At 73.5% G+C, this 114801-nt stretch carries 104 protein-coding genes, 2 tRNA genes, 2 pseudogenes and 1 riboswitch (1 of these 109 only partly in view); of the genes and pseudogenes, 56 read left to right on the forward strand and 52 right to left on the reverse strand.

All coding sequences use genetic code 11. The features are described 5' to 3' along the window. Window positions 1-508 precede the first annotated feature (508 nt). The 5 genes from D476_RS37275 to D476_RS0105680 all read left to right on the forward strand — a co-directional run bounded on the left by D476_RS37275 (window position 509) and on the right by D476_RS0105680 (window position 5651). A complete protein-coding gene (locus tag D476_RS37275; RefSeq protein ID WP_017622995.1) occupies window positions 509-622 on the forward strand; it encodes a keywimysin-related RiPP in 114 nt (37 codons plus the stop codon). 77 nt (window positions 623-699) lie between these two features. Continuing rightward, window positions 700-2547 carry an asparagine synthase-related protein gene (locus D476_RS0105665; RefSeq protein ID WP_017622996.1) on the forward strand — a complete coding sequence of 616 codons (1848 nt, stop codon included), beginning with the start codon at window positions 700-702 and terminating at the stop codon, window positions 2545-2547. Further along, complete coding sequence (locus D476_RS0105670) at window positions 2544-2804, forward strand: lasso peptide biosynthesis PqqD family chaperone (RefSeq protein WP_017622997.1); 261 nt, start codon at window positions 2544-2546, stop codon at window positions 2802-2804. Before D476_RS0105665 ends, D476_RS0105670 begins: the two co-directional genes overlap by 4 nt. Window positions 2805-2845: 41 nt before the next feature. Further along, a complete protein-coding gene (locus D476_RS0105675) occupies window positions 2846-3196 on the forward strand; it encodes a lasso peptide biosynthesis B2 protein (protein ID WP_017622998.1) in 351 nt (116 codons plus the stop codon). 37 nt (window positions 3197-3233) lie between these two features. Further along, window positions 3234-5651 carry a penicillin acylase family protein gene (locus D476_RS0105680; protein WP_017622999.1) on the forward strand — a complete coding sequence of 806 codons (2418 nt, stop codon included), beginning with the start codon at window positions 3234-3236 and terminating at the stop codon, window positions 5649-5651. Here the strand turns inward: D476_RS0105680 and D476_RS0105685 are convergent. After that, entirely contained in the window at window positions 5612-6286 is a 675-nt protein-coding gene (locus tag D476_RS0105685) for a TetR/AcrR family transcriptional regulator (RefSeq protein ID WP_017623000.1), read from the reverse strand. The genes D476_RS0105680 and D476_RS0105685 overlap by 40 nt on opposite strands. 107 nt (window positions 6287-6393) lie before the next feature. Between D476_RS0105685 and D476_RS0105690 the strand changes: the two genes are divergently transcribed. From D476_RS0105690 to D476_RS0105705, 4 genes are all read left to right on the forward strand, one after another. Further along, window positions 6394-8583 carry an MMPL family transporter gene (locus tag D476_RS0105690; RefSeq protein ID WP_017623001.1) on the forward strand — a complete coding sequence of 730 codons (2190 nt, stop codon included), beginning with the start codon at window positions 6394-6396 and terminating at the stop codon, window positions 8581-8583. A 169-nt stretch (window positions 8584-8752) separates the two neighbouring features. Beyond that, window positions 8753-9682, forward strand: a complete 930-nt coding sequence (locus D476_RS0105695) for an alpha/beta hydrolase family protein (protein ID WP_017623002.1) — start codon at window positions 8753-8755, stop codon at window positions 9680-9682. A gap of 122 nt (window positions 9683-9804) precedes the next feature. After that, complete coding sequence (locus D476_RS0105700; RefSeq protein ID WP_017623003.1) at window positions 9805-12558, forward strand: helix-turn-helix transcriptional regulator; 2754 nt, start codon at window positions 9805-9807, stop codon at window positions 12556-12558. A gap of 198 nt (window positions 12559-12756) precedes the next feature. Continuing rightward, a complete protein-coding gene (locus D476_RS0105705; protein ID WP_017623004.1) occupies window positions 12757-13218 on the forward strand; it encodes a hypothetical protein in 462 nt (153 codons plus the stop codon). Between the two features lie 16 nt (window positions 13219-13234). Here the strand turns inward: D476_RS0105705 and D476_RS32265 are convergent, their stop codons facing one another. The 5 genes from D476_RS32265 to D476_RS0105730 all read right to left on the reverse strand — a co-directional run bounded on the left by D476_RS32265 (window position 13235) and on the right by D476_RS0105730 (window position 18370). Further along, on the reverse strand, window positions 13235-14407 hold the full coding sequence (locus tag D476_RS32265; RefSeq protein ID WP_239648607.1) for an amidase: 1173 nt from the start codon (window positions 14405-14407) through the stop codon (window positions 13235-13237). A 204-nt stretch (window positions 14408-14611) separates the two neighbouring features. Continuing rightward, complete coding sequence (locus tag D476_RS0105715) at window positions 14612-14791, reverse strand: hypothetical protein (RefSeq protein WP_017623005.1); 180 nt, start codon at window positions 14789-14791, stop codon at window positions 14612-14614. 176 nt (window positions 14792-14967) lie between these two features. After that, entirely contained in the window at window positions 14968-15909 is a 942-nt protein-coding gene (locus tag D476_RS0105720; protein WP_017623006.1) for a glycine betaine ABC transporter substrate-binding protein, read from the reverse strand. A gap of 74 nt (window positions 15910-15983) precedes the next feature. After that, window positions 15984-17219 (reverse strand): ABC transporter permease, encoded by a 1236-nt coding sequence (locus tag D476_RS0105725; RefSeq protein WP_017623007.1) that lies wholly within the window; start codon window positions 17217-17219, stop codon window positions 15984-15986. Next, a complete protein-coding gene (locus D476_RS0105730; protein WP_017623008.1) occupies window positions 17216-18370 on the reverse strand; it encodes a betaine/proline/choline family ABC transporter ATP-binding protein in 1155 nt (384 codons plus the stop codon). Before D476_RS0105730 ends, D476_RS0105725 begins: the two co-directional genes overlap by 4 nt. A 410-nt stretch (window positions 18371-18780) precedes the next feature. Between D476_RS0105730 and D476_RS32270 the strand changes: the two genes are divergently transcribed. Next, a complete protein-coding gene (locus tag D476_RS32270) occupies window positions 18781-19389 on the forward strand; it encodes a rhomboid family intramembrane serine protease (RefSeq protein ID WP_152529234.1) in 609 nt (202 codons plus the stop codon). Window positions 19390-19405: 16 nt separating this feature from the next. Here D476_RS32270 and dcd read toward each other — a convergent pair whose 3' ends face one another. Then, on the reverse strand, window positions 19406-19981 hold the full coding sequence (dcd, locus tag D476_RS0105740) for a dCTP deaminase (protein ID WP_026123269.1): 576 nt from the start codon (window positions 19979-19981) through the stop codon (window positions 19406-19408). 132 nt (window positions 19982-20113) lie between these two features. Here dcd and D476_RS0105745 point away from each other — a divergent pair. After that, window positions 20114-20187, forward strand: a tRNA-Gly gene (locus tag D476_RS0105745). 96 nt (window positions 20188-20283) lie between these two features. Here the strand turns inward: D476_RS0105745 and D476_RS40235 are convergent. After that, window positions 20284-20723, reverse strand: a pseudogene (locus D476_RS40235) (tyrosine-type recombinase/integrase); the annotation flags it as partial. On the opposite strand from D476_RS40235, the pseudogene D476_RS32280 reads away from it, so the two are divergent. The 5 genes and pseudogenes from D476_RS32280 to D476_RS32290 form a co-directional block, all read left to right on the forward strand. Beyond that, window positions 20700-20888 (forward strand): annotated as a pseudogene (locus D476_RS32280) (NUDIX hydrolase); the annotation flags it as partial. The pseudogenes D476_RS40235 and D476_RS32280 overlap by 24 nt on opposite strands. A 380-nt stretch (window positions 20889-21268) precedes the next feature. Next, window positions 21269-22039 carry an ABC transporter ATP-binding protein gene (locus tag D476_RS0105760; RefSeq protein WP_338036232.1) on the forward strand — a complete coding sequence of 257 codons (771 nt, stop codon included), beginning with the start codon at window positions 21269-21271 and terminating at the stop codon, window positions 22037-22039. A 5-nt stretch (window positions 22040-22044) separates the two neighbouring features. Further along, window positions 22045-22833: an ABC transporter permease gene (locus D476_RS0105765; protein ID WP_026123271.1), complete on the forward strand. Its 789-nt coding sequence runs from the start codon at window positions 22045-22047 to the stop codon at window positions 22831-22833. Further along, window positions 22830-23582 carry a hypothetical protein gene (locus tag D476_RS32285; protein ID WP_017623015.1) on the forward strand — a complete coding sequence of 251 codons (753 nt, stop codon included), beginning with the start codon at window positions 22830-22832 and terminating at the stop codon, window positions 23580-23582. The genes D476_RS0105765 and D476_RS32285 overlap by 4 nt, the downstream gene beginning before the upstream one ends. 833 nt (window positions 23583-24415) lie before the next feature. After that, entirely contained in the window at window positions 24416-25708 is a 1293-nt protein-coding gene (locus D476_RS32290; RefSeq protein WP_017623016.1) for a hypothetical protein, read from the forward strand. A 132-nt stretch (window positions 25709-25840) separates the two neighbouring features. On the opposite strand, the gene D476_RS0105780 is transcribed toward D476_RS32290, so the two are convergent. After that, complete coding sequence (locus tag D476_RS0105780) at window positions 25841-26977, reverse strand: serine hydrolase domain-containing protein (protein ID WP_017623017.1); 1137 nt, start codon at window positions 26975-26977, stop codon at window positions 25841-25843. 225 nt (window positions 26978-27202) lie between these two features. On the opposite strand from D476_RS0105780, the gene D476_RS0105785 reads away from it, so the two are divergent. Continuing rightward, window positions 27203-27973: a MerR family transcriptional regulator gene (locus D476_RS0105785; RefSeq protein WP_017623018.1), complete on the forward strand. Its 771-nt coding sequence runs from the start codon at window positions 27203-27205 to the stop codon at window positions 27971-27973. 66 nt (window positions 27974-28039) lie between these two features. Here the strand turns inward: D476_RS0105785 and D476_RS0105790 are convergent, their stop codons facing one another. Then, complete coding sequence (locus tag D476_RS0105790) at window positions 28040-28444, reverse strand: heavy metal-responsive transcriptional regulator (protein ID WP_017623019.1); 405 nt, start codon at window positions 28442-28444, stop codon at window positions 28040-28042. Window positions 28445-28567: 123 nt separating this feature from the next. On the opposite strand from D476_RS0105790, the gene D476_RS0105795 reads away from it, so the two are divergent. Together D476_RS0105795 and D476_RS0105800 are read left to right on the forward strand one after the other, a co-directional pair. Further along, complete coding sequence (locus tag D476_RS0105795) at window positions 28568-29560, forward strand: alkylmercury lyase family protein (protein WP_017623020.1); 993 nt, start codon at window positions 28568-28570, stop codon at window positions 29558-29560. 180 nt (window positions 29561-29740) lie between these two features. Further along, window positions 29741-30445, forward strand: a complete 705-nt coding sequence (locus D476_RS0105800) for a hypothetical protein (protein WP_026123272.1) — start codon at window positions 29741-29743, stop codon at window positions 30443-30445. 18 nt (window positions 30446-30463) lie between these two features. Here the strand turns inward: D476_RS0105800 and D476_RS0105805 are convergent, their stop codons facing one another. Then, a complete protein-coding gene (locus tag D476_RS0105805; protein WP_017623022.1) occupies window positions 30464-31030 on the reverse strand; it encodes a hypothetical protein in 567 nt (188 codons plus the stop codon). Window positions 31031-31372: 342 nt separating this feature from the next. Then, complete coding sequence (locus D476_RS0105810) at window positions 31373-32137, reverse strand: SGNH/GDSL hydrolase family protein (protein ID WP_026123273.1); 765 nt, start codon at window positions 32135-32137, stop codon at window positions 31373-31375. 124 nt (window positions 32138-32261) lie between these two features. Between D476_RS0105810 and D476_RS0105815 the strand changes: the two genes are divergently transcribed. Genes D476_RS0105815 through D476_RS0105825 form a run of 3 tightly spaced genes read left to right on the forward strand, consistent with a single transcriptional unit; the run spans window position 32262 to window position 34869 of the window. Next, on the forward strand, window positions 32262-32933 hold the full coding sequence (locus tag D476_RS0105815; protein ID WP_017623024.1) for a response regulator transcription factor: 672 nt from the start codon (window positions 32262-32264) through the stop codon (window positions 32931-32933). Beyond that, window positions 32930-34381: a sensor histidine kinase gene (locus D476_RS0105820; RefSeq protein ID WP_017623025.1), complete on the forward strand. Its 1452-nt coding sequence runs from the start codon at window positions 32930-32932 to the stop codon at window positions 34379-34381. Before D476_RS0105815 ends, D476_RS0105820 begins: the two co-directional genes overlap by 4 nt. After that, window positions 34375-34869: a hypothetical protein gene (locus D476_RS0105825; protein ID WP_017623026.1), complete on the forward strand. Its 495-nt coding sequence runs from the start codon at window positions 34375-34377 to the stop codon at window positions 34867-34869. The genes D476_RS0105820 and D476_RS0105825 overlap by 7 nt, the downstream gene beginning before the upstream one ends. A gap of 61 nt (window positions 34870-34930) precedes the next feature. Here the strand turns inward: D476_RS0105825 and D476_RS0105830 are convergent, their stop codons facing one another. Further along, complete coding sequence (locus tag D476_RS0105830; protein ID WP_026123276.1) at window positions 34931-36190, reverse strand: acyltransferase family protein; 1260 nt, start codon at window positions 36188-36190, stop codon at window positions 34931-34933. Window positions 36191-36287: 97 nt separating this feature from the next. Beyond that, window positions 36288-37316 carry an aldo/keto reductase gene (locus D476_RS0105835; RefSeq protein ID WP_017623028.1) on the reverse strand — a complete coding sequence of 343 codons (1029 nt, stop codon included), beginning with the start codon at window positions 37314-37316 and terminating at the stop codon, window positions 36288-36290. A 143-nt stretch (window positions 37317-37459) separates the two neighbouring features. On the opposite strand from D476_RS0105835, the gene D476_RS0105840 reads away from it, so the two are divergent. Next, on the forward strand, window positions 37460-38353 hold the full coding sequence (locus D476_RS0105840; RefSeq protein ID WP_017623029.1) for a helix-turn-helix transcriptional regulator: 894 nt from the start codon (window positions 37460-37462) through the stop codon (window positions 38351-38353). A gap of 62 nt (window positions 38354-38415) precedes the next feature. Here D476_RS0105840 and D476_RS0105845 read toward each other — a convergent pair whose 3' ends face one another. Continuing rightward, window positions 38416-39033, reverse strand: a complete 618-nt coding sequence (locus tag D476_RS0105845) for a short chain dehydrogenase (protein ID WP_017623030.1) — start codon at window positions 39031-39033, stop codon at window positions 38416-38418. A gap of 70 nt (window positions 39034-39103) precedes the next feature. On the opposite strand from D476_RS0105845, the gene D476_RS0105850 reads away from it, so the two are divergent. Then, the gene (locus D476_RS0105850) at window positions 39104-40003 is read left to right on the forward strand and encodes a LysR family transcriptional regulator (protein ID WP_051061608.1); all 900 of its coding nucleotides are present in this window, start codon (window positions 39104-39106) and stop codon (window positions 40001-40003) included. 262 nt (window positions 40004-40265) lie between these two features. On the opposite strand, the gene D476_RS0105855 is transcribed toward D476_RS0105850, so the two are convergent. Together D476_RS0105855 and D476_RS0105860 are read right to left on the reverse strand one after the other, a co-directional pair. Beyond that, entirely contained in the window at window positions 40266-40757 is a 492-nt protein-coding gene (locus D476_RS0105855; protein ID WP_152529241.1) for an RloB family protein, read from the reverse strand. 85 nt (window positions 40758-40842) lie between these two features. Beyond that, window positions 40843-42195 (reverse strand): AAA family ATPase, encoded by a 1353-nt coding sequence (locus tag D476_RS0105860; protein WP_017623033.1) that lies wholly within the window; start codon window positions 42193-42195, stop codon window positions 40843-40845. Window positions 42196-42775: 580 nt separating this feature from the next. Between D476_RS0105860 and D476_RS35460 the strand changes: the two genes are divergently transcribed. Both D476_RS35460 and D476_RS0105870 read left to right on the forward strand, forming a co-directional pair. Further along, entirely contained in the window at window positions 42776-44017 is a 1242-nt protein-coding gene (locus D476_RS35460; protein ID WP_152529237.1) for a hypothetical protein, read from the forward strand. A gap of 61 nt (window positions 44018-44078) precedes the next feature. Beyond that, window positions 44079-44531, forward strand: coding sequence for a hypothetical protein (locus D476_RS0105870; RefSeq protein WP_017623034.1), 453 nt, complete (start codon window positions 44079-44081; stop codon window positions 44529-44531). A 66-nt stretch (window positions 44532-44597) separates the two neighbouring features. Here the strand turns inward: D476_RS0105870 and D476_RS0105875 are convergent, their stop codons facing one another. The 3 genes from D476_RS0105875 to D476_RS0105885 all read right to left on the reverse strand — a co-directional run bounded on the left by D476_RS0105875 (window position 44598) and on the right by D476_RS0105885 (window position 48944). Next, the gene (locus D476_RS0105875) at window positions 44598-46781 is read right to left on the reverse strand and encodes a terpene synthase family protein (RefSeq protein ID WP_017623035.1); all 2184 of its coding nucleotides are present in this window, start codon (window positions 46779-46781) and stop codon (window positions 44598-44600) included. A gap of 342 nt (window positions 46782-47123) precedes the next feature. Continuing rightward, complete coding sequence (locus D476_RS0105880; RefSeq protein ID WP_017623036.1) at window positions 47124-47930, reverse strand: family 1 encapsulin nanocompartment shell protein; 807 nt, start codon at window positions 47928-47930, stop codon at window positions 47124-47126. Then, window positions 47931-48944, reverse strand: a complete 1014-nt coding sequence (locus tag D476_RS0105885; RefSeq protein WP_017623037.1) for a Dyp-type peroxidase — start codon at window positions 48942-48944, stop codon at window positions 47931-47933. Between the two features lie 225 nt (window positions 48945-49169). Here D476_RS0105885 and D476_RS39620 point away from each other — a divergent pair, with 225 nt between their 5' ends. Then, window positions 49170-50756, forward strand: coding sequence for an OmpA family protein (locus tag D476_RS39620; RefSeq protein WP_017623038.1), 1587 nt, complete (start codon window positions 49170-49172; stop codon window positions 50754-50756). Window positions 50757-51036: 280 nt separating this feature from the next. Here D476_RS39620 and D476_RS0105895 read toward each other — a convergent pair whose 3' ends face one another. From D476_RS0105895 to D476_RS0105920, 6 genes are all read right to left on the reverse strand, one after another. Then, complete coding sequence (locus D476_RS0105895; RefSeq protein WP_017623039.1) at window positions 51037-51690, reverse strand: hypothetical protein; 654 nt, start codon at window positions 51688-51690, stop codon at window positions 51037-51039. Between the two features lie 540 nt (window positions 51691-52230). Further along, a complete protein-coding gene (locus tag D476_RS0105900) occupies window positions 52231-53130 on the reverse strand; it encodes a phosphotransferase enzyme family protein (protein ID WP_026123277.1) in 900 nt (299 codons plus the stop codon). Between the two features lie 105 nt (window positions 53131-53235). Further along, window positions 53236-53700: an ATP-binding protein gene (locus D476_RS0105905; protein ID WP_026123278.1), complete on the reverse strand. Its 465-nt coding sequence runs from the start codon at window positions 53698-53700 to the stop codon at window positions 53236-53238. Between the two features lie 156 nt (window positions 53701-53856). Continuing rightward, window positions 53857-54702, reverse strand: coding sequence for a GntR family transcriptional regulator (locus D476_RS0105910; protein WP_017623042.1), 846 nt, complete (start codon window positions 54700-54702; stop codon window positions 53857-53859). Between the two features lie 59 nt (window positions 54703-54761). After that, window positions 54762-55445, reverse strand: a complete 684-nt coding sequence (gene deoC / locus D476_RS0105915) for a deoxyribose-phosphate aldolase (RefSeq protein ID WP_017623043.1) — start codon at window positions 55443-55445, stop codon at window positions 54762-54764. A gap of 49 nt (window positions 55446-55494) precedes the next feature. Further along, entirely contained in the window at window positions 55495-56400 is a 906-nt protein-coding gene (locus tag D476_RS0105920) for a ribokinase (RefSeq protein ID WP_017623044.1), read from the reverse strand. A 221-nt stretch (window positions 56401-56621) separates the two neighbouring features. On the opposite strand from D476_RS0105920, the gene D476_RS0105925 reads away from it, so the two are divergent. Next, a complete protein-coding gene (locus D476_RS0105925; RefSeq protein WP_017623045.1) occupies window positions 56622-57596 on the forward strand; it encodes a nucleoside hydrolase in 975 nt (324 codons plus the stop codon). A gap of 15 nt (window positions 57597-57611) precedes the next feature. Here D476_RS0105925 and nadE read toward each other — a convergent pair whose 3' ends face one another. From nadE to putP, 3 genes are all read right to left on the reverse strand, one after another. Then, window positions 57612-58442, reverse strand: coding sequence for an ammonia-dependent NAD(+) synthetase (nadE, locus tag D476_RS0105930; protein WP_017623046.1), 831 nt, complete (start codon window positions 58440-58442; stop codon window positions 57612-57614). Between the two features lie 85 nt (window positions 58443-58527). After that, on the reverse strand, window positions 58528-59085 hold the full coding sequence (locus D476_RS0105935) for a putative glycolipid-binding domain-containing protein (RefSeq protein WP_017623047.1): 558 nt from the start codon (window positions 59083-59085) through the stop codon (window positions 58528-58530). A 165-nt stretch (window positions 59086-59250) separates the two neighbouring features. Further along, entirely contained in the window at window positions 59251-60792 is a 1542-nt protein-coding gene (putP, locus tag D476_RS0105940; RefSeq protein ID WP_017623048.1) for a sodium/proline symporter PutP, read from the reverse strand. A 240-nt stretch (window positions 60793-61032) separates the two neighbouring features. Then, window positions 61033-61156, forward strand: a riboswitch (cobalamin riboswitch). 114 nt (window positions 61157-61270) lie between these two features. Between putP and D476_RS0105945 the strand changes: the two genes are divergently transcribed. Beyond that, window positions 61271-62317: an ABC transporter substrate-binding protein gene (locus D476_RS0105945; RefSeq protein ID WP_017623049.1), complete on the forward strand. Its 1047-nt coding sequence runs from the start codon at window positions 61271-61273 to the stop codon at window positions 62315-62317. A 108-nt stretch (window positions 62318-62425) separates the two neighbouring features. Beyond that, window positions 62426-63379, forward strand: a complete 954-nt coding sequence (locus D476_RS0105950; RefSeq protein WP_449289395.1) for a FecCD family ABC transporter permease — start codon at window positions 62426-62428, stop codon at window positions 63377-63379. A 10-nt stretch (window positions 63380-63389) separates the two neighbouring features. Here the strand turns inward: D476_RS0105950 and D476_RS0105955 are convergent, their stop codons facing one another. After that, window positions 63390-64145, reverse strand: a complete 756-nt coding sequence (locus tag D476_RS0105955; RefSeq protein ID WP_017623051.1) for an MHYT domain-containing protein — start codon at window positions 64143-64145, stop codon at window positions 63390-63392. A gap of 117 nt (window positions 64146-64262) precedes the next feature. Further along, the gene (locus D476_RS0105960; RefSeq protein WP_086002618.1) at window positions 64263-65162 is read right to left on the reverse strand and encodes an alpha/beta fold hydrolase; all 900 of its coding nucleotides are present in this window, start codon (window positions 65160-65162) and stop codon (window positions 64263-64265) included. A 309-nt stretch (window positions 65163-65471) separates the two neighbouring features. Between D476_RS0105960 and D476_RS37870 the strand changes: the two genes are divergently transcribed. Continuing rightward, window positions 65472-65609: a hypothetical protein gene (locus tag D476_RS37870; protein ID WP_017623053.1), complete on the forward strand. Its 138-nt coding sequence runs from the start codon at window positions 65472-65474 to the stop codon at window positions 65607-65609. After that, complete coding sequence (locus D476_RS0105970; RefSeq protein WP_017623054.1) at window positions 65606-66781, forward strand: methyltransferase domain-containing protein; 1176 nt, start codon at window positions 65606-65608, stop codon at window positions 66779-66781. Before D476_RS37870 ends, D476_RS0105970 begins: the two co-directional genes overlap by 4 nt. A gap of 204 nt (window positions 66782-66985) precedes the next feature. On the opposite strand, the gene D476_RS39895 is transcribed toward D476_RS0105970, so the two are convergent. Together D476_RS39895 and D476_RS0105980 are read right to left on the reverse strand one after the other, a co-directional pair. Then, complete coding sequence (locus D476_RS39895; protein ID WP_338036233.1) at window positions 66986-67297, reverse strand: DUF397 domain-containing protein; 312 nt, start codon at window positions 67295-67297, stop codon at window positions 66986-66988. Continuing rightward, window positions 67191-68045: a DUF5753 domain-containing protein gene (locus tag D476_RS0105980; RefSeq protein WP_017623056.1), complete on the reverse strand. Its 855-nt coding sequence runs from the start codon at window positions 68043-68045 to the stop codon at window positions 67191-67193. Before D476_RS0105980 ends, D476_RS39895 begins: the two co-directional genes overlap by 107 nt. 545 nt (window positions 68046-68590) lie before the next feature. Between D476_RS0105980 and D476_RS0105985 the strand changes: the two genes are divergently transcribed. Both D476_RS0105985 and D476_RS0105990 read left to right on the forward strand, forming a co-directional pair. Next, entirely contained in the window at window positions 68591-68842 is a 252-nt protein-coding gene (locus D476_RS0105985; RefSeq protein ID WP_017623057.1) for a hypothetical protein, read from the forward strand. After that, window positions 68839-69207: a hypothetical protein gene (locus D476_RS0105990; protein WP_017623058.1), complete on the forward strand. Its 369-nt coding sequence runs from the start codon at window positions 68839-68841 to the stop codon at window positions 69205-69207. Before D476_RS0105985 ends, D476_RS0105990 begins: the two co-directional genes overlap by 4 nt. 255 nt (window positions 69208-69462) lie before the next feature. On the opposite strand, the gene D476_RS0105995 is transcribed toward D476_RS0105990, so the two are convergent. Then, the gene (locus D476_RS0105995) at window positions 69463-70536 is read right to left on the reverse strand and encodes a ribonucleotide-diphosphate reductase subunit beta (protein WP_017623059.1); all 1074 of its coding nucleotides are present in this window, start codon (window positions 70534-70536) and stop codon (window positions 69463-69465) included. A gap of 107 nt (window positions 70537-70643) precedes the next feature. Beyond that, window positions 70644-74276 carry a ribonucleoside-diphosphate reductase subunit alpha gene (locus D476_RS0106000; RefSeq protein ID WP_017623060.1) on the reverse strand — a complete coding sequence of 1211 codons (3633 nt, stop codon included), beginning with the start codon at window positions 74274-74276 and terminating at the stop codon, window positions 70644-70646. 528 nt (window positions 74277-74804) lie between these two features. On the opposite strand from D476_RS0106000, the gene D476_RS0106005 reads away from it, so the two are divergent. Continuing rightward, window positions 74805-75458 carry an HAD family hydrolase gene (locus D476_RS0106005; protein WP_017623061.1) on the forward strand — a complete coding sequence of 218 codons (654 nt, stop codon included), beginning with the start codon at window positions 74805-74807 and terminating at the stop codon, window positions 75456-75458. Here D476_RS0106005 and D476_RS0106010 read toward each other — a convergent pair. The 3 genes from D476_RS0106010 to D476_RS0106020 form a co-directional block, all read right to left on the reverse strand. After that, on the reverse strand, window positions 75455-76006 hold the full coding sequence (locus D476_RS0106010) for a tetratricopeptide repeat protein (RefSeq protein ID WP_026123279.1): 552 nt from the start codon (window positions 76004-76006) through the stop codon (window positions 75455-75457). The genes D476_RS0106005 and D476_RS0106010 overlap by 4 nt on opposite strands. 41 nt (window positions 76007-76047) lie before the next feature. Beyond that, window positions 76048-77826, reverse strand: coding sequence for an NYN domain-containing protein (locus D476_RS0106015; RefSeq protein WP_017623063.1), 1779 nt, complete (start codon window positions 77824-77826; stop codon window positions 76048-76050). Window positions 77827-78054: 228 nt separating this feature from the next. After that, entirely contained in the window at window positions 78055-80928 is a 2874-nt protein-coding gene (locus D476_RS0106020; protein WP_026123280.1) for a sigma-70 family RNA polymerase sigma factor, read from the reverse strand. Window positions 80929-81198: 270 nt separating this feature from the next. Here D476_RS0106020 and D476_RS0106025 point away from each other — a divergent pair, with 270 nt between their 5' ends. After that, the gene (locus D476_RS0106025) at window positions 81199-81951 is read left to right on the forward strand and encodes a hypothetical protein (protein ID WP_040725395.1); all 753 of its coding nucleotides are present in this window, start codon (window positions 81199-81201) and stop codon (window positions 81949-81951) included. Window positions 81952-82585: 634 nt separating this feature from the next. On the opposite strand, the gene D476_RS0106035 is transcribed toward D476_RS0106025, so the two are convergent. Further along, on the reverse strand, window positions 82586-83155 hold the full coding sequence (locus D476_RS0106035) for a hypothetical protein (RefSeq protein ID WP_017623066.1): 570 nt from the start codon (window positions 83153-83155) through the stop codon (window positions 82586-82588). Then, a complete protein-coding gene (cutA, locus tag D476_RS0106040) occupies window positions 83152-83487 on the reverse strand; it encodes a divalent-cation tolerance protein CutA (RefSeq protein WP_017623067.1) in 336 nt (111 codons plus the stop codon). The genes D476_RS0106035 and cutA overlap by 4 nt, the downstream gene beginning before the upstream one ends. Before the next feature lie 51 nt (window positions 83488-83538). On the opposite strand from cutA, the gene pyrE reads away from it, so the two are divergent. Then, window positions 83539-84072, forward strand: a complete 534-nt coding sequence (pyrE, locus tag D476_RS0106045) for an orotate phosphoribosyltransferase (RefSeq protein ID WP_017623068.1) — start codon at window positions 83539-83541, stop codon at window positions 84070-84072. A 59-nt stretch (window positions 84073-84131) separates the two neighbouring features. Here pyrE and D476_RS0106050 read toward each other — a convergent pair whose 3' ends face one another. Together D476_RS0106050 and D476_RS0106055 are read right to left on the reverse strand one after the other, a co-directional pair. Next, complete coding sequence (locus D476_RS0106050; RefSeq protein ID WP_017623069.1) at window positions 84132-84503, reverse strand: hypothetical protein; 372 nt, start codon at window positions 84501-84503, stop codon at window positions 84132-84134. 200 nt (window positions 84504-84703) lie between these two features. Then, a complete protein-coding gene (locus D476_RS0106055) occupies window positions 84704-85087 on the reverse strand; it encodes a RodZ domain-containing protein (RefSeq protein WP_017623070.1) in 384 nt (127 codons plus the stop codon). Between the two features lie 333 nt (window positions 85088-85420). On the opposite strand from D476_RS0106055, the gene fbaA reads away from it, so the two are divergent. From fbaA to D476_RS0106095, 8 genes are all read left to right on the forward strand, one after another. Then, window positions 85421-86443, forward strand: a complete 1023-nt coding sequence (gene fbaA, locus D476_RS0106060) for a class II fructose-bisphosphate aldolase (RefSeq protein ID WP_017623071.1) — start codon at window positions 85421-85423, stop codon at window positions 86441-86443. A 145-nt stretch (window positions 86444-86588) separates the two neighbouring features. After that, window positions 86589-87002 carry a DUF3151 domain-containing protein gene (locus tag D476_RS0106065; protein WP_017623072.1) on the forward strand — a complete coding sequence of 138 codons (414 nt, stop codon included), beginning with the start codon at window positions 86589-86591 and terminating at the stop codon, window positions 87000-87002. Between the two features lie 203 nt (window positions 87003-87205). Beyond that, window positions 87206-88489, forward strand: coding sequence for an adenylosuccinate synthase (locus tag D476_RS0106070; protein WP_017623073.1), 1284 nt, complete (start codon window positions 87206-87208; stop codon window positions 88487-88489). Between the two features lie 52 nt (window positions 88490-88541). Then, window positions 88542-89801, forward strand: a complete 1260-nt coding sequence (purD, locus tag D476_RS0106075) for a phosphoribosylamine--glycine ligase (RefSeq protein ID WP_017623074.1) — start codon at window positions 88542-88544, stop codon at window positions 89799-89801. A gap of 130 nt (window positions 89802-89931) precedes the next feature. After that, complete coding sequence (gene purB / locus D476_RS0106080; protein ID WP_017623075.1) at window positions 89932-91239, forward strand: adenylosuccinate lyase; 1308 nt, start codon at window positions 89932-89934, stop codon at window positions 91237-91239. Then, window positions 91236-92144 carry a phosphoribosylaminoimidazolesuccinocarboxamide synthase gene (locus D476_RS0106085; protein ID WP_017623076.1) on the forward strand — a complete coding sequence of 303 codons (909 nt, stop codon included), beginning with the start codon at window positions 91236-91238 and terminating at the stop codon, window positions 92142-92144. The genes purB and D476_RS0106085 overlap by 4 nt, the downstream gene beginning before the upstream one ends. 317 nt (window positions 92145-92461) lie before the next feature. Continuing rightward, complete coding sequence (gene murA, locus D476_RS0106090; protein ID WP_017623077.1) at window positions 92462-93763, forward strand: UDP-N-acetylglucosamine 1-carboxyvinyltransferase; 1302 nt, start codon at window positions 92462-92464, stop codon at window positions 93761-93763. A gap of 275 nt (window positions 93764-94038) precedes the next feature. Further along, a complete protein-coding gene (locus D476_RS0106095) occupies window positions 94039-95292 on the forward strand; it encodes a transcriptional regulator (RefSeq protein ID WP_017623078.1) in 1254 nt (417 codons plus the stop codon). A gap of 57 nt (window positions 95293-95349) precedes the next feature. Here D476_RS0106095 and hisC read toward each other — a convergent pair whose 3' ends face one another. After that, window positions 95350-96438: a histidinol-phosphate transaminase gene (gene hisC / locus D476_RS0106100; RefSeq protein ID WP_017623079.1), complete on the reverse strand. Its 1089-nt coding sequence runs from the start codon at window positions 96436-96438 to the stop codon at window positions 95350-95352. A gap of 110 nt (window positions 96439-96548) precedes the next feature. Between hisC and D476_RS0106105 the strand changes: the two genes are divergently transcribed. Then, a complete protein-coding gene (locus tag D476_RS0106105; protein ID WP_017623080.1) occupies window positions 96549-97274 on the forward strand; it encodes a hypothetical protein in 726 nt (241 codons plus the stop codon). 209 nt (window positions 97275-97483) lie between these two features. Here D476_RS0106105 and D476_RS0106110 read toward each other — a convergent pair whose 3' ends face one another. Both D476_RS0106110 and D476_RS0106115 read right to left on the reverse strand, forming a co-directional pair. Continuing rightward, the gene (locus D476_RS0106110; RefSeq protein ID WP_017623081.1) at window positions 97484-98548 is read right to left on the reverse strand and encodes a MauE/DoxX family redox-associated membrane protein; all 1065 of its coding nucleotides are present in this window, start codon (window positions 98546-98548) and stop codon (window positions 97484-97486) included. Further along, window positions 98545-99498: a hypothetical protein gene (locus D476_RS0106115; protein ID WP_017623082.1), complete on the reverse strand. Its 954-nt coding sequence runs from the start codon at window positions 99496-99498 to the stop codon at window positions 98545-98547. Before D476_RS0106115 ends, D476_RS0106110 begins: the two co-directional genes overlap by 4 nt. A 275-nt stretch (window positions 99499-99773) precedes the next feature. On the opposite strand from D476_RS0106115, the gene D476_RS0106120 reads away from it, so the two are divergent. Beyond that, complete coding sequence (locus tag D476_RS0106120) at window positions 99774-100292, forward strand: SigE family RNA polymerase sigma factor (RefSeq protein ID WP_017623083.1); 519 nt, start codon at window positions 99774-99776, stop codon at window positions 100290-100292. A 112-nt stretch (window positions 100293-100404) separates the two neighbouring features. Next, a tRNA-Ser gene (locus D476_RS0106125) sits at window positions 100405-100491 on the forward strand. Between the two features lie 84 nt (window positions 100492-100575). On the opposite strand, the gene D476_RS0106130 is transcribed toward D476_RS0106125, so the two are convergent. Further along, window positions 100576-101520 carry a hypothetical protein gene (locus D476_RS0106130; protein WP_017623084.1) on the reverse strand — a complete coding sequence of 315 codons (945 nt, stop codon included), beginning with the start codon at window positions 101518-101520 and terminating at the stop codon, window positions 100576-100578. Between the two features lie 116 nt (window positions 101521-101636). On the opposite strand from D476_RS0106130, the gene D476_RS0106135 reads away from it, so the two are divergent. Beyond that, complete coding sequence (locus tag D476_RS0106135) at window positions 101637-102293, forward strand: TetR/AcrR family transcriptional regulator (protein WP_017623085.1); 657 nt, start codon at window positions 101637-101639, stop codon at window positions 102291-102293. A 43-nt stretch (window positions 102294-102336) separates the two neighbouring features. On the opposite strand, the gene D476_RS0106140 is transcribed toward D476_RS0106135, so the two are convergent. Then, window positions 102337-103356: an ADP-ribosylglycohydrolase family protein gene (locus D476_RS0106140; protein ID WP_017623086.1), complete on the reverse strand. Its 1020-nt coding sequence runs from the start codon at window positions 103354-103356 to the stop codon at window positions 102337-102339. Window positions 103357-103521: 165 nt separating this feature from the next. On the opposite strand from D476_RS0106140, the gene D476_RS0106145 reads away from it, so the two are divergent. From D476_RS0106145 to D476_RS0106165, 6 genes are all read left to right on the forward strand, one after another. After that, a complete protein-coding gene (locus D476_RS0106145) occupies window positions 103522-103833 on the forward strand; it encodes a hypothetical protein (RefSeq protein ID WP_017623087.1) in 312 nt (103 codons plus the stop codon). Then, window positions 103823-105370 carry a HAMP domain-containing histidine kinase gene (locus tag D476_RS0106150; RefSeq protein WP_017623088.1) on the forward strand — a complete coding sequence of 516 codons (1548 nt, stop codon included), beginning with the start codon at window positions 103823-103825 and terminating at the stop codon, window positions 105368-105370. Before D476_RS0106145 ends, D476_RS0106150 begins: the two co-directional genes overlap by 11 nt. A gap of 535 nt (window positions 105371-105905) precedes the next feature. Beyond that, window positions 105906-106766, forward strand: coding sequence for a helix-turn-helix domain-containing protein (locus D476_RS40045; protein WP_083939423.1), 861 nt, complete (start codon window positions 105906-105908; stop codon window positions 106764-106766). Continuing rightward, complete coding sequence (locus D476_RS32300; protein WP_017623089.1) at window positions 106715-107794, forward strand: hypothetical protein; 1080 nt, start codon at window positions 106715-106717, stop codon at window positions 107792-107794. Before D476_RS40045 ends, D476_RS32300 begins: the two co-directional genes overlap by 52 nt. Next, the gene (locus tag D476_RS32305) at window positions 107791-109506 is read left to right on the forward strand and encodes an ATP-binding cassette domain-containing protein (RefSeq protein ID WP_017623090.1); all 1716 of its coding nucleotides are present in this window, start codon (window positions 107791-107793) and stop codon (window positions 109504-109506) included. The genes D476_RS32300 and D476_RS32305 overlap by 4 nt, the downstream gene beginning before the upstream one ends. 82 nt (window positions 109507-109588) lie before the next feature. Further along, window positions 109589-109801, forward strand: coding sequence for a hypothetical protein (locus D476_RS0106165; RefSeq protein ID WP_017623091.1), 213 nt, complete (start codon window positions 109589-109591; stop codon window positions 109799-109801). 578 nt (window positions 109802-110379) lie between these two features. On the opposite strand, the gene D476_RS0106170 is transcribed toward D476_RS0106165, so the two are convergent. The 5 genes from D476_RS0106170 to D476_RS0106190 all read right to left on the reverse strand — a co-directional run bounded on the left by D476_RS0106170 (window position 110380) and on the right by D476_RS0106190 (window position 114280). After that, complete coding sequence (locus tag D476_RS0106170; protein WP_017623092.1) at window positions 110380-111042, reverse strand: response regulator; 663 nt, start codon at window positions 111040-111042, stop codon at window positions 110380-110382. After that, window positions 111039-112256, reverse strand: coding sequence for a sensor histidine kinase (locus tag D476_RS32310; RefSeq protein WP_152529240.1), 1218 nt, complete (start codon window positions 112254-112256; stop codon window positions 111039-111041). Before D476_RS32310 ends, D476_RS0106170 begins: the two co-directional genes overlap by 4 nt. Before the next feature lie 4 nt (window positions 112257-112260). Then, complete coding sequence (locus tag D476_RS0106180) at window positions 112261-112506, reverse strand: hypothetical protein (RefSeq protein WP_017623094.1); 246 nt, start codon at window positions 112504-112506, stop codon at window positions 112261-112263. Window positions 112507-112634: 128 nt separating this feature from the next. Then, window positions 112635-113312 (reverse strand): MBL fold metallo-hydrolase, encoded by a 678-nt coding sequence (locus tag D476_RS0106185; RefSeq protein WP_017623095.1) that lies wholly within the window; start codon window positions 113310-113312, stop codon window positions 112635-112637. Between the two features lie 8 nt (window positions 113313-113320). Then, window positions 113321-114280, reverse strand: a complete 960-nt coding sequence (locus D476_RS0106190; protein ID WP_017623096.1) for an aldo/keto reductase — start codon at window positions 114278-114280, stop codon at window positions 113321-113323. 184 nt (window positions 114281-114464) lie between these two features. Here D476_RS0106190 and D476_RS0106195 point away from each other — a divergent pair, with 184 nt between their 5' ends. Next, window positions 114465-114801, forward strand: the 5' portion of a protein-coding gene (locus D476_RS0106195; RefSeq protein ID WP_017623097.1) for a MarR family winged helix-turn-helix transcriptional regulator. It continues 131 nt past the right edge of the window; 337 of the gene's 468 nt are visible here — the first part of the coding sequence; it begins with the start codon at window positions 114465-114467; the stop codon falls past the right edge of the window.

A 114801-nucleotide genomic window follows, 5' to 3' on the forward strand; every position in this document is an offset into this window, starting at 1 on the left:
AGTGAACCGGGCGGAGTGAGCGCGGGACCCCGGTCGGAGCCGGAGGAATCGGCCGCGCGCCCGTTTTCCGGACCACCGCCCGCGGGATTATCGACAACGGCGCTTACCCCTTTCTCTAGCGCCGGATCGCCCCGCGTCCTCCGCCGCCGCCCGCCGCACCCGCGCCCCCGACCAATCACGCAAACGACCCCAACGCGATAGTTCGGACACCTCTTCCCCTTTATCGGTCCATTCACCTTTCGCGCGCGCATTCACCCCGGCCCCGCGCCGCCTGGACGACCGGCGACCGGATCGCCCCGCCCGCCCCGGAATGCCCGTCCAATTCGGTCGGAACGCAACGGCGAAAGGTCGACCGAACCGCTTGCGAAGAACGCGCCCACCTCCATCGATTCATTCGGGAAAAGGGCGCGGAAAGCGTGTTTCACCGCCGCCGCTCCGGGGGCATGGACGCAGGCGCGGCCGCCCTTCCCCGGCGGCGGGACCCCCGAAGGCAGAAAAGGACACGCATATGCGCGAATACACCGCACCGGCCCTCACCGACCTCGGCGACTTCCGTGACACCACCCGCGGATACGGCCCCATCCCCATCTACGACGGCATCACCTTCGGCATCTTCTACTGACCGACCCGCCCCGGGCGGCCCGGACCGGCTCCGGGCCGCCCACCGGGCCGCTCCGCCCGCCCCTGCTGAGGAGACGCGTGCACGCACCGCCGACCTGGTTCGCCGTCCTCCCCGACACCGACGACGCCGCACCGGCGGCCCGGCTTCTGACGGCCGCCGCCGACCGCGTCGTCCCGCACGCCTCCGGCCGACCCTGGCTCGTGGGCACCTGGGGGCCCGGCGAAGCCGCGCTCGTCATCGCCGGGCCGTCCCGGCTCGCCCTCATCGGCCGCTCCACCGCCGGTGCGGCCGTCCTGGAGGCCGCCCTGGCCGGCGGGCTCGACCGCCTCGGCGAGCGCACCCGCGCGCTCGGCGGGTGCTTCCACCTGGTCGCCGCCGTCGGCGGACGGGTGTGGGCGCGCGGGTCGGCCTCCGGGGTGCGGCGCCTCTTCCACGCCGACGTGCGCGGCGTGCGGGTGCTCGCCGACCGGGCCGACGCCCTCGCCGCCCCCGGAGCACCGGTCGACCCCGCCGCCGTCGCGCTCCGCATGGCGGTCCCGTCCCCGGGCGAGGGCCTGGAGCAGGCGGTCCCGCTGCGCGGCGTGGACGCCGTGCCCACCGACCACGCGGCCGTGCTCGGCCCGGACGGGTCCCTGCGCCTGACCCGGTGGTGGGAGGCGCCCCGGCCCGCGCTCTCGCCCGAGGCGGGCGTGCCCGCGGTGGCCGAGGCGCTGGAGGAGGCGGTCCGCGCCCGCACGCGCGCTGCGGGCACGGTCGGGTGCGACCTGTCAGGGGGCTGGGACTCCACGTCGCTGTCCCTGCTCGCCGCCCGCAGCACGGAGCACCTGGTCACCTACCGGTGGGACTCCTCCGACCCCGGCGACGACGACCCGGTGTGGGCGGAACGGGCGCGGTCGCTGCTGCCCGGGGCCGTGCACCGGGTGGTCCCGGCGGACGGGCTTCCCCGCTGGTTCGCCCGCCTCGACACGCCCTCGCCCGCACTGGACGAGCCGCTGTCCTGCATCAGGCTGCGGGAGCGCACCCTGCATTCGGCGCGCGACCTCGCCTCCCACGGGGCCCGGCTGCACATGAACGGCCAGGGCGGGGACGAGCTGTTCGCAGGCAACTCCGTCCACCTGCACGCCCTCGCCGCACGGGCGCCCCTCACCGCCCTGCGGAGGGCATGGGGCTACCGGGCCCTGCTGCGCTGGCCGGTGTGGGCCACCGCCCGCGCTCTGGCGGACCGGCGCGGGCACGCCCGCGCGCTGCGCCGCGCCGCCGACACCCTCGACGCCCCCGCCGTGACGCCGGGGGCACCCCACTTCGACTGGGTCTTCCCCGCCCGGCTCCCTCCGTGGGCCACCCCGGACGCCCGCGAGGCGGCCGCCGGGCGCATGCGCACCGCCGCCGCGACCGCCGCACCGTCGGCCCCCACGCGCGCCCAGCACGTGAAGGTCCAGGCGGTGCGCAGCTCCGGCTGCACGATGCGCCTCGTCGACCAGCTCTACCGGAGCGCGGGCGTCGAACTGGCCACCCCCTACCTCGACGACACCGTCCTGGACGCGGTCCTGAGCATCGACGGCACCCGCCTGTGCGACCCCTACCGGTACAAGCCGCTGCTCGCCGAGGCGATGCGCGGCGTGCTTCCCGAGGACCTGCTGGAGCGCCGGACCAAGGGCACCTTCAGCGGCGACGCGTTCGCCGGGCTGAACGAGCACCGTTCCGCGCTCTTGGCGCTGACCGAGGACATGCGCCTCGAACGGCTCGGCCTGGTGGACCCGCGCGCGCTGCGCGCCGCCATTACCGGCCCGCACACCGGGACCGGCGGCCTGGCCGCGATCGAGGCCACGCTCGGCGCGGAGAACTGGCTGCGGCAGAAGCGGAGGCCGCAGGCCCCCGCTTCGCCGCCTTCCCCACCGCAGACGAGGATCGGAGAGGCGACATGACCGCACTGGCCCTACGGCCCGAAGTCTCGACCACCCCCGCAGGCGAGGGCATGGTGCTGCTCGACGAGCGCAGCGGCCGCTACTTCCACCTGAACGGCAGCGGGGCCGAGATCACCCGGATGCTCCTCGGCGGTACCGACGCCGACGAGGCCGCGCGGCGCCTCGCCGAGCGCTACGACCTCAGTCCGGAACGCGCGGCGGCCGACGTGGACGGCCTGATCGCCGCGCTCGAAGGCGCGGGGCTGGTGGCACGGTGAGCATCCCCGTGGCGATGCCGGGACGGTGGCGGCCGCCGNGGATGGCCGGGCGCGCGGCGGTCCTGGCCGCGCTGCTGCTGTCACGGAGGCCGCCCGAGCGCATCCGGCGGCTGCTGACGCTGCTGCGGCGGCGGGCCCGCCCCGCGACCGTGGCCGAGGCCTACTGGGCGCGGGACACGGTCGTCGCGGTCAGCGCGCTCTGCGCAGGCGAGGGGTGCCTGCCGCGTTCACTCGCCACCGTGCTCCTGTGCCGGCTGTACGGGGCCCAGCCGACCTGGTGCACCGGCGTGCGTACCGAGCCCTTCAGCGCACACGCCTGGGTCGAGGCGGAAGGGGTCCCCGTCGGGGAGCCCGCACCGCCCGGCACCTACATGCCGCTGATGAGGGTCTGAAGGGGCGCCCGGGGACCCCTGGCATAGGGTTCCCGGGATGCTCCACCGCAGCCGTCCCCGCACCGCCGCAGCGGCGCTGGCCGCATTCGCGCTGGTGCTGGCCCCGGCGGCCGCCCCGGGCGCGCTCCCGCCGTCGGCGCCCGCCGAGTACGCGGTCGAGGGGCTCGGCGAGGCGGTGGAGATCCGCGTCGACCACTGGGGCGTGCCGCACATCTACGCCCGCAACGACGACGACCTGTACTTCGCCCAGGGCCTCAACGCCGCGCGGGACCGGCTGTTCCAGATCGACCTGTCCCGGCGCCGGGGCCTGGGCCTGATGGCCGAGGCCTTCGGCCCCGAGTACGCCGAGCGCGACCGCGCCGCCCGGCTCTTCCTCTACCGGGGTCCGATGGAGGAGGAGTGGGCGGCGTACGGGCCACGCGCCGAACGCATCGCGGAACGCTTCACCGACGGCGTCAACGCCTACATCGACTGGCTGGAGGACAACCCCGCCCGCCTTCCCGAGGAGTTCCAGGAACTCGGCTACCGCCCCGCACGCTGGGCCCCCGAGGACGTTGTGCGGATCAGGACGAACGCGCTCGCGGGCAACTTGTTCAGCGAGGTACGGCGCGCGCGGGTCGCCTGCGCCGCCGATACCGCGACCGACCGGGCGCGGATCCGCCTCCAGCCCGGCCACACACCCCGGGTGCCCGACGGGTCCGATCCCTGCGCGCTCCCCTCCGGCGTCCTGAGGGCCTACGCACTCGCGGTCCAGGGGCCGACCACGGCGCCGCCGTCCCCGACCGCCGGGGCCCCGTGGGCCTCTGAGGGCAGCAACGCCTGGGCCGTGGCCCCCGAGCGCACCGAGACCGGGCGCCCGATCCTGGCCGCCGACCCGCACCGGGCGCTCACCGTCCCGTCGCTGCGCTCCATCGCCCACCTGTCCGCACCGGGCACCGACGTGATCGGGGCGGGCGAGCCGTCGATGCCGGGTCTGGCCCTGGGGCACAACGGGACGGCGGCGTTCGGCCTCACCTACATGTCCGCCGACCAGGAGGACCTGTACACCTACCGGCTACACCCCGACGACCCGCGCCTGTACCGCTACGGCGGGGGCTGGGAGCGGATGGCCGCCGTGCGCGAGCGCATACCGGTCCGGGGCGCCGACCCCGTCGACACGGAGCTGCTGTTCACCCGGCACGGCCCGGTCGTGCTGCGCGACGAGGACGCGGGGACCGCCTACGCGGTGCGCACCACCTGGAACTGGCCCGGCACCGCCGCCTACTTCGGCGCCATCCGGCTGATGCGGGCCCAGGACCTGGGCTCCTTCCGGGAGGCCGCCGAATCCTGGGGCGGCCCGCCGCTGACCTTCGTCTACGCCGACGCCTCGGGGACGGTCGCCCGGGTGTCCGCCGGGGCGCTTCCCCTGCGCCCCGACCACGACGGGCTGCTCCCCGTCCCCGGCGACGGCCGCTACGAGTGGTCGGGACCGGCCGATGGGGCCCTGCTCCCCTGGGAGGCCGACCCGGAGGAGGGGTTCGTCGCCGCCGCGAACGAGTACACCCCGGCGCCGCGGCTGCCCGGGCCCGTCGGATACGAGTGGCCGTCCTCCTACCGGTACCGGCGCATCACCGACGTCCTCGCCGCCGACGGCGCCTTCGGCGCCGGGGACGCGATGGCCCTGCAGAACGACCGGCACAGCCTTCCCGCCGACGTGCTGGTACCGATGCTCCCCGCCCCCGGCGGCGGAGCCACCGCCCGGGACGGCGGGGGCGGCGGAGACGGCGGGGACACCGAGGCGGCGCTGGGGCTCCTGCACGGCTGGGACCGGACGGCCGCCGAGGACTCGGCGGGGGCCGCGCTCTTCGAGACCTGGCTGACCCGGCACCTCGCCCCGGCGTTCTACGACTCCCGCGTCCCCCGACGGGCCCGCCCGCTCGTCGGCCTGACCACCACCGAGACGCTGGTGCGCGAGGTGCGGGCGCTCGACCCGGACGAGCGCGAGGAGCTGCTCGTCTCCACCCTCACCGACGCCTACGGCGAGGTCTCCTACCGGCTCGGCGGCGACCCGTCGCTCTGGCGCTGGGGCGACCTGCAGTGGACCCTGTTCGAGCACCCCGCCGGGGAGCACATCGGCCCGCTCCCCCGGGGCGGCGCGTGGGACACCGTCGACGTGTCCTCCTACCGGCCCGAGGACTTCGGCCAGGCCGCCGGGGCCTCCTTCCGGATGGTGGCCGACGTGGGGGCGTGGGACCGCTCGTTCGCCGCGAGCGCGCCCGGCCAGTCCGGGGACCCGGCCTCGGAGCACTACGACGACCTGCTGCCCCTGTGGCGCCGGGGCGACTACTTCCCGCTGCTCTACTCGCGCGAGGCCGTCGAGGCGAACACGGCCCGGACCGTCCGGCTGGTGCCCGCCCCGGAGGGGCGGGCGGGGGGTCAGGCGGGCGGCTCCGCCCCGATCTCCGGCCCGAGGTAGCCCGCGAGCAGCCGGGTGAGCTCGGCGACGATCACGGCGCGCCGCTCCTCGTCGGCGCCCATGACCATCGGGAAGACCCCCTGGACGGTCGCGATGCACATCGAGGCCAACAGCTCCATGCGCGCCGGGTCGGCGCCGGGGGCGCGCAGCAGGAACACCTCCTTGAGCCGCCGCCCGATGTCGGCGCGGATCGAGGACGCCACCCGCTCCAGGCGCGGCGAGGCCGCCGACCCGTGGAACAGGACCCAGAACGCGGGGCGCCTGGTCTTGAACTCGGAGAGGCCGCTCAGCACGCTGCCGACCAGCTCGTCGGCGCTCAGGCGGGCCGTCTCGTCGGACAGACGGGCGTCCCAGAACTCCCGCGAGGTCGCGGTGTAGCGCTCGACGAGCCCGTCGAGCACCTCGTCCTTGTTCCGGAAGAACTGGTAGAGCGAGCCCGGCGACACCCCGGCGCGCGCGGCGATGGCGTTGGTGGTGGCGTCCTCGAAGCCCTGGTCGGCGATCACCTCCTCGGCGGCGTCCAGGATCTGTGCCATCCGGCGGAGCCCGCGCTCCTGGCGGCGCCCCCCGCGCCTGCCCTCCGCACGCTCCTCCGCACGGCCCTCCGCGCCGTCCTCCGCGCCGTCCTCGGACACACGTCCTCCTCGCACCCGGCATTGCTTTTACGAGCGATCGCTCGTATTTTGAAGCGGCCACTGAAACACGAGCAATCTATCGCCTTCACCCCTCGAGGACGGATCCCGTGTCCCTGTCCCAGCGCCTCGCCCGGCTCGGCCGCCTCTGCGCCCGCCGCCCCCGGACGGTCCTGCTCTGCGGCCTGCTGCTGTTCGCCGCGCTCGCCGCGGCGGCCGCGCCCACCGCCTCGTCCCTGGTGCTGTCCCGCTTCGAGGCGCCCGGATCGGAGTCCGACCGGGTCGCCACCGCGCTCACCGAGGACTTCGGCACCGGCCGCACCAACATCACCGTGGTCGTCACCGTCAAGGACGGGGACGTCGACGCGCCCGCGGCGGCCGCGGCCGGGGAGCGCCTGACCGAGCAGGTCGCCGCCTACGACGGCGTCCTGGACGCCTCCTCGTACTGGACCCGGGACCGCGCCCCGACCCTGCGCAGCGAGGACGGGGCCCAGGCCCTGGTCCTGGCGAGCGCCCCGGGCGACGCCGACCGGGTACGGCGCGAGGTGCTGCCGGGGTTCCTGGAGGAGTTCACCCGCGACACCGCCGCCTACACCTCGCAGGTCGGCGGCGGCGAGGCGGTCTTCCTGGACGCGAGCACCCGGGCCGCCTCCGACTTCGCCCGCGCCGAGGCCGTCATCTTCCCGGCCGTCTTCCTCCTGCTCCTGCTCGTCCTGCGGAACGCGGCACTGGCCGCCGCGCCGCTGGCGGCGGGCGTGTTCACCATGGCGGGCACGCTCGCCCTGCTGCTCCCGGTGGCGATGGCCACCGAACTGTCGACCTTCGCCCTCAACATCACCCTGGTCATGGGGCTGGCGCTCGGCGTCGACTACTGCCTGTTCCTCATCAACCGCTTCCGGGAGGAGCTCGCCGCCGGACACCCGGTGGCCGACGCGGTGGAGACCACGACCGCCACGGCCGGGCGCACGGTCGTCTTCAGCGGCCTGACGGTCGCCGCCTCCATGGCCGTCCTCCTGGCCCTGCCCTTCGACTTCCTGAGGTCGTTCGCCTACGCGGGCATGGCCGTCGTCGCCGCGGGCACCACCGCGTCGGTCGTGTTCCTGCCCGCCTTCCTCGCGCTGCTGGGCACGCGCGCCTCCCGCCGCTTCGGCAGGCCCGGCGGCTCCGCGGCCCCCGGCGGCTTCTGGGGGCGCACGGCCGAACGGGCCATGCGGCGCCCGGTCGCCACCGGCGGGGCGGTCCTGGTGCTTCTGCTGGTCCTCGCCGCGCCCGCCACCGGCCTGCGGCTGGGACTGCCCGACGAGCGCGCGCTGCCCGAGGACGCCCCGTCCCGCCAAGCCCAGGAGCAGATCTCCCAGGGGTTCTCCGCGGAGGCGGCCGACACGCTGCACGTCCTTCCGCGGGGCGAACGCCCCGCCGACGACGAACTCGACACCCACGCCGAAGCGCTCTCGGCCATCGACGGGATCGCCCGCGTGGAGACGCCGACCGGCGTGTTCGCGGACGGCGCCCGCACGACGGGCCCCGACGGACTCGGCGAGCAGCGTTCCCGCTACGACAACGGCGACCGTGCGCGCATCGCCGCCGTCCCCACCGCCGAACGGCTCGACGAGGACCCGTTCGGGCTCGTGCAGGAGGTCCGGTCCTCCCCCGCCGCCTACGCGTTCGACGTGGGCGGCTACCCGGCCGACCTCGTCGACTACCGCGACTCCCTGGCCGACCGGCTGCCCCTCCTCCTCGCCCTCGTGCTGGCCACCGGGTTCACCGTCCTGTACCTGCTCACCGGGAGCCTGCTCATCCCCGCCAAGGCGACCCTGCTCAACCTGCTCTCGCTCGGGGTGATGTTCGGCGTCCTGGTCTGGGGCTTCCAGGACGGCGGCCTCGCCGCCGTGCTGGGCTTCACCCCACCCGGCGCCCTGGACCCGAGCTTCCCGATCCTGATGTTCTGCATCGCCTACGGGCTGTCGATGGACTACGAGGTGTTCATGCTGGCCCGGATCAAGGAGGAGTACGACCGCACCGGCGACACCACCGCCGCCACCTCCGCCGGGCTCCAGCGCAGCGGCCCCCTGATCTCGGCGGCCGGGGCCATCCTCGCCCTGTCCTTCGCGGCCTACGCCACCTCCGGGGTGATGTGGCTCCAGATGCTCGGGACCGGGCTCGCCCTGGCCATCCTGGTCGACGCCACCCTGGTGCGCGCCCTGCTGCTGCCCGCATCCATGCGCCTGCTGGGGCGTGCCAACTGGTGGGCGCCGCCACCGCTGCGCCGCCTCCACCAGCGGATCGGCGTCTCCGACTGACGCACCGACGCCACTGACGGCGAAGGCCGGTGATTCAACGGATGTGCGGCGCCACCGCTTCAACGCACACTCGTGTCCCCCGGCCGCTCACGGGAGAACACACTCCCCACGGCCCCCTGAGGGCGGCCGGGATCGTCAACCAGCACCCCCCACGATTGGGAGACGATCCGTGTCCATCGAAACCATCCCGCACACCGGCGGCGCGCGCTGGGCGCGCGCCGCCGGGACCCTCCTGGCGGCCACGGCCCTGGCGCTGGGAGGCGGCACCGTCGCCTCCTCGGCGCACGCCGCCCCGCTCCCCGCCGAACCCGCCGCGCAGGACAACCCCCACGAGCGCGGCCCCGACCCGACAGAGGACTCGATCGAGGCCCCCCGCGGCCACTTCGACGTGGACGAGGACCGCGTCTCCTCCCTCAGGGTCACCGGCTTCGGCGGCGGGACCATCTACTACCCGACCGACACCAGCGAGGGCACGTTCGGCGCCGTGGCCATCTCCCCCGGCTACACGGCGAGCCAGTCCTCGATCTCCTGGCTCGGCCCGCGGCTGGCCTCCCAGGGCTTCGTGGTCTTCACCATCGACACCCTGACCCGCTACGACCAGCCGAACAGCCGGGGCCGCCAGCTCGAACGCGCGCTGGACTACCTGGTGGAGGACAGCTCGGTCGCCGACCGGATCGACCCCGACCGCCTGGCCCTGATGGGGCACTCCATGGGAGGCGGGGGGACGCTGGCGGCCGCCGAGGACGACCCCGACCTGCAGGCCGCCATCCCGCTCACCGGCTGGCACACGCAGAAGACCTTCGACCTCGACGTGCCGACGCTGGTCGTGGGCGCCGAGAACGACTCCGTCGCCTCGGTGCGCACGCACTCCATCCCGTTCTACGAGAACATGCCCCGCGGCCTGGACAAGGCCTACCTGGAGCTGAACAACGCGAGCCACTTCGCGCCCAACTTCTCCAACACCACCATCGCCAAGTACAGCATCTCCTGGCTGAAGCGGTTCGTCGACGACGACCTGCGCTACGACCGGTTCCTGTGCCCGGCGCCGGGGACCGACTTCGACATCTCCGACTACCGGTCCACCTGCCCCTACAACTGAGCAACCGCGTGAGGTCCGCCTGAGCCGGAATGCGAGCGGGCGGCCCGGCGGACATCCGTGGAACCACCGGTCCCGCGCCCACCCCCCTGGGCGCGGGACCGCGTGCTCTGTACGGTGCACGCGTGACCACCCCATCCCCCCGCCACCCGCCCGTCCTCCGCGGGCGCACCCAGGAGACCGGCGCGGTCACCGCGGCGGTCGGCGCCGCCCGCGAGGGCCGCGGCGCCGCCCTGCTCGTGACCGGCGCGCCCGGACTCGGCCGCACCGCACTGCTCGACCGCGCCGAGCGGTCGGATACGGACCTGGTCCTCGTCCGGGCCGACGGCGTCCGCGCCGAGGCCGACATGCCCGGGGCCGGGCTCCAGCGCCTGGTGCGCCCCCTCGCCGACCGCGTCGGCGACCTCCGCGACCTGCACGCGCGGGCGCTCGAAGAGGTCCTCGACGGCGGTGAGGGCCGCGCCCCCGCCACCGCGGCCGCCCTGCTGGCCCTGTTCACCGCCGCCGCCCGGGAGCACCCCGTGCTGTGCGTGGCCGACGACGCGCACCTGCTCGACACCTCCTCCCGCCAGACCCTCGCCGCGGTCGCCCGCCGGACCGGCGGCGAGCACCTCGCGGTCCTGATGTCGGCCCCCACCGCGGCCGACCCGCTCCTGACCGGCGTCCCGGAGCTCCCGCTGCGCCCCCTGGACCGCCGCGAGGCGGAGGCCGCCGCCTCCGACGCCGCCCCCGGGGCCGCCTCCCACGTGCGTGCGGCGCTCGCCCGCACCTGCCACGGCAACCCGCTCGCGCTGCGCGGGTTCCTCCGCCTCCTGGGGCGGGCCCACCTGACGGGGGGACGCCCCCTGCCCGACCCGCTCCCGCTCGACGAGCGGCTGCTGGAGGCGCACCGCACCGCCCTGGAGGCACTGCCCGAGCGCACGCGCGACCTGCTCCTCCTCGCCGCCGCCGAACCCGGCGCCGGGATCGACGCCCTGGTGGCCGCCGCCGACGGCGAGGCGTCCGTGGCCGACCTGGCCCCGGCCGAGGAGGCCGGTGCCGTGCGCGCGGACGGCGACAGGCTCCGGTTCCCCGACCCCGTCCTGCGCACCGCCGTGTACCTGCTGGCGCCGGTCGCCCGGCGGCGCGGCGCCCACGCGAGGCTGGAAGAGGTGTTCAACGCCGAGCACGCCCCCTCCCGGCACGCACGCCACCGGCACCTGGCCGCCCCCGAATCCGACACGGCGCGCGCCGACGCGATGGCCCGACTCGCCGTGCGCGCACGCGCGCTGGAGGGCGACGGCGCCGCCGCCGCGGTCCTGGAACGCGCGGCGCGCCTCACCCCCGACCCGCACGACCGGGCGTTCCGGTTCGCCTCCGCCGCGGACGCGGCCTGGCGCAGCGGCCGGCCGGACCGGAGCGCCGACCTGCTGGCCTCGGCCGGGCCACCGGGGGCGACCGGGCCCGCCGGAGCCCGGGTCGACATGGTGCGCGGCCACCGCATGCTGCTCAACGGCGACGCCTTCGACGCCGCCGACACCCTGGTCTCGGCCGCCGACCGGCTCGCGCCGCACGACCGGGCGCTGACGGTCGAGGCGCTCGTGCACGCGGCGGACGCGGCCTCGTTCGCCGGAGACCCCTTCCGCCACCACGACGTGGCGCAGCGGGGCGAAGGGCTGGTGCACGAGGACGACCCGGACGAGATGCACTTCGGCATCGCGTTCCTGCAGGGCTGCACGCTGTCCTTCCAGGGGCACTACCCCGAGGCGGCCGAACACCTGCGCACCGCGGTGCGCCTCGCGCGGCGGATCGACGAGCCGCGCCTGCTGAAACGCGCGTCGGTGTGCGCCCTCCGCCTGGGCGACGCCCGGCTGGTCCGGGACCTGGCCTCCCGGTCGGCGGAGACGGCGCGCAGGCGCGGCGCCGTCGCCCTCATCCCCCAGGCGCTGCAGTTCCTGGTCTACGCCGAGTTCTGGACCGCGCGGCTGCCGTCGGCCGTGGGAAACGGGATGAAGGGGCTGCGGCTGTCCCGCGAGACCGGGCAGCCCAACTGCGCCACCCACCTGCTGGCGGGGCTCAGCCTGCTCGCCGCCATCCAGGGCGACGAGAGCACCTGCCGCGCGCGGGCCGAGTCCGTCCTGGAGAGCGGCCGCCGCAACGGGCTGGGGCTGCCCGTCGCCCTGGCCGAATGGGCCCTGGCCCTGCTGGAGATGTCGCAGGGCGACGCGGTGGCCGCGTTCACCCGCCTCAAGACGCTCGCCCACGCCGAACCCGGGCGCGGGCACCCGACCATGCGCGTGCTCACGGCCCCGCTCTTCGTCGAGGCGGCGGTGCGCAACGGCGCCGAGGACCAGGCCGAGGTCGCACTGGCCGGGTACGAGCGGTGGGCGGAGGGGTCCGACAGCACGAGCGGGCGTGCACTGGTGGCCCGGAGCCGGGCGCTGCTCGCGCGCGCGGGCGACTCCCGGGACTACGCGGCCCACTTCGAGGAGGCGCTGAAGTTCCACCGGTCCTGCGCCGACGACGAGGTGGAGCGGGCCCGTACGGCGTTCCTCTTCGGTACCGCGCTGCGCAGGGAGCGCGATCCCGGCCGCGCCTACGTGCACCTCCGGGACGCCCTGGAGTCCTTCGAGCGCATGGGGGCGCGCGTGTGGGCCGAGCGGGCGCGCGCCGAGCTGCGGGCCAACGGCGCCCCGGACGCGCGGACGTCCGCGCCCTCACCGCTGGACCTGACCGAGCAGCAGCGCAGCATCGCCCTGCTCGTCGCGGAGGGGGCCACCAACCGGGAGATCGCCGCGCACCTGTTCCTCAGCCCGCGGACCGTCGAGTACCACTTGCGGGCCGTATTCCGCCGCCTGAACATCCGATCCCGTGTGGATCTGGCGCGTCTGATGCGCTGACCTGCCGACTCCTCCGCGCGGCGCCCCGGGCGGCGCGCGGTCCGGCCCTAGGGTGGGGCGCAAAGGCGGCGATTCCGCCACCCTCGGGGCCGGAGAATCCGCCGTCCTCGGCGCCCGGAGCCGATAGGGTTCCCTTGCGATCGCCGCATCCCCGTCACGCGGAACGAGAGAGGCATTGCCGTGTCCGAAACGGTTCGCTTGGTCTGCCCGGTGGGTCGCAAGCAAGGGGAGATCGGGGCCGGGGCCGTTCTCATCGCACTGGCGGCGCTGGCCGTCGCCGTGTCCCCGGACCACTGGGCCAATCTGGTCCTCGGCGGTCTGCTCGCCCTGTGCGGCGCCGCGCTCATCGCGCACGGCCTGACCCTGCGCGCGCCGGTGCTGGAGGTCGAGGACGGCGAGTTCCGGTACATCCGGGGCCGCTACATCGTGCGCATCCCCTTCTCCGACATCGGTTCGTACTATCTGCTGTCCGGGCGGACGCGCTCGCTGGGCCTGTGCGACATGGCGGGCCGCCCGCGCGTGTTCCCCTCGACCGAGGGGCGCCGCGCGAGCCGCCCGTACCTGCCGCTGACCGGCATGACGTCGCGCCACAAGGTCGACGCCTTCATGGCCGGGGCGGGCATCCCGCAGCGGGACCGCTCCCTGACCACGGGAGGGTAGGCGGCGCGGGGCCGCGTCAGGGCACCGCCGACCCCGACCCGGGTTCGGCGCGCTCGTAGGCCCGCCCCGCCCGCAGGAGCACCCCGTCCCCGCCGGGCGCCCCGATGAGCTGCATTCCGATCGGCAGGCCGCGGCGGTCGCGGCCGACCGGAAGGGTCAGCGCGGGGCCCCCGGTGAGGTTGGCGGGGGCGCACAGGCGCACGTAGGCGTCGGCGACGCCCTCGGTCGTGCCGTCGGGCCAGGCGACCTCCTCCTGGCCCGCCCGCACGGCGGTGACCGGCACCGTCGGAGCGGCCACCAGGTCGACGCCGGTGAACAGCCGCGCCCAGGCGCGCGCCATCGCCGTCCGTGCGCGCTGGGCGCGCAGGTGGTCGGCGGCGGTCACCGCCGTGCCCGCCTCCAGCAGGGCGCGGACGTCGGGCCCGTACAGCTCGGGGGCGGTGCGCAGGGTCGGCTCGTGGTAGGCGGACGCCTCGGGCACCATCAGGCCCCAGTGCGCCGCCTGGACGTAGCGCCCCATCGGGACCTGGACCCCGACGGGCCGGGCCCCGAGTTCGACCAGGCGGTCGGTGGCGCGCCGGACCGCGGCCTCGACGTCGGGGTCCACACGGTCGAAGAAGTAGTCCTGCGGGACCCCCACGCGCAGCCCCTCCAGCGGCGCGCCGCCGTCGGGCTCCTGCTCGCCGGCCGCCTCACCGGCCCACTCGGGGGCCAGGGCCGAGAGCGCCAGGGCCGCGTCCCGGACGGTGCGGGTGATGGGGCCGACGTGGTCGAGGGACCAGGACAGCGGTGTGACGCCGCGCAGGGGGACCAGCCCGAAGGTCGGCTTCAGGCCGACGACGCCGTTCAGCGCGGCGGGGACCCGGATGGAGCCGCCGGTGTCGGTGCCCAGGGCGAAGGTCGCCGCCCCCGAGGCCACCGCGACGGCCGACCCTCCGCTGGACCCTCCGGCGACCCGGTCGCGGTCCCGGGCGTTGCGCGTCTGCGGGGTGGTCAGGCCGTAGGCGAACTCGTGCGTGTGGGCCTTGCCGACCAGCGCGGTCCCGGCCGCCGCCAGGCGCTCGGCGACCGCGCTGTCGGCCGCGGCCGTGTGCTCCGCGCGCACGCGCGAGCCCGCCCCGGTGGGCAGTCCCGCGACGTCGATCAGGTCCTTGAGGGCGACGGCGGTGCCGTGGACGGGGCCGAGCAATCGCCCGTCCGCGGCGTCCCGCTCCGCCCGCCGCGCCGCCCGGCGGGGGGGGGCGGGCCNCGGCGGGCGCGGTCGGCCGTCACCGCCGCGTAGGCGCCCAGGTCCGGCTCCACCTCGCCGATCCGGGCCAGCACCGAGTCCACCAGTTCGACCGGGGACATCCGCCGCTCGCGGATCGCCGCGGCGGCGGAGGCGAGCGTCATCTCATAGGGCTGCACCGGGGGGCTCCTCCCTCGGGTCGAACGGGTCGAAGGCGGCCGCGGGCCGCGCCTGCGCCAGGTCCGGGTGCGTGTCCAGCTCCCGCAGGACCGCCAGGACGGTGCGGACGTGCTCGGCGGCGGCCGCTCCGGCGGCCGACATCGGCACGGGGTCGTCCGGGGGCATGTCCGGCCTCCTTAATGCAAAGATTTTGCTTTAGTGCGACCCTAGAGCCCCGCCCCCATAAACGCAACTTCTTAGCTTTAGCGCGGCCCCACCGGCCCCGTGACGACGAGAGGGGCCCCGCCGTTCGGCGGGGCCCCTCTCCCGGCCACCGGGGGCCGGACGTACGCGGATCGGCCTCAGAACTCCAGGCCCTCGGCGTCGTCGCCCATCCAGCCCTCGAGGACCTCGGGGTTCTCGGACAGCCACTCGCGGGCGCCCTTCTCCGGGTCGTCCTCGTTGTCCACGCGGACCTTGGTCAGCAGGCCCGCGAGCTGCTCGTCGCTCAGCTCGAACGCCTGCATCCACTCGGCCACCTCGGGGTGGTCCCCGGAGAAGCCCTCGCGCCCGGCGACCTTGATCTCCTCGGCCTCGCCCATGGCGCCCTCGGGGTCCTCAAGGTCCTTGAGGTCGTACTGGTCGTAGGCGGCGTGCGGGTGCCACAGGGTGACCACGATCGGCTCCTCATCGGCGATCGCGGTGTCCAGGGCCTCCAGCATGCTGGGCGTGGAGGACTCGAGGAGCTCGTACTCGTCCTCCAGGCCGTAGGCCGGCATGGCCTCGTCCTTGGTGACGCTGGTCAGGCCCGCGCCGGACTCGATGCCGACGATCTCGCCGCCGAAGGTGTCGCCCTCGCCCTTGAGGTCCTCGATGGAGTCGATGTCCTCCATGTAGGACGGCACGGTGAGCTGAAGCGAGGCGTTGGTGTTCCAGGCGCCCAGGTCCTCCAGGCTGTCGCCGTACTCCTCCCAGTAGGACTCGTGGGTGACGGGCAGCCAGACGTCCATGAAGAGGTCGATGTCGCCTTCGGCCAGGCCCTGGAAGGTGGGGGCGACGTCGACCTCTTCGACCTCGACGTCGTAGCCCTTCTCCTCCAGCACCGCCTTCCACAGATGGGTGACGGCGATGTCCTCGTCCCAGGCGATCATGCCGATGCTGATCTTCTCGCCGCCGCCGTCGCCCTCCTCGGGGCCGGTGGCGACGTTCCCGCCGCCGCCGCAGGCGCCTGCGAGCAGCAGGGCGGCCGAGGCCGCGCCCACCGCCGTGAACCGGGGGAAGCGCTGGGAATTGCGCATGTCCATCTCCTCCTTGTGGTTGGGGATGTGCAGAGGGAAGCGGGGGGCGTCCGAACGGACGGCACGGGTGCGGGGCCGGGTCAGCGGGCGGCCGCGGCGGCCCGCCCTGCGGGGGAGAAGCGGGTGATGGCGGCGGTGAGCCGGTCCAGGTAGATGGCCAGGACCACGACGGCGATGCCGCCCTCGAAGCCGACCGGGACGTTGCCCTGGGCGATGCCGCGGTAGACGTCGTTGCCCAGGCCGCCGGCGCCGACCATCCCGGCGATGACCACCATGGACAGGCTGAGCATGATGATCTGGTTGACCCCGGCCATGATCGTGGACAGCGCCAGCGGCAGCTGGATGCGGCGCAGGATCGCCCAGTCCGGGGCGCCGAACGCCTCACCGGCCTCCACCAGCTCCTTGTCGACCTGGCGGATGCCCAGCTCGGTCAGGCGCACCCCGGGCGGCATGGCGAACACGACCGTGGCGATGACGCCGGGCACCGCGCCGATGCTGAAGAACGCCACCGCGGGCAGCAGGTAGACGAAGGCCGGGAGGGTCTGCATGAAGTCCAGCACCGGGCGCACGACGGTGCTGAAGCGGTCGCTGTAGGCGGCCAGGATGCCCAGCGGCAGCGACACCACGATGGCCACAGCGGTCGCCACCAGGATGAGCGCCAGGCTGGACATGGCGTTGTCCCACTTGTCCATGCTGATGATCAGCAGGAAGCCGAGCACCGTGAACAGCGCCACGCGCCAGCCCACGACCACATAGGCCAGCAGGACGAACAGCGGCAGGACGACCAGCGAGAGCTGCACGCCCAGGGTGAAGTGGGCCAGGGTGACCGCGAAGAGCGCCACGCAGGTCAGTGCGGCCAGCAGCTCCTGGCGGGTGCCGCGGCCGTAGGTGAAGCTCAGCACCACCAGGGCGGCCAGCAGAAGCAGGGCCAGCAGCAGCGGCGGATACACGTACTCGGCCTGGTACAGGCTCATCGCCGGGCTGAAGACCGCCGCCGGCATCGACCCGACGACGGCGGTGGCCGCGCCCCCGGCGAGTTCGGCGATGTACAGCACGGCCCACACGGCGGCGGCGATCCCCACCGGCCGCAGGTGGCCGCGGCGGAGCAGGCCCGCCGCGATGACGGCGCAGGCGAGCAGGGTGAACTGGGTCGCCGAGGTCTGGGCGAGCAGGGTGGTCAGGGCGTCCACGCAGGCGCCGATCACCGCGCCCAGGACATCGAACAGTCCGCTGAGGTGGGTGCGCAGCCACTCGATGGAGGCGTCGAAGGAGTCGCCGACGGGCAGCCGCGGGACGGGGACGGTCATCGGGTTCACGAGCGGCTCCCCTCCATCGCGAGTCCTTCGAGCAGGGCGGTGCGCGGGATCACACCGAGCATCCGGTCCTCCTCGTCGACGACGGCCAGCGGCCGCTCCGAGCGCGCGGCGGCCGCGAACAGGTCGGCCACCAGGGTGGTGGGGGCGGTCGTGTCCTCGACCGGTTTCACGGCCTCGGCGATGTCGTCGGCGCCCCCGTCCTGAGCGGCCTCGGCGTCGTCGGCCGAGACGGCGCCCAGGAGGCGCTCGTCGGCGTCGAGCACGAAGCAGAAGTCGCGGTCCTGCTCGCGCATGGCCCGAAGAACCTCCTCGGGGCCGTCGGTCGGGGCCGCGCAGGGGGCGGCGGGCACCATCACCGACGCGGCGGTGAGCACACGGGTGCGGTCGACGTCCTCGGTGAAGGTGGCGACGTAGTCGTTGGCGGGGTGGTCCAGGATCTCCTGGGCCGTGCCGATCTGGGCGACGCGGCCGTCGCGGAGCACGCAGATGCGGTCGCCCAGGCGCATCGCCTCGTTGAGGTCGTGCGTGATGAACACGATCGTCTTGCCGAGCGAGGCCTGCAGCTCCAGGAGCTGCGTCTGCATGTCGCGGCGGATCAGCGGGTCCAGGGCGCTGAAGGCTTCGTCCATGAGGATGATCTCGGTGTCGGCGGCCAGCGCGCGGGCGAGGCCGACGCGCTGCTGCATGCCTCCGGAGAGCTGGCCGGGGAGCTTGTCCTCCCAGCCCTGCAGGCCGACGAGCTCCAACGCCTCCTGGGCCTTGGCGTGCCGCTCCTCGCGCGCCACGCCGCGGACCTCCAGGGCGTAGGCGGCGTTCTCCACGACCGGACGGTGCGGGAACAGCGCGAAGTGCTGGAAGACCATGCTGACCTTCTCGCTGCGCACCTTGCGCAGGTCGGCCTTCTTGAGCCCGGTGATGTCGGTGCCGTCGATCTCGACCGTGCCCGACGTCGGCGGGAGCAGGCCGTTGAGCATCCGGATCAAGGTGGACTTTCCGGACCCGGACAGGCCCATGACCACGAAGATCTCGCCCGGCTCCACCTCGAAGGAGGCGTCGATGACGGCGGCGGTGACGCCGAGGTCGGCGATCTCGTCGCGGTGGCGCCCGTCGGAGAGCGCCTCGACGGCCTCGGCCGCCCGCCTCCCGAACACCTTGTAGAGATTCTCTGCGCGTACTGCTGGCACGGTCTCCTCTTCGGCTCCCTCATCGGCTGCGTCGCACTCGGGACCGGGGGTGAACGGGGGCGGGGGACCCGTTCCTTAAGTCCTGTTTATGCCGAAGTCGCAGGCTAACGAGGAAGTCTGACCAGTTCACATGAAATGGTCACGCCCAAATAACACGTTTAACCGGCAGCGCGACGGCCATCCGAGGAAGTGCCGCGTTCCCAACACCGGAGACCCGCCGGGATGTGATCCGCACCACACGGCCATCGAATGTGAAACACATCACTTCCATGCGCAACACAGCAGGTCAACGCAACTACATGCCGTGACCTCGCACCCGTCGCCCGTTCCCGCGACGGGGCTGGGAGGTCTTGGGCGGGTGGCATAGAGTCGAAAGGGTGACGCACTCACGGATAGTCGCCATACTCACCGTCGCCGGGTTCCTCGCGGCGATGTGGATCTTCGAACTGTTCGACTCGGTCATGGGCGGGACCCTGGACGCGGCGTTCGGGCTCCGCTCGTGGGACACGGGCGCGCCCTGGACGATCGTCACGGCCCCCTTCATGCACGCCAACCTCGGCCACCTCATCAGCAACTCGCTGCCGTTCCTGGTGCTGGGGTCGCTGGTGGCCCTGAGCGGAGGTCTGGGCCGGTTCATCTGGACGACGCTCATCGTGGCGGTCGTGAGCGGCGTGGGGGTGTGGCTGTTCAGCCCGCCCGGCGTGCTCACCGTCGGGGCGAGCGGGCTGGTGTTCGGCTACTTCGGCTACACCGTGCTGCGCGGGATCGTGGAGCGCAGGACCATCGACATCGTCATCATGATCAGCGTGGTCGTCTTCTACGGGACGCTGATCTGGGGTGTGCTGCCCCAGCAGGAGGGGGTGTCGTGGCAGGCGCACCTGTTCGGCTTCGCCGGCGGGCTGCTGTCGGCCTGGCTGCTCCCCAAACGCGACCGGCCCCGGGCCGCACCGCAGCCCTCCGCCCCTTCCTCCCCCTACCGCTTCTGAGAGCCTGCTCCCGGCCTCAGACCTTCGCCCTCCCGAAGTTCAGGTACGCACGGGAGGGCGTGGGGCCGCGCTGGTCCTGATAGCGCGAGCCGTAGCGGGGCGAGCCGTAGGGGTGCTCGGCCGGGGAGCTGAGGCGGAACATGCACAGCTGGCCGATCTTCATGCCCGGGTAGAGCTTCATCGGCAGGGTGGCCACGTTCGACAGCTCCAGGGTGACGTGCCCGGAGAAGCCGGGGTCGATGAACCCGGCGGTGGAGTGCGTGAGCAGCCCGAGCCGCCCGAGGGAGCTCTTGCCCTCCAGACGGCTGGCGATGTCGTGCGGGAGGGTGACGACCTCGTAGGTGGAGGCCAGCACGAACTCGCCCGGGTGCAGGATGAACTCCGAGTCCGCCTCGACCTCGACCAGCCGCGTGAGACCGGGCTGCTCGACCGCGGGGTCGATGTGCGGGTACTTGTGGTTCTCGAACACCCGGAAGTACCGGTCCAGGCGGACATCGATACTGGACGGCTGGATGAGCCCGGGGTCGTAGGGGTCGATCTTCACCCGCCCGGACTCGATTTCGGACCTGATATCACCATCGGAGAGCAGCACGGAACCGAACCTACCTGCTGCGACGAGCACCCGGACCGCCCACCGCCCGACCAGGCGGCCCCCGCGCCGGTTACCGCTCCGCTCCGGAGTCCGCTATGCTGGTCCCCGTTGGCAGCCGCAAGGCGGCCCGACGCGGATGTAGTTCAATGGTAGAACTTCAGCTTCCCAAGCTGATAACGCGGGTTCGATTCCCGTCATCCGCTCCATAAAGAGAAGGCCAGGTCAGCCGGTAGATTCCGGGACCTGGCCTTTGTCGTTTCGCCGGTCGGGACCAAGCGTCGTGCCCGCTGCGTGCCCGTTGCTCAGACGCGAGCGCCGACCATCGGCGGGTCATCATCGTCGCCGTCGTCCTCGTCGCTCCCCTCACGAGCCTTGCGAAGCTCTTCCGCCGCCCGCTCCCCGATCCGGTCCGCCAACTCCTGCGCCCTCTCGTCGCGCGCGTGAAGGTAGATCAGCGCCGCCCGAGTGGTCGAGGACCCATCCTGTTCTTGAGTTCCCGCAGGGAGGCGCCAGCCTCAGCGGCGTAAGTGTTCCCCGTGTGCCGGAGGTCGTGCCGGTGGATCCCTTGCACGCCCGCATCGTCGCAGGCGTCCGCCCAGTACTTCGAGAAGTTGCTTCGACGCAGTTGGTTGCCGCGGACACCGACGAAGACGAACCCCTCCTTTCCGGGAGCCGAGTACTCGTCCAGGTGCCGACGGAGGTCATCGACGATCAGCGCGGGGAAGCCCGCCACGAGTTCACCATCGCCCTCACCGCCTGCCCCGTCTCAGGGGAACCGCGGCCCAGCAGCGAGTCCGAGGAAGTCCTCTGGCTCCCGAAGGGGAAACTCGCCGAGCTGACCATGGACCGGTCCATGCGCCTGCGCATCGACCACTTCCTCCAAGGCGGACCCACCCGCATCGGATGACCTCGGTCGCCCTCCGCCAGGTGATCAGGCGCGGGTACCGGGCTCCATCGAGCGGCTAGAAGCCGGTGGTAGGCGGTCCGAGGCGGCGACCGCCACCTCTGTCGGCGCCACCTCCGGGTCCTCGGACCCGCCATTGTGGTCCCCGGCCGCGGCTCGGCGAATGATGACCGGACCCGGACATCCCCGATATCCCCAGGACAGACACCGGCCACTTCACGCCCGCCCCCGTCCCACGCGTATTTCCGCACATACGATCATGCGCGCGGCCCAGGCAATACCTACAAATCCGCTGGTGAGTGGCCACTTGCCGCCTGCTTCCTCCAGATCTAAGGTCCTGCTCGGCTCGCGAGTCCGTACACCGGATCACGTGACTCACGTTCGTGTTTCACGGACGCGACCGGCTACAGCCACTGCGAAACCTGGGGGCCTGGGTCAACGTGATTACGATTACCGGACTCAGTAAACGGTTCGGCTCGAACAAGGCCGTCGACAACGTGTCCTTCTCTGCCACGCCCGGCCGGGTCACGGGGTTCCTCGGCCCCAACGGCGCAGGCAAGTCCACGACCCTTCGCATGCTGCTGGGCCTGGATCGCCCGAACTCCGGCACTGCGCACATCGACGGCGTCCCCTACAGCAGGATCGAGCAACCGCTCCGGTCCGTCGGCGCCCTGCTCGACGGTGCCGGGCCGGTGCCTGAGCGGCGTGGCGCCGACCACCTGCGCTGGATCGCCCAGTCCAACGGGGTCCCGCGGAATCGGGTGTCCGAGGTCCTGGAGCAGGTCGGCCTCTCCCACGCGGCGAAGACGCGGGTGCGCAAGTACTCGCTGGGCATGAAGCAGCGATTGGGGCTGGCCGCGGCGCTGCTCGGCGAGCCCCGTACGCTCGTCCTCGACGAGCCCGCCAATGGACTCGACCCCGAGGGCATCCGCACGGTCCGCACGTTTCTGCGGTCCTACGCCGCCAAAGGCAACACGGTGCTGCTGTCGAGCCATTTGATGGGCGAAACCGCGGAAACCGTCGATGACGTGGTGATCATCAATCGCGGCAGCATCATCGCCCAGGGGCCGCTCGCCGACGTCACTGCCGGCCACTCCTCGCTGGAGGAGGCGTTCTTCGCGCTCACCGGTGGCACGCAAAGCGAAAGGTGGTGAGGACCGTGATCGGCGTCGTACGCTCAGAACTCACCAAGATCACCTCATTGCCCAGCGTCCTGATCGCCACCGCGGTTCTGTTGCTGCTCGCCGTGGTCGTGCTGCTCCAACCGCTTGGCATGCTCTCCGACTCTCTCGCGGGCATGCGTCCCGACGGGACCATCGAATTCTTCACCGGCCACCGACAGCAGGCCGAGTCCCTGGTTCTCGGACTGCTGGTGGCATCCTCGCTGCAGCCGGGGTTGTTCCTGCCGATCATCGGCGCCATCATCGCCGGACAGGAGTTCCGATCCGGCCACCTGGGCGTCAGCGTCTCGGTCGTCCCACGCCGAGGGAAGCTCGTCGTCGGCAAGGTGATCGCGACCGCGCTGTACGCCCTCGCCGTCGGCGTCGTCCTCGCGGCGCTGTCGACATTGTTCATGTATCTGGGGGTCCGTGACTGGAATCCCGGCATCCTGTGGAGCGCTGAGGCGCTGGCCGGGCAAGGGCGATTCCTGCTGTACGCGGTCACGGCGACCCTGATCGGATTCGCCGTCACACTGGTGGCCCGACGCACCCTTGTGGGGATCATCGCCGTCACCGCCTTCATCGCGCTGACGATGGCGCAAGTGTTCGCAGCCGTACCGGCCATCGACGCACTCCTGCCGTTGAGCGCCGCGCGCAACCTGCTTCTTGAGCCCACGACCAACGTCCTCAGCGCGAGTCCACTGCACGGAGCAGCCGTACTGACCGGCTGGGCGGCGGTCGCCGTCACCGGCGCCGCCGTCGCGGTCCGCCTGCGGGACGCCCGATGACGGCCGATGCCGCCACGGCAGCCGTCGGCCTGCGCAGACGCGACCTTTTCGCCGCTGAAGTGACCAAGATCGTCACGCATCCGGTGACGTGGCTGGCCATCGCGGCGACGCTGGTGCTCAATACCGGGCTGGACGCCGCCGCTGCGACCGACGCCGTCCGCATCGGCGCCGGTGACGGCGCTGTGGCACTCTCCGAGCTCGGTGGCGTGCTGATGGCGCCGGTCTACGTGTTCGTCCTGGTCGCGGTATTCGCGGCCGGAAGCGAGTACCACAATGGGCAACTGCGCGTGACGTTCACCGCGGTGCCCGACCGGCTGCGGCTGTACGCCGCCAAGCTCGCAGCACTGCTGGCCGTGACCGTGCCCGCAGCCGTTGCGGTGGTGACCCCCGGCCGCCTGGCCCTCCTGCTCGGAGAGGCGTCCACGCCGGATATCGCGGTGGAGCTTCTGCGCTGGTACGCGGTCTACGTGGTGCTGCCGGTGATCGGCTTCGGGCTGGCGATCGTCACACGCAACGTGGTGGCGCCGCCGACACTCCTGGTTCTGGCTCCCGTACTGGTCGCCACCGGCGTATTCCAGGTGCCGGAGGTGATCCGACTGCTTCCCCACGAGGCGAGCCTGAGTCTGGTCGGCACCCCGGCCTACAGTGTCACCGAGCTCCACCCGGGCGCGGCGGCGGCCGTCCTCGCCGGGTGGGGGGTTCTCGCTGCGGCGGCGGGCGGTTACTGCCTCTTTCGTCGCGACGCTTGAGCCGATGGTTCCCACCACACCCACCCGCCCCGGCCGGACCTGAGCTCCCACTCAGGAAAGAAAGCCCTGACCTGCGGTCCCAGATCGATCAGGCAGGGCATTTCTCTCATGTCCAGAGCGCAACGGCCGTCGATCTCGGACGACCTCGCCACCGTCCCCGCCCGCGTCGGGCGCAGCGGCTCCCTTCTCGGGGCTCCCCTGCAGTGAAGATGCTGCAGATGTCATCACCGCCGCATTCCGCCGGGTCGGTGGCGGCCGCCCGGATGGATCACCGGCATCACCCTGGCCACGGAACACCACCCGACCCTGCGGAGGCCGCGGACCGCCCCTTCCGCATGTCCGCGACCGGCCTGTGTCCGTCGGCCTGACCCACAGCCCGACGCACCCTCTGCCCGAGCGCGGCCAGGAGCGGCCAGAAGACCGCCCCTACCCCCGAGGCCCGGCGTCGCCGTGTGCGGCGTGGACACCACCGATCTCCCCTTCCCTCGGCCACCCGGCTCGGACCGGCCGCTCCCGGCCGTCCTCTGCGAAGACTCTTGATGTGATTGCAAATGCACGTGCATAATCGCGTGCATGCACTCCCTCCCGGTCGGTCGAAGGAGGCGACGCGTCCTCCCATGACCTCTCACGACCCCCCGCACCCGCCGTCCGGTCGGCCCGCCGGAGCCGACGACGGCACTCTCGAACAGGCCGCGGGCACCGGCGCCTGCCCCTCCGAACCGAGCCCTCTGCGCGGCAGCCTGCTGCTGGGTGAAGGGGAATGGGACGGCCTCTCATGGCGGTCAGCACGGTGTCCCGTACGGCGGCACTCCGGCCTCCGCCCCACGACAGACGTGCGGAACAGTTCGTCCGACACCGTCGCGAGGACACTGATCCAAACCGGGGCGTCCGGCGACATCTTCGTCGGAACACCACCGGCCCCGCCCCGGGACGGCGACCAGGAGGCCGACGCCGCGCTGTCCGCGGCCGTGCCCGTCGCTCAGGCCGATCCCCGGCGGCTGGGCGTCCACCCCGCCCCCGCCGCACCCGACGGTTCCCGCCTCTCCCCCTACATACGCCGCGACCGCGACGGCGAACTCGAACAGGCCGTGGTCGCGGCCAAGGCCACAGGCGGCGCCGTACTGGTGGTGGGCGACTCCGCCGCCGGCAAGTCCCGCTCACTGCTGCACGCCCTGGTCTCGAACGTGCCCCACCGCCACCTGGTCGCTCCGCCGACGGGCACGGCGCTGGACACACTGGCCCAACGGCTCACCTCGACCCCGTACCTGTCCGACTCCGGCGTCGTGGTGTGGCTCGACGACGTGGACGGCTTCCTCGAAGACGATGCGGCGCACCTGACCGAGACGACCCTGAGCCTGCTCACACGCGGACGCACCATCGTGGCCATGACGCTGCGCACCGAGTACCTCGACACCCACCGCTCCCCCGTCCCACCGCGGACTCGCGCGGCTCCGAAGCCCCGGCGCACGGTCGACCTGCTCAGGCGCCTCGACCCCATCGTGCTGGAGCGGACCTGGTCGGCCGAGGAGACCCGGCGCGCCGCCGCGCACGGTGACGCCCGCCTGCGCGCCGCCGCGCATACCGCCCGCAACGGCGTCCACGGGGTGGCCGAGTACCTGGCGGCGGGCCCCCACCTGGTCGGGGTCTGGCGTGATGCGAACCGGTGCACCGACAGCGGCGGCCACCCGCGCGGCCGTGCGGTGGTCGCCGCCGCGGTCGACCTGGCCCGCACCGGCCTGGGGACCGGCCTGTCCGCCGAACTGCTCAGGCACACGCACACCGCCTACCTCCACGGGGCCGCGGCCCTGCGCCCGGAGGGCTTCGACGAGGCCCTGTCCTGGGCCCAGCAGGTCAGGATCGGAGCGAGCGGCCTGCTCGTCCCGGCCGATATGGACGGCGGCCTCTGGCACCCGTTCGACTACCTCGTCTCGTCCGTTCACAGCCCCGTCCCCGACGAGGTCCGCACCCGCGCCCTGGCCCACCATGCCCTCGAAGGAAACGCGCCCGGCGAGGCCCCGTCGGCGACGTGCGAACACCGCGCTCCCCTATTCGAGGACGGCAGACCGCGGCGGACGGTCGGGGCGGTCGGCAGGGGGCACCGTTGTTCCCCGCGGCGCACTTCCTAGCTTCACGTGCGCACTCCCGAATTCATGCAGGTCGCTCTAGGAGGAGAAGGCCGGGTCGGCCGGGGGCTCCGGAATCCGGCCTTGCCGCTCTCCCACGTTGTTCGACGGGTGGCCGCGCACGGCCGCCCCGACTCAGAACACCTCGCGCACGAGCCTCTGGTAGGCCTCCTGGCCCTGGGTGCTCATGGTCAGGTCGGGGTCGTCCACATAGTTCACCGCCGCGGCCAGGACCGTGCTCCCGTCGGGCGTGCCGGACATCATCGTCGCGTAGCCCGGGACGCCGCCGTTGTGGTTGATGACGGTGGTTCCGCTCTCCGTCTCCTGCACGAACACCCCCAGGCCGTAGTCCATTGCCGGGATGCCCGTGGACACCGGCGTGCACATCTCCGCCAGCAGCCCGGGCGGCAGGAGCCGACCGCCCAGCAGGGCGGACATGAACACGGCCAGGTCCCCGGTGGTCGAGATCATGTCGCCGCCGGTGCAGAGCCACGAGGGGTTCTGGCGGGTGATGTCGACCGTCTCCTGCGCGCCGTCCCTCTCGTAGCGGAAGTACCCGCGGGCGTGCGGCGCCGGGAGCTCTGGCGAGTCCTCCGGCAGCACGGTGCCCGTCAGCCCGAGCGGCCCCAGGATCCGCCGCCGCATCTCCTCGGGGAACGAGCGGCCGGTGACGTTCTCGACCAGCAGCCGGGCCAGCACGTAGTTGGTGTTGGAGTAGCTCCACTTCGCCCCCGGCTCGAACCGCGGCGGCTGGGACAGCGCCACCCGCACCAGCTCCTCCGGGCGGTGGCTCTCCAACCGGCCGTCCAGCCACTCCTGGGTCGTGGTGCCGTAAGGCGTGGTGACCCCCGGGACCAGGGTCCCGTCGTCGTCGAATTCGCCGGTGAAGTTGAAGACCCCGCTGGTGTGCCGCAGCAGCATCCGCACCGTGATCCGCGCGTCCAGGCCGAACCCGGGCAGGTGGTCCGCGGCCGAATCCTCCAGCCCGATCCCGCCGTCGGCCACCGTCCGCAGCACCAGGGCGGCGGCGAAGGTCTTGGTGGTGCTGCCGATCCGCGTGTACCCGTCGGTGGGCGGCGCAGCGGTCCCACCCAGCTCGGCCTTCCCCGCGCTGCCGACCCACTCGCCGTGCCGGTCGCGCACGCGCAGCGACACCCCGAGGAATCCGGTGTCGACGATCTCCTCGATCGCCTTCTGCAGCTCCGGGCGGTCCTGCCCGGCGTCATCGCTCTGCGGAGTGTTCCCATGCCGGCCGGAAGTGGGGATGGACATCGTGGCCCGCTCCTTCGGTCTCCTCGTGTGTGGTCGGCACCCTGCCGCTGTGCCGCTACGAGGAGCCTCCGCCCTGACCTAAGGTCAACCTCAATGGTGACCTGCGCCACACATCCGGCCTTGGTGGCGGAAGGCGCGCAGGACCTCGCGGCCGGGTTGACCCTGACCCAAGGTCACCGAGCACACTCGGCGCACACCCTCTAAGCGGAAGGAAGCACCGGACCGATGACGGACGGACTCACGATCGGCCAGGCGGCCTCCTTCGCCGAAGTGACGGTCAAGGCCGTCCGGCACTACCACCGGATCGGCCTGCTCCCCGAACCCCCGCGCGACGGCTCCGGCTACCGCCGCTACGGCGCGACCGAGGTGCTGCGGCTGGTCCGCATCCGCACACTCGCCGCCGCCGGAGTGCCGCTGGCCGAGGTCGGCGCCATGCTGGACGACGGCCCCGAGCGCTTCGCCGAGTCCCTCGCCGACGTCGAGAGGCGCCTGGACGAGCGGATCGAAGAGCTGACCGCCCGGCGCGCCATGCTGCGCCGCCTCGCCGACGGCGACCTGGCCCTGCTCCCCGACCGCGCCGCGGACCTCCTCGAACGGGGACGCGCCCTTGGGCTCCCCCCGGAGGAGGTGGCGGCCGCCCGGGAGGGCATGGTCCTGGCCAGGGCGCTGGACCCCGAGGCCTTCGACGACTACCTCGGCGACCTGGAGGAGGTCCTGGCCGATCCGCAGGCCATCGCCGTGCACAAGCGCGCGCGGGAGGCCCTCGCCTGGGAGCCGGACGACCCCCGCATCGAGGAGGCCGCCGTCGCCATGGCCGATTACGTCCTGGCCCGCCCCGCGATGCTCAAGGTCGTCACCGGCTTCCAGAAGGCCCGCACCGCACCCGCGGACCGGTACCGGCTCATCAGCCGCTTCGGCAATCAGTCGCCAACCGGGGCCCGCCTGCTCGACCTCATCGAGGCCCGGCTCCGCTCGGCGGGCGTCTTCATCCCGTGAGCGCCGCGGATTCCACCGCCCGCCCTCCGGGCGGGCGGACGGGCGGGCAGGTGCGGTTCCGGCCCCTCATCCGCCCGGCGCGGTGAGGATGGTGCAGATGTCGTCGCCACCGCAGGCCGCAGGGTCGGTGGCGGCTGCGCGGTCGGCGAGGGTGTGCAGCACCCGGCGGGTGGCGGCGAGTTCGGCCATGCGCCGGTCGATGTCGTCCAGGTGCTCGTGGATGAGCGCGGCCACATGGGCGCACGGGGCGTGGCCGTCGTCGCGCAGGGCGAGGACGGAGCGGATCTCGGCGAGGGTCAGCCCGGCGCGCTGGGACTCGCCGATGAACGCCAGCCGGGCGACGGCGGTGTCGGGGTAGTCGCGGTAGCCGCCCGGCGTGCGCGGTGGCGGGGGCAGCAGTCCGGCCTCCTCGTAGAAGCGGAGCGTCCTGGCGGACAGCCCGCTTCGGGAGGCGAGTTCGCCGATGCGCATGTTCCTCAGCCCAACCCTTGACCTTCCAGCGCACTGGAAAGTCTACCGTTCCGGTATACGGCGAACCGGGTGTCCGGCCACGGCCGACAGCCGGGGTCCCGACGAGGTTTCCGGAGGAACAGGATGCGCATCACCGTGCTCGCGGTCCCGGAGTGCCCGAACGCCCGGCCCGCTCTGGAGCAGGTCGAGGCCGCGCTGGCGGGCCGCCCCGCCCACGTGGAGCTGGTCGAGGTGTCCGACCTGCGGCAGGCCGCCGCACGCGGCATGACCGGGTCCCCGACGATTCTGATCGACGGCACCGACCCGTTCGCGTCCGACGATGCCGTGCCCGGCCTGTCCTGCCGCCTGTACCGGGGCGCGGACGGCGCCGTCTCCGGCACCCCCGGTGAGGAGGCCGTACGCAGGGCCGTGGCCGGGCGGCAGGCGCCGGGCGGGGAGGACGCCGCGGCCTCGGAGTGCTGCCCGCCGTCCCCCCTCCCGGAGGAGGCGGAGGCGGTCGACCGCGCCGGGCGGGGACGCCGAGCGCCCGCCGAGCGCGGCCTGCGGGCGGTGCAGCAGCAGGTGCTGCGCCACTTCGCCCGGACCGGGGAGGCGCCCGCTCCGCAGGTGCTGCAGCCGGTCGCCGCCGCGGAGGGCCGTACCGCGGCCGACGCGCTGGCCGAGCTGGCGGCCGAGGACTTCCTCGTTCTGGACGAGGACGGGCGCATCCGCGCCGCCTACCCCTTCTCCGCCCGCCCCACCCGCCACCGGGTCCGCCTCGCCGACGGCGTCGAGGTGTGGGCGATGTGCGCGATCGACGCCCTCGGCATCCCCGTGATGCTGGGGACCGACGCGGCCATCTCCTCCACCGATCCGGTCACGCAGGCGGAGGTGGCGGTCACGGTCGAGGGCGGGACCGCCGTCTGGCGGCCGCACGGGGCCGTCCTCTTCCTCGGTCAGCGCCCCGGGGGCGGCCCGGCGGCCACGGCGTGCTGCGACGCGCTGAACTTCTTCGCCTCGGCCGCCTCCGCGCACACCTGGGCCCAGGCCCACCCCGAGGTGCCCGGCCGGGTCGTCGGACGAGAGCAGGCCGAGGAGATCGCCCGGCGGACGTTCGGACCGCTCCTCCTCCCCTGACCCGCGCCTGGGGCCCGGCCCCGCCCCTCCGTTCCCGAGGGGCGGGCCCACGCGCGGAGGCGTGCGAGGGCGGCCGCGGAGACGGATGCGGCCCTGTGCGAACCTGGCCCTCGCGTTCGTCCGTGATCGACCCGTCGGTACGACGCAGGTGTCAGGTTCCCGTCTGTTGGAGGGCGGCATATGAGTCCGGCTCTGGTGCTGGTCATCGTCATCTCCGGGACACTGCTCATCTTCGCCGGGGTGGGCCTGCTGATCTTCTTCGTCCTACGGGCGACGCGGGCCGCCCGACCGGCTGGTGCGCAGCACTTCCGGAACGCGGTCGAACAGCGCGGATGGGTTTTCTCCGAGCAGGACGACGCGTTCATCGAGCTGTACAACCGCCAGTTCAACCGGCCGGAGCTGAGTGAACCGCTGTGGGGCCCTCCCGAGGCCACGGCGGCGCACGACGTGGTCTCAGGCGTCCACCGGGGCAGGAGGTTCCTCGCCGCCACCTTCGATGTGACCCACCGAGCGGGGCGGCGACGTGAGCGGGCCGTCTGGGTCGCGACCCCGACACGCCACCCGATCCTGACCATCAGTCGCGTCCCGCAGCTCCAGAACTCGGTCAACCAGGCCATCGGGCGCGGCGGGATGACGGTCGGCTACCCGGAATTCGACGGCCGGTTCGAGGTGACCGGCGAGGACGGCGACTTCGCGCGCGCCATCCTGACCCCGGATGCCATGCACTTCCTGCTGTCCGATCCGCGCACCCCCCGCATGGTCTTCTTCCGGGGCGAGTTCCTGGATGCGGCCGACCCGATCAACGACCACCGGGATCCACACGAGCTGCTGCCGGCCCTCGACTTCCGGTGCGACCTGCTGGACCGCATTCCGCACTGGAGGTGAGGCGCACGGCCGGGCCCGCTACGCGACGCGGTCGGGCCGCACCGTGCGGAACGCCTGGACGACCTTGTGCCGCCTCCTGTTCCCCGGCGTGATCTCGACACGGACCGGGGGTGGCCCCGGTGCGGCCGCCCCGGCCCAACTCGGGACCGCGATGCGGTTGAGGTCCGCGTCCACCAGCAGGCTGACCTTGGCGACCCTCCTGCGGTCACCGGCCCGGCCGACGAGGACCTCGCGTTCGGTGATCGAGCGGACCGCGTCCCACGGGATCCGCACGGTCCGATCCGGGGACCACAGGGCGGGCGCCTGGACCAACGCGATACCGATGCCGTCGACCGCCACCCCCTGGCGGGTGAACACCCGCGGGGCCACCGCCGCCATCCACACCGCGACGGCCGCCGAGGCCACGAGGAACACGGCGCCGCCGGTGATCTCGCTCGCGCCGATGTAGGGCTTGCCCACCTCCTCGACCATGCGCAGGGCGATGGCGACGCCCGCGACGACCGAGGCGGTCGTCGCCGCGATCCACGCAGGTATCCGCCGCCAGCGCAGGTTCACCCACTGGGACTCGACGGAGGCGCCGGGCACAGGGGCGCCGGGATCGTACAGGCCGCCGACGATGCGTTCGCGGGGGGGACATGGGCGCAGTCAACCACAGACCGCCCGCATTACGCAGGATCGGAAGCACCCAGGCGGGGAAGCCCGACCAGGACGAACACCGCCCCCGCCGGTCGGGCGAGGCCCCGATCCGGGCGGCCGGGGCGGAGCCGCCCGCGCCGCCCGCCAGTGCGCCCGGGTCCGTCCCGGCGGCGGCGAACCGGTCCAGCCGCGGTGGGGCATGCGTACGGTACGGCGGCAGGGCCGCGCCCCGAACCGGGGAAGGCGGCCCGGGGCGCGGGGCGGTCGGCCGCAGCACCGGGAGGGCCGGGGTCAGCACCCGGAGAAGCGCTCGTCACCGGACCAACCGGTGTTCGCCCACTCCTCGGGGTCGGCGGGCGTGAATCCCGGGTAGGGCTCCGCCAGCTCGTCCAGCAGCCACCGGGTGAACCGGGCCGCCCCCTGCGGGCAGGTGTGGATGCCGTCGGAACTCCGGTCCGGTTCGCCGTCCCGGGTCCGCTGGAACGCGTCCCCCCACACCTCCCCCGCGTCGAGCAGCTCCACCCCGTCCGAGGACCGGGCGACCTCGCCCGCGACCTCGGCGGTGCGCCCCAGGTCCTCCATGTGCGGTTCGTAGAAGTCGTCCGGCTCGATCGGCGGCATGGTGGCCAGGAACAGGTCGGCGCCGCTGTCGGCCACCGTGGCCGCCAACCTCTCGTAGCCGTCCCGCTGCTGCTCGCGGGAGCCCCAGTCGTAGGTGGTGATCTGGTAGACGACGGCGTCCGCCTCGGCGGAGGCGATCTGTTCGGGCAGGTCCTTCCAGTTCTCCTCGGAGAACGGCCCGACGACGTTGCCGCCCCCGTCGGAGGCGATCGACGTGAACTCCACGCCGCTCGCCTCGAAGGCCTCGGCCATCGGCAGGGCCTGTCCCGCGGCGACCGAGTCGCCGATCAGGAGCACCGTGGACAGCGTGGGACCGGAGGACCCGCCGGCCGCATCGGACGGTCCGTCCTCGGAGGCGGCCGGGCCGCCGGAGCACCCGGCGGCGAGGACGAGCGGCCCGATCAGGCCCATGGCCGGGAGAGTTCTATTGATCATGCCTCCGACCGTGCACGCCCCGCGTCCCGGCGCCTCCGCCGCCGTGTCGCAGTCGTGTCGCAGTCCCGTCAGTGCCGCCCGCCGTCGCGGGCGCGGCGGCGGCGCCTCGCGCATACTGAGGCCGATGGCGACGATTCTGCTGATCGAGGACGACCCCGGGGTGCGGCGCGGGCTGCAGCTCGCCCTGTCCAGGCACGGCCACGAGGTCCGCACCGCCGAAAGCGGCGAGGACGGCCTCCGCGAACTCGGCGCCGCCGCATGCGACCTGGTGGTGCTCGACCTGATGCTGCCGGGCATCAGCGGATTCGAGGTCTGCCGCCGGATCCGCGCCGCGGGCGAGGTGCCGGTGGTGATGCTGACCGCGCGCGGCGACGACTTCGACGTCGTCACCGGGCTGGAGGCGGGCGCCGACGACTACGTCGTCAAACCCGCGCAGCCCACCGTCCTGGACGCGCGCATCCGCGCGGTGCTGCGCCGCAGCGCCCCCTCCGACGGCGTGCGCGTCCACGGCGGGCTGCGCATCGACACCGAGGCCCTCACCGTCACGCTGCACGGCGCCCCGGTTGCGCTGACCCCCACAGAGCTGCGGCTGCTGCTGACCCTGTCCCGGGCACCCGGCCGGGTGTTCAGTCGGCGGCAACTGCTGGAGGAGGTGTGGGAGCACGACTACCTGGGCGACTCCCGGCTGGTCGACAACTGCGTGCAGCGGCTGCGCGCCAAGATCGAGGAGCGGCAGGCGGCGCCGGAGTACGTGCAGACGGTCCGCGGGTTCGGCTACCGGTTCGGGCCGCTGTGACCGGCGGCCTCCGCCGCGCGGGCGCCTGGGCCCACCGGCTGCGGCCGCGCGGCCTGCGCGCCCGGCTCCTGGTGGCGTTCGTCCTGGTGACCGTGGTCGGCGCGGCCGCCGCGGCGTGGGCCGCCGCCGGGTCCGCCGGCACCGCCCTGGTCGGCGGCGCGCAGGAGCGGCTCACCGGGACCGTCGCCGACCGGGTGGGTGCCCTCGCCCCCGAGCTGGACTACCCCCCGGACCGGGAGACGCTCGACCGGCTGCGTGCAGCGGTGGGGCCGAACACGCTGGTGACCTATGAGGACCTGCGGTCGGCCGACGCGGACGCCCCCGGTCCGGGTCTCGGCGCGGTGCGCGGCGCCGTGCGCGAGCGGAACCGCATCGTCGTCCGGAGGATCACCGACGGCGGCACGCCGAGGCTTCTCGTCGGCATGCCCGTCATGCTGACGACACCGGACGGCGAGCGCACCCCGTCCGGCATCGAGGTCTACACCGTTCGCGACCTCTCCGGCATCGAGGGCCAGGTCGACGTGCTCACCCGTTCGGCGGGCGGCGCGTCCGCGCTGGCGCTGCCGCTGGCCGTGCTGCTGGCCCTGCTGGCCGCGCGCGGGGTGCTGCGCCCGGTGCGCGACCTGCGCGACACGGCGCGGCGGCTCGCCGACGGCGACCTCGGTGCGCGGACGGCGCCGCAGGGCGCCGACGAGCTGGCGGCGCTGACCTCGACCGTCAACGAGATGGCCGCGTCCCTGCAGGCGTCGATGGCCCAGATGGAGCGGATGCGGGCCGATGCCCGCCGGTTCGCCTCCGACGTCTCCCACGAGCTGCGCACCCCGCTGAGCACGCTGACGGCCGTGGTGGACGTCCTGGCGTCGGAGGCCGAGGAGATGGAGGCCGACGACCGCGAGTCCGTGGAGCTGGCGGTCGCCGAGACCCGGAGGCTGGTGCGGCTCGTGGAGGACCTGATGGAGGTCTCCCGGTTCGACGCCGGTTCCGCGGACCTCCGGCTGGAGGAGGCCGACGCGGCCGAGGCCGTGCGGGACTGCCTGCGCGCACGGGGCTGGACCGACCGGGTCGCCGTGGAGGCGGAGGGGCGGGTCGGGCTGCGGGCCGACCGGCGCCGCCTGGACGTCATCGTGGCCAACCTGGTCGGAAACGCGCTGCGGCACGGCGCTCCGCCCGTACGGGTGCACGTGGCGGCCGACGGGGACGAGGTGCGGATCGAGGTCGACGACGGCGGCCCGGGGCTGTCCGAGGATGTGCTGCCCCGTGTGTTCGACCGCTTCTCCAAGGGGGACGCGGCACGGACCCGTAGCCCCGGGAGCGGGCTCGGGCTGGCGATCGCGCTGGAGAACGCCCGCCTGCACGGCGGCGACCTCACCGCGGAGAACACCGGCGGCGGGGCGCAGTTCGTGCTGCGGCTGCCGAGGACCCCCAGGGGAGAGGAGGGGGAGTGGTGAGGCCGTTCGTGCTCCGGATGCTCGTACCGCTGCTCGCCGTCCTGCTCGCGGCGGGCTGCGGACTGCGCCCGACCGGGCCGACCGACGGGGGCCGCGCCCCGACCGGCGTGGCGTCCGGCGTCACCCTGTACTTCATCGGCGGCGACGGCGAGCTGCGGCCGGACTTCCGGGGGACCGGGCGCCTGGGCACCGTGTCCGACGCGGTATCGCTGCTGATCACGGGCCCCGGGCGGGATTCGGGCCTGCGCACCGGGATCGCCCCGGTCTCCACGACGCGGGTGACCGTGACCACGGGGCCGGACGTGCTCACGGTTCTGGTGCCGTTGGCCATCGATGAGGTCACCCCGCAGGGCATCGATCAGATCGTGTGCACCGCGCTGGGCGTCCATGTGCAGAGCGGAGGGGCTCAGGACACCGAGGTGCGGGTCGGTTTCACCACGGCGGGACGGGAATCGGAGGAGCTCCGGACCTGCCCGCTGTTCGGATGACCCGCACCGGGGCCGCCCCCGGCCTTGGCGGTCATCAGCGGTCGTCGGTGATCATCGGCGGTCATTCCAAAAGCGTGACGTCGACGGCGGCCGTGGGCGGAGCAGGGAGCGCCACCCACAGCACGGCCAGGGCCGCCATCGCGGCCCCGAACGCCACGGCCCCGCGGCGCCCCCGCGCCCATGCCGCGCGGAACCGGATCGGGTTTTCGACCAGGTAGGTGGACAGGGCGGCCAGGGCGATGGACACGGCGGCCACCGACGCGGTCCAGGCCCACCCGTCCAGGCCGGTGCGCTCGGGAGTCAGGAGCACGATCACCGGCCAGTGCCACAGGTAGAGGCTGTAGGAGATCAGTCCCAGCCACCGCAGCGGCCGCCAGGAGAGCGCGCGGGCGACGAGGGAACACGGTGCCTGCGCGCACAGCCCGATCAGCAGTGCCGAGGCCAGCGAGTGTGCGAAGAGCCCGCCGGTGAACAGCCACAGGGAATCGGTGCCGTCCGCGAGCAGCCACAGGACGGCGATGCCGACCGCCAGGGCTGCCGCGGCGGTGCCCGCCCACCGGCCGGTGCGCTCCAGGACGGCGCGCACCGGCCGGGTGGCGGCCAGGGCGCCCAGCAGGAGGGAGAACGCGCGGGTGTCGGTGCCCGTGTAGACGCGGGAGGGGTCGGCCTCGTTGACGAGGGACACCATCAGCACCAGCGAGACGGCGGAGGCGAAGGCGGCCGCGACCGCGACACCACCGTCCGCGCCGCCTGCGCCGCCCACCCTCCGCCCCTCGCGCAGGCCCCCGCGCCCGACACAGGCCACGGCCACCACGACGAGCGGCCACACCAGGTAGAACTGCTCCTCGACGGCGATGCTCCACAGGTGCCCGAACACCCGCTCCGCCCCGAACCGGTCCCAGTACCCGGCCGACTCGGCGAGCAGGTGCCAGTTGACCAGGTTCGCCTGCACCCACGGGCCGTCGGAGAGCATGGTGCGCACCGTGTCCGGCGGCGCGACCGCCCGGACCAGCAGGGCGACGCAGGCGAGCATGGCCGCGAGCGCGGGGAAGAGGCGGCGGATCCGCCTGCCCCAGAAGGCCGCCAGGGAGACGGAGCCGGTGGCCGCGGCCTCGCGCAGCAGCAGGTCGGTGATGAGGTAGCCGGACAGGGCGAAGAAGAGGTCCACCCCGAGGAACCCGCCGGGGAGGCGGCCGGTGTGGAACAGCAGCACCCCGAGGATCGCGACGCCCCGCAGGCCGTCGAGTGCGGGAAGGTGGGGCACCCGCGCGGGCACGCCTCGGGGGGCCTGGCCGGCCGGGGTCGGCTCTGCGTAGGTCATGGGGCCGACGGTGCCGACCTGGTGTCCGAGCGCCGTGTCGGCCGTGTCCCGGTCGTGTCCCAGTCGGACATGGGGCACGACCGGGGCCGGGGCGGGTTCAGCGGCGGCGGAGGCCCGGCTCGGTGATGGACGGCGGCGAGTAGAAGACCAGGTCGCGGGCCACGTCGGTCCCGGGTGGGACGATCGCGTCGATCCGGTCGAGGACCTCGTCGTCCAGGCGGGCATCCGCGCCCCGCAGCAGGTCGTCCAGCTGCCCCCGGGTACGCGGGCCGATGATCACCGACGACACGGCGGGGTGGCTGCGGGCGAACGCGGTCGCCAGGTGCGGCAGGGACAGGCCCGCCTCCGCAGCCACCTTGTGCAGTTCATCCACCGCTTCGAGCTTGGCACGGTTGCCCGGCACGGACAGGTCGTACATCCCGGACAGGAACGCGCTCCGGTGGGCCGTCGCGGGGTCGGCGCCGTTCCCCCCGCCGTACTTGCCCGACAGCCAGCCGGCGCCCAGCGGGCTCCACGTCAGCACCCCCATCCCGTGGCGCTGCGCCGTCGGGAGGACGTCCCGCTCGATCCCCCGCGCCAGGATCGAGTACGGCGGCTGCTCGCTCCGGAACCTGGTGTGGCCGCCCGCCGAGGCCGCCCACTGCGCCTCCACGATCTCCTCCGCCGGGAAGGCCGACGTGCCGATCGCCCTCACCTTGCCCTGCCGGACCAGGTCCGACAGGGCGGACAGGGTCTCGTCGATGTCGGTGTCCGGGTCGGGGCGGTGCACCTGGTAGAGGTCGATCCACTCCGTGCCGAGCCGCCGCAGGCTCCCCTCCACCGCTCTCATGATCCAGCGGCGCGAGTTGCCGCGGTGGTTGGCGTCCGGCCCCATCGGGTTGTGGAACTTCGTCGCCAAGACCACATCGTCCCGGCGGCCCTTGAGCGCCTTGCCGACGATGACCTCCGACTCACCGTCCGAGTACATGTCGGCGGTGTCGACCGTGTTGACTCCGGCGTCCAGCGCGGCATGGACCATGGCGACCGCGTCGCCGTGGTCGGTGTTGCCCCAGGCACCCAGCATCATGGTGCCGAGCGTGAATTCGCTGACGGAGATCCCGGTCCTACCCAGTGTGCGGCGTTCCATCTCTGTGGTGTCCCTTCGCCTCTATCTGCGGATCCCTCGTGTGGATCCGCCCTCCGGGACAGCACTCTGTTCCGCCTGGGAAGGCCGAGCCAGGCCCGCCGCAACCTGGTCCTGCGAGTACCAGGTCGGCTAGGTTCCCGGATATGGCCCACTCCCTCTCCGACCTCAGCCGCTTCCTCAAGTCCCGCCGCGCCGCCGTCGACCCGGCACAGGCCGGTGTGCATCCCACGGTCAACCGCCGCCGCGTCTCAGGGCTGCGCAGGGAGGAGGTCGCTCAGCTCGCCGGGGTGAGCGTCGACTACTACACACGCATCGAACAGGGCCGCGCCGGGGAGGTCTCGGAGGAGGTCCTGGACGCCCTCGCCGGTGCGCTCCGCTTGACCGGGGACGAGCGCTCGTACCTCTTCAACCTCGTCCGCCACGCGGGACCGCCGTTCGCGAAGGGCGCCGACGGCCACGACGAGCTCTGCATCCCCCCGACGGTGCCGCGCCGACGCGTGCGTCCGGAGCTGCGCGAACTGCTGGACTCGATGGAAGGCGTTCCGGCCGCGGTCCTCGGCACCGGGCTGGACCTCCTGGCATGGAACGGGCCGCTCTCCCTCATCTGGCCGGGCGTGGACGACCTGCCGGAGCCGGAGCTCAACCTGGCCCGGATGGTGTTCCTGAACCCGGATACCGCCAACCTCCACGGCGACGCCGAGACGGTCCGCCGGGACATCGTGGCCGGCCTGAGGGCAGCGGTCGGCCGCCATCCGGATGAGCCGCGGCTGTGCGCGGTGGTGGTCGAACTCCGCCGGGGCAGCGCCCGGTTCCGTGAACTGTGGGAGAGCCACCTGGTCGCCGAGAGGGTGCACGGGACCCACACCTTCCGTCACCCCCGAGCAGGCGAGCTGTCCCTCCGCTACGAGAAGCTCCCCCTGCCCGCCGACCCCGGACAGACCCTGCTCCTGTACTCGGCGGCACCGGGATCCCCGGCGGAGGAGGGTCTGCGCAGGCTACGCGAGGAACACGCGGCCCGCCTGGCGCACTCGGGGTGACCCGTCCGACCTGTCCGTGCTTTCGACCCGCCCGTGCGCCGCCTGACCACGCGGCATCGGGCCTAGCCGAGCTCGTACACCCGCCCGGTCTGGCCTCCCTCGATGGAGCGGACGTAGGCCTGGGCCACGTCGGCCACCGCCACCGACGGCACCCCCGGGAAGAAGTCGCCGTAGTGCGGCAGGCTCTCGGTGAACACCGTCGGGCTGACCGCGTTGATCCGCTGCGGGGCGATGTCGATCGCCGCCGCGCGCACGAACCCCTCGACGGCGCCGTTGGCCATCGCCGCCGCGCTGGCCGTCGGGATCGGGTCGCGGCTCAGCACGCCGGTGATCAGGGTGAACGACCCCCGCTCGGCCACGCGCGCGGTCCCCTGGCGGACCAGTTCGATCTGGCTGAGCACCTTGCCGCGGAAGGCGGACGCGTAGTCTTCGGGCGCCATCTCGGCGACCGGGTTGTAGGGGACGTCGCCCGCCGCGCTCGCCACCGCGTGCAGGACGCCCGCGTCCCCGTACAGCGCCGGGTCCTCGTACAGGGCCGCGACCTGCTCCGGGTCCGCGACGTCGTACCGGAGGCGGCCGGTGGAGCGGCCCGCGGTCACCACCTCGTGCCCGCGTGCGGCCAGCGTCTTCTCCACGGCGGTGCCGAGCCTGCCCGCGGCTCCGATCAGAAGGATTCTCATGGAAAGGACGGTACGGCGGCGGTACCCGGGCAGGGAAATGCCCGTTGCGCGGCATCCATACCCTGGACGCATGGATACGACGGGCGTGCCATCCGGCAGCACCGGCGTGGAGCTGCGCCACCTGCGCGCCCTCGCCGCCATCGGCGACGAGGGGACGGTGACCGGGGCGGCCGAGGTCCTGCACATCAGCCAGCCCGCGGTCTCGCGCACCCTGGAGCAGCTGGAGCGCGCCGTCGGCACCCGCCTGGTCGAGCGCACGACCCGCAGCCTCGCCCTGACCGACGAGGGGCGGCGGCTGTGGGAGCACGCCCACGGCATCCTCAACCGGCTCGACTCCGCCCTGGCCGAGGCGCGGTCGGGGCCGCGGCCGCTGCGGCTCGGCATCGCGTGGGGCGCGCTCGGCCCGGACACCGTGCCGCTGCTCCGGGAGTGGCGCGCCGCCCACCCGGACACCCCTGTGCGGATCCACCGCCGCAACGACCCGGAGAAGGCGCTGCGCCGGTCGGAGGTGGACGCGGTGCTGCTCCGGGCCTCGCCCGCGCCCGGCATGCGCTCGGTTCCGCTGCTGTACGAGCGCCGGGTGGCGGCCTTCGCCGAAGCCGACCCGTTGGCGGCGAAGGAGCAGGTGTACCTGGCCGACCTGGCCGAACGCGATGTGGCCCTGTGCGCGACCGCGGCCACCACGGACGTGGACCTGTGGCCGGAGGGCCGCCGCCCGAACGCGGTCACCGTGACCGACGTGGAGGAGTGGCTGGCCGCGATCGCGACGGGAGAGGCCGTGGGCGTCACGGCGGAGGGGTCGGCGCACAGCCACCCCGCGCCGGGGGTACGGTACGTCCCGATCGCCGACGCGCCCCCGGTGGCGGCGTACCTGGCCTGGCCGAAGGAGCCGAGCCACCCCGAGACGGAGGCGTTCGTGGACCACGTGCACCGCACCCTGAGGAAGCGGACCGCGCCCGGTCTCCGCTGAACGGAGCGCCTCGAACGGCTCGAACGGGTCACCGGTCGGGCGGGGCCGCAGGGAAGCGCTCCGGGGCCACGTCCTTCAGCAGTTCATCGGTGAACGCGCTCCATGCGCGAGCCGACGCCGAGTACGGCGAGCGCCTGGCCGTCGCGGTGGGTGAAGGTTCTTGCGGGCCGGGGAAACGCACTGACGCGGGAGGCGTTCGCCCCGCTGCGTTCGGGCACGGGGGACGGACTGGAGTCCGCGCACATCCTGTTGCCGACGGCACTCACGCCCCGATGCCCAGTTCTCCCATCAGTTTCCACACGGCTGTGGAGGGGTTCCCGTAGGGCGGGTACCGCTTCGCTCTGGTGTATGCCTGAGTCAGGCCCGGAGAGAAGTGTGTGAACTGTGTGCCGTTGCCCTTTCTCCAGTGAGGGACGGCCTTCTTCAGCTCCTCGCCGACGGCCTGGGCCGAGCGGCCGGACACGCCCTCCTGGTGGTGCAGCAGCAACCACACCTCGAACGTCGGGTTGGAGACGGCGGGCCCCACACCGTCCTTCTCCGCCTGTTCGCACAGGCGCCGGACGTCGTGGCCGTCGGCGTCGAAGACCGCCCACACCTGTGAGTACTCCGCGCGCGACTTCGCCTTGCGGGCGTGGTCGACGACCTTCTCCCGCTGGGGCCTCTTCGCCTTCTCCGGGAGGAACGGGTGGATTTCCCGCTTGTCGCTCTCCCGCAGTCCGGTGAAGTACGCGTGCTCGGTCTCGCCCTCGCACACCACCAGGATCCGGCGCCGCTGTTGCAGCCTCCCGCCCGGCCGCCGCAAGGAGGTCCGGCGGGCGAAGCCTGCCGCCTGACCAGGCCTATTCGGGGGTTCCTTGTCCTGGGCCGTCCTTCTCGGGGCCATCCTGCTCCTCGGGGGGGTGGACCGGCGCGGCCACCGGTCCCCCGGTGACCTCAGGGATTGCACCGTACCTTCCCGTGAGGTAGGCGAGCGCCGGATTCTCCCCTTCGTCCCGGAAATCGCTCAGGGGGTAGATCCGGGTGCCCCCCTCTTTGTCCTTCTCCACGAACCAGGCCTCGTCACGGTCCAGGACATCCCCGCCCCTGATCCAGCCGAGAAGCGCGGTGTCATGGCTGGAGAAGACGAGCTGCGCCCGGTGCTCGTTGACGGCCGGGTCCTTGAACATCTCGATGATCTTGGCCGACAGGTGCGGGTGGAGGTGCGAGTCGAGCTCGTCGACCACGAGGAGGGAACCGTTCCTGAGGACGTCGAGTACTTCCATCCCCAGCGCGAGGAGCACCCAGGTGCCGTCGGACTGCTGGTCGAGTGTCAGGGGTCGCGCCTCTTCACCGCCCGCCCGGTGGTGGAAGAGCAGGGTCGCCTCCTCTTCGACGGCCTGCATGCCCTCGTGGCGGTCCCTCAGATCGGGAACGTCACTGTCCCAGGGGTCTCTCGCCACTGTCCTTCGGGGAACGCCGGAGTCCACCGTCAGTCGCTCGTGTTCGAGCTGCACCGACTCGATCCCAGTGTCGGCCGCCCGGATGAGCTTCTGGAGGTGGGCCAGGACTCCCGGCTCCGCGATGCGGCGCAGCAGATCGCGCCGGTCCTGTTCGCGGCCGCCCCCGCTGCGCCAACGGCGGCAGTGCGAGGCGAACCAGTTGTAGACCGGGCGGGCGATCTCCAGGCGCGTCCGGGCGGCGACCGTCAGGAACAGGGTGTTCACATCGGTGATCTCCTGTACCTGGCGGAACGTCTCCGGCAGTGAGGGGTGGAACGTGAAGTCGTCCCCTTCACGCTCGAAGAGAACGGTGGGGCCGTCTTCAGCCGGGGACCAATGCAGCCATTCCGCGACGACGCCTGTGCCGTCGATGGTGAAGCCGTAGGTGTAGCGGACCCGCTCGATCAGCAGGTCGACCGTGTAGTGGGAAGGCTCTCGCCGCCACCGGGGACTCACCGCAAAGGGATCGCGGTCGATCCCCCTCCCGGGCTCGCCCATCTCCATGGAGGAGCGGACGAGGCGGCGCATGAAGCCCAGCGCGTCGAGGACATTGCTCTTGCCCGAAGCGTTGGCCCCGAACAGGCCGGTTACGGGCAGTGGCTCGGGTACCCCGCTGTCCTGCGCTCCTTCATGTTCGGATTCGGAGGGGACCAGCAGGAGCTGCTGTTCTTCGCGCAGGGAGCGGTGGTTGGCGACTCGAAAACTCAGGAGCATCTGCTCGCCTTCCCCATCGGGACCCCAGACCAACACTCACCGTGAACGCCCGCAACCTACAGTAAGACATCCCCGTTGCGGCGGCCGTGCTCTCCGTTCGACACACTACAAAGCTCCCGATTGCCGCCATGTCGCCCATCCCCGGTCTGCCCCCGGTCCACGCGATGCGGCCTCTGCAGCGAGGCCGCGGACGTGCCCACCGGACCGTGGGAGTGGCCGGTACCGGCCGTCGGGGGTGACCACGGTCCCGGTGCGTGTGTCGTGTCCCCTGCACAGCAGCGGGAACGTCTCTCATCTCCGCTCCCACCAGCGCTGATTCGCTCTGGAGACGCCTCCGTCCCCCTGTCCCGCCTCCGGCCGGGTCCTGCTGCCCTCGCAGAACAACGGCTCAGGGGGCTCTTCGCAGGGCACAGGGGGTCGCTACCGTAATGCAGACGTTCACGCCCTTAACGGGGCGATGTTCACCCCCTGACGCTTCGGTCGTCCTCAGGAGACTCGGTGGGGCGGCGGAATCCGGAGACGTGGAATGCACTGGGTATGGCGCGCTGAGCACGGTGGATTCAAGGTCGAATACGGTGCCTTGCTCCTGTTGGTGGCGACGATCGTCGCCGCGGTCTTCGCCTTCGGCCTCCCGACCGATGTCCAGCGCCTCTACGCCGTCGGCATGTGCCGCGTGCAAGGCGAGGAGAACTGCGACGAACTCGCCGGCGGCGAAGGCACCGGCCAAGACGGCGCGGCCGAGGATGGCGAGGGGGCCCAGGACGAGGACGGCTCCGACGGCGGCTCGGACGGCGGCGGCGATGAGGACACGTCCGACGCGGACGGCCCCGAGGGGGACGGGGGCGGCGAGGACGAGGGGGACGGCGGGGAGGACGGTCAGGGGTCCGACGACGGTCCCGTGTCCTGGGAGGGCGTCTACAACCCCGATCTCGCGCAGGAGTTGGAGGACGCGGAGAGCGAGCTTGAGGACGCCGAGGCGGAGCTCGCCGATACCGGCTACGACGAGGTCTACGACGAGCTGCTGGCGATCGTCGCGGACATCGTCGGGTGGACGGATGCCAAGGCGTGCATCACCGAGGGCGACATCATCGCCTGCCTGACCACCATCGTCGGCTTCACACCGTGGGGCAAGGGCGCCAAGCTCATCTCCAAGTCGCCCAAGATCATCAAACTGTGGAACCGCTTCCGCAGGGCCAAGAAGGCCCGTGACGAGGCGCAAGAGCGGGTCGACGACGCCAAGGGCAGGCGCGACGACGCCGTGCAGGCCTGCAACGGCAATCGGCCGCGTGCGGTCCACCCCGCCACGGAGACCATGGTGCTCTCCGACGGTGCCGCCGTCACCCTCCACTGGCCGGAGCGCGACGGCGGCGCCCGCCTCGAACCCGGACACCGCCCGGAGGCGCCCGCCCCGGACGGGGACACGGGCACGGGCACTCAGGCGGAGGCTCCCTCGCAGGCGGTGGTCGTCCCCGCACAGTCGTCGAGCGGCCAAGGCGACACCTGCGACATCGGGAACGACTACGACAAGGACGACCCCTACCTTGAACAGGACCTGGAGGAGGACGCGGCGCTGATCGCGCGACACTCCAACCGGGCGGACGAGCTCGGCTTCAAGGACCAGGACGCGCTCACCGAATACATCCAGAAGACGATCGACCCGCGCAATCCGCCCGGTTCGATCCTCAAGAAGCCCAAGCTGAAGAACGGACGGATCGCCTGGTATGACCAGGACAAAGGAATAATCATCATCCGGAACATCAACAACCCGGCCCGGAGCACGGTGTACAAGGGGACGCTCAATGAGTTCCTCAACCTCAGCTGAGAACGGGACGCCTCAGGACGGCGCCCCTCCGCCTGCGGACCTCGCCGAACTTGCCGAAGCGGTGAGGAGCGCTCAAGCCACCGACGACGACCTCCGCCGTGCGTTCGCGGCCATCGATCGCCACGACATCCCGGACGAGGCGGCCGGTGAGCTGATCAACGCCATCGCCCGGTCGCCTCGGGCACCTGAGCTGCTTCCCGAGCTGAGCCGCTCGTTGCGGGGGACCCGCAGCCCGGGCCGGGCCATCCTGCTCATCAGGGCGCTCAGAAGGAACGGCGGGCTCCCGGGCATCGTGCCCGACCTGCTCCGGATCTCCGAAGGCTCCGACTGGGACCCCGAGCGCCAGGCATGGGCGGTGGCCGTGAGCACCATCGCCCAGCACGCCGCCGCCACGGGCGACGCCGCGCTGCTGGAACGGCTCGGGGACTTGGCGGAGGACCCCGGGCTCACGGACGACGACGTCGCCTGGGTACGGAAGTGCCTCGCCAAGGCGGAGCCGGGCTCCGGGCGCTGAGGCCGGAGCGGCCGGCCGTTCCGGCCTCGGCGGGTGAGGTCTCCCGGCGTGCTCGGGGGCGCGGGGTCACAGTGTCAGCGGGCGGCGGTAGGAGGCGTCGAGCGGCACCACGGGGTGGGTGGGGGTGGGGGCGGGGGCGGCGGCCCCCCGGGGTTGCGGGTGGGGGCGCCTCGTGTACCTTCCGGTCCGCCGGTACCACTCGTTGGCGCCCGCCATCCAGGTCTTCAGCGCTTCCACATACCTGTGGACGGCTTCGCGGCCGGCAGAGTCCACGGAGAGGCGGCCGAACAGGCGCGGGAGAGCCGCCTCGGCCTCCTGGAAGGACGCGATCCCCGCGGTGAACGCCGCATAGGCCACGTCGACCGCCTCCTGCGGGGTGCACTCCAGGAAGCGCTCGATCGCCAGTACACCGTTGCTCACCTCCCCCTCCTCCTCGGTCTCCATTCGGTAGGAGTGGATGTCGTTGCGGATCCCCACCGTGTCCGCGAAGGCGTCGCGCAGGGCCCGCAGGGTGGGGGTCCGGAGGAGGGAAGAGGAGACCTGCAGCTCGGGAGCGCCCGGCATCAATGTGATGGACAGGTCCGTTCCCGACGTCGTGCGGCGCATTTCACGGTGGTCGACGGGGTCCGGCGCCCTTTCCCGGACGATGTTGTCCAGCTCCCACAGGTTCGCGCCGGCGAAGTCCGCCATGGCGGAGGCGACCCTCCGACGCAGGGCTTCGGGCATGTCGCCGGATGCCTCGTGCCATAGGGAGGCGATGGCGCCCTCGATCGGGCCGAGGGGTGGGCGGGGTGGAGGGGAGGAAGGAGCGATCGGCATGAGCCCGGGGAGGCGCTCCACGAACGCGCGCGCTCCGGGGACATCCCTCGCGGCCTTGAAGGCGGTCGCGAAATAGTCGTCGATGGCCAGCAGGCACACGTCCCACAGCGCCGCCCGGCACACCTCCTCCAGGCTCGCGTCCGGGTGCGTCAAGGCCGTGAAGAGCGGCCGGTCGTCGGCGGCGAACACCTCCTCGGTCCACAGGGGCGGGCTGAGCAGGCCCACCTCGCGCGCCCAGCGGCGGGCTTCCCGCCTGGCCGCGTCCGCATGCGGGTTGACCCGGTGCGCCCACGGCTGCTCGAACGGCGGCAGGCGAAAGGGGTGGTCCAATGACGCGGGCAGGAAGGTCGGGGAGTGGAGGCGGGGGCGGAGCGTCGGGCCGGGGAGCACGGGTGGCGCATGGGGCATGCGGGCGTCCGGCCCCTGTGTCTCGGTGGGGCGGTACCGGGCGGTCCTCTCATGCCACTCCACCGCCCCGGCCTGCCAGTCCTGCAGCCCTTTGACGGTCACCGCGATCGCCTGGCACTCCCCCGGGGTCAGCCCGTGGTCGGCCACCCATGCGGGGGCCTCCGTCGCCGACATCTCCTCGAACCTGCGCATCCGCGCCGTGCGCACGCGGTTCACCAGTTCGGCCGCCTCCTGCGGGGACCGGTGCACGAAGCGCTCCACCGACAGCACCGCGTTGTCCGGCCTCCCCTCCTCCTCGGTCTCCCTCCGGTAGGAGTACAGGTCGTTCGCCAGGTGCGCGGCGTCCGAGAAACACGCCCTCAGGGACGCGAACCGGCGCGTCCTCAGGACCCGGTCGGGCAGCACCCCCGGGGACACGAGCCCCACCAGATGTGTCGCCCACGTCGCCGCCCCCGACGCCCGCCGCTGCGCGAACAGCTCCAACGGGTGCGGGATGTCCCCGCCCCGCCGCCCCTCGCGGACGCCCGCCGACCCGATCAGCGCGCGCGTCGCCGCGGCGAAGCCGTCCAGCCAGGCCCCGGGGGCGATCGCCGCGGTGCGCGGCCAGAGGTCGGCCAGCCCGGCCTCGGCGGCGGACCTCGGGGAGGGGTCGGACGGGCCGCCGCCCCCGTCGCCGCCGACGAGGCGGAGCAGGCGGTCTCGGCCCTCCCCTGCCTCCCCCGTTCCGGGCCGGCGTTCGCAGCAGAAATGGTCGGTGAAGAAGAACAGCCAGGTGTACCACTGGGTGAGCAATTCGAGTTCGGCCGCCGAGGCGTCGGGGTGCGCATAGGCCCCGAGAAGCCCGGTGTCCATGGCGTCGAATCCGCTCTCCGACCACCCCCCGACCGCACGCCCGGCGGCCCCCGCGAGCATGCCCGCCCCCTTCGCCCATTCCTTCGCGCGGGTGCGGGCCGCCTGGACGTTGACGTTCAGCCGCGCGGGATAGGGGCGGTACAGATCGGGGACGACGTAGGGCTGCGCCATGGTCCCGGCTCCGCTCTCTCCACGGGTCAGAAGACTCCCCTCCGGAGTCAACCCTGATCGGAGCGCACACACCGCGTCAACGAGAACGGTGAATGACGGGACGTTGTGCCGATTCTCCTGGAAATGGACGAAACCGGGATGCGGTCGGACCGGATTGCGCCCGCCCCGGGGCGATCAACGGCGCGGAAATGTCGACAAATCGATGAATCGATGAGGAGACATGCCATCCGGAACTCTCCGGACGACTTTATCGGTTCCTCGCTTTCCGCGGGAGGGCTGACCGAAATCGGTGGCCTGGACCTCCGCACCCCCTTTGTCGGGTGCGGCCCCTCCGGGTGCGCCCTACGCCGGGAGCGCCACCGACGCCTCCGCCGTGTGCACCAGGAACGCCAGCGTCTCCCTCAGGTACAGCCGCACCCGGGCCGCGTCGTGGTCGAGGTACCCGATGGACAGGTCCTCCCCCAGGCGCAGCTCGAAGTCGCCGCCGCGCAGCGACACCACCAGGCCGCCGCCGAGCGCCGGGGCCCAGACGAGGCCCCCGTCCGCCATCTCCTTGAGGTGGTCCCGAACCGGGTAGCCGTGGATGCTCGTGTCGGACACCGCCGTGTACGCGTCGGCGTCCAGGAGGAGCGCGTACGGGCCGTCCACCCCCTGTCCCCGCAGCACGCGCAGGGCCCGGCCGACCGCGTCGGGGTATTCGCGCACCGACTCGGGCAGCGGCACCGGAGCGTTGGAGGAGCCCGGGACGATCCCGGTGAAACCGGCCGCCTCATAGCCGCTGAAGGCCACCGTGTCCTCGGCGGACGCCATGCTCGCCACGGCGTCCTTGACCGGCTGCCAGTCCGGGTCCTTCGCCCCGCGCTCCACGGCGTCGACCTCTTCGCGGGCGAGCGCGAACGGGACCTCCAGCTCGACGAGCGGCACCGACGCGCGCACGCGCGCGAGCACCTCCTCCCCCGGGGGCGCCGCCGGGGAGGAGCGCCCGGTCCCGACGGAGGCCAGCTCCGGCCCCTCGGGGTCGGGCACGTCCACCACCTTGCGTGCGGCGGCGTGGCGCCGGAAGGTCCGCCGCGCCTCCTCCTCGATGTCGGCCCAGGCGGCACCGGAGACGGGCGCCAGCCACCGGTGGAGGTTGTCTCGCGTGCCCATTCAGGGCTCCTCTCCGTTCATGCCTCTCAGGCCGCCGATGCCCAGGGACGCGCCGCCGGACCGCTCGCGCGGCGCCTCCGGCATGTCGTCCAGGAAGTCGAGCGTGGGGACGTGGAACAGCCCTCCGGTGAGGGCCGTGGAGAAGTCGAGGATGCGGTCGTAGGTGCCCGGCGGGTCGCCGAGGAACATGTTCTCCAGCATCCGCTCGGTCACGTCCGGCGCGGACGAGTAGCCGATGAAGTAGGTGCCGAACTCCCCGTCGCCCACGCGCCCGAACGGCATGTTGTGCCGCACGATCTTGCGCTCGGTGCCGTCCGGGTCGGTGATGGTGTTCAGCGCGACGTGCGAGTCCGCGGGCTTGACGTCGTCGTCCATCTCGATGTCGGTGAGCTTGGTGCGCCCGATGGCCGCCTCCTGCCGCTCGGTCGGCAGCGCCTCCCAGGCCGCCATGTCGTGCACGTACTTCTGGACGACTACATAGGACCCGCCGGCGAACGCCGGGTCCTCGTCCCCGATGCGCACCGACTCCTCGGCCTCGGTGTCGGTGGGGTTCTCCGTGCCGTCGACGAACCCGAGCAGGTCGCGCTCGTCGAAGTAGCGGAACCCGTGCACCTCGTCGATGACGCGCAGCGACGGCCCCGCCGCCGCCATGAGCTGGTAGGCGAGCTCGAAGCACACGTCCATCTGCATGGCCCGGATGTGGAACAGCAGGTCGCCGGGGGTGGACGGGGCCCGGTGCGCCCCGCCGTCCAGGGCCCGGAACGGGTGCAGCCCGGCCGGGCGCGGGCCGGTGAACAGACGGTCCCACACCGCCGAGCCGACCCCGGCCACGCACGCCAGGCCGCTGCCCAGGTTCCGGAAGCCCACGGAGCGCTGCAGGGCCTCCAGCGACCCCAGCACCTCGCGCGCGCCCTCCTCCCCGCCGGGCGGCACCACCGCCGTCAGGAAGATCGCGGAGCGGGTCAGCGGCGCCAGCACCGGCTGCGGCCGGGGGCGCCCGGAGGCGCTGGGCATGGGCTCTCCTCGCGGTCGGCGGCTCCGCCCGCGGCGCGGGCGCGGCGGCCCGGCCCGCACCGGGCGCGTCCCCACCGGACCTACCCGCGCCGGGTCAATGCCGGGTCGGCCGCGCACCGGCCCCAGGTCAAGGCGGTGCCGGACGCCCCGTTTCGCCCTGGCGCACCGATGTGCCCCAGGATTGTCCCCGCACGCGTCCCCCACGAACGATCGGAGATCACCCGCATGGCGCGGAAACGGATCCTCGCGGCGGCCGCCCTGGCGGTGTCGGGCGCCCTGCTGCTGAGCGGTTGCAGCGGCGACTGGTCCGACTGGTTCGGGGGCGGCCCGCCCCAGGTGAGGGAGGAGTTCCCCTACACCAAGGAGGGGCGCATCTTCCAGGACACCGGGCAGGACAACGAGATGCGCTTCTCCATCACCGGGTTGGAGCGCACCGGCGAGTACACGGTGATGTACTACGAGATCTCCTACCCGGAGGGCTTCACCGGCGCGAACCGGAACCTGAGCATGGCGCACACCCTGGTCGACCCGATCACCGGCCGGGTGTGGCGCGAGTACTTCGACGCCGAGGGCCTCAAGTACGGCTCGGTCAGCCCCAACGGCGACGGCCTGTACCCGGTGCACGACGGCGTCACCAACGAGTACCGGCGCTACTTCCCCCGCATCCCCGACGAGGTGAAGCAGGTGACGTTCGTCGGCAGCGGCCTGGGGGCCATGACCGGCATCCCCGTGCAGGACGTGGAGGAGGAGCAGCCGGACCCGGAGGACCCCAACGGGCCGGACCACCTGACCGTCGACGACCCGCCCGCCGACGGCGAGGACCTCGTCTTCGAGAACCGGCGCCCCGGGGAGGACGCCGTCGCCGAGGAGGGGGCGGTGGAGAGCTTCGTGGACTCGGAGATCGCCTCCACCACCCGCGACGGCGACACCGAGACCATCTCCCTGCACTCGGACGTGATGTTCGAGTTCGACGAGTACGAGCTGACCGCCGAGGCCGAGGACGTGGTGCGCCAGGCCTCCGCGTCCCTGGCCGCCAACGTCGACCCGGACGACCCGGCCATCACCGTCATCGGGCACACCGACGGCAAGGGCACCGCCGCCTACAACCAGACGCTGTCGGAGAAGCGCGCGCAGACCGTCCGCGACCTCCTCGTCGAGGAGATCGGCGACGACTACACCTACGAGGTGGAGGGGCGCGGCAGCACGGAGCCGATCGCCCGCGAGGGCGGCCCCGACGACGAGCAGGCGCGCGCCCGCAACCGGCGGGTGGAGTTCTCCTACACCGTCACCCGCCCCGGAGAGGACGACGTCGAGGAGGAGGACCAGTCGGTCGACGGCGGCCTGGGCGTGGCCGACCGCCACGTGAACTGGCCCGCCCCCTTCAGCGACGACCCCGGCGGCGTCGCGGCGAGCACCGAGCGGGACGGCGTCCGGCTGGACGTGTACCCGCTGGTGCGGGACGGCGCCTACGTCATCGGGTCGGTGGAGCTGACCAACACCGGCGACGAGGCGGTCCTCCCGGACATGGGCGGCCTCGAACAGAAGGTCGCGGGCGGCCCCGAGCAGTTCAGCGAGGGCTCGCTGGGCGGGTTCCAGCTCCTGGAGCCCGAGACGGGCCTGGTGCGGTACGTGGCGCAGATGAACTTCGGCGACGGCCGCTACGACGGGTTCGCCGAGGAGGTGTACCGCCTGCAGCCGGGCAACACCTACCAGGTGGTGGCGGTGTTCCCGGCGCCGGGCAAGGACGTCGAGGAGCTGGACATGCGCGCCGGCCCCTTCGGGGTGCTGGAGGACGTCCCCGTCGAGGGGTGAGGCGAGGGCGTCCGCACCGGCCGCGGCCACGACGGACACGACAGAGCGGGGCGGTTCCCGGTTCCGGGGGCCGCCCCGCTCTGAGGTGGAGGACACCGTGGTCTGGGGAGGGTGTCGCGTGGGCCATGGCCCTAGAAGGCACCGGCGGCGTCATGTCCACCGCAAGGCCGCTGTGTTCCCGAGACAGGGGGAGTCGGCCTGGGCGTGCCGTCGACCGAAGAGAAGGCAACGAGGGGCGAACCCGGGCCCGCGCCGCAGGGCCTGACCCGAGGGGCCCGCCCTAGTCGCCGATGATCCTCTGCCCGGCTTCGAGGGCGATCCGCTCCAGGTCCTCCTGCTCCAGGCCGCCGCCGGTCGCGGCGGCGGCCACCCGGACGTCACCGGGCAGGGTGAGCAGTACGTAGCGGGTGGTGTCGCCCGCGGTCGCCAGGTACTCCAGCTCGCCGCCGACGGCGTCGGCGTCCTCCGAGTGGTAGGTGTCGCCGTAGACGTCCACGTCGACCTCCCAGTTGGCCTCCGGGCCGCCCCCGGACTCCTGCAGTACCTGGGTCAGGTCGGCGGTGTCGGCGTTGAGCGCGTACACCACGGCCACCGAGGCGCCCTCGCCCGACCAGACGCAGCCGAGCCGCTCGGCGCCGTCGGCGCCCTCGATCGCGCCGCTCTCCTCCTGCAGTTGGGCCCCCTGGGGGACGCTGCCGCCGACGACCTCAGCGGCGCCCGCCTCGGCGCAGCTCGCCGGAAGGGCGGTCGCGGCCTCCGCCTCCTCGGACGGCGAGGCCGAGGGGACCATCGCGCCCAGGTCGGGCAGCTCCAGGTCGCCGACCCCCTCACCGACATCGGCCCCGCTGCATCCCGCCAGCAGGACGCCGACGGCGGCGAGTCCTCCGGCGGCCGCGGCGGCGCGGGTGGGGCGGGGGATCGGCGGGACGCGCATGTGGGCCTCTCCGGCTCGGTACGTCGGCCGCGCGGAGGGGGTCCGGCGGCCGGGGGACGGCACACCGCACGGTAGCAAGAAGCGCCCGGACGGGCGTTCCCACGCGGGTCCGGGGCCCGGACGCACAGCGTGTGCGCCCGGGGCCCGGACCGCGCCGCTCCGGACGGACCACCGGGTGTGGACGGATCGCCGTGCCAGGTGGCGAACACCCGGGACACAGCCCGGAACGGGTCGGGAAAGGGTTCGTCGCGCGTGACGGCACCCGCCGCGGGCTCGCCTCTGAGCCCCTTTCCCCGGCGGCGGCGCCCGTCGACGGCGCCGCCATCCGATCACCCCACGTGAGCGGAGCCGTCGCCGCACAGCATCGATCTTCCCATGTTCAAATGTCAACATTCTTCCGGCAGGCGTACCGGATCCGGCCAATTCCCGGTCTTACGGAACCCGCGGACGGCGCCGGGCGGTACCGGAACGCATCCGCGAGGCGCCCCGGCCACAACGGAGGGTGAGGGTGGGGGCCGCGGAGACCGGACCGAAACCGCGTCAGAAGGGGCGCCAGCGGACCGAGGGGTCCCCGTCCCTGAGCGAGGCCACACGGCGCTGGAACTCCGCCAGCGCCCCGGGGTCGCCCGGCGTGTGCTGAGCCACCCACGCCGCGCTCGCGGTCTCCCTGGCGCCTCTGAGCACCGCCGCGCCCTCCCACTCGGAGACGTCCCACCCGTAGGCGCGGGTGAAGGCGCGGTACTCCTCCTCCGGCATGCCGTAGCGGTCCCGCATCAGCCACATGACGACGAGGTCGTGCTCGCGCATGTCGTCGGCGAAGGTCTCCAGGTCGACCAGGACCGGGCCGTCGGGGCCGACGTGCACGTTGCGCAGCAGCGCGTCGCCGTGCACCGGGCCGGTGGGCAGCAGGGGCGCCAGGGCGTCCGCCTTCTCGGCGAACGCGTCGCGCCGCCGCGCCAGGTAGTCGGCGTCGTCCGGGTCGATGTGGCCCTCGGCGGCGGCGAGCCAGCGCTCGACACCCGACAGCAGGTCGCGCGGGGGCAGGGGGAAGGGCGGCCGCCCCAGGGCGTGGACGCGGCGCAGCAGTCCGGCCAGGTCTGCGCCGCCCGCCGGGCGCACCGGGTCGGGAAGGCGGCGCCAGAAGGTGACCGGGTGCCCGTCGACCAGAGCGGGCTCCGGCGCCCCGTCCGCAGGGCGGACGGCGGGGACGCCTTCGCGGGCCAGCCAGGAGGCCACGCGCACCTCGCGCCGGGCCCGCTCCAGCAGCCCGGCGTCCCGCCCGACGCGCACGACGACACCGGGGGCGGGGCCGCCGTCGAGGGCGAACACCGCGTTCTCCCCCAAGGCGATCTGCTGGGCCCCCTGGAAGGGCAGTCCCGCGCCGGCGCAGGCCCGTTCCATCACGGAGCGGGCGGTGGCGCTGTCGAAGACCTCGTGCATGTCCCGCGACACTACCGGCGGGGCTCGAACCGGATGAACGGGAGGCGGCACCCCGCCTCGCGGAAGCCGGCTCCGCTCCGGTCGGCGTACCGCGTGGAGCGCGCCCTAGACCTGCACCCGGTCGGCGGGGAATTCGGCCCAGGTGACCATCGTGCCGGTGCCGTCGACCGGGGCGCGGCCCCATTCGCTGCTCAGGGCCGCGGCCAGGAACAGGCCGCGGCCGTCGGGGCGGCTGAGGGTCGGCGCGAGCACGCGGGCGGCGGTCGCCGGGCGGTCCGAGCGGCTCCCCTGGTCGACCACGCTGAGCCGGATCGGGCGGCCGTCGCCCCCGGACAGCTCCACGGTCACCTCGCCGCCGGGCTCGCCGGAGGCGGTGTGCCGGACGGCGTTGCCGAAGAACTCGCTGACGACCACCTCGACGGCGTCGGCCGTGTCGGGGAAGGGGCGCATCACGGCGCGCACCCACAGCCGCGCCTCGCGGCACTGCTCGGGGTCGCCGGGGAAGGTCCGGCGCGCTTGCAGCGCCGGGGCGTCGCCGACCATGGACGTGGCGTCTCCGGTCTCGTTCATCGGGCCGCCGCCGAAGGGGTGCGCCGGGGCCGCGCGGGCGGTCGGTTCGGGTCGGCTCCGCGCCGCAGTGCGCGCCTGGCGGTGCGGGGCCCTGTGCAGCCGGACGATATCGGACTCTCCGCCGCGGAACCACAGCAGGGCCGATTGCGGCCGGGGTCACCGTCCCCGGCGGCCCCCCGGAGACGCCCCGGCGGGGGTGCCGGTGCCGGGTCGGGGCGGACCGGCCGGGCCGCGGTCGAGGAGGGAGGTCACCTTCACGCGGGAGCTGTCGATCCACACGTCGGAGTACTCCACCGCCTGTCCGCCGCGGGTGTAGGTGACCTGCTCCAGGTAGAGCACGGGCGCCCCCGGCTCCAGGTGCAGCGCCTCGGCGGCCTCGTCGCGCGCGGGCTCGGCGCTGAAGGAGCGGCGCCCCTGCGTGATGTCCAGCCGGTAGCGCTGTTCGAGGGTGCCGAACAGCGACTCCCGCGCGAAGTCGACCCGGTCGATCCCCGGGCACAGGTCGGCGCGCACATAGTTGACCAGGTAGGCGAGCGGCCCCTCCTCCCCGTGGAAGACGCGCACCAGGCGCAGCCCCGGGGTGTTGGCCTCGGCACCGAGGAGCGCCTGCACGGTGAGCGGCAGGCGCACCAGGCGCGCGTCCACGACCTCGGAACGGACCTCGATGCCCTGGTCCCGGAAGTCCTCGGACAGCGACCTGAGGCGCTGGGCGATCGCGGGCTCGGCCTTTCCGGAGGTCACGAAGGTCCCCCGGCCCCGGGTCTGCACCAGCAGGCCCTCTTCGGTGAGCGACGCCAGCGCCTTGCGCACCGTCCCCCGGTTGACGCCCAGCTCGCGGGCGAGGTCGGGCTCGGCGGGGAGCTTGAAGTGCGGCGGCCAGGCCCCCGTGGCGATGCGCTCGCGCACCGCCCGGGAGATCTGCACGTTCAGCGGCTCGGGCGCGCCGCGGGAGACGGCCCCCGCCAGCCCTGTACCGCTCCCGGCGGCGTCCACGCCGTCCACAGCGCCCCTCCGTGCCCCTCGTGCTCCCCCGGAACCCTACCGAGTCCTCGGTCCCCTCATCAGTACGAGCCCGTGCCCTCGCCCCCGCTGACGATGGCCACACCGGAGCTGGTGCCCAGGAGCGAGGCCCCCGCGTCCAGCAGCGCGCGCGCCTGCCCCAGCGTCTTGATGCCCCCGGAGGCCTTCACCTTCACCCCGTCGCGCACGCGCGCGGCCAGGTAGGCGATGCTCTCGGGGTCGGCGATCTCCACCGCGCCGCTGCTGGCGTTCTTGAGGTAGGCGGCGCCCGCGTCCATGGCCAGCTCCACGGCGCGCTCGCGCTCGTCGGCGCCGAGCAGCGGGAGCTCCAGCATGACCTTGACCGGCACGCCCGCGGCGACCACCCCGGCGATGTCGTCGCGGAACTCCTTCTCCATGCCGCTGCGCAGCCAGCCGACCTGCACGCCCATGTCGATCTGCTCGCCTCCGGCGGCGACGATGGCGCGTGCCTCGGCCGCCTTGCCCTCGGACGTCATGACGCCCACGGTCGGGAAGTCCAGGGCGGACGCCACGGCGATGCCGGTGCCCTTCAGCACCTCCGCGGCGAGCCCGGTCCAGGAGGCGGGGATCATCGCGGCGTTGAAGCCGTATCGCGCGGCCTCCTCGCAGTGGGCGACGATGTCGTCGCGCGTGAGGCCGGTGTCGATGGCGGTGTGCTGGATGAAGGGCGCCAGGGAGGCGGCGGTGCGCTGTGCGTCGGTCACGGTGGTTCTCCTCGGATAGCGGGGCGGCCGGTCGTGGGACGGCGCCCGGTCAGCGGATGAGGGCGTCGAGGTCGGCGGGGCGGCCGAGGCCGGGCAGGACCTCGTGCCGCGAGACGGCGAACGCGCCCGCGGCGGCGGCGCGGCGCACGCACTCGCGCAGGGGGAGCCCGGCGCACACGGCGGCGGCGAAGGCGGCGTTGAAGGCGTCGCCTGCGCCGGTGGTGTCGGCGACCCGGGGCGGGCGCACGGCCGCGACGTGGGTGCGCTCGCGCCCGTCGTCGGCCCACGCCCCGTCGGCCCCGCAGGTCAGAACGATGGTGGCGGAGGGGAGGCGGCCGCGCAGCGCGTCCAGGAGCGCCTCGGGCCCGGCTTCCTCCCCCAGGCCGGTGAGCAGGCGCGCCTCGCCCAGGTTGGGGGTGAGGTAGTCGACGAGTGCGGCGTCGGCCGCGGTCAGGCCGCGGGCCGGGGCGGGGTTGAGCAGCGCCGGGGTTCCGGCCTCCCGCGCGGTGCGCAGGGCGGCGGAGACGGTCTCGGCGGGGATCTCGTTGCACGTCATCATCAGGTCGGCCCGGGCGATGCCCGCGGCGAAGGCCGCGACGTGTTCGGGGCGCAGCTCCTCCAGCGCCCCGGGGGCGATGACGATGCGGTTCTCCCCGCCCTCCTCGACGAGGATCACCCCGACCATGGTGGACGCCTCGGCGGTGACCACCGCCGAGGCGTCTACGCCCTCGGCGCACCACAGGTCGCGCGCCTCGTCGCCGAAGGCGTCGGGGCCGATCGCCGTCAGGAGGGACACGTCCGCGCCCAGACGGGCGGCGCCGATGGCCTGGTTCGACCCCTTGCCGCCGGGACCGGAGGCGAACACGCCGCCGCCGAGGGTCTCCCCGGCGGCGGGCACCCGGGGCGTGCGCATGGTCAGGCCCGAGCCGTAGCTGCCGACGACCGCGATCCGCATACTCTCACCAGACTTCCAAGGGGGGTGGACATCTCTATACATTTGTACCCCATCCCCCATCCGTCCCTCCACTGTCCACATGCCCTGACATGACCGATTGACGCACGTCAGATCCGTGGCATAGCGTGCTCAGGCGACGCGCGGACGGGGACGGCGGCCGGTCGGCCCCCGCAAGGGCGCAGTCGACAAACGATGGACAAATCGCGCCCGTGGAGGGGTCAATGCCCGTTCCCCTGATCATCGACACCGACACCGCCCAGGACGACTGCATCGCCCTGCTCGCCGGACTCCTCGACCCCGGGGCCGACCTGCGGGCGATCACGATGGTCGCCGGAAACGTCGGGTTCGAGCGCCAGGTGCGCAACGCCTTCCTCACGCTCAGCGCCGCCGGACGGCTCGGCGAGGTCCCCATCCACCTGGGCTGCCGCCGCCCGATGGTGCGCCCCTGGGTCAGCGCCGAGGACGTGCACGGCGACGGCGCCGGCGGCCTGGCCATGGACGACGCCGACCTGTCCACCGAGGACGAGCACGCCGTGGACGCCCTGGTGCGCATGGCCGCCGAGAACCCGGGCGAGCTGTCGATCGTGGCGATCGGCCCGCTCACCAACATCGCCATGGCCGCCGTGAAGGACCCGGACTTCGCCCGGAACGTCAAGGCGCTCTACGTCATGGGCGGGTCCAACAACGGGCGCGGCAACATCACCGCCGCCGCGGAGTTCAACTTCTACGTCGACCCGGAGGCCGCCAAGACGGTCTTCGAGGCCGGGTTCGCGGTCACCGTCGTCCCGTGGGACCCGCTCACCCTGCGCCAGGCCGTGTTCGGCGAGGAGCGGCTGAAGGAGATCGCGGCGCTGGGCACGCCGCTGTCGGACTTCTTCACCCGGGTGTGCGCGGCCACGCTGGAGTTCGACCGCAGCGTCGGCATCGACGGCACCACCCACCCCGACTCGCTCACCGCCGCCGTGCTGCTCCACCCGCACCTGGTGCGCGCCTCGTCCGGCTACAACGTGGACGTGGAGACCGCGGGCGAGCTGACCCGCGGCTACTCGGCGATGTCGTGGGGCGTGCACGGGCTGGAGCCCAACGCCGAGGTGGTCGAGGAGGTCGACGCTGACGGCTTCTTCGCCTACATCAAGGACCTGCTGTCCACCCCGACCACCCCGTCCCGGGAGATCCGGGCCCCGAAGGAGGGCTAGGGGCCCGGGCCCGCGTCAGGGCGCGACCGGCAGCGCGCGCTTGTGCGCGGTGGCCCGGTAGCGGGCCACCAGGGCCTCCTCGACACGGTCGTCGACGGGGAGGCCCTCCAGGAAGTCGTCGATCTGCTCGTAGGTGAGCCCGAGCGCCTCCTCGTCGGGCTTCTGCGGGCTCAGCGTCTCCAGGTCGGCCGTGGGGGTCTTGTCCACGATGCCCGACGGCGCCCCCAGCTCGGCGGCGACCGCGCGGACGCGCCGCTTGGTCAGCCCGGTGAGCGGCACCAGGTCGGCGGCGCCGTCGCCGAACTTGGTGAAGAAGCCGGTGACCGCCTCGGCCGCGTGGTCGGTGCCGACGACGAGCCCTCCGGCCGCCCCGGCGACGGCGTACTGGGCGGCCATGCGCTCACGCGCCTTGGCGTTGCCGACGACGAAGTCACGCGCGGACTCGCCGTCGTACTCCAGGCCCGCCTTGTCCAGGGCGTCGGCCAGGCCGTCGGTGGCGGGACGCACGTCCACCGTCAGGACGCGGTCCGGGGCGATGAACCCCAGCGCGCGCTGGGCGTCGTCCTCGTCCTGCTGCACGCCGTAGGGCAGCCGCATGGCGATGAACTCGGCCTGCCCGCCGCCCTCGCGCACCCGTTCGGCGGCCAGCTGGCACAGCCGCCCGGCGGTACTGGAGTCGACCCCGCCGCTGATGCCCAGCACCAGCGCGCGGGCGCCGGTGGAGGACAGCCGCTCGGCCAGGAAGGCGACGCGGCGCTCGATCTCGCGGCGCGCGTCGAACTCCGGGGCGACCTCCAGGTCACCGATGATCTGCCTGCGGGCGTCGCTCAGGTCGGCTGCGCTCATGTGGGTCCTCCCCGGGGCTGCGTCTGTCCTCCGGGATTATCCCGCGCCGGGGGCGGCGGCCCGACCCCGGGGCCGGGCCGGGGCCTCAGGCCGCGCGCGCGTACAGGCCCTCGATGTCGACGGGGACGCCCTCGCGGTCGACCGTCACCGTTACGGTCCCCAGGGCCGCGTCGCTGATCTCGTAGCACTCGCGGCCCCCCGCGGGCTCCAGGCGGGTGCACCGGCGGAGGACCTTGCGCACGGTGAGGCCGGGGACCTCCACCCACGCCATCGCGACGTCGCGCGCCTCGCCGCGGCGCAGCCCCAGCCTGCGGACGGGCAGCGTCACCGTCAGCGGTGTGCAGGAGGCGCACACGTCCACACACCCGTCGAGGTCCGGGCGGCGCGTCCCGTCGACGCTCCACAGCGCACCGTCGCGGCGCAGGTCCAGCGCGCGCATGCCCTGGTCGGTCACGGTCTCGAACCGCGCCTGGAGCACCTCCCAGGCCAGGTCCGTGCGCACGGTCAGCCGCCCGCCGTACGGGCGCTCCCCCGCGGCGGCCTCCGCCGCCTCCAGGCGGAAGCCGTCGCGCTCGGCGATGACCGTGCCCACCCCGGTGCCCTCGCCGCCCAGGCGGCGCCACGCGGCGGGAAGTTCGCACATGCGTCTGTTCTACCGGTGACGCCCGTTACGCACCAGAACACCCCCATCACAATGCATGAACGGCAGGCGCTGCGGCGGCTCGGCTCCGAAAGCTCCGAAGAGGCGGAATGGGCCCCGCGCGGACGGTACGCGGGGCCCATTCCAGTGAGGGGATGCGGGAGGGGGTCAGGCGGAGACCGGCTTCTTGGCCTCGCGGTACTCGGCGTCCACGCGGTCGAAGTCCTCGGCCATGGCGTCGGTGGCCTTGCCCAGGCCGTTGAAGACGAAGATCGCCGCAACGCTCACCACGACCGCCGGGACCATCGCGTACAGGCCGGTCTCCAGCACGTTGGCGTCCAGGATGTCCCAGATGACGGCGGTCGCGCCGCCGCCGACCATCCCGGCGAGCGCGCCGGTCCAGGTCATGCGCTTCCAGTACAGCGACAGCAGGATCACCGGGCCGAACCCGGCGCCGAACCCGGCCCAGGCGTAGCCCACCAGGTCCATCACGGACTGGTTGCCGCTCAGGGCGATCCCGGCGGCGGCGACGGCGACCGCGACCACGGCGCCGCGGCTGACCCACACCAGGGACATCGGCGAGGCGTCGCGCTTGAGGAAGGCGCGGTAGCCGTCCTCGGTCAGCGCCGAGGAGGCGACCAGGAGCTGGGAGTCGGCGGTGCTCATCACCGCGGCCAGGATGGCGGCCAGCAGCAGCCCGGCCACCCACGGGTTCATCAGCGCCTGGATCAGCTGGGTGAAGACCTGCTCGGGGTCGTCCAGGCCGGTGTCGAAGCCGAAGAAGGCGACGCCGGAGAAGCCCATGACCACCGCGAGGGCCATCGCGGACACGGCCCAGGCCACGCTGACCGCCCCGGCCCGCGGCACGTCCTTCACCGAGCGGATGCCCATGAAGCGGGCGAGGATGTGCGGCTGGCCGAGGTAGCCCAGGCCCCAGGCGAGGCCGGAGACGACCGCGACGGGGGCGAGGAACCCGCCGACGTCGAAGGCGCCGCCGCCCTCGAAGCCCCCGAGCACCGCCCCGAGCCCGTCGATCTCCCTCTCGGTGTCGGAGACGACGGCGACGACGGCCACGATCGGGACCACCAGCAGCGCGATCCACATCATGACGGCCTGCACCACGTCGGTGTAGCTCACCGCGAGGAACCCGCCGAGGAAGGTGTAGAAGACCACGATGGACACGCCCGCGATGATGGCGATGGCCGGGCTCATGCCGAAGACCTGCTCGAACAGACCGCCCATGCCGACCAGCCCGGAGGCCACGTAGAACAGGTAGAAGGCCAGGATCAGCAACGCGGAGACGCCGCGCAGCAGGCCGGTGCGGTCGGAGAACCGGTTCTCCAGGTAGGAGGAGAGCGTCAGCGAGTCGGACTCGCCCCCGCTCCGGGCGTCGGTCGCGCGCTCGGTGTACACGCGCAGCCGCCCGGCGATGAGGATCCAGCTCCCGGCGAAGCCGAGCGCCAGGCCGACCGCGATCCACGCCTCGCTCAGGCCCGACAGGTAGATGGCGCCGGGCAGGCCCAGCAGCAGCCAGCCGCTGAAGTCGCTGGCGTTCGCGCTCAGTCCGGCGACCCAGCTGTTGAGCCGGCGGCCTCCGAGCACGAAGTCAGAGAGCGAAACGGTGCGCTTGTAGACCCACAGACCGATTCCCACCATCACCACGAAGTACGCGGCGAAGGTGAGGATGGACGCCAACAGCGACTTGTCCACGCCTGGCCTCCTTCTCTCCTGTTCAGGATGGTGATGACCCCCGCATCTTGTACGCGGTGTGACGTGGGGCGCAATGACCGATATGCACTTCACCACTGCTTCGAGATAGGGCCGTCACATTCGTGCCCCATAGTTGTTTGACCGGCCAGAACACGCTCCGCGAGTTGTCCGATCGCACAGCGGGGGACCTGACCGGCTCCGCGCCCGGCCGCCCCCGTAGGCTGGAGGCGCGACGGGAGCCAGGAAGCCGGTGCGAGTCCGGCACGGTCCCGCCACTGTGACCGGGGAGCCGACCCCGCGGAAGGCCACGGCGCGCGAGCGCTGGAAGGCCGGGCGACGCGCGGATCCGGGAGTCAGGAGACTGTCCCGTCGCGGAACGACGCCGACCAGGGGCGCGGACCCCGGAGAGGACGCCGAACGTGCACGGCTCTGCCCTGCCCTCCCCCGGACGCGCCCGGATCCCGCGAGAGGACCGGACGTGCACCTTCCCGACAGCACTCCCCGCCGCAGTGGCCGCAGGACGCCCCGAACCCGCCCCCGCCGTCCCCGCACCGGCCTGATCGCCCTGGCCGCGGCCGGCGCCACGGCGCTCGCCGGGTGCGGGGCCCCCGGGGCCGACGGCGGCTCCGGCGGTTCCGCCGACTCCCCCGAGGGGTACCCGGTCACCGTCGAGGAGTGCGGCCGCGAGGTGACGGTCGAGGCCCCGCCCGAGCGCGCGGTCACCCTGAACCAGCACGCGACCGAAGTGATGCTGGCCCTGGGCCTTGAGGACCGCATGGCGGGCACCGCCTACCTGGACGACGCGGTCCTGCCCGAGTACGAGGAGGCGTACGGGGGCATCCCCGTGCTCGCCGACGAGTACCCCTCCTTCGAGGACCTGCTGGCCGCCGAGCCCGACTTCGTCTACGCCGGGTACCCCGGCAGCGCGTTCGACGAGGCCGAGGGGCGCGGGCGGGACGCGCTGGAGGACGCCGGGATGGCCACCTACGGCAGCCTGGAGCAGTGCGCCGACGAGGTCACGGTCGAGACGGCCTACCAGGAGATCCGCAACGTCGGCACGCTCTTCGGCGCCGAGGACCGCGCCGATGGGCTGGTCGCCGGGATCGAGGACCGCTTGGCCGAGGTGGACGGGCGCCTGGAGGGCACCGACCCGGTGGACGTGCTGGTCGTGGACAGCATCGGCGGCACCGTGTTCACCTCCGGCGGCTCCGGCATCGGCGACGAGATCATCGCGCGCGCGGGCGGGCGGAACGTCTTCACCGACCTGGACGAGGTCTTCGCCGACGTGTCCATCGAGGACGCCGCCGAACGCGCCCCCGAGGCGATCCTCTTCTACGACTACGGGGCGGTCCCGGTCGAGGAGAAGATCGCGGCGGTCGAGGACGACCCGCTGCTGTCGGGGACCCCGGCGGTGGAGGAGGAGCGGTACGCCGTCCTGCCCCTGTCGTCGGCGGTGGCGGGGGTGCGCGTCGGGGACGCGGTGGCCGACGTCGCCGACCAGCTCCACCCCGGCGCGGACGGCTGACGGGTGCGCGTGGGGACCCCTTCGCGCCGCCCCGGTTCGCGCCGGCCCGGCCTGCCGCCCCTGCCCGCGGTGCTGTGCGCGCTGGCGGCCGCCCTCCCGGCGNGGTCGGTGGACGTCTCGGCCGCCGACACCTGGCGCATCGCCGCGCACCGCCTCCTGCCCGGCCTGGTCGAGCCGGACTGGCCGCCCGCGCACGAGGCGATCGTGGTATCCGCCCGCGCACCGCGCGTGCTGCTGGCGGTGCTGAACGGCGCGGGGCTGGCGGCGGTCGGGGCGGTGCTGCAGACCCTGGTGCGCAACCCGCTGGCGGACCCGCTGCTGCTGGGCGTGTCCTCCGGCGCGACGCTGGGCGCGGTGTCCGTCGTCGTCGGCGGCGTGACCGTGTTCGGCGCCTACTCCACGCCCGCGGCGGCGTTCCTCGGCGCCCTGGGCACGCTCGTCGCCGTATACCTGCTGTCCCGCACGGCGGGGCGGATGACGGTCACCCGGCTGATCCTGGCGGGCGTGGTGGTCGGCCAGATCTGCTCCGCCGCCGCGAGCCTCATGATCACCATGTCGGGCGACCCGCACGCCGCCCGCGCCGTGCAGCGCTGGACCCTGGGCGGGCTCGGCGGGACCACCTGGGAGGACGTTCCGCTGGCAGCCGTCGCGGTGCTCACCGCCCTGGTGGTGACGGCGGCGGCGACGCCCGCGCTCAACGTCGTCCAGCTGGGCGAGGAGACGGCGGTCGGCATGGGGCTGCGGGTGCACCGGTTCCGCGCGACGATGTTCGTCGCCGTGTCCCTGTGCACCGGTGTGCTCGTCGCGCTCTCGGGGCCGATCGGCTTCGTCGGCCTGATGATGCCGCACATCGCCCGGCTGCTGGTGGGCACCGACCACCGGCGGATGCTCCCGGTCGCGGTCCTCCTCGGCGCGTCCTTCATGGTGCTCGCCGACCTGGCCGCGCGGACGCTCGCCGCTCCGCAGGAGATCCCCATCGGCATCCTCACCGCCCTGTGCGGCGCCCCGTTCTTCCTCTGGCTGATGCGCCGCGACGCGCGCGCGGGCCGGACGATGGGCTGATCCTCCGGGGTCAGTGGGCGGCGGCCGCCTCGCCGGTGACGGGGCGCTCGTCGGGCAGCACCAGCAGGAGCAGGGCGCCGAGCACGAGGAAGGCGCCCGGACCGATGACCATGGGGGTGAGGAAGCCGAGCGCGGGCACGCCGCCGGACGCCCCGCTCCCCTGCCCCACGGACTCGACACCCACCCCGGCCATCGCTATGTAGTGCATCGCCGTCACCGCGCCGCCCAGCAGCACGGCACCCACCAGGGTCGCCGACAGGGTCCACCGCTTGCCGACGAACCAGAGCGCGCCGACCGAGGCGGCCAGCGCCACCATCGCGGCCGCCGCCACGAACAGCGGGTCGTGCACCATGTCGGCGTCCATGCGCATCGAGCCCATGCCCATGTAGTGCATGGCGAGCATGGCCAGTGCCACCAGTACGCCGCCGACGGGCAGCAGCACCAGCCGGCGCCAGAGGCGGACGATCACCACCGCCAGCGCCCCGGTCATGACGACCACCGGCACGGCGGCGCTGGCCGCGGTCATCAAAGGGTCGTAGCGGATCGGGGTGCCGGGGACGCGGAACCCGAGCATGGCGATGAAGTGCATGGACCACACGGCGGCGCCGCCCAGGGAGACCCCGCCCAGCACGGTCCAGGCCGCCCGGGTCCGGCCCGAGGAGGACAGCGCCCGCGAGGCGTACCTCAGGCCCAGGAAGGACCCCAGGACCGAAACAGCGCACGCCACCAGCGGGGTCCAGAACCCTTGAGCGAAATGCTCGACCATGTCTGATTTTTCCCCTCAGATCCGCTGTAGCGGACCGATTCCCCCTATCGCACGACGCCGCAGATCATCGCAATCGCCGCCGGTCCACCGCAATCCCCGCGAACCGTCCGTACCCGGTCAGGTGGCGGCCGGAGCGGTCACGCGCGGGCGGAGCCGCGTGCGCGACGGCTTCGCGATGCCCTTGGCGGCCTGGACGCCGAATGCCCCCCGGCCGTTCGGCGCCGTCTCGGGGGCGCAGGTGCTCAGGATGGTGTGGGCCACCGTCCTGGGGTCGTTGTCCATCGGCACATGGCCGCACCCCAGCAGCCGCACCTCGCGCGCGTGCGGGATCGCCCGCAGCACCCGCCGCACCGCGCGGACCGGAAGGACGCGGTCGTTCTCTCCCCAGGCCACGGTGGTCGGGCAGGTCACGACCGGTCCCCCGTTGAAGCTGTAGCGCACCACCTCGGGCGCCAGGCGGGTGTAGGGGGAGCCGCGCGTCACCACCGACGGGTCCAGCCGAGCCAGGTCGCCGTACGGGTCGCGCAGGCGGCCGTGCACGGCGAGCGTGGTCATCGTGCGGACCGGGCGGCTGTCGATCACCCGGCGCCATGCCGTGGCGGGCACCCGGGTTGCGACGTGCATGCCGCCGACCATCAGGCGGCTGCCCAGCAGCTCCGCCCCACGGCTGAACCCGATCGGCGACAGGGCGGTCACCGAGGCGGCCAGCCCGCGCGCGCCGAGCTCCAGTGCGACGGCGCCGCCGAGGGAGTTCCCCGCCAGGTGGGGCCGGGGCAGCCCGGCGGCGGCGCACCACGCGGCGACCGCGTCGACCAGGGCGGGGATACCGTAGGGGCCGTCAGGCGCGGGGCCGGGCGAATCGCCGAACCCGGGCAGGTCCAGGGCGAACACCTCGTGCCGCCGGGCCAGCTCGTCCACGACCGGCTCCCAGGCCTGGCGCCGGTGGCCCAGCCCGTGCAGCAGCACGAGGGGGGCGCCCCGGCCGTGCCGTTCGTAAACGATTCCTCGGTGGTCCATAAACGAACGGTCTACCCGAGGTTACGAATCGGCGCCAGTGGGAGTGGGCCCGGCGCGTCGCCGTGCGAACCTCTTCGGCTTCGAGACCCGCCCCATTTCAGGCGCACCACCCGAAGCAGTGGCGTCGGTCACACTAAGGCCGCCGTGAAGAGGTGAGGCCGCCCGAACGGAGCGCCGGATCACCCGGCGGGCGGCTCCTCGCTCGGGCGGCCCGCCTGGCCTGCGACCGCATCCGGCCTCGAACGATGACGCCGCGCAACCGCCGGGTTACCGTTATCACGGAGCAGCCCCCTCCCCGGAAGGACAGCGATGTCGGGCAAGCACGGCAATGAGGACGTCCCCCGCGACAGCGGCCGCGGCAAGGAGGGCGACGGCCAGGACCCTGCCAAGCACGGCAGCGAGCCGATGCCTGAGCAGGGCAGCGATGGACAGGACCCGAACAAGTGAACACGGCACCGGGGGCGCAGGTCGCCCGCGCCCTCACCGCCAAGGGTGAGCTGCTCGACCCGGCGTGGCACCGTACCGTTCTCGCCGTGCCGCGCGAGGCGTTCGTACCGGAGACCGTGTGGGTGCGTACTCACCGCGAGGGGCTGACCGTGTTCGCGCCCTATCCGCGCACCGACGCCGACGTGTCCCGGTGGATCCACCAGGACTACGCCCTGATGACCCAAGTCGACGACGGCGAGCCCGCCGGCCCCGACGGCACCGGGATCGTACCGACCAGCTCCATCTCCCAGCCCTCCCTCGTCGTGGCCATGCTCCAAGCGCTCGACGCCGACGACGGCGACCGGATCCTGGAAATCGGCACGGGCCCCGGGTACAACCTGGCACTGCTGTGCGAGCGGTTCGGAGGCGACCGGATCGTCTCCGTCGAGGTTGACACCGGCGTAGCCGAGCAGGCGCGACGCACGCTCGCCGAGCTGGGGTACAAGCCCACCATCATCACCGGCGACGGCGCGGCCGAGGTCCCGGACCACGGCCCGTTCGACCACGTCCTTGCGACGGTCGCCGCGAAGGACGTGCCCCCCGCGTGGCTGGAGCAGGTGCGCCCTGGCGGGCGGATCGTCGCCCCCTGGGGGCCGGGATTCACCTCGGCGGCGCTGCTACGGCTGGTCGTCGGCGAGGACGGCGCAGCCCACGGGCGACTACTGAGGGACGCGGCGTTCATGTGGTTACGGGACCAGCGCCGCGCCGTCGACTCCTGGCGCGACCACATCGACGAGGCCACATCCGGCACGACCTCGGGCGAGGCGGCGCTGAATCCGAGGGTGGTCTCCGACCCGGATCCCGGCTGGGGCGTGGTCCTCGGGCATCTCGTCCCCGGCTTGGTGGCGCACGTGGCCGAAGCCGCCGAAGGGCTGCTGGACGCCGTCGGCGAGGCGACCGTGCGCCTGTACGACCGCGCCGGGTCGTGGGCGCTCGCCGAGTACACCCCGGCGGGCCCGCCCTACGAAACGCTGTGTTGCGGCCCGCGCGACCTATGGCAGGAGGTCGCCGCCGCACGTGCCGTCTGGGAGCGGGCCGGACGGCCGGGCCGCGACCGGCTCGGGGTGACCGTTCACCCCGACGGACGGCAGGAGGTGTGGGCGGACACACCGGAGAACGCGCTGACCGTCTGACGCCCGGCTACCACGGCCACCGGAGACGCCGCGGGCACATGCCAATGTGCCTGTGCGTCTGAGACGACCACGTCTGGTCACCGCAGCCGGACGCTGGCTGGGGGCACCCCCACCCGATACACTGCCTCTGGGATGCTTTCAGGTAAAGCACGAACGGGCCCCGGCTTCGGCCGGGGCCCGTCTCGCTTATGGAGTCTTCAGTAGTTACAGGAGACCGGCCCTCACATCTCGGAGAAACGCGGTCCACTCCGCTCCCGAAAAGGCGAGGTGCCCCTGCTCAGGGTTCTTGGAGTCCCGAACGGCGGCACCAGCGGGTAGGTCGGCGACCTCGACACAGTCCTGCCCCTTGCCGACGCTGTAGCTGGACTTACGAAAAATCAGGCGGGATGCTTCAGGCATTGGTGTTCCTCTACTGGTCAGCGAGCAGGCGCTCGAGGTAGCCGATCGACGCCTCCACTGATAGCGCGCTCGCATGCAGATGGTCGTAGACCGTCTCGTAGTGCTCCAGCTCCACATCGTCCTCCGGGAAGAGCCCGGAAATGGAGTGCTCGAGGTAGACGGTGCTGGGGTCGCTCGGGAAGTCCAGGATCACGAAGGCGCCACCCATTCCCGCATGCGGGCCCAGGGAGTCGGGGATGATCTGCACCTGGACTCGCCTCGATGCCTGTACGTCGATGAGGTGCTGCACCTGGCCCCGGGCGGCCGATCCTGGGATTTTCCGGAGCACTCCTTCATCAATGATCGCCCACAGGCGGGGACCGTCGGGACGTGTCAAGACCTGCTGCCGCATCATGCGCGCCTCGACGCGGCGATCCACCTCGCGGTCGTCAGTCACCGTGTGTCCACGGACGACGGCTCGCGCATAGTCCTCAGTCTGAAGAAGTCCAGGCACGACCAGGGGCTGGTACGTGCGGATACGCGCAGCCTCGGTCTCGAGGTCTACGTAGGCACCCGCCCCGAGCACGTCCTTGTACCCCACCCACCATCCGGTCTGGCTCGCTTCGAGAGCGAGGCGCACGTAGGCGTCGCGTTCGGCTTTGTCCTTGACCCCGTACACGTCGAGCAACGTGAGGACGTCGTCGCTCTGGAGGCGCCGCCACTCGCGGTTCTCCAAGCGGGTGATCTTGGCGGCGGACCACGGCCTGTCAGGGCGAAGCTTCTTGGCGGCCTTCGCCGCAGCATCGACGGTCATGCCGGCGGCCTGGCGGAGAGAGTCCATCTGTTGCGACAGGCGGCGCCGCCGGAGCGTCGGGCTAGCTGGCACGTCAGGGCTCCTCATGGGGGTCGGACGCCCCGATCCTACGCTCCGTGCACGGAAATCCGACATTAGGTGCACCATCCACTAGTTGTGACGATCCCATGGTGAGTTTAAATGTGCATGCTACGTGGATATTGCAGATTCCGTGACGATGGGTCACCATGGAGCCACCTGAAAGCTCCCGCCGGACCTCCCATCCGGCACCGACCCCCTGGGGGACCCATGTTCCTGATGCGCCTCGTGCGCCTCCTTGCGTGGCTCGCGCCGCCACCGCGCGGCCGACACGCCGCCCGCCCCGCCGGAGCCCCGGCGACTCCCCCGGCGCCCGCTCCCGCGCGCCCGACCCCCCCGGCGCCGACTGCGCCCAGGGCCTCAGGCCCGCCCGACACTGCACCCGCCCCCGTCCTCGTCGCCGCCGATGGGCCGCGCCGGATCGTCGGCCCCTGGTACATGGCGTGGGAGCGGGGGCGGGCGGACGGCCTGGACACGGTCCGCGCCGACCTCGCCCCGCTCGTGCGCGAACTGGTCGCAGTTCAGGCGGGAGATGCGCGATGACCGCGACGACCGCCGTTCACGACCTGCTCGCCGCCGTCCGCGACGCCATGGAACTGCCGCCGCCCGCCGACCCGGCGCACCTCCCCGTGCAGGACCGCATCCGAGCCAAGCGCGCCGAGTACGTCTGCGAAGCGCTCGGGCAGGCGGCCCCCGACGACGCCTACGGCCTCGACGCCACGGTTCGCGCCCTGCGGCTCGCCCCGGCGCTGTTCCCGGTGAACTACCGCCCGGCGGGAGGCTCCTCATGAGCGTGACCTACACGGTTCCCCGCCTCGACGGCGACGACTACATCCGGTTCGTCGACCTGGCCCTGCGGTTCACCGACTGGGGCATGGGCTACACCAGCGACGGCGAACACCTGCTGTTCACCGCCGAGCACTCCCGGCACGGCGTCGGTCTGTCCTGCCACAGCCTGGACACCTTCGGCGAACTGCTCGCCGAGGCCGACCGCCGCCTGGCCGACGCCCCGAGGACCCGTGTCCGGCCGTACCAGGCCGCAGCCGAGCGTCGTCAGCGCGCCCGCGAGGCCCGCGAAGTGGCCGCGCTCATGGAACTGGCCCGCGACCTCGGACGCGACCAGCTCCAACACGCCCTCGCCTGGAGGTGGTCGTGACGGGGGTGCTGTTCAGCGCCCCGGACACAGCCCCGCCCCCGCAGGCGACCGCCCCGAGCGGAAGTGCACCCGCCGCGCCCGAAGCCCCGCGTACGCCGGGCGGCGCGGTGGGCGAGCCACCGCCCTGACGACCCGCCGCCGCCCCACCCCGGCCCCGGTGCGGCGGCTCCCCGGCCGCCCGCACGAGAGGGGAAGGGCGGCCACCTCGCCCGCCCGGGAGGTCCCCGAACGCCTCCCGGGCGGGCCCATCACAGGTCAGTCCCAGCTCAGGCCGCCGCCGGTCTGGTATTCGATGACACGGGTCTCGAAGAAGTTCTTCTCCTTGTCGAGGTCCATCATCTCCGCCATCCACGGGAACGGGTTCTCCGTGCCGCCGAAGATCGGCTCCAGGCCGATCTGCTCGGCCCGGCGGTCGGTGATGAAGTGCATGTACCGCTCGCACAGGTCGGCGTTGAGGCCGAGGATGCCGCGCGGCATGGTCTCCCGGCCGTAGGCCACCTCCAGCTCGCACGCCTCGGCGAGCATCGTGCGCACCTCGCGCTGGAACTCCTCGCTCCACAGGTGCGGGTTCTCCAGCTTGATCTGGTTGATCACGTCGATGCCGAAGTTCAGGTGGATCGACTCGTCGCGCAGGATGTACTGGTACTGCTCGGCCACGCCCACCATCTTGTTGCGGCGCCCCAGGGAGAGGATCTGGGCGAAGCCCGTGTAGAACCACATCCCCTCGAAGATGACGTAGAAGGCCACCAGGTCGCGCAGGAACGCCTGGTCGGCCTCGGGGGTGCCGGTGCGGAAGTCCGGGTCCTCCAGGTTCTGCGTGTACGTCAGCGCCCAGGCGTCCTTCTCCGTGATGGAGGGGACCTCCCGGTACATGTTGAACAGCTCGCCCTCGTCCAGGCCCAGGCTCTCGCAGATGTACTGGAAGGTGTGCGTGTGCACCGCCTCCTCGAATGCCTGGCGCAGCAGGTACTGGCGGCACTCGGGGTTGGTGAGCTGCCGGTAGACCGCCAGCACGATGTTGTTGGCCACCAGCGATTCCGCGGTGGCGAAGAAGCCCAGGTTGCGCTTGACCATCAGCCGCTCGTCGTCGGTGAGCCCGTCGGCCGACTTCCACAGGGCGATGTCGGCCTGCATGGACACCTCGGTGGGCATCCAGTGGTTGTTGCACCCGGCCAGGTACTTGTCCCAGGCCCACCGGTACTTCAGGGGCAGCAGCTGGTTCACGTCGGCGCGCGCGTTGATCATCGCCTTGTCGCCGACGCTCACGCGGGCGCCGCCGCGGTCGATCGCGCCGAGTCCGGTGCCGTGGGTCTGAGGGCCCGTCGTCATGGGTGGGTTCCGTCGTCCTTCTGAATCGGTGGCTGTGGCGGTGCAGAGTGCGGGGGCGGGGCGGGCGGCCGGGGTCACGGGCCGCCCGCCCCTCCAGGGGGGCGGCGCTACTGGCAGGCCTCGCACTCGGGGTCGTCGATGGAGCACGCCGAGCCCGCGTCGGGGTCGATCTCCGGCGCGCTGCCCGCCTGCGGGGACGCCGCCTGCGGAGACGCCGCCGGGACCGGGGACGGGGAGGGGGACGCGGAGGGCGCGGGGGTCGCCGCGACGGCGTTCAGGCGGCCGTCGGTGCCCTTGAGTGTCGACTTCTCCACGTGCGTGGCGCTCTGCGAGCGCAGGTAGTACGTGGTCTTCAGCCCCGTCTTCCACGCGCGCCGGTACAGCGCGTCCAGCTTCCGGCCGCTGGGGGCCGCCATGTAGAGGTTGAGCGACTGCGCCTGGTCGATCCACTTCTGGCGCCGGGAGGCGGCGTCCACCAGCCACTCCGGGTCGACCTCGAACGCGGTGGCGTACAGCTCCTTGAGGTCCTCGGGCACGCGGTCGATGGGGCCGAGGCTGCCGTCGTGCAGCTTGAGCCGCGCCACCATGTCGTCGTCCCACAGTCCGCGCTCCTTGAGGTCGCGCACCAGGTAGGGGTTGACCACGGTGAAGTCGCCGGACATGTTCGACTTCACGAACAGGTTCCGGTAGATCGGCTCGATGGACTGGCCGACGCCGGTGATGTTGGCGATGGTGGCGGTCGGCGCGATCGCCATGACGTTGGAGTTGCGCATGCCCTGCGCGCGCACCCGCTCGCGCAGCCCGTCCCAGTCCAGGCGGGCGGTGCGGTCGGCGTCCAGGTCGCCGCCGCGCTCGGCCGCCAGGTACTCCAGGGAGTCGATGGGCAGGACGCCCCGGCTCCACAGCGACCCGTCGAAGGAGGCGTAGGCGCCGCGCTCGGCCGCCAGGTCGCTGGAGGCCGCGATGGCGTGGTAGGAGATCAGCTCCATGCTGGAGTCGGCGAACTCCACCGCCTCCTGCGAGCCCATCGGGATGCGCAGCCGGAAGAGCGCGTCCTGGTGGCCCATCAGCCCGAGCCCGACCGGGCGGTGGCGCATGTTCGCCGCCTTCGCCTCGGGGATGGTGTAGAAGTTCACGTCGATGACGTTGTCGAGCATGCGCACGGCCGTGCGCACGGTGCGCTCCAGCTTCTCGGAGTCAAGCCCACCGCCGCGCACGTGCCGGGCCAGGTTGACCGACCCGAGGTTGCAGACCGCGACCTCCTCGCCCGCCTTGGTGTTGAGGGTGATCTCGGTGCACAGGTTGGAGGAGTGGACCACCCCGGCGTGGCGCTGCGGCGAACGCAGGTTGCAGGGGTCCTTGAAGGTGATCCACGGGTGGCCGGTCTCGAAGAGCATGGTGAGCATGCGCCGCCACAGCTCCACGGCGCGGACCCGCCGCCACACCTTGATCTCCCCGGCGTCGGCGGCGCGCTCGTAGGCCTCGTACTTCTCGTCGAACGCGCGCCCGTAGAGGTCGTGCAGGTCGGGGGTCTCATCGGGGGAGAACAGGGTCCACTCGGCGTCGGCCTCGACCCGGCGCATGAACAGGTCGGGCACCCAGTTCGCGGTGTTCATGTCATGCGTGCGCCGCCGCTCGTCCCCGGTGTTCTTGCGCAGGTCGAGGAACTCCTCGACGTCGATGTGCCACGTCTCCAGGTAGGCGCACACGGCACCCTTGCGCTTGCCGCCGTTGTGCGCAAGGGCGGCAGCGGTCATATACGTCTCGTCGCCCTCAACCTTCAGGTCGACGACCTGGGGAACGGTCTCCGTCTCGGCCACATCCCGCACACGGGTGAAGACCATCCCGGCGTGCTCGATCCAGTTCCGCTTGGTGAGCGGACGGCAACCGATGAGCTCGGCGATCCCCTCCACCGCGGGGACACGGATGTCGAACGCCTTAGCCACACCGTCGAAGAAGATCTCGGTTCCGTCCGAGCGGCGCCCGGTGTGCGTCTGCTCGCGCTCCCGGTACTGCCCGGCCGCCGGCACGCCCAGTCGCAGCAACTGGTACCGGACGCCCATCGCCAGGGGCCGCGACGTGGTGGTGAAGTAGATCTCCACCCCGCGCGAGACACCCCCGTCGGTTTCGAGCAGCCCTTGCAGCAAGGCCTTCGTCTGATCATGGGGGAGGTGCATGAAGCGTCGCGCGATCCGCTTCCTGCGGTCGCCGTCGTAGATGTCCTCGGCGGTGAACGGAAGCGTGGGCTCCCCTGGGCCGGTGATGCGCCCCGACTCGGCGCAGCGCTTGGCGCCACGACCCGCGGCCCAGTGGACCTGCAGGTAGGTGTCTCCCCTGCCGGTCTCCCAGTAATGAATGCCCCGCTTCTCCAGATAGCCGCGCACGAAGTCGAGGTGGGGGTCGAGCTCCGGGTTCCCGGAGACCCCCCACTGCGATCCCTGCTTGCCCAGGTGGCCGTCGCCCAGCAGGATCCCGTAGAGCCGGGCGTCCTCGACGCTGAGGCCTTCCACGGGGACGGTCTCCCGGGGGACGACCTGTGCGACGTAATCGCCTGCGGCCAGGTCGCCCGCTTCCACCCATTCGGTGCGGACCTTCCCCTTGGCGAGCCAGTCGTAGGTGCGGCTGTTCGACTGGCCGAGTGGCACACCGCGGATCGCGTAGAAGGGGTGGCCGGAGGTGACCTTGAGCGTTTCGACCGAGTGCTTAACGTTGATCTCGACCATCGGCTCGGTCTGGTCGTAGACCATTACATCGGTGACTTCGCGGTATGTCCCACTGTTCCCGAGAACGAGGTCGCCCACGCGGACCTCACCGATGGGCAGGGTCCCCTCGCCCGTGTAGACAGGCGTCTCAGGAGCGAAGCACTGGTTGACCGCCACCGCCGTGTCGTTGGCGATCTTGAGGAACGGCACGACCCCCTGGCTCTTGCCGTTGGTGCCGCGGATGTGGGATCCGATGCCGCGCACCGGGGTCCAGTCGTTGCCCAGGCCGCCGGAGTACTTCGACAGCAGGGCGTTGTCCGAGATCCCCTTGAAGATCCCCTCCAGGTCGTCGTCGACCGTGGTCAGGAAGCACGACGACAGCTGCGCGTGGCGCGTGCCCGCGTTGAACAGGGTGGGGGTGGAGCACATGAAGTCGAACGAGGACAGCAGGTCGTAGAACTCGGCCGCCCGTGCGTCGCGGTCGTCCTCCTCCAGGGCCAGGCCCATCGCCACGCGCATGAAGAACGCCTGCGGCAGCTCGTAGCGCACCCCGTCGCTGTGCAGGAAGTACCGGTCGTAGAGGGTCTGCAGGCCGAGGAAGGTGAAGTCGAGGTCCCGTTCGGGGCGCAGCGCCGCGCCCAGGCGGTCCAGGTCGAACTTCTCCAGCTCCGGGTCGAGCTGGCCCAGCTCCACCCCGCGGGCCACGTAGTCGGCGAAGTAGGCGGGGTAGCGCGCGGCCATGTCCGCCTGCCCGGCGGCGTCGCCGGTGTCGCCGGAGGAGGCCAGGAAGGTCAGCGCCTCGCGGCGGAGCGAGCCCAGCAGCAGCCGGGCGGCCATCGGCGAGAAGTCGGGGTCCTCCTCGACGAGGCTGCGCGCGGCCATGACCAGCGCCAGGTCCACCTCGTCGGCGCGGATGCCGGGGTAGAGGCCGCGGCGGGCCTCGGCCTCCACCGCGTCCGGCCGCACCCCGGCCAGACCGGCCGCCGCCTCCCGAACCGCCGCCGCGATCCGTGCCGCCGGCTCCGTGTCGAGGGTCATTCGCTCGCTCCCACCAGGTAGTCGATCAACCGGTCGGGAAGTCGAGGCCGAGAAGCACGAGGCGGGGCCCTGCCTCGGACGCGGCGGACCCGGCTCGCGGCGGCCCGCCCTCGAGGCCCCGTCGAACGTGCGCGCGCAGGCGCACACCGGCGGCAGGTCTTCGGACTCGCGGGTGTGCTCCCGGCCCATGGCCGGGCGGCACGGCGTCCGCCGCTTCCCGGGCGCTCGCGCGCCCAGTGCGATCATGCGGACACCGGAAGGCGCGGACCCGGTACCGGTTCCCCCCGGTCCCCCGGTCGCTCGGGCCGTCAGGCCGCGCCGTCCCCCACTCACCGCTGCGGGGCAGTCCCGGATTCGCACCGGGTTCCCTCTTGCCTCGCCCCCGTCCACACGACCGGGGCGAACCGTCGGCGGGAGCGACTCTACATCTAGTGGCACTCCGACGCGACCACCTCAAGATAGCCGTGTGTCACAGGGCGCATGGGGGGGTGGAGCGCGCGTCAGTGCGGCAGGTTAGGCTTCCGACCGATGACGAGGCTGCACATCTTCGACATGGACGGAACCCTCCTCGCCGGGAGCACCGCGAGCCTGGAGATCGCCCGCGCCAGCGGCACCGAGGAGGCCATCGCCGACCTGGAGCGCCGCTTCGCCGCGGGCGAGCTGGACACCCGCGGCTTCTCCACCGCACTGTACGGGGTGTGGGCGGGCCTGACCCCGGCGCACGTCGACACGGCGTTCGCCTCGGGGCCCTTCCTGGAGGGCATCGCCGAGGTCTGCGCCGACATCCGCGGGCGCGGTGAGCACTCCCTGGTGATCACCATGTCGCCGTCGTTCTTCGCCGAGCGGCTGGCGGTGTTCGGCTTCGACCGGATCGCCGCCTCGCCGTTCCCGGACCCGCCGTTCCCCGCGCCGCCCGACGCCGAGCGCATCCTCACCCCCGAGGACAAGGTCCGCATCGCCGAGGAGGTGCGCACGGCTCTGGGCGTGCGCCCGGAGGACTGCGTCGCCTACGGCGACTCCATGTCCGACGCGCCCCTGTTCGGGCACCTGGCGCACACGGTCGCCGTCAACGGCGACGCGCACATCGCCCACCTGGCCGCCGCCGCGTACCGGGGCACCAGCCTGCCGGATGCCTACCGGACCGGGCGCGCCCTGTTGGAGGGCGGGACCCGCGCGCGCTAGTCGAGCATCCGGTCCAGGGCGTCCTCGTCCAGGCCCAGGTCGACGCGGATCCGAAAGCGGACCCGCAGCAGTTCCATCAGCAGGTCGTGCACGTACGGCGAGACGTCCTGGTGCCGGAAGCGCTCCACCCCCAGCGTCGACCAGGTGTGCGCGCCCTTCAGGTCGCCGTGGGCCTGGAGGGTCTCGGCGATGTGGATGTAGGTGGGCAGGTTCCGCGGCCCCTCGGCGCGGAGCTGCTCCAGGCGGGCGCAGGCGCCGTCCATGTCGTCCAGCTCCAGGAGGGCGCCGGCCTGCAGCGCGCGGGCGTCGATGACGGTGGTGCCGCCGTCGTCGATCGCGCGCTGGTAGGAGCGGGCGGCGCGGTCGAACTCCTGGGCCATCTCCCACTGCTCTCCGGCGCGCACGAACAGCTCGGCGCGCGAGACCTCGCTGTCCGCGTCCACACTGTTGGCCAGCCCGAGGAGCTCGGCCGCCACGTCGGCATGGTCGCCGGACTGGACGGCCCGGAACTCCAGGCGGTCCAGATCGGCCGTGGTCACTCGGGTCACTGTCGGCCTCCCTCGCTCGTCGCCGCCCCCGCAGCGCCCGGTCATTCCCGGTGGCGCTCCAGCGCCTCCCAGAAGCCCTGCCGCAGCGCCTCGCGGACCTCGTCGCGCAGCAGGAAGTCGATCGGCAGCGCCGACCCCTGCAGCAGCCGCGCCTCCAGGTCGGAGGGCATCCGCGGGCGGCGGACGAGCACCGCCTCCAGCCACAGGACGGGCGCGTCGCGCGCGATGGACTCGGCGAAGTCGTTCCCCTCCTGGCGCGCGACATTCACCGCGTCCTCGATGGTGCGCGCGACCGACGCCCCGGCGCGGGCGAAGTCCGCGCTGGGGGTCGGGTCGGTGTAGGGCCCGTGATGAACCCTGGGTCGGGGTCGGGGGCCAGTACCGCCGTCCGGGGGCGCCTGCGGTCCCCCCGTGCCGCTCCCCTGCGGGGAGTCAGCCTCCGTACTGGCCCCAAAAATAGGGTTTGGCCCGGTGCCACCTCCGAACCCGGGGTTCTCCCCGGTGGTGGGCCCATACCGCGGATCGGGCGGCGCGGCGCCGGGCGGCGCCTCCCGTTCGTAGGGCGGCTGCGGCGGCGCGGGCCGCTGCTGCGGGGCGCCGTAGCCGTCCGGGGCGAAGGAGGGCTGCTGTCCGGTGTGCCCGGTGTGGCCGCCGTGGCCGGGACCGGCCGCCGGGCCGGGGTGCACGGGCGGCTGCGGGCCGGTGCCGGGGTGCGCCGGGGCACCGTGCTGGGGGCCCGTGCCGTGCTGGTGCCCCAGAGAGGGCTGCGGCCCGGTGCCGTGCTGGTGCCCCATGGCCGGCTGGGGCCCCGTGCCGTGCTGATGCCCCAGAGAGGGCTGCGGCCCGGTGCCGTGCTGGTGGCCCATGGCGGGCTGGGGCCCGGTGGCCGGGGCCGCGGGCGGCGCCGGGGGCTGCTGCCGCGGCGGCGCGGCGTGTGAGGCGCGCGGCCCGGTCGGGAACCCGTTTGCGTCGATGGGCCCAGAGGTGTTCTGCGGGGGCGCGTCCGGCCCGGTCTGCGGGGCGAGCTGGTCGCCGCCGCGCTGCCGGTCCAGGGTCTGGCGCATGGCCCGGAGCTGGTCCATGGCGCTGCCGCCCCCCGCCTGCTGGGCACCGGTGGCCGCCAGCACCGCCTCCATGCCGCCGCTCTGCTGGGCGGCCGGCTCCACCCGCGACGAGGCGGGGTGGGCCTCCACCGGGTGCCGCTCGGTCTCGGGGGCCGAGCGGGCGCGCCCGTTGGTCAGCGGCATGGTGGTCTCGGCGGCGGAGGGCTCGCTCGTCCCCGCCCCGGAGAGCAGGTTGACGTAGGGCCGCAGGTGCCCGGCGCCGATCTCGATGAGGTCGTCGCACTCGCGGCGCAGCGCCCGCGAGATCGTCCAGTTGCCCTCGACGGACACGTGCACGACGGTGACGCGCACACCCATGTCCTGGACGTCGGCCACCACCTGGGCCATGTCCTCGTCACCGCTGACCAGCACCGCCTCGCACAGGATGCCGGTGCGGGCCAGGGTGGTCAGGTCTCTTTGCACATAGCTCTCGACGCCCTCCCGTCTGCCCGGACGGATGCGCGCGGCTCGGAACTTGATCCCGGGGATGTCCGCGATCCCGTCCTGCTCCTGGGTGCGGCGGCCGTCGGCCGTCGCCTCGTACCAGTAGCACCGCAGCAGGGGCAGCCCCGTACGGTCGCGGGCCACCTCCTCCAGGAGCCGGGCGAGTCCTGCGTAGTCCCAGGAAACGGAGTCGCGGTTGCGGGTTCCGTGTACAGCCATCGCGCCGTCGGCGAGGAGGTAGCCGGCGTCAACGAACAGCGCGCAGCGATCCACGCGACACCGCCCCTTCCCAAGGTCCAGCCGCCCGGAGCGGCTGATGCGCACCGGGCCGCTCCGCGAAGTACCGGCCTGTGATCGGCTCCTGGCCGATGGACAGGCCGCCCACAGCCTAGCCAAGTCTGTGTCGGTTTGCGTGCGGGGTGCCACAGCCGATGCCCGCCGAGTGCGGGACGGCCGACACCGGCCCCCCTCACCAGGGGTCCTCCGGGACCGCGCGGCCCGTCAGGTGCGCAGCGGGGCCGTCACCGCCACCACCCCCGCCAGCACCGCGTCCCCTTCGGCCTCCAGGCGGATCTCGGGGTCGCGGGGCAGCCGGGCCGGGAACCGGACCACGTCGGTGCCGAAGGCCAGCGGCGGCCCGACGCCGCCCCGGGCATGGCTCGCGAAGGCGTTGTCCGGGTCGCGGTCGCCTCCGGACGGGGTGAGCGGCGACCCGTTCAGCAGGACCCGGTCGCCGGGCAGGTCGGCGTCGCCCTCCCAGGCGGCCACGTCCACGGTGCCGGAGACGGCGGCGGGCAGCAGTCCGGCGAGGGGGAAGCGCACCCCGTCGCCGTGGAAGACCGCCGCGGCGTCGTCGAGCACCATGGCCTGGTTGAACCGCTCGGAGGGGTCCTCCAGGACGACGACCAGGCTCCACCCGGCGTAGGTGCTCACGCCCTCCTCGCCGGGCACGTCGGCGACCCACCACTCGCCGCCTCCGCCCGCCCGCACTTGGGAGGTGACGTCGGCGAACGCGTGGTAGGAGGTGTAGCCGGGCAGCTCGGCGGTGCGCACGTCGGACGCGGCGACCCCGGTGTAGGAGGACGAGCCGGGCCCCTTGATGCGGGCGGAGGCGGCACCGGGGTCGCCGACACCGGAGAAGTACAGGCCGGCCCAGCGGACCGAGCCGCCGGAGGGCAGCGTCCAGCGGGCGGAGCTGGAGGTGCGGGTCCCGGGGTCGGAGTCCAGGTCGAGCGGGACCATGTCCCACAGGTCGTTGTCGCGCTGCTCGCCCTGGCGCTGCTGGGCCTCGGAGCAGGGGCCGGGGCCCGTCTCGGGGGGTTCGGGCTCCTCGGGGTACTCAGGGGGTTCGGGGGTCCCGGGCTTCTCGGGGGCGGGGGTCTCGGGCTTCTCCGGTTTCTCCGGGGAGGGCTTGTCGGGCGCTTCCGGCTTCTCGGGCTCCTCGGGGGGCGCGGGGGTCGGCGGGGAAGGGGCCTCGGGCGCCTCCGGCCCGCCGGGGTCGGCGGGGGACGTGGGCCCCTCCTGCCCTTCGGGGGCGTCCGAGAGGTCGGGGGCGGCGGGGGCCGGGCGCTCGTCGGCGGGGGGCGCGGCGGCCTGGTCGCCGTGATGGCGCCCGTGGCCGTGGTCGTGGCCGTGATCGTGGCCGCCTCCGACGACGCCCGGCCACCAGGGCCAGTCGCCGTGGTCGTGCCCGTGGTCGTGGTCCTCCTCCGGCGGCTCCGGGTCCTCGCACGTCAGCAGCGCGTTGCCGACGCTCTCGACGCGCACGCGCCCGGCGGTGGCGTACCGCGCGGGGGTCCCCTCCGGGTCGACGCCGTAGGTCCCGCCCGCCGAAACGCTCTCGCCGCCGGACGACACCCGGATCCGGGGCGGGTTCCCGGCCGGGGCGCCCCCGTCCACGTCGACGTCGAGGTACTCGGTGGTGCTCTCCCCCGCGTCCAGGCCCGAGCGCACGCAGCGCGCGCCCTGGTCGCTGGGCGTGCAGCTCCACCCGTCCTGACCGGGCGCGAACGGGACCGTGCTGCCGGGGCCGCCGCCCTCGCCGAAGGACACCCCCCGCGGAAGCAGGATGTCGGCGATCACGTCGTCCACGGCCGGGTCGCCCTCGTTGGCCACGCTCATCACCACGATGCCGGGGCGGCCCGGCACCAGCGACCCGACCGGGTCGACCCGGGCGGCGAACGCGGGCCGCCCCGGCTCCTCCGGGGCCGGGGGGTCCTCGGGGTCGGGCTCGTCCGGGGCGGGTTCGTCCGGGTCGGGCCCGTCCTCCGGCGGCGGGTCCTGCGGACGGTCCTCCTCGGCCGGGGGGTTCGCGGGCGGATCGGCCGGGGGATCGGCCGGCGGACCGGCCGGAGGGGCCTGCGGAGGGTCGGCCCCGGGCGGGGCCTCCTGCGGCGGGTCCTGCGCGGGCGGCGCCGCGGCCGGGGGCGGCGACCCGGGCGGCGGCAGCGGCTCGTCGGCGCCCACCAGGGCCAGGGCGACCGCCGCGGCGACGGCGGTCGCGGCCGTCCCGGCGGCGGTGGCCTGCTGCTGCCCCTTGGACATCCGGGTCCACCAGCCGCCCGCCAGGGCGCCGGAGGGCAGGCTCGCCAGGTACCCGGCGGCCGCGGGGCCCGCGATGAGCGGCAGCACCAGCCCGCGCAGCCCGACGTTGACGTCCATCAGCTCCGCGCAGACCTCCCGGCACTGCGCGCAGTCGTCCAGGTGGCGCTCGACCACCGCGGTGTCCCGCTTGGCCAGCCCGCCGCGCACGTAGCCGCCGAGCAGCTCCAGGGCCGGGCGGCAGCTCTCCGCCGGGGCGCCGCCCGCCAGGTGCATCTGGAGGTAGGCGCGGCGCAGCCCCTCGCGGGCCCGGTAGGCCATGGCGGCCACGCTGCCCGGGTCCTTGCCCAGGTATCCGGCGGCCTCGGCCGGGCCCAGCCCCTCGATCTCGGTGTACCAGAGCACCGACTGCCAGTCCGGGCGCAGCGACAGGAACGCCCGCGCGATCAGCGACCGCTCCAGCCCTTCCAGGGCCGGGTCGACGAACGGCTCGCCGCTGTCGAAGCGCTCCATGTCGTCGGTGACGACCTGCCGCTTGTCCTTGCGGCCCCGGTCGTAGACACAGTGCCGCAGCGCCGTGAGCAGGTAGGGCCGGAACCCGGCGGAGGGCCCGCCGCCGCGCTGCAGCACGTCCAGGACCCGGGCGAAGGCGTCGGCGACCGCGTCGTCCACCTCGGCCTCGCCCCGGACGAGCTGGCGCGCCAGACCGCGCGCGGCGTCGACGTGCCGCTCCCACAGTGTGCCGAAGGCGCCGGTATCGCCTGCTCGCACACGGTCCAGCAACTCGTCGTCCCCGGCCAGCAACTCGGTGTGCTCACCCCGAGCGTCCGCCATGCACCCGCCCCTCCCGCCGGTCTCCGGCGTCCGCGTATTCCGTGCATCGCCCGCGGGGCGGGCGGTCCGGTGCGGCCCCTCCGCCGCGCTCCCCGTCTCCCCGCGGACCGCCCCGCGAAAGAAAGCCGAAAAAAATATCCCGCAATCGCGTCATAGCCGCTACCCGAGTCCGTGATTAGGGGTGAAGGCGCACCGGTGGGGCCCACCGCAACGGGGGCGTGGGCCCTGCCGGAAGGCGCCCGAACGCGGACGACGACGGGAGCTTCAGCGATGGAGGCATGTGGACGGGACGGCCCCGAACGGGTGCGCGACGCGGCCGAGCGCCGCAGGCTGCGCACCCTGTGGAGCCGCAGGAGCCGGGAGAACGGCTGGGATCCGCCGGACGACTGGTGGACCCCGGTGGTGGACCAGATCTGCGAGGCGGCGGCGGGCGGGGACGACCTGGCGCCGGGCTGCTTCCGGTTCGGCCAGGCGCGGGCCCGCTCGGGGGTGGGCATCGGCGCGGCCATGGCCGACCTGGCGTCCCTGGGCGAGGTGCTCGGCTGGCACGGCGTGCCGCTGCCGCTGCTGCGGGCGCTGGCCGAGGGGTGGGTGGACGGCGGGCGGTCGCCCGACGACTGCCAGGACCCGCTGACCGGGCTGGCGACCGCCGCCTACCTGCACACCCGGATGGGGGAGCTGTACCGGGGCGCCGGCACGGGGGCCGGTGCCGCGGCGCGGCACCGGCTGGTGGTGGTCGCCTTGGAGCAGCGGGCCGACCCGTGGCGGCGCACCGCCCAGCTGATCGTGCTCGGCCACGAGCTGAGCCGGTCCTTCAGCTCGGGGGAGTCCCTGGCGCTGCTGAGCAGGACCCGGCTGGCGGTGCTGGCCCCGGACGGGCCGGAGCTGGCGGAGCACACCCGCCACCTGCGCGAGAACCTCTGCCGGGAGCACGGCGCGGAGTTGTGGACCGTGCCGCTCCCGGAGACCGAGCGCGAGGCGCGCGCCCTGTTGGACGACATCGGAAGGCCGCTCTCCACATGACCGCCCACACCGTCCCCGACCCCGTCCCCGCCCACCGGTCCGAGCCGGGCGCGCCGTGCGCCCTGTGCACGCGGTCGCGACTGCGCATGCGCACCAGGCCGCATGTGCGGCCCGCGTCCTCGGCGCCGTCCGGAACCGAGGCGAGGTGCGCCGTGGCCGCCGACTGACCCCCAGGCGCCGCCGGTGCACGCGGCCCCGCAGAGGGGGCGGGGCCCGGCACGGGCGGCAGGCCGGCCTGCGGCGCCCCGTTTGAGGGGGCGGGAGCGCGCGGACCGGCCGCCACCGGGTTCCGTCCCGGTGAAGGGTTGCCGGCTCGTCGAGCGGGAGGGTCCTCTGGCCCCCGGTGGGGGCGACCCCCCGAACCGACCGGTAACCGAGGGAACGCCCCACGGCGTTCCCCCAAAGGAGGCGCGTCCGCAAGGGGAGGCGGGCGCGCCTCCCCTTTTGTGTGTGCGGGCCGGTTCCCCGATCCCGCCGGGCGGCGGGCCCCGGGCGGCCTGGGGAGGGCCGAGGGCGGTGGTTCCACCGCCGCGGTCGGCTCCGGGGCGCCCTCCTCGCCGCGCTGGACGCCCGAACGGCCGATCGCGTGCCCGGTATGCCTGGAATGTACCCCGGGAGGCCCGGGGGCCCACCGCTACATCTCTTCGACCAGGGACAACAGCGCTTCGGCGAGGTCCGCCGGGCCTGCGGCTCCGGTGGCGTCCTTCACCGGCCAGCCCCGGAGGGCGGCCCGGCGGGCGCAGGGGGCGTGGCGGGCATCGGTGTACAGGTACCCGCACGGGGCGTCGGGCCAGTCCTGGACCGGCGGAAGGGGCTCGGAGCCGTAGCCGGGGGGAGCCTGTGCCGCGCCGGGGTCCGGCCCGAGGTCCGGGTTCTGGGCCCGCCGCAGGTCGGCGCGGCTGGGGGTGCCCGGCTGGGGCATGAGGCCGTCGGCGATCACGTACCCGGACGGCGGGCGGCGTGCCGCGCGCTGGGCGGCGCCGACGGCCGCGGCCAGCGGCGCCGCCTCGCCGACGGCGACGATCAGGGGCGCGGGCGGCGCCTGCGCGGCGGCGGCCAGGGAGGCGGCCGCCACGAAGGACGCCGCGTACGGCGGCCCCGCGGCGGGATCGGGGGCGGCGCTGACGGGCGCCAGGCCGTGGGCCTCCAGCGCTTCGGCGAGGCCGGGCCAGGCGCTCAGCAGGAGCGGGCGGCCGGGCCTCAACGGACGGGGCGGGTCTCGTCGGTGACCCACTCCAGGTAGTCGGCGGAGCCGCCCTGCACCGGGACGGCCACGATCTCGGGGACGTCGTAGGGGTGGACCTCGTTGAGGTGCGCGGTCAGGGCGTCGAGGCGGTCGGCGGCGGTCTTCATGACCACCGTCCACTCCTCCTCGGCCTGCACCGCCTCCTCCCACCGGAAGAAACTGGTGATCGGCCCGGACACCTGGGCGCAGGCGGCCAGCCTGTGCTCGACCACCGAGCGGGCCAGCTCCTCGGCCCCCTTCCGGTCGGCCGCGGTGGTCTCCACACGCACGTGCCCGGCGTCCCGCTCCATCGTTCCTCCGCTGCTCAGGGTGGTGATCCGGCCGGTCTAGGCTCATGAGGCATGAGCGACCGCGAAGAACTGCTGCGACACGTCAACGATAAGGCCGTGGTGCACGGCCGCGTCACCCTCTCCTCGGGCAAGGAGGCCGACTACTACGTCGACCTGCGCCGGGTGACCCTGGACGGGCGGAGCGCCCCGCTGGTCGGGCGGGCCATGCTGGAGGCCACCGCCGACCTGGACTACGAGGCCGTGGGCGGGCTGACCCTGGGGGCCGACCCGGTCGGCGCGGCGATGCTGCACGCGGCCGCCGCGCAGGGCCGGGCCCTGGACGCGTTCGTGGTGCGCAAGGCCGGGAAGGCGCACGGGCTGCAGCGGCGGATCGAGGGGCCGGACGTGGCCGGGCGGCGGGTGCTCGCGGTCGAGGACACCTCCACCACCGGCGGGTCGGTGCTGACCGCGGTGGAGGCGCTGCGCGAGGCCGGCGCGGAGGTGGCGGGCGTCGCGGTGATCGTGGACCGCGGGGCCCGGGAGAAGGTCGTCGGCGAGGGCCTGGAGTACCGCGCCGTGTTCGAGGCGTCCGACCTGGACGTGTGAGCGCGTTCCGCGGCCGCGGGGCTCGCGCCTCGCGGCCGCGGCCGGACTCCGCTTCCCGGTCAGGTGATCGGGTGCCATTCGGAGTGGTTGACGCCGGCCATGCTGAGCCGGAAGTGGTACGAGCGCGGCACGTCGTGGGTCGCCCCGTCGCCGTTGCAGCCCTCCGCGTCCCAGTACTCGGTGCCGGGCTCGGCGTCCACCTCGGCGTGCGGGCTGTAGGCGTCGCAGCGCTCGTCGTGGATGCGCAGCGTGTCCTGGTCGACCGCCTCGACGTAGCCGACGAGCTCCCCGTCGTCGTAGCCCTCGATCCTGTTCTCCAGGTAGACGTACTCGACCTCTTCGGCGTCGGCCGAGGCGGGCAGGGGGAGCAGCATCCCACCGGCGAGCCCGCCGATCAGCGCCGCGGCGCCGGCGTTGCGTGCAATGGACATGGGTGTCTCCTTGCGAGGTTCGTCGACCGTGGTGCGGGGACGCCCGACCACCGGACAATCACTCAGAGTAAGGAGATAGTGACTAAAAGCAATAACCGTCGCCGGGGCGCCGCCACCCGCCCCTCTCAGAAAAATCCCAGGCCACAGCGGGTTTCAGGGGGCGGCGAAGGGGCTGCGGGGGAGGGGGCCGGGGGCCGCGGTCAGGCCGCCTCGGCCACGAAGGAGTAGTCCTCCCCGGCGTCGGAGAGGTCCATCAGGTCGCCGTTGACGTACACCTCCACGGCCTCCGGGTCGCCCAGGGTCACGTCCAGCTCCGGGTGGTCGTAGCTGAGGAACTGCCCCTGGGTCATGGTGGCGTCGGTGAGCACCTCGCCGCCGGGAACGCGCACGAGGACGTCGCTGGCCTCGCCCACGACCTTGATGTAGAGCACGCTGTCGTCGGCCTCGCCCGCCTCCTCCGCGGCGGCCGGAGGGGTCGCCGTGGACGGCGCGGACGCCTGCCCCGGCAGGGAGTTGTACAGGAAGAACACCCCGAGGCCCACGAGCACGACGAAGACGGCGATCGCGGCGGCGATGCCCAGCACCTGCCCGATGCCCCGAGGGTCGTTGCGATGTCGTCCCACGGGGGTGAATGTAGCGTGAATCACGCGGGGCATTCGAGACCCGGGGGGACGCAGCGGCGAATATCGCCGGAATTCCTACGCACCGCCACCGCGGTCCTACCCAGGGTTCTGAATTCCCCCCTTCTGGCCGCATCCGGTCTCGACCCGGACACCAGGGCGGTCACCCGCCCATTCCGTACATTTGGTCTAGACCTTTCCGCGGGCTTTTCAGGTTCGCGATACTGGGGCGCAGGACCCCCGGGAGACCGGGGGCGCCGCAACCGGATCACTCCAGGCCAACCAGGGAGTCACACCATGCCCATCGCGACCCCGGAGGTCTACACGGAGATGCTGGGCCGCGCGAAGTCCCAGGGCTTCGCCTACCCCGCGATCAACGTGACCTCCAGCCAGACCCTGCACGCCGCCCTGCGCGGCTTCGCCGAGGCGGAGAGCGACGGCATCGTCCAGATCTCGACCGGGGGAGCCGAGTTCCTCTCCGGCGCGACCGTCAAGGACATGGTCACCGGTTCCGTGGCCTTCGCCGAGTACGCCCGCGTGGTCGCCGACAAGTACCCGGTGAACATCGCCCTGCACACCGACCACTGCCCCAAGGACAAGCTGGACGGGTTCGTCCGTCCGCTGCTCGCGCTGTCCGAGGAGCGGGTGGCCAAGGGGCAGCAGCCGCTCTTCCAGTCCCACATGTGGGACGGCTCGGCCGTGCCGCTGGAGGAGAACCTCGAGATCGCCGGGGAGCTGCTGGCCAAGTCCAACGCCGCGCGCACGATCCTGGAGATCGAGGTCGGCGTGGTCGGCGGCGAGGAGGACGGCATCGTCGGCGAGATCAACGAGAAGCTGTACACCACCCCCGAGGACGCCCTGCGCACCGCCGAGGCCCTGGGCCTGGGCGACGAGGGCTACTACATGACCGCCCTCACCTTCGGCAACGTGCACGGCGTCTACAAGCCGGGCCACGTCAAGCTGCGCCCCGAGGTCCTCAAGGAGGCCCAGGACGCGGTCGGCGAGAAGTACGGCCGCACCAAGCCGTTCGACTTCGTCTTCCACGGCGGCTCCGGCTCCACCCTGGAGGAGATCCACGCCGCCATCGACTACGGCGTGGTGAAGATGAACATCGACACCGACACGCAGTACGCCTTCACCCGCCCCATCGCCGACCACATGCTGCGCAACTACGAGGGCGTGCTCAAGGTCGACGGCGAGGTCGGCAACAAGAAGCAGTACGACCCGCGCTCCTACGGCAAGGCCGCCGAGGCCGGAATGGCCGAACGCGTGGTCGACGCGTGCCGCCAGTTGAAGTGCGCAGGGCAGAAGATGAACTAATCTGCCCGTGGGAGCGCACCCTGCGGGTGCGCCCCTGGGCCGGCCCCCGGTTCCCAGCGGATTCGGGGGCCGATGCGCGCCCGGCCGCCTGACATCCATGGGCGGACGCGTCGGCCGGGCGCGCGCCCCCTGGCAGGATGGGGCCATGGACCTGCATGCGAATCTCCTCGGGGAGCCGCCGGCCACCCGCCTCCCCGACCAGCCCGAGGCGCGCGAGGCGCTGGCCTCCGGCACCGACCCCTCCGAGGTCGCCGCGCGCAACCCGTCGTACTCGGCCGCCTGGGCCGCGCTCGCCGAGCGCGCGCTGGAGGCTGGGGACCCGGTGACCGCCTACGCCTACGCCCGCACCGGCTACCACCGCGGCCTGGACCAGCTCCGCCGCGCGGGCTGGAAGGGGCACGGCCCGGTCCCGTGGGACCACGGGCCCAACCAGGGCTTCCTGCGCGCCCTGAACGCGCTCGCCCGCGCCGCCGGGGAGATCGGGGAGAGCGAGGAGGAGGAGCGCTGCTCCACGTTCCTGCGGGAGAGCAGCGCCGAGGCCGCCGAGGCGCTGTCCTGAGCGGGGCGTGGGGCCGCCCGTCGGCCCCGGCCCGCACCCACCTGCGCCGAAGGGCACCGACCGGCACTGACCGGGCAATTCCGTGCTTAACGCGCGTGCCCTGGTCGTGTACGCTCTAGACGCAAGGGCCCCTGTCGCTTTCTTGCGCCAGGGGCTTACCCATGTCCGGGCAACGGTCCGAACGATTGAAGGGGTAGACCCGCATGCCGGCGATCACGCTCGTTGGGGCCCAGTGGGGCGACGAGGGCAAGGGCAAGGCCACCGACCTGGTGGGCGACCGCGTCGACTACGTGGTCCGCTACCAGGGCGGCAACAACGCCGGGCACACGGTCGTCATCGGCGACCAGAAGTACGCCCTGCACCTGCTGCCCTCGGGCATCCTCTCGCCGGACGTCGTCCCGGTCATCGCCAACGGCGTCGTCATCGACCCGGCGGTGCTCTTCGAGGAGCTGGGCGGCCTGCAGGAGCGCGGCGTGGACACCTCGCGCCTGCTGATCTCGGCCAACGCGCACCTGATCATGCCCTACCACCGAGAGCTCGACAAGGTCAGCGAGCGCTTCCTGGGCAAGGGCCGGATCGGCACCACCGGGCGCGGAATCGGCCCCACCTACGCCGACAAGATCTCCCGCCAGGGCGTGCGCGTGCAGGACATGTTCGACGCCAAGATCCTGCGCAAGAAGGTCGAGCTGGCGCTCAACGACAAGAACCAGGTCCTCACCAAGGTCTTCAACCGGCGCGGCCTGGACCCCGAGCGCGTCATCGACGAGTACCTGGGCTACGCCGAGCGGCTGCGCCCCTACGTCACCGACACCTCCCTGGAGCTCAACAAGGCGCTCGACGCGGGGAAGAACGTGTACCTGGAGGGCTCCCAGGGCACCCTGCTCGACATCGACCACGGCACCTACCCCTTCGTCACCTCCTCCTCGCCGACCTCCGGCGGGGCGTGCGCCGGGGCGGGCATCGGCCCCACCCGCATCACCAAGGTGGTGGGCATCCTGAAGGCCTACACCACCCGCGTGGGCTCGGGGCCCTTCCCCACCGAGCTGCACGACGAGTGGGGCGACTGGCTGCGCACCCAGGGCCACGAGTTCGGCGTGACCACCGGGCGCAACCGCCGCTGCGGATGGTTCGACGCACCCATCGCCCGCTACGCCACCCGGGTCAACGGCATCACCGACTTCTTCCTGACCAAGCTGGACGTGCTCACCGGCCTGGACCGCATCCCGGTCTGCGTCGGCTACGACGTCGACGGGGTCCGCCACGACGAGATCCCGATGACCCAGACCGACTTCCACCACGCCGTGCCGGTCTACGAGCACCTCGACGGGTGGAGCGAGGACATCACCGGGGCGCGCTCCTTCGGGGAACTTCCCAAGACCGCCCAGGACTACGTGCGTACCCTGGAGGAGATGTCCGGGGCCCCGATCTCGGCCATCGGCGTCGGTCCCGGGCGCGACCAGACGCTGGAGCTGCGCTCCCTGGTCTGACCCGCCCCGCACGCGTCCCTTCGATCCCCACGACACACAAAGGGTCCGTTACGTGAAAGCCCTGGTACTCGGCGGCGGAGGCCGCGAGCACGCCCTCGTCCGAGCCCTGTCCCTCGACCCGGGTGTCACCGAGCTGCACTGCGCTCCCGGCAACCCGGGCATCTCGGCCCTCGCCGACAACCACGTGATCAACCCGGTGGACGGCCTGGCCGTGACGGAGCTGGCCGCCCGCATCCGGGCCGAGCTGGTGGTCATCGGCCCGGAGGCGCCACTGGTGGCCGGGGTGGCCGACGCCCTGCGCGACCGCGGCATCCCCGTCTTCGGACCGGACCGCGAGGCCGCGCGGATCGAGGGCTCCAAGGCCTTCGCCAAGGAGGTCATGCAAGCCGCGGGGGTGCCCACCGCACGGGCGCGGATCTGCCGCACCCCCGCGCAGGCCGCCGAGGCGCTGGACGCCTTCGGCCCGCCCTACGTGGTCAAGGACGACGGACTGGCCGCGGGCAAGGGCGTGGTGGTCACCGAGGACCGGGCCGAGGCCGAGCGGCACGCCCGCGAGTGCGGGCGCGTCGTCGTCGAGGAGTACCTGGACGGCCCCGAGGTGTCGCTGTTCGTGCTCAGCGACGGGGTGCACGCCATCCCGCTGCCCGCCGCCCAGGACTTCAAGCGCGCCCACGAGGGCGGCACCGGCCCCAACACCGGCGGCATGGGCGCCTACGCCCCGCTGGGCTGGGCCCCGGACGGGCTCACCGAGCAGGTCATGAACGAGGTGGTCGGCCCCACCATCCGGGAGATGGCCAAGCGCGGCCACCGGTACCAGGGGCTGCTCTACGTCGGCCTGGCGCTGACCTCCGAGGGCCCCAAGGTGGTGGAGTTCAACGCCCGTTTCGGCGACCCCGAGGCGCAGGTGGTGCTGGACCGCCTGGCCACCCCGGTGGGGACGCTGCTGCAGGCCGCCGACACCGGCGGCCTGGGGAGCATCACGTCCCTGGAGTGGCGCAACGGCGCCGCGGTCACCGTGGTGGTGGCCTCCGAGGGCTACCCGGGCTCGCCCGCCAAGGGCGACACCGTCGGCGGCCTTCAGGAGGCGGAGGCGGTGGACGGCGCCTACGTCCTGCACGCCGGCACCGCCTGGGGGCCGGAGCGGACCATCGTGTCGAGCGGCGGCCGCGTCCTGAACGTGGTCGGCACCGGGGACACCCTGGCGACCGCGCGCGAGCGCGCCTACGAGGCGGTCTCCAGGATCGAGCTGCGCGGCTCCTTCCACCGCACCGACATCGCCGAGGAGGCCGCCGCCTTGGAGGGCAAGGCCTGACCGGCGTGTTCGTCGGATCAGGTCCTCCAGCGCGCAGGCCGGGCCACGGCCCTGGGCGCGTGGGAGGACCTGATCCCCGATTGCCCGCCCTACGCGCGTCCGAGCTCCCGGGGCCTGCGAAAATATAGCCGTGATCGAGCGCTACACCCTTCCGGAAATCGGGCGCGTCTTCAGCGACGCCCACAAGTACGAGCTCTGGTGCCGGGTCGAGACCCTGGTGATGGAGGCCCACGCGGATGCGGGCACCATCCCGGCCGACTCGGTCGAGCCGGTGCGCCAGGCGCCGCCGCCCACCCCGGAGCGGGTGGCCGAGATCGAGGCGGTGACCCAGCACGACGTCATCGCCTTCCTGACCGCCTGGGCCGACAACACCGAGCCCCGCGAGGCCGCCAAGTGGGTCCACTTCGGCATGACCTCCTCCGACCTGCTCGACACCGCGCTGGCCGCCCAGCTCGTCGAGGCCACCGACATCCTGCTCGCCAAGGCCGACGCCCTGGTGGCGGCGCTGCGCGACCACGCCCTGGCGCACCGGAGCACGCTGCGCGTGGGCCGGACGCACGGCATCCACGGCGAGCCGGACGTGTGGGGGCACCGCGTCGCCGACTTCGCCTTCGGCATGGCGCGCTCCCGGGACCGCCTGCGCCGCGCGCGCGAGGCGGTCGGGGTGATGGCGATCTCGGGCCCGGTGGGCACCTACTCCAACATCGACCCCGAGGTCGAGGCCTACGTCGCCGAAAAGCTGGGCCTGCGCCCGGCCGACGTGTCCACCCAGGTGGTGCTGCGCGACGGCATCTCCGAGTGGGTGTCCTGCCTGGCGATCATGGCGACCGTGTGCGAGGCCGTCGCCCTGGAGGTGCGGCACGGCCAGCGCACCGAGGTGCGCGAGCTGTGGGAGCCCTTCGGCAAGGGCCAGAAGGGCTCCAGCGCCATGCCGCACAAGAAGAACCCGATCATGTCGGAGCGGATCTGCGGCATGGCGCGCAACGTGCGCGCGCAGATCGTCCCGGTCATGGAGGGCATCCCGCTCTGGCACGAGCGCGACATCTCGCACTCCTCCACCGAGCGGATCAGCCTGCCGGACGCGGCCATCGCCACCGACTACCTGCTCAACCTGACCACGAAGCTGGTCACCGGGCTGGTCGTGGACGCCGACCGGATGCAGGCCAACCTGGACGCCACGCACGGGCTGATCTACTCCTCCACGGTGGTCTCCGAACTGATCGAGACCGGCCTGTCCCGCGAGGACGTCTACGCCGTCGTGCAGAGCGCCGCCATGCGCACCTGGGACACCGGCGCCCCGTTCCGGCGGACCCTGCGCGAGGAGGCCGACTCCCGCGGCATCGCGCTGGACGAGGCCCGGCTGGACGAGGTGTGCCGCCCCGAGCGCTTCACCCGGCGCCTGTCGGGCGTGTTCGAACGGCTGGAGAAGCTGGCGTGAGCGGCTTCACCGTGCGCCCCGTGCCCGCCGAGGTCCCGGGGCTGACGCACCTGCACACCGGCAAGGTGCGCGACCTGTATGCCACCTCCTCCGGCGACCTGGTGATGGTGGCCAGCGACCGGGTGTCGGCCTACGACTGGGTGCTGCCCACCGAGATCCCCGACAAGGGGCGGCTGCTGACCGCGCTGTCGCTGTGGTGGTTCGACCGGCTGGCCGACATCGCCCCCGCGCACGTGCTCTCGGACACGCCCCCGCCGGGCGCCCCCGGGGACTGGCGCGGCCGCACCCTGGTCTGCCGCCGCCTGGACATGGTCCCGGTGGAGTGCGTGGCCCGCGGCTACCTGACCGGGTCGGGCCTGGCCGAGTACCGGGCGGACGGGACGGTGTGCGGCGTGCCGCTGCCCGAGGGCCTGCGGGACGGGTCGCGCCTGGAGGAGCCGATCTTCACCCCGGCCACCAAGGCCGAGGTGGGCGAGCACGACGAGAACGTCTCGTTCGAGCGGGTGGCCGCCGTCCACGGCGCCGCGCTCGCCGAGGAGCTGCGCACCGCGACCCTGGCGCTGTACCGCCGCGGCCGCGAGCTGGCCGAGGAGCGCGGCATCCTGCTGGCCGACACCAAGTTCGAGTTCGGGCGGGACGCCGACGGGAGGCTGGTGCTGGCCGACGAGGTGTTCACCCCCGACTCCTCGCGGTTCTGGCCGGCCGACGGCTGGGAGCCGGGGCGGCCCCAGCCGTCGTTCGACAAGCAGATCATCCGCGACTGGCTGACCTCCCCCGCCTCCGGGTGGGACCGGGACTCCGAGGAGCCGCCCCCGCCGCTGCCCCGGGACGTGGTCTCCCGCACCCGCGACCGCTACCGCGAGGTCTACGAGCGGCTCACGGGCTCCCCCGCCCCGGTGGGCTGAGCACGGGCGGCGGGCCCCGGCGGCGCCGACACGCCGGGAGCCCGCCCCGCACCCGTGATCCCGCACACGATGGCACCGGCAGCCGCGTGGAGCGCTTACAGTGGAACGCGTCCTTCGCCGGGGCGCGGCCGCCGGCGCACGCATGGGACCTTCCCACATCCGCCGGTACGGCGGCCCATGCGGTCCCTCCGACCTGCACCGCGTTAGCCGTGCCGGGATCGCGGCATAACGGCGGGAACGAGCCGGGAAAAGAACGCGTCTCACCGCGTAGGCGCGTCGAAGTCGAGATCTTTCACATCCGCCTCACGAAGGAGCACATGAGCATGGGCCAGGAGGTTCGCTACCGCGTCCGCGGCGGCCGTCCCCTCAACGGGACGGCGTTCATCCAGGGCGCGAAGAACGCCGTGCTGCCGATGATCGGCGCCGCCCTGCTCGCGAGCAAGGGACGCACCGTCCTGCGCAACGTCCCCAACATCGAGGACGTGCGGCGCGCCCTGGAGCTGGCCGAGCACGTCGGCGCCAAGGTCGAGTTCCACGAGGCCGAGCGTACGGCTGTCATCGACGCCTCCCGCCTGGACGACCCCGAGCGCGCCGTCCTTCCGGCCGACATCGCCGCCCGCTTCCGCGGGTCGGTGCTGTTCGTCCCCGCCCTCATGCACCGCATGGGCCGCGCCCGCATCGAGGGCGTCGGCGGCTGCAACCTGGGCAGCCGCAAACTCGACTTCCACTACCGCGGCTTCGCCCGCCTGGGCGCCGAGGTGGTCGAGGACGAGGAGCGCAACCACATCAACATCACCTCCCCGTACCTGCGCGGCGGCCACCTTTACCTGGACACGCCCTCGCACACGGGGACCGAGAACCTCATCATGGCCGCCGTGCTCGCCCGCGGGACCACGGTCATCGAGCACGCGGCCCTGGAGCCCGAGGTCATCGACGTCATCCAGTTCCTGCGCGCGATGGGCGCCAAGATCAGCGGCGGCGGCACCGGGTTCATCACCGTGGAGGGCGTCGAGGAGCTCACCGCGGTCGAGCACACCATCATGAGCGACCGCATCGACGCCGGCGTGTTCGCCATGGCGACCGCGGCCGCCGGCGGCGACGTCAGCCTGGTCGGCGCCCACCTGGAGCACCTGGGCGTCGCGCGCTGGAAGCTCGACCAGATGGGCGTGGAGTTCGCCCAGCAGGGCGCGGTGCTGCACGTCCGCCGCGACCCGTCGGCGCCGCTGCGCCCGATCAACGCGGTCACCTCCCCCTACCCGGGCTTCGCCACCGACCTGCAGTCGCCGCTGATGGCGCTGGCCACCCTGGCGGAGGGCGAGAGCTACCTGCACGAGAACATCTACGACGGCCGCTTCGCGCTGGCCGACGAGCTCAACAAGATGGGCGCCAAGATCGAGGTGGAGGGCACCCGGGCGATCGTGCACGGCCCCACCGAGCTGCGCGGCGCCGAGGTGGTCGCGCACGACCTGCGCACCGGCGCCTCGCTGGTGCTGGCCGGGCTGGTGGCCGAGGGCGAGACCGTGGTGGCGCCGGGGTACCTGGTAGACCGGGGACACGCCCAGTTCGCGTCGCGCCTGGCCGCTTTGGGCGCGGACGTGGTGCGCGAGCCCACCGCCTGAGGCCGCGTCACCCCAGTTCAGGCCGGGGTGGGAGGCGCACGGCGACGGCGCTCCCGCCTCGGCTTTCGGTCTTCTGCGTGAAACGATCATCATTGGCCCCGCACAATGGGTACGATCGCGGCAATCATGCCGTGACAGAAACAGGTTCGGGAACCAGTGGGCGCACATAGTGAAGAACGTGGAATGGTAGCGGGGAGCAGCCCGAGGTGAGTGCGCAGCGTACTGGCGATTTGACTATTGGTGTCATCGGCCCGCATGAGGTCGTCGAGCGCGTCATGCTGATGGGCCCGGGGTCCACAGGCCCCCTCAACGCCAGACTCATCGCCGCCGCCTATCGAGACGAGCAAGAGGCGACCGACAAGGTCCTGCGCCTTGGGTCGGCGATCGACGCGTATCTGTTCGCCAGTCCCGTCCCCTACGAGTTCGCGCGCAAGGCGGGTGTGCTGACCATGCCCGCCACCTACGTGCCGCTCGGCGGGGCGAGCCTGCACGAGGCCCTGCTGCGGGGCACCCTGGACGACAGATACGACCCCACCCGGGCCAGCCTGGACGTGCTCAGCCGGGCCGATGTCGTGGAGGCCTACTCCGAGGTGGACCTGCCCGTCGACGGCATCCACGTGCACGAGGAGCTCACCAGCACCGCCCAGCTCACCTCCTTCCACGAGGGGCTGTGGCGGCGCAAGGCCACCCGGATGGCCATCACCTGCGTGCGCGGGGTGGCCGAGCGGCTGGAGGCCATCGGGGTCCCCGTGATGCGCCTGCGCCCCACCAACGCTGGGGTGCGCAGCGCCCTGCAGACCGCGGGCCTGCTCGGCGCCCACCACCGGCTGGAGGAGGCGCAGCTGGGGGTGGTGATCGTGGACGTGCCCACGCTCCGCGACTCCAGCCGCCGCTCCACCCCCCGGTACTGGCGCGACGAGCTCCGCCTGGCCCTGCACCGGCTGCTGCTGCAGGAGGCCCACCGGATCAACGCCACCGCCCACCCGGTGGACGACCACACCTTCATGGTGACCGCCACGCGCGGCTCGCTCGTCTCGGCGACCGAGGGGTTCCGCCAGCCCCCGTTCGTCGAGCGGATCAAGGCCGAGCTGGGCATCGCCATCGAGGTGGGCATCGGCATGGGGCGCACCACCCAGGACGCCGAGACGCACGCGCGCGCGGCGCTCAGCCGCGCACAGGCGACCCGGCAGAGTTTCGCGGTGGACCGGGAGGGCCGGTCGCTGGTGCCCGCTCAGCGCGCGCCCCAGCGCCAGCAGACGCCCGAACCCCTGCGCACCAAGGGCCGCGAGACCCTGATGCGGCTGTCGGAGCGGATCGCCGAGGAGGACGGGCCGCTGGTCGTCGACGCCGAGAACGCCGGACGGATGCTGGGGGTCACCCCGCGCACCGCCCGGCGGCTGCTGCGCACCCTGGTCGAGGAGGGGCTGGCCTGGCCCCTGCCGCCGAACCGGACGCTGCAGCCCGGGCGCCCGCGCCAGCTGTACCGGCTCATCGTGGAAAAGCTCGACAAGGACAAGGCGGGCAAGTAGCCCCCGCGCGATGGGCCCCGCGGTGCGGGGCCCATCGGCGTGTCCGGGGTGCGGGCGTCAGCCGGCGTTGCGGCGGGGGAAGGCGTGCGCGGCGGCCAGCAGCGCGTCGTTCTCCTCCGGGGCGCCGATGCTGATCCGCGCGCCCTCGCCGGAGAAGGGCCGCACCGCCACGCCCTCGGCGGCGCAGGCCTCGGCAAAGGCGTCGGTGTCCCCGCCCAGGCGCAGCCACACGAAGTTGGCCTCGGTCGGCGGGACCTCCCAGCCGTCGGCGAGCAGCGCGTCGCGCACCCGGGTGCGCTCCTTGACGGTGCGCTCGACCCGCTCGGCCAGCTCGTCCTCGGCGGCCAGCGACGCGGTGGCGGCGGCCTGGGCGAGGTGGTTCACGGCGAAGGGCACCAGGGTCTTGCGCACCGCCGAGGCCACGTGCGGGTGGCCGATGAGGAAGCCCACGCGCAGCGCGGCCAGGCCGTAGGCCTTGGAGAAGGTGCGCAGCACCGCCACGTTCGGGCGGTCGCGGTACAGGCCCAGGCCGTCGGGGACGGCGGGGTCGCGGACGTACTCGCGGTAGGCCTCGTCCAGCACGACCAGCACGTGGTCGGGCACGCGGTCGAGGAAGGCGGCCAGCTCCTCCTCGCGCACCGTGGTGCCGGTGGGGTTGTTCGGGTTGCACACCAGCAGCATGCGGGTGCGGTCGGTGACCGCGCCGAGCATGGCGTCCAGGTCGTGCGCCTCACCGGTGAGCGGCACGGTCACCGCGCTCGCCCCGGACAGGGCGGTCAGCAGCGGGTAGGCCTCGAACGAGCGCCAGGCGTAGACCACCTCGGCCCCCGGCTCGGCCACCGCCTGCAGCAGCTGCTGGAGCACCCCGACCGACCCGGCCCCGGTGGCGACGTGGTCGGCGGGCACCCCGAAGCGGCGCGCCAGGGCCTCGGTGAGGCCGGTGACCCCGGCGTCCGGGTAGCGGTTGGCCTCCGCGGCGGCCGCCGAGATCGCGGAGACGACCGAGGGCAGCGGGTCGTAGGGGTTCTCGTTGGACGAGAGCTTGAACGAGCGCCCGTCGGGGCCCACGACCTTGCGTCCGGGCCGGTAGCCGGGGACCTGGTCGAGGACAGCCCGGAAATATGGCGAATTCCGCTCCGACACCATTGTCCTTCCTCGATACTCTGTGCAAGGTCAAGGCTACCCAGCGTGGAAACCCCTCACCGGGGAGGCCGAGGACCTCAGCGGCAATATCGCACAGAACAGGAAAAGGCACCATGGAGCACCCCCGAGCAGCGCGCACGGCGGCGGTCGCGGCCCCCGCCGCGGCGGTCCTGGTCGCGGCGCTCGCCGCCTGCGGGGGCGGCGGAGGCGGCGCGGACGGCGAGGACCGGGAGCAGGGCCCCGGAGCCGAGGCCGCCGCGAAGCTGGGCGAGGCGCAGCTGGTCCAGTACGAGGACGCCAAGGTCGTCCCCGAGGCCGGCGAGCGCGGAACCTACGGCAGGCTGGCGGGCGTCGAGCGCACGGAGGAGCTGCGCGCCTCCACCGATCTGGACAAACCCGAGTGCATGGACGCGGCCACCTCCTGGGGCAGCCTTCCGGAGGTGCGCAAGGCCCCCGCGTCGGTCGCGGTCTTCGCGCGCGGGGACGACACGGTCTCGCACACCCTTGTGGAGGTGCCCGAGGGCGTGGCGGACGAGGCGCTGGAGACCGTCGCTCCGGAGAAGGAGTGCTCTTCGTACGAGGCGACGATGGAGGACGGCTCCACGTCCTCCTACACCGTCTCGGAGGTCGACATGGACCCGGTGGGCGACGCCTCGCGGGCGTTCGCCGTCAAGACCGAGACCGGGGGCGACACGGTGTGGATGTACAGCGTCGTCTACCGGCACGGCGGCCACCTGGGGGCGGCCACCGTCCTGGGCCCGGACGAGGAGGGGGACTACGCCGAACTCCTCTCCGGATTCGCCGCGTCGGCGGTGGAGCGCGAGGAGAAGGTGCTGTAGGATCGAGCCCGGATCGAACAGGTGTTCGAGAGGGTATGGGGGCGGGGGACGATGTCGAGGGCAGCGCACAACCTGGAACGTCGCACGCACCGGCGCACGGCCGGTGCCCCCCGCCCTCCTCAGCACCGCCCCGCTCGGCCCGCTCCCCCGTCCGGCGACCGGCACCTGCTGCGCCGGGTCGACTGGGCGGCCCCGTCGGCGGCGGACTTCTACCGGTCGCTTGAGGAGGCCCTGGAGGCTCCGGCCCCGTTCCCGCCGGAGATCCCCGCGGACGTCCCGGACGCCTGAGCCCCGGCTCTGGCCCGGGGGACGCGCGGACCGCCGCGGTCCTCCCCGTCCTCGGGATCCTCCCCGTCCTCCCCGGCGCCCTGCGCCGGAGCCGGAGCGGCCGGGGGCACGGTCGGCACCACGGTGCCGGTCGCCTGGGGCGCCCCGCCGGTGGTGCGCGGAAGCGGCGCGCCGCCCTCCTCGGCCACCTCGCCGAGAACGGCCAGCGTCACCATGGTCTCGGCGTCGCTCACCGCGGCGCGCACCCGCGGACGGCGCCCCCGCAGCTCGACCGCGAACACCGCGTCCACCGGGCGGCCGTTGCGGCGGCCGGTGAAACGCATCAGCCGCCAGCACCCGTGGCGCCACACGTCCACCGGCTCGGTGCCGTCGACCACCACCTGGTTGGCCCGCCACACATCGCTGGTGCGCAGCCGGGACAGGGTGCGCCGCACCGGCACCCGGCGCACCGCGCACGACTCGCGGCCCAAGGTGCGCAGCGCCGCCTCCCGCAGCTCCGGGGAGAGCGCCGCGAGCACGCCCAGCTCCGCCGCGCCGACCACCGCCTGCGCCCCGGTCAGGCCCACGAGCGCCTGCAGGCCGGAGCCGCCCGCCACCGCCGCCCCCACCGCGGCGACGGCCAGCACGGCGGCGCGCGCGATGGTGCGCCACCCCACCGGCTCGGTACTCAGGCCGCCGAAGCAGCCGCAGCTCATCTTCGGGTCGCGCCGCCGGACCACGGCCAGCAGCGCCGCCGAGGCCGCGAAGAGCGCGGCGGCCGCCCACCCCGCGGCCGCGCCGACGGGCGCGGCGGCCACCAGCAGGGCCACCGCCAGCACCGCCTCCAGCAGGGCGGTCGCCACCGCCGCGGGCCGCTGCAGGACATCGGGCAGCAGCGACACCGGCCCCCCGCCGCCGGTCCGGTCGACCGCCTTGGCGGCGGCGCCCAGGAGCAGCAGCAGGGCGACGAGCGGCGGCTGGATCTGGATCAGTTCGGCCGGGGTCATCCCGCCTCCATCGTCGCGGTGAAGCAGCCGGCCTCCGGGCGCCCGCCCAGGGCGGTGAAGGCCGGCAGGGTCAGCTCGGCCAGGCGGCCGCCCGCGCCACCGGAGCCCTCCCGGCAGCGGTCGCAGAAGCGGCTCGCGGCCGAGGCGCAGTTCAGGACCGGGAAGACCCCGCCGACGCCGGTGTCGTCGTTGCGCACCGCCACCGTCGCCCCCAGGGACAGCAGCGGGAGCGGCAGGCAGGGGTCGGACCGGTCGCAGGCCGGTCCGCAGTCCGAGCCGGGGTCGAGGGCGGGGTAGGCGGCCCCGGCGGCGTGCGCACGCGGGTCGGTGTGCGCCGCGCGGCCGAACGCCGGGTCGTACCAGGTGACGATGCCCGACTGCGCCTCCGGGACGCGGCGCGCGGGCGGGCGGCGGGCCGTGCGGACGGCGGGGTGGGGAGGCTGCGTGGTGACCGGGACCGTGGTGTGCACGGTGCCGCCCTCGCGCACGCCCACGGCGTCGAACAGGTAGCCCGGTTCGAGGACGGGGTGGCGCACCGCCATGCGGCCCGACGAGCGGTAGGGGATCACCGCGGCGGCCCGGGGCCGCCCGTGCCCGGGGTCGACCACCACCGTGCCGCCGTCGGCCGAGACGATGGTCCCGGTGACCCGGCCGAGCTGCGCCCAGAGCCGGTCGACCACCCAGCGGCCGCCCCCGCCGCAGCGGACCAGGACGTCGTCGCCGACGCGGACGTCCTCGGGGCCGACGTCGCGGCCGCGCCAGAAGGACGTGGTGCGCTCGAAGAGGAACCGCTCCTCGCCCTTGAGCGTGGCGACGGTGAGCATGTGCGCGGTGATGTGCAGGGCCACGCCCCGCACCACCTGGGGCGACGGGTCGCTCGGCGGCGGGGCCGCGTTCTCCCCCAGCAGCGCGGCGGTGAACCTCCGCCGCTCCTGGACATCTACTGACATCGCCCCTCCTCGCCCCGTGTGCCCGCAGCGCCCGTTTCCATTCTCACCGTCTGCTGCGCGACGGCGCGGTCGACACGCGCGGCCTTCGTGCGCTCACACGGTGCTTCCGAACCGCGATCCCCAGCGTGGCAGGCGATCCCGGCGGCCGGGGGCGATCCGGTTTGCCAGATCATGCCGGTGGCATTTGCTGCGGATTGCCCCGACCGTGGAAAAGTGGTGATCAAGGCGCAGATGTGACACAACGCACGTACAGGAACGAATGGGCCGGTGATCCTATGGCCGAGACGGTGCGGCGAACGCGATACGAGGAGTTCACCGCCTACGTCACCGACCGGGGTCCGGCCCTGCTGCGGATGGCGCGCTCGCTGACACCGGGGCACGCCGACGCCGAGGACCTGCTCCAGGCGGCCCTGCTGAAGACGTTCTTCGCCTGGGACCGCATCTCCACGCCTAAGGCGCGCGACGGCTACGTGCGGCGCGCGATGGTGAACACCCAGATCTCGGAGTGGCGGCGGAACCGGCTGGAGGTGTTCCCGACCGACGAGATCCCCGAGCAGCGGGTGGACGACCCGACCGGGCGCTCGGACCTGGCGGACACGGTGAACAGGGCGATCGAACGGCTGCCGGACCGGCAGCGGCAGATCGTGCGGCTGCGGTACTACGACGACCTGACCGAGGCGCAGATCGCCGACCGGCTGGGGGTGACGATCGGCACGGTGAAGAGCACGGTGTCGCGGGCCGTCCGGAAGCTGCGGGAGGACGCGGACCTGACGATCGCCCGCGCCACGACGTGAACGCGCACGGGCGGCCGCCCACACGCGCTTCAGCGCCGGGGACCACCCGGCACGCTCTCCTCCGATTCGTTTTGCACGTCTGTCGTCGGAGTCTGTAGTCTTGGTCCGCCGAGGAGGATTCGCCTAGAGGCCTAGGGCGCCGCACTGCTAATGCGGTTGGGGGGCAACCCCCTCATGGGTTCAAATCCCATATCCTCCGCAGGTCAGGCGGGGTCTCGCACAGAGTGCGAGGCCCCGCCTTCGTGTTGGGGCCGCAATTCGGGTCGCATTTCACTGCGCCCGGTCACGGAACGGCGCGCACCACGTCCACGCACGGCAGCCCCGCCGCGTCGGCGAGCGACAGGACCCGGTGCAGATGGTGCACCCCGGGTTCCAGGCCGGCGGCCACTTCGGCGGCGAGCGCCGTCACACCCGCCGTCCCCCGCGACTGGCCCCGGCCGGAGGCGTGCACCGAGCCGTGCTCCGCCTGGGCCGACAACGTCCACACATCAGAGCCCGGGAGGGGCAGCCCCGCCGGGATCCGGGGGCGCAGCGCGGCGGGAACGCGCGTGAGGGCCGCGAGCGCGACGGTCGCGGCCCGCGAGTCGAGTCCGAACCAGGTGCGCACCGGCACCCCGAGATCGCGGGTGAGGGTGTGCTGGTCGGAGAAGTCCGCCCGGTACAGGCGGCGGCGCCCCAGGCCGGGAAGCCGGAATGCCTGCGACCCGGTGAAGTTGCGTACCGGGGCGCCGGAGACCGGGTCGGGGAAGTCCGCGCCGATCAGGCCGGACGACCACTCCTGTGCCGCCTTCCCGTGCGCCTCCCCGGCACCCAGCAGCACGGCGAGGTCGATCGGCGCCGGCCGTCGGGCCGACGCCGCCAGGTCGGCGGCGAGCAGGTTGGTCAGTCCCGGAGCCAGACCGACGCTGAGCAGGACCGGTGCCGCCGGATCGAGCCGCTCCGCCTCGGCGGCGTAGGACGCGGTGGCGGTGGCGTCGACGAAGGCCGCGCCCCGCCCGGTGGCGGCGGCGATGAGCACGGGGTCCTCGGCACCGGCGGCGTTCACCACCACGTCGACGCCGTCCAGCGCCTCCCGGTAGCCGCGCAGGCCGTTCTCGCGCAGGTCGATGCGCACGTCGGCGCGCGCGGCGTCGCGCCCGGCCGCGACCGCCGTGTGGCCGTGTTCGCGCAGAAAGCGGACGACCGGGCCACCCACGGCGCCGTACCCGCCGAGCACCAGGGCCTTCATCGCCGACCTCCCGCCGGGGCCGCGGGGTGTGCCGGGACGGCTCCGGGTGCCCGCCCCGGGAATGTTTTTGTAGTCATACTCCAAAAATGTATTTAGAGTGGCGCTATAGTCAAGTCATGAGTCCGCGATCACGCCCGGCCGCCGAGGACGGCCGAACGGCCCGCTCCCGCGCCACGCGCACCCGTATCGCCCGCGCCGCCGCCGACCTGTTCGTCGAGGCGGGCTACGCCGCCACGAGCGTGCAGGCCATCGCCGCGCGTGCGGGGGTCGCCGCGCAGACCGTCTACTACACGTTCACGACGAAGTCGGCGGTGCTCACGGCCGCACTGGACCTGGCGGTCGCCGGAGACGACGAGCCCGTGCCCACCCTCGACCGCCCCTGGGTGCACGAGGCGTTGGCCGCCGCCCCCGGTGAACAGCTCCGACGGCAGGCCGAAGGAGCCGCCGCCGTCTTCGCCCGGGTGGCACCCCTGCTGGAGGTGGTGCGCAGCGCCGCCCCCGCAGATCCGGACCTGGAGGCGGTGTGGCGGGCCAACACCGAGCAGCGGCTGGCCGTGCAGCGGGTCTTCACCGGCGCCTTGGCCGACAAGGGCGCCCTTCGCGAGGACCTCACCCCGGACCGGGCCGCCGACATCGCCCTGGCGCTACTGAGCCCCGAGGTCTACACCCTGCTCACCGGCGCACGCGGATGGACGCCGGACGAATGGACGGCCTGGGCCGCCGACGCGCTCCGCAGGGAACTCACCGACCTGCCGCCGGGGCCCGGGGACTGAGCGGCGGCCGCACCGTCGGCGGCCCCGCCGCCCGGGGAAGCGGTCAGCGCCGGGCCTCCTGGACGGCCCCGTCCCCCTCGGCGATGCGCACCGCCATCGACACCAGGTCCTCCCCCGTCAGGCCGGGCCAGCCGTGCACGGCGCCGCGGAAGTGCGCCGGGACGGCCGAGGCGCCCCACCGCGCGCCGAGCAGGCCTCCCGCGATGGCCGCGACGGTGTCGGTGTCGTTGCCCGCCCGCACGGCCTCCTCCAGGGCGAGCCGGAAGTGCTCCTCCGGTCGCGCCTCGGGCGCCTTCGTGCGGACGACCGCGGACCACGCGGCCTGGAGCGCCGCCACGACGAACCCGTTGTTCTCGAAGGCGTACGGCGGCCGGGACTCCGCCTCGTCCAGCCACTCGCCCCACCGTGCACGGTGCTCTTCGGGCAGGAGCCGCAGGCCCTCCCGCACACCCTCGAAGCCGCCGTGGACGACGGCGTGGCGGATGCCCTCGCACCACAGCACGCACGCCTCCTCGGCGAGCGGGTCGGCGTGGGTGATGTCGCTGTACAGCGCCGCGGCGGCGGCCAGCCCTTCGGGGTCGTCCAGGTAGGACAGCGCGAGCGGGGCCGTCCTCATCAGCGAGCCGTTGCCCGCGCTCGGCACCCCGGACTCGTAGCGCCGCCTCGCGGCGGCGAACATCGCCTCGGCCACCTTGGGCGTGCCGCCCGCCGGAGCGGCCGCATCGAGCACGGCGGAGGTCTGCATGCCGATGTCGGAGGCGCCCTCGCGCCGCCAGAGCAGGAACGCCTCGGCGACGCTGCGGCGGGCCGCCTCGGCTGTCATGTCGGCGTGCTCCAGGGCCGCTTCGGCCAGGCAGACGGCCATCTGGGTATCGTCGGAGTACTCCCCCGGCGCATAGGGGCCGAGTCCGCCGCCGACCATCTCGGGCGTCCGCGACTCATCGAGCCGCGCCGCGAACTCGTAGGGGACGCCCAGGGCGTCACCGCAGGCCGCACCGAGCAGCACACCGGCGGCACGGTCGAGGCGGGATCCGGAAGAGGGTGCGCCGGCGTCATCGGGCATCGGGACTCCTCGTCGTCTTCGGGCAGCGGGAAAACGTAGCGCCCGCCGCACCGCCGCTTCAAGCCCTCGACTCTGCGGGGCTCCGGGCGGAGGGCCCCTCCGCATGAAGACTCCCTCATCTGCGTTTCACGTCCACGGGGGCCGTCCGGGAGGAGGATCGGGGACATGAGACCCCTGTACCGCAACCTCGTCATCGGGGTGGTGGCGCTGATCGTCCTCGGCATGGCCGCGGTGGCGTGGGGCACCGGGCGCGGGGAGCCCGATCCGCGCCCGGCGCGCGACGTCACCGTGGGCGAGTCGCACAGCCCGTCCGAACCGACCGAGCCGACCGCGTCGCCGTCGCCCTCCCCGTCCCCGAGCGGCGACGACGATGGCGATGACGGCGATAGCGAGATCCTCGCGCCGCCCCCCGCCGTCACCGGCGACGACGATGGCGATGACGACGATGATGACGACTGGGACGACGATGACGACTGACCGCACGGCCCCCCTCGGCGCCGCGGACCCGGGCCCGGCCTCCTCCCCGCAGGAGGGGTCGGGGCCCGCGCCCGAAGCCGACGGGCGGCTGCGCGGCCGCGTCCCCGCGCGGGCCCGCATCACCGCGTGGGTGGTGCTCCTGATGACCGCCACGCTCGCGATGGTCAACATCGTCACCTGGCAGGCGCTGCGCACCGGGGTCGACGAGCGCATCGACCGCGCCCTGTCCCAGGAGATCAACGAGTTCCTGGAGGTCGCCCGGGACGGCACCGACCCCACGACCGGGCGGCGCTTCCCCGACGTCGACGCCCTGCTCCGGGCGCACGTGGGCGGACAGCACCCGGACCGGCACGAGATCATCTTCGGCCATGTCGACGAGACCGCCGGGGCCGCCGTGTCCACCGGCCGGGTCCGGCAGGGCCAGAGCCCCCTCTTCGACGCCTCCGCCGACGGGCCGGTGCGCGAGGCCATCCTCGGCAGCCCGAACGCCCGCGGTGTCACCGACACCCCCGAGGGGCCGCTGCGCTGGGAGAAGGTCCGGGTGAACCCGCCCGGCGGCGCCACGGAGGCCAACCCCGGCGGCTGGTTCGTCATCGGCTACTTCGCCGACGCCGACATGGCCGGGACCGACCGCACCGCCCGGACCCTGGTGCTGGTCAGCCTCACCGGCCTGATCCTGGCCGGCGCCGCAGCCTGGTGGGTGGCGGGGCAGATCCTGGCCCCGATCCGGCTGGTGCGCCAGACCGCCGCACAGATCACCGAGGAGGACCTGACCCGGCGCATCGACGTGTCCGGCAAGGACGACGTGGCGGCGCTGGCCGAGCAGTTCAACGGGATGCTCGACCGCCTGGAGGAGGCCTTCTCCATCCAGCGGCGCTTCGTCGACGACGCCGGGCACGAGCTGCGCACCCCCATCACCATCGTCCGGGGCCACTTGGAGGTGATGGGCGACGACCCCGAGGAGCGGCGCGAGGTGCTGCGGCTGGTCACCGACGAGCTGGACCGCATGGCGCGGATCGTGGAGGACCTGCTGCTGCTCGCCAAGGCGCAGCGGCCGGACTTCCTGCACCCGGTCTCCGTCCCGGTGGAGGAGCTGACCAGCGACATCGACGCCAAGGTGCGCACGCTCGGCGACCGCTCCTGGCGCCTGGAGGGCATCGGCGAGGGGCCGGTGCGCCTGGACCCGCAGCGGGTCACCCAGGCCATGGTGCAGCTGGCGTCGAACGCGGTGCGGCACACGGGGCCGGGCGACGAGATCCGCGTCGGGTCGTCGGTCTCCGAGGACGGCCGGACGGTGGAGTTCTGGGTGGGCGACACCGGACCGGGGATCGCCTTCGAGGAGCAGGAGCGCATCTTCGACCGGTTCGCCCGGGGGTCCGGGGGCGGCGGCTCCCGCGGCGGCGCCGGGCTGGGGCTGGCGATCGTGCGCGCGATCACCGACGCCCACCACGGGACCGTGGAGGTGCGCTCGTCGCCGGGAGCGGGGGCCCGGTTCACCCTGACCTTCCCGACCGATGTGCGGAGCCCGATGCACTGACCGCCCAGCCGGGCGGTCGGGCCCGGCCCCCCCGACCCCCGAATCGTCTTCCACGGTCGGGCGGGGGCACCGGGCGCGCAGGGACGGCGCGGATCGGCGGCGGCACAGCGGGGACCCCCGCTCCGGGCCTCGTGCCGACCGGCAGGCCTCCGGGGGAGAGGGCGGACGGACCAGCGCCCACCCCTTTCACGGGCCCCGGCCGAGCGCCGGGGAGCGAGGGGCGCCGAACGGAGGGCGGCGACGACGAAGGTCGGCGGCCCTCACCGCGGCGCTGTCGACCGCGCGGCGTGCGCGTGGTGACCGTGTCGGGCGGCGACGGCGGCAGCGGGGCGGTTCCCCGGGCCTGCCCACCGGGCGGCGGGCCCCTCGCGGTCGGGGGAGGCGGCGACACGGGCGGGGCCGGGCAGCCCTGTGGAGCGCTGATGGTGGTGGTTCCACCACCTGATCCGGCCTCAAGCGACCTTTCCGCCACACTGGATGCGGTGAGTTCTCGTTTGTGTTGCAACGCTGTCGGTCGAGGTGAAAGCGGTGCAACGTGCCGGGCAAGCGGCTGACGATCGCTGAGCGCGAGGAGATCGCGATCCTGCTCGCGCAGGGCGAGGAGGACTCCCGCATCGCCGAGCTCCTGGGACGCGACCGCACCACGATCTGGCGCGAGAAGAGGCGAAACCTGTCCCCCTCGCCCCGCGCCTACCCCGCCCGGATCCAGGCCACCGCACGCGCCCGGCGCCCCCGGGCCCGCAAACTCCAAGCCAACCCCGAACTGCGCGCACAGGTCGCCGCCGACCTGGCCCAGGGCTGGTCGCCCCAGCAGGTCGCAGGCAGACCGGCCGACACGGACCAGCCCGGCATGCGCATCAGCCACGAGACCATCTACCAGGCCCTCTACGTCCAGGCCAAAGGAGGCCTGCACGAACGGTCGACCCGTGCCCGACGCGTCGGGAATGTTCCTTTATCGGCGCCCCCTCGGGGGCGTACGAGCCCGCGAGGGCGGGCGACCGGGCGCGTTCGCGGCGGCGGTCGGGCCGTGCACGACCCCGGAGCCCCGCCGGGCGCCGCGTTCCGCGCGTACCGGGCTCGAATGGGGGCTTCGGCGGTCCTACGCGGCGGAATCGACAACCGACCAGCGATTTCGTGGCGATTCCGCCACGCAGGACGGCCTCGGGGTGCCCGAGGGGCCCAGCGAGCGGTCCCGGAGCGGGGCACCGGCCGCCGCCACCCCCGTGACCGGCATGAAGGTTTCCTCATGGCCTGCTCAGGGGGGACTCATCCCCACACCGGAGGATTTCCAGTGGTTCGGACGCGGACCACCGGAACCACCGACGATCGGGAGACGTACACCTCATGCCCGCTTCCTCCCTCACCGAGCTCGCCCCCTCCCGGCGCGCCGCCCTGAAGGTCTCCTACACGGCGCGCGCCCTCGACGCGCAGCGGCCCACGCACGTGCTCGGCGGCCCGGGCGTGCGCCCCCGCCCGGGCGACCTGGTCGTCGCCGCCGTCACCCGGATCGGCCGGCACACCCGCCTGGAGTCGGCGCAGGGGCGCCGCCGCCACCTCTTCACCGGTGACGAGGTGCTGGTGGCCTACGGCGCCCGCTACGCCCCCGACCAGTTCGAGGCCGAGGCGCCGGCGGACCTGGGGCCGTGCGACCTGGTCGCCGCGGGCGGAATCGCGGGCCTGGTCTCCAGCGCCCACGAGAACGTCCCCGAGCCGACCCGCCTGCTCCCGGTCGGGCTGGCCGCCGACGCCGGGGGCCGCCGCACCACCATGGCCGACCTCGCCGCCGCGGCCCCGCCCGCCCCGCTGCACGGCGTCCCCACCCTCGCGGTCGTGGGGACGTCCATGAACGCCGGGAAGACCACCACCGCCGCCCACCTGGTCCGCGGCCTGGCCGCGGCGGGCTACAGGGTCGGCGCCGCCAAGGTCACCGGCACCGGCGCCGGAGGCGACCGGTGGATGTTCCACGACGCGGGCGCCGACGCCGTGCTCGACTTCACCGACGACGGCCTGGCCACCACCTACCGGGTTCCCGCCGAGCGTGTGGCGCGCGGGGCCGCCGCGCTGCACGACCGGCTCACCGCCGCCGGGGCGCAGGCCGTGGTGCTGGAGGTCGCCGACGGGCTCATGCAGCCCGAGACGGCGGCGCTGCTCCACGACGGCGCCCTGCGCTCGCGGGTGGACGGCTGGGTGTTCGCCGCCGGGGACGCCGCCGGGGCCCTGTACGGCCGCGAGCGGCTGCGCACCGCCGGGCTCCCGGTGGTGGGGGTCGCCGGACGGTTCACCGCCGCCCCGCTGGCCGCGCGCGAGGCCGCCGGCCTTCTGGACGTCCCGGTCCTGGGCCGCGACGAGCTCGCCGACCCCGCGGTCGCCGCCGGGCTGACCGCGCACCCCCTGGTCGGGACCGTGCACGGGCGGACGGCGTGACCACCGCCGTACACCCGAGGGCGCCCGCCGACGGCGGGACCGCGGGGGGCACCGGGAGCGCCACCGGCACGACCGCCCTGGACACGCGCCCCGAGGAGCCGCCGCGCCTGCTGGCCGGGCGCCGCCGGTGGCTCTTCGCCGCGCTGGTCGCCGTCGGGTTCGCGCAGGCGGGCGCGGCGGTCGCCTGGGCCGCGCTGGTCGCACGGCTCGCCGGGGGCACGAGCCCTCTCGCCGCTCTGCTGCCGTGGGCGGCCGGTCTGGTCGCCGCCACCGCCGCCCTGGTCTTCGGCGAGCGGGTGCTGGCCGAGCGCATGGGGCAGTCGTGGGTGGCCGACGTGCGCACCGCCCTGTTCCGCCGGGCCTCCGCCGCCCCCGCCCGCCAGGGGGGCCGGGGCCGCTCCACCGGCGGCGCGTCGCTGCGCATGATGGGCAACCTGAGCGCGCTGCGCCGCTGGGCGGGCCTGGGGCTGGCCCGCCTCGCGGTCGCGCTGCCGCTGCTTGCGGGCTGCCTGGTGGCGTTCACGGTCATCGCCCCTCCGGTCGCCGCCGCCGTGGGAGCGGTCGCCGGTGCGGGGCTCGCGGCCACCGCGGCGCTGTCGCCGTGGCTGCGGTCGGCGCACCGGGCGGCCCGGCGGCGCCAGGCCCGGGTCGCCGCGCACGTGGTGGAGCGGATCGGTAAGACACCGGTGGTGCAGGCCTTCGGCCGGGAGCGGGCCGAGCGGCGGGTGCTGGCGCGGCGCTCGGCGAACCTGGCCCGGGAGCAGGTGCGGCGCGCCCGCGCGGTGGGCGCTGTGCGCGCCGTCGGGGAGGCGACCACGCTGGCGGCCACCGCCGCGGCGCTGGTGGCGGCCGCCGCCGCGGGGACGGGACCGGCCCAGGCGACGGCGGCGATCGCGGTCGTCGGCATCATGGTCACCCCGCTGCGCGACCTGAGCAGGGTGAGCGAGTACCGCTCGGGGTGCGCGGTCGCGATGCGCCAGATCCGCACCGAGCTGGCGCGCCCCAAGCGGCGCCGTCCGGGGGCGAGCGCGCCGCGGCTGCCGGACGGCGGCGGCGCCCTGGACCTGGAGGAGGTGCGGGTGGACGGCGTCTTCGCGCCGGTCGCCGCCCACGTGCCCGCCGGGTCGGTGGTGGCCGTGACGGGCCCCAACGGCAGCGGCAAGTCCACCCTGATGGCGGTGCTGGCGGGGCTGCTGCCGCCCGACGGGGGCAGGGTGCTGCTGGACGGGGGCGATGTGAACGCGTGCCGGGCGTCGTCGGTGCGCCGGGCCGTCGGCGTGGTCGGCCCGGACCTGCCGCTGCTGCGCGGGACCGTCGGGTCCAACGTGCGCTACGCCGACCCGCGGGTGGGCGGGGCGCGCTTCCGCGCGGCGGTGGCCTCCGGCGGCCTGGATCCGCTGATCGCCGAGCTGCCGATGGGCCTGCAGACGCCGGTACGGGAGGACGGGGGCGGCCTGTCCGCGGGTCAGCGCCAGCGTGTGGCGCTGGCCCGGGCGCTGTTGAACCGGCCCCGGCTGCTGCTGCTCGACGAGGCCGACGCGCACCTGGACACGGAGGCGGCCGGGGTGATCGACGAGGTGGTCGCCGACTTTCCGGGCACGGTCGTGATCGTCACCCACCGCCCGGAACGACTGGCCTCCGCCGACACGGTCTGGCGCCTGGGCGGAGGACTCCTGCGCACCGGTGCCGCCGGATCCGGGGGGCGCGGCTGACCGCTCCTCCTGTTGACGTCCGACGGTTGTAGCGCTCACTGGCCGATCCGGAAGGGGCCGACGCCCCAACGCAGAAGCGCTCATGCACGCCTCGCAGGCGCGTGCGGCCGCTGTCGCCATCGCCGCCTGCGAGAAGGACACGGTCGGGGCCGCCCTCTACGGGACCACGGCGCCCGTCCCCCGCGCTCCCCTGACGGCGGACATCTCCAGAGGCGCGCGGACGTTCGCGATCGGGTGCGCGATCGCCGCCGGATCCCGCAGCGCGCTGGACTTCCTGTCGGGTCCTTCCGATTGAGTCCTTCTGTCGCGGAGGTCACGCCGAACAGCGATGGGCGCGGTCCGACCGTGTTCGGCACCCCGATCGTTGATGGGACATTTCTGAACCTGCTGAGGACACGGCGATGGGCACCCGCGGCCGGTGTGTTCGGGCCGGGTGCGCCAGAGGACCGGACCGGTGGTCCGGGCGCTGAAGGGGCGGTTGGGGCCGGGGTGTGCCGGAGGGGCCGCGCGCTCTACGCCGCGATCCGGCACGACCGGCTGGNCCCGCCGGTGGTCTTCGGCCACTGGTCGGGGAACACATCTCCCATCGACGATCGGGGCCGACGCGCTCCTCGCCTTCCTCGCGGAGCAAGCAGAGTTCGGCGCCGTAGGAACCGCCTCCGAGGTAGGCGCGCGCCGCTGTGGGTCAGGGCGGCCGACGTCGCCTGGACGGATGCGTCGACATCCGGTTGCCCGCCTTGGCCTGCCCGGCCCGAGCACGCGGTTGGGACATCGCCGTGGACAGCGAGTACCTTCCGCACCTCGCCATCGACCACGCGGCCGCACGCCTCACGTCCGGGTGAACCACCGCCCCTCAGCGCAGGGGCGCCCGGATCAGCGGTCCAGTCCGTTCCGGTGCGCGTAGGCGGCGGCCTCGGTGCGGTTCCGCAGGCCGGTCTTGGCGAAGGCGTTGTTCACGTGCGTCTTCACCGTCGACTCCGCGATGAACAGGGTCCGGCCGATCTCGGCGTTGCTCAGGCCGCGGGCGATCAGGCCGATCACTTCGGCCTCACGCCGGGTGAGCCCGTCCGGCGGCTCCTGCGCGGGGTCCGGCTCCCCCGGCTCCTCCCGCCCGGCCATCGCCGCGGCGAGCCGACGCGACACCCCGGGCGCGAACGCCGACTGCCCCGCCGCGGCCGCCCGGACCGCCGCCTCGATGCCGTCCCGTCCGGTGTCCTTCGTCAGGTACCCGCACGCCCCCGCCCGCAGGGCCGCCGCGATGGAGTCGTCATCGTCGTAGGTGGTCAGCACCAGAACCGCGACACCGGGGTGATCCCTGCCGATCCGCTCGGTCGCCGCCACGCCGTCCACGCCCGGCATGCGCAGGTCCATCAGCACCACGTCCGGGTGCCGGTCCGCGGTGGCGCGCACGGCCTCTTCGCCGTCACCGGCGTCGCCCACCACGTCGATGCCGTCGACGAGCCCCAGGAGCGCCACCAGGCCCTCGCGCATGACCTGCTGGTCGTCGGCGACCACCACCCGGATCGGGCCGCTCACTCGGGCACCTCCGCCACCACCCGCCACACGTGCGGGCCATCACCGTCCGAACCGTCCCCCTCGGGACCGGCCCGTAGCGTACCGCCGACCGAGGCGAGCCGCTCGGCCATCCCGGCCAGGCCGAACCCCCCGCCGCCGCCCGCGGACCCCGGCCGCTCGGCGGGGCCGTTGCACACGGCCAGCCGGGCACCGGCGTCCGTGTAGTCGAGGACGACACGGGTCGGCGCCCCCGGAGCGTGCCGGGCCGCGTTGGTCAGCGCCTCGCGCGCCGTACCGCTGAGTGCGAGCTCCGCCGCAGGCCGCAGCGGACGCGGCGTCCCCGTGACGTCCACGTCGACACGCACGCCGTGCCCGCCCCGGTGGGCCGCGGCGATCGCCCCGATCGACTCGGGGAGCGACGCGGGCGGGTCGGCCCGCAGCGCCGCGATGACGGCGCGCGCCTCCCGCAGCCCTTCCGCCGCCATCGCCCTGGACCGGCGCACCCGCTCCACGGCGTCCTCCACGTCCTGCCCGTCCCGGCCACGCACCAGCAGCGACTCGGCGACGTCCAGCTGGACGCCGAGCGCGCCCAGCGAATGCGCGAGCACGTCGTGCAGGTCGCGGGCGATGCGGGCGCGCTCGTCCAGGGCCGCCGCGCGCTCGCGCTCCTGCTGGGCGGCCCGGGTCTGCTCCAGCAGCCGCTCCGTCTGCCGGGCCTGCAACCGGTACTGCCGCCGGCGCAGTCCGAACAGCAGCACGACGGTCTGCAGCGCCACGTGCAGCAGAAGCGGCTCGACACGCTGCTCGACCGGCCACATGCTCGCCAGCGTGACGGCGAGTTCGACCGCGAACACCGTCAGGACGCTCCGCACGGAGGGGCGCAGGTGCAGCGCGTACGTGCCCATGCCGACGAAGACCGGCACGGTCGCGGCGCTGCCCGCCGGTCCGGCCGCGGCCGCCGCCAGGACCGTGGACAGGGCGAGGCAGGCCATCGCGGTGCGCGGCACGGCCCTGTCGCCGACCGCGAACACCAGCCAACAGGTCAGACTCGCCCCCAGCGCGGCCCACACCCACACCGCCGCGTGCTCGGGCGCACCGGTGAGCAGCCCCCACAGGATGATCCCGGTCGCCCCGACCCGGATCACCTTGCCGGTCTCCGGGTCGTCGGAGACCCACAGGCCCACCGCGGCCCGCCGCAGCCGGCCGACGCCTTCCGTGGTCCGGATCGGCACCACCACCTCAGTTTCCGGTCATCCCCATGATCATCTGCATCATGAGCATGCGGTACGCGAGCAACCCCAGCACGACGAGGACACCGATCCCCGCGATCGCCAAAATGGTCTTCCCGTTCACCCTGCCTCCGTTTCGGTCGATGACCGCGCTGATCACGAAACGCACAAGCCCGGTCCGGCCCCCCGGCCGCCCCCGAAGGGCGCCGATGAGAAGCGGGAGCAGGCCGTCCGTCCGGCCATTCCGTTCGTCCATGGAGGCGATCCTGGCTCCACGGCCCCCGTCGACGGCACCGACGAAGGGTGGAGAGCACGGTGGAGACCGGGTGGAGGACGCCAGGGGGCTCCTGAGCGCCGAGGCGGGGCCGCCCGGAACCGGCGGCTTCACAAGGGCGGACCACCCGCGAGCCACGGGTGCACCTCTCGCTCGGCCCCCAACGTGGTGGCGCCCCCATGGCCGGGAAGGACCGGGGTGGAGTCCGGAAGACCCGCACAGTGGCGGGTCAGGGATTCCTGGAGCCGCCGCCGGTCCCCGCCCGGTCCGTCCGTCCGCCCGAGTTCGCCGCGGAGGAGGGTGTCACCGGTGAACAGGGCGGTCTCCCCCGTGCCCTTGTCGCGCACATGGACGAGCATCGAGCCCGGTGTGTGCCCGCCGGTGTGCAGTGCCTCGACGGCCAGCCTCCCGACGTGAAGAGTGTTCCGGTCGCCGTGGAGCTCCCGGAGGTCGGCGGGCTCGGCACGGGGGTGGCCGTCGAGAAGGTGCGCGGGGAAGTCGTCGGGGAGCCCGCGGGCCGGTGCGCCGACCATGAAGCGGTCGGCGGCATGCACGTACACGGAGACGCCGTAGTGCTCCGCGACCGGGACCGCATCCCAGGTGTGGTCCATGTGCCCGTGGGTGAGGACGACGGCCCCCGGGACCAGCCGGTGCCGCCCGATCAGGGCGGCCAGCCCCGCGAACGCCTCCTTTCCCGGGTCGATGAGGAGGCAGCCCGCCCCGGGCCCGGCCGCCACGGCATGGGTGTTGGTCGCGAATCCCCCCGCGGGGAAGCCGAGGATCAGCACGGCACCTCCTAGTAGCGGGTGCCGACCGGGGACGGCACCCCGTCCAGCAGCGCGAGGTGCTCCTCCGACAGCACGAGGTCGGCCGCGGCCGCGTTCTCCCGGAGGTAGCGGGGCCTCTTGGTCCCCGGGATGGCGACGATGTGCTCGCCCTGGGCCAGGACCCAGGCCAGGGACACCTGGGCGACGGTCGCGCCCGTGTCGGCGGCGACGTCCCGGACCCGGTCGACGATCGGCCGGTTCGCAGAGATCGCGTCGGGGTGGAAGCGCGGTGTGCGGTGGCGTCCGTCCACCTCGGGCAGGTCGGCCGAGGAGGAGATCCCTCCGGCCAGAAAACCGCGCCCCAGCGGGGAATAGGCGATGAACGCGATCCCCTCCCGGGCACAGCACTCCAGGACTCCGTCGGACAGCGGCTCCCTGCTCCACAGCGAGAGTTCGGACTGGACGGTGGAGACGGGGTGGAGGGCGTGGGCGGTGCGGATCTGCTCCGCGCTCGCCTCGGACAGCCCGAGGGCTCCGACCTTGCCCTCCTCGACCAGGGCGGCGAGGGCGCCCCAGCTCTCCTCCAGGGGCACGTCGGGATCGATCCGGTGCAGTTGGTAGAGGTCGATGCGGTCCACCCCGAGCCGCCGGAGACTGCCGTCGACGGCGGCGCGCAGATGCTCGGGCCGCCCGTCCCGGTGGCTGGCGAAGGTGGCGGGGTCGTCGACGACGAGGCCGCCCTTGGTCGCCAGGAAGGCGTGCTCGCGGACGCCGCGCAGGGCCCGCCCGACCAGTTCCTCATTGGTGAACGGCCCGTACTGGTCGGCGGTGTCGATCAGGTCGGCACCGAGTTCCAGCGCCTCGCGGATGACCCTGACCGACTCCCCCTCGTCCCGGCCGAGCGGGTCGTATCCCCATGACATGCCCATGCAGCCGAGTCCGATGGCCCCGACCCGCCGTCCCGCCCCGCCGATCCGCCGTGTCCGCACGGTGGTCCCCTCTCCGCTCGCTCTAATAACAGAGCTCTGTCATTTGCCAGAGTTCTGTATATCAGAGCCCGCGCCGGTCCACCACCAGGGCGGCGGACCGGGCGGCGGACCGGGATAATCGGTGCCGACGGGGCCCACGGGCTGGGGCCATGACCAGGGCCGAACACAGGGAGCGGTGGCGGACATGACGGGCGGCACCCCGGGCGAGGCGGATCCGGCCGGCGCGGTCGGCGCCGGGCGGCTCGGGCACACCATCAAACGGGCCGAACAGGCGCTGATCGCCCGCAAGACCCGGGCTCTCAGGGAGTTCGGCCTCACCGTCCCCCAGTACGCCGTGCTCCTGCTGCTCTCGACCTCCGAGGGGATGTCGGCGGCCCAGCTCGCACGCGCGTGCATGGTCACCCCGCAGACCATGGCCACGGTGCTGGCCAACCTGGCCCGGTCCGCACTGATCGAGCGGGTCCCCTCGACACTCCATCAGCGCGTCACGGTCAACCGGATCTCCGAATCCGGCCGCGAGC

Origin of the sequence: Nocardiopsis chromatogenes YIM 90109 (genome assembly GCF_000341185.1) — a bacterium.
Lineage (GTDB): Bacteria > Actinomycetota > Actinomycetes > Streptosporangiales > Streptosporangiaceae > Nocardiopsis_A > Nocardiopsis_A chromatogenes.

Coding starts and splice junctions, on each gene's coding strand:
- D476_RS0106120 (WP_017623083.1), top strand. CDS start 99,774: ATGGCCGAGACGGTGCGGCGAACGCGATACGAGGAGTTCACCGCCTAC.
- D476_RS0106095 (WP_017623078.1), top strand. CDS start 94,039: ATGCTGATGGGCCCGGGGTCCACAGGCCCCCTCAACGCCAGACTCATC.
- D476_RS0105845 (WP_017623030.1), bottom strand. CDS start 39,033: ATGAGAATCCTTCTGATCGGAGCCGCGGGCAGGCTCGGCACCGCCGTG.
- D476_RS0106065 (WP_017623072.1), top strand. CDS start 86,589: ATGGACCTGCATGCGAATCTCCTCGGGGAGCCGCCGGCCACCCGCCTC.
- D476_RS0105880 (WP_017623036.1), bottom strand. CDS start 47,930: ATGGGCACGCGAGACAACCTCCACCGGTGGCTGGCGCCCGTCTCCGGT.
- D476_RS0106020 (WP_026123280.1), bottom strand. CDS start 80,928: ATGGCGGACGCTCGGGGTGAGCACACCGAGTTGCTGGCCGGGGACGAC.
- D476_RS0105785 (WP_017623018.1), top strand. CDS start 27,203: ATGACGGACGGACTCACGATCGGCCAGGCGGCCTCCTTCGCCGAAGTG.
- nadE (WP_017623046.1), bottom strand. CDS start 58,442: ATGAGCGCAGCCGACCTGAGCGACGCCCGCAGGCAGATCATCGGTGAC.
- D476_RS0105875 (WP_017623035.1), bottom strand. CDS start 46,781: ATGGCGCAGCCCTACGTCGTCCCCGATCTGTACCGCCCCTATCCCGCG.
- D476_RS0105985 (WP_017623057.1), top strand. CDS start 68,591: ATGACCGCGACGACCGCCGTTCACGACCTGCTCGCCGCCGTCCGCGAC.
- D476_RS0105935 (WP_017623047.1), bottom strand. CDS start 59,085: ATGTGCGAACTTCCCGCCGCGTGGCGCCGCCTGGGCGGCGAGGGCACC.
- D476_RS0105990 (WP_017623058.1), top strand. CDS start 68,839: ATGAGCGTGACCTACACGGTTCCCCGCCTCGACGGCGACGACTACATC.
- D476_RS0106130 (WP_017623084.1), bottom strand. CDS start 101,520: ATGAAGGCCCTGGTGCTCGGCGGGTACGGCGCCGTGGGTGGCCCGGTC.
- D476_RS0106150 (WP_017623088.1), top strand. CDS start 103,823: ATGACGACTGACCGCACGGCCCCCCTCGGCGCCGCGGACCCGGGCCCG.
- D476_RS0105720 (WP_017623006.1), bottom strand. CDS start 15,909: ATGGACATGCGCAATTCCCAGCGCTTCCCCCGGTTCACGGCGGTGGGC.
- pyrE (WP_017623068.1), top strand. CDS start 83,539: ATGAGCGACCGCGAAGAACTGCTGCGACACGTCAACGATAAGGCCGTG.
- D476_RS0105830 (WP_026123276.1), bottom strand. CDS start 36,190: ATGACCTACGCAGAGCCGACCCCGGCCGGCCAGGCCCCCCGAGGCGTG.
- D476_RS0105835 (WP_017623028.1), bottom strand. CDS start 37,316: ATGGAACGCCGCACACTGGGTAGGACCGGGATCTCCGTCAGCGAATTC.
- D476_RS0105960 (WP_086002618.1), bottom strand. CDS start 65,162: ATGGACCACCGAGGAATCGTTTACGAACGGCACGGCCGGGGCGCCCCC.
- D476_RS0105905 (WP_026123278.1), bottom strand. CDS start 53,700: ATGAACGAGACCGGAGACGCCACGTCCATGGTCGGCGACGCCCCGGCG.
- D476_RS0105670 (WP_017622997.1), top strand. CDS start 2,544: ATGACCGCACTGGCCCTACGGCCCGAAGTCTCGACCACCCCCGCAGGC.
- murA (WP_017623077.1), top strand. CDS start 92,462: ATGAGCATGGGCCAGGAGGTTCGCTACCGCGTCCGCGGCGGCCGTCCC.
- D476_RS0106115 (WP_017623082.1), bottom strand. CDS start 99,498: ATGTCAGTAGATGTCCAGGAGCGGCGGAGGTTCACCGCCGCGCTGCTG.
- D476_RS0106070 (WP_017623073.1), top strand. CDS start 87,206: ATGCCGGCGATCACGCTCGTTGGGGCCCAGTGGGGCGACGAGGGCAAG.
- D476_RS0106180 (WP_017623094.1), bottom strand. CDS start 112,506: ATGGACGAACGGAATGGCCGGACGGACGGCCTGCTCCCGCTTCTCATC.
- D476_RS0105995 (WP_017623059.1), bottom strand. CDS start 70,536: ATGACGACGGGCCCTCAGACCCACGGCACCGGACTCGGCGCGATCGAC.
- hisC (WP_017623079.1), bottom strand. CDS start 96,438: ATGGTGTCGGAGCGGAATTCGCCATATTTCCGGGCTGTCCTCGACCAG.
- D476_RS0105925 (WP_017623045.1), top strand. CDS start 56,622: ATGCCCGTTCCCCTGATCATCGACACCGACACCGCCCAGGACGACTGC.
- D476_RS0105795 (WP_017623020.1), top strand. CDS start 28,568: ATGCGCATCACCGTGCTCGCGGTCCCGGAGTGCCCGAACGCCCGGCCC.
- D476_RS0106005 (WP_017623061.1), top strand. CDS start 74,805: ATGACGAGGCTGCACATCTTCGACATGGACGGAACCCTCCTCGCCGGG.
- D476_RS0106000 (WP_017623060.1), bottom strand. CDS start 74,276: ATGACCCTCGACACGGAGCCGGCGGCACGGATCGCGGCGGCGGTTCGG.
- D476_RS0105780 (WP_017623017.1), bottom strand. CDS start 26,977: ATGTCCATCCCCACTTCCGGCCGGCATGGGAACACTCCGCAGAGCGAT.
- D476_RS39620 (WP_017623038.1), top strand. CDS start 49,170: ATGGCGCGGAAACGGATCCTCGCGGCGGCCGCCCTGGCGGTGTCGGGC.
- D476_RS32300 (WP_017623089.1), top strand. CDS start 106,715: ATGCCCGCTTCCTCCCTCACCGAGCTCGCCCCCTCCCGGCGCGCCGCC.
- fbaA (WP_017623071.1), top strand. CDS start 85,421: ATGCCCATCGCGACCCCGGAGGTCTACACGGAGATGCTGGGCCGCGCG.
- D476_RS0105810 (WP_026123273.1), bottom strand. CDS start 32,137: ATGATCAATAGAACTCTCCCGGCCATGGGCCTGATCGGGCCGCTCGTC.
- D476_RS0106105 (WP_017623080.1), top strand. CDS start 96,549: ATGGAGCACCCCCGAGCAGCGCGCACGGCGGCGGTCGCGGCCCCCGCC.
- D476_RS0105715 (WP_017623005.1), bottom strand. CDS start 14,791: ATGCCCCCGGACGACCCCGTGCCGATGTCGGCCGCCGGAGCGGCCGCC.
- D476_RS0106165 (WP_017623091.1), top strand. CDS start 109,589: ATGCACGCCTCGCAGGCGCGTGCGGCCGCTGTCGCCATCGCCGCCTGC.
- D476_RS0105815 (WP_017623024.1), top strand. CDS start 32,262: ATGGCGACGATTCTGCTGATCGAGGACGACCCCGGGGTGCGGCGCGGG.
- D476_RS0105790 (WP_017623019.1), bottom strand. CDS start 28,444: ATGCGCATCGGCGAACTCGCCTCCCGAAGCGGGCTGTCCGCCAGGACG.
- D476_RS32285 (WP_017623015.1), top strand. CDS start 22,830: ATGACGGCCGATGCCGCCACGGCAGCCGTCGGCCTGCGCAGACGCGAC.
- D476_RS0105800 (WP_026123272.1), top strand. CDS start 29,741: ATGAGTCCGGCTCTGGTGCTGGTCATCGTCATCTCCGGGACACTGCTC.
- cutA (WP_017623067.1), bottom strand. CDS start 83,487: ATGGAGCGGGACGCCGGGCACGTGCGTGTGGAGACCACCGCGGCCGAC.
- D476_RS0105955 (WP_017623051.1), bottom strand. CDS start 64,145: ATGGTCGAGCATTTCGCTCAAGGGTTCTGGACCCCGCTGGTGGCGTGC.
- D476_RS0105900 (WP_026123277.1), bottom strand. CDS start 53,130: ATGCACGAGGTCTTCGACAGCGCCACCGCCCGCTCCGTGATGGAACGG.
- D476_RS0106025 (WP_040725395.1), top strand. CDS start 81,199: ATGGAGGCATGTGGACGGGACGGCCCCGAACGGGTGCGCGACGCGGCC.
- D476_RS39895 (WP_338036233.1), bottom strand. CDS start 67,297: ATGTGGAGCTGGAGCACTACGAGACGGTCTACGACCATCTGCATGCGA.
- D476_RS0105680 (WP_017622999.1), top strand. CDS start 3,234: ATGCTCCACCGCAGCCGTCCCCGCACCGCCGCAGCGGCGCTGGCCGCA.
- D476_RS0105885 (WP_017623037.1), bottom strand. CDS start 48,944: ATGCCCAGCGCCTCCGGGCGCCCCCGGCCGCAGCCGGTGCTGGCGCCG.
- D476_RS0105895 (WP_017623039.1), bottom strand. CDS start 51,690: ATGCGCGTCCCGCCGATCCCCCGCCCCACCCGCGCCGCCGCGGCCGCC.
- D476_RS0106145 (WP_017623087.1), top strand. CDS start 103,522: ATGAGACCCCTGTACCGCAACCTCGTCATCGGGGTGGTGGCGCTGATC.
- D476_RS0106135 (WP_017623085.1), top strand. CDS start 101,637: ATGAGTCCGCGATCACGCCCGGCCGCCGAGGACGGCCGAACGGCCCGC.
- D476_RS37870 (WP_017623053.1), top strand. CDS start 65,472: ATGTCGGGCAAGCACGGCAATGAGGACGTCCCCCGCGACAGCGGCCGC.
- D476_RS0105840 (WP_017623029.1), top strand. CDS start 37,460: ATGGCCCACTCCCTCTCCGACCTCAGCCGCTTCCTCAAGTCCCGCCGC.
- D476_RS0106050 (WP_017623069.1), bottom strand. CDS start 84,503: ATGTCCATTGCACGCAACGCCGGCGCCGCGGCGCTGATCGGCGGGCTC.
- D476_RS0106140 (WP_017623086.1), bottom strand. CDS start 103,356: ATGCCCGATGACGCCGGCGCACCCTCTTCCGGATCCCGCCTCGACCGT.
- D476_RS37275 (WP_017622995.1), top strand. CDS start 509: ATGCGCGAATACACCGCACCGGCCCTCACCGACCTCGGCGACTTCCGT.
- D476_RS0105850 (WP_051061608.1), top strand. CDS start 39,104: ATGGATACGACGGGCGTGCCATCCGGCAGCACCGGCGTGGAGCTGCGC.
- D476_RS0105920 (WP_017623044.1), bottom strand. CDS start 56,400: ATGCGGATCGCGGTCGTCGGCAGCTACGGCTCGGGCCTGACCATGCGC.
- D476_RS0105675 (WP_017622998.1), top strand. CDS start 2,846: ATGGCCGGGCGCGCGGCGGTCCTGGCCGCGCTGCTGCTGTCACGGAGG.
- D476_RS0105860 (WP_017623033.1), bottom strand. CDS start 42,195: ATGCTCCTGAGTTTTCGAGTCGCCAACCACCGCTCCCTGCGCGAAGAA.
- D476_RS0106110 (WP_017623081.1), bottom strand. CDS start 98,548: ATGACCCCGGCCGAACTGATCCAGATCCAGCCGCCGCTCGTCGCCCTG.